The following is a 112,908-nucleotide window of genomic DNA, read 5'->3' on the forward strand; positions in this document are numbered from 1 at the left end:
GCCTCGGTGACTCGGCTGACCTCCGAAACTCGCTGACTAAACCGGTCCTAGCCGCCCGTCGCGGCCGAAAAGGGGACGCGATGCCTCACACGTTCGGCCGCTCAACACGTTTACGCGCTCGATTCGAGGGTATCGGCGACCAGCGAGCGGCGACCGACGACGACGACCGTCAGCGGCTCACAGCTGATGTCCGCACGCGCAGTTCCCGATACAGTAGGTGGTCTCCGAACGGAGGCCGAGCCGTGCCATCACGGTGAGCATGCTCGACGACGTGCCGGGCTGTGGCCGCACCAGGGCCGACGTCGCGCCGTACGGACTCGCTCCGACCGCGATTCGGTCGACGATCTGGCCCCGTTCGTGGTCGATCACTGCCACCTCGTCGTTCGTCTGGACGGGGACGTAGAGTTTCGTCCGGGCGGGGTTCCACGTCCCGACGAACGCCGATCCGCCGAGGTCGAGCCGACTCGTCACTTCCTCGGCTACGAGATCGACGACCGTCACGTCGTTCGATCCGGGGGTGAACACGTAGCCCGTCTCGGAGTCCGGGCCGATCTCGCTGGTCAGCGGCCGCCGCCCGAGACCGTCCGCCGCCGTCAGTCGGGTCGACTCGCGGGGGTTCGCCGGATCGCTGACGTCCCAGACGCTCTCGGTCCCGGTCTCGTCCTCGTTGTGCTCGACGAGCAGGGTTCGGCCGTCGGGTGAGACCGTCCCCATCCAGGGCCGCGCCGGGCTGTCCCCGACCGGTTCGACGTCGATCCGCGTCACGATCTCGAACGGATCGACCGACACGACGGTCAGCGTGTCACCGAAGAGGTCCGGCACGTACGCGTACTCGCCGTCAGGGTGGATCGTCACGTCGCACGGGCCCGGTCCATCTCTGTCCCCCCGACCGCCCTCGACCGTCCGATCGATCTCGCCGGTCACCTCCCCGAACCTCTCTGACGTCGGATCGGCGTCGATCCGGAACTGGCGGTGGCTGGGCTCTCGGGCGCTGACGACGACGTGGTTCCCGTCAGGCGACCGTTCGAGCCAGTTCGCCCCCGACCCGGTCTCGATCACCGCCGTCTCCGAGAGGGAGCCGACGGAGACGCCCCGGACGCCGCGTCCGACGTTGAGCCACAGCGACTCCTCCGGCTCGTCGGTCAGTTCGGGCGCGTACTGGTTCGACGGAAACGACGAGGAGAGGCCGAGCACCCGCGTCTCGATCAGTTCGTCGGCCGCCGGATCGATGAGGCTCACGCTCCCGTCGCCGGTGTTGAAGACGAACACCGTCGGCCGTCGCGTGGCGTCGCCACCGTCCTCGTCGCCGAGGCATCCCGCGGTCGCCGCCATCCCGGCGGCCGCACTCCCCGCGAGCAACCCTCGCCGGGAGACGCCGGCGGTCGCGCGCCGTGCCGTGCCGCGGTTGGGGTAGAGGAGTGGATCCCGCTCTCGATCGGTCACGCTCCCCGGTAGGCCCTCCCGATAGTAATCAGCACCGACACCGGCGGTCGGTCGTGCGCCGGACGCTCCAATCCGACGGTGCCGGCTGTCGACGCCGGTCGTCGCTGTGGTCGGCCCGGCGCTGTGGTCGATCCTCGCGCGCCGCTCGCGCGGCCCGCGGTACGGGTCAAAAGCCACGGCCGTCGTGACGATCGTCCCGGAGCCCACGTCGGACACGGGACCCCACGTCGTTCTGTCCCGTCTCCTCGGTGGCTCTTCGCGGTCCACACACTACCACACCGGACGGAATCGAAACGTATTTGTCTCAATGATTCATCGATATTTCCATGACGATACAACGACGGCGTTTGCTCAAGGCGATCGGGGTCGGAGCGGTCGCGAGCACGGCTGGCTGTACACAGAGCGGCGGCTCGGGCACACAGGAATCGACGCAGGCCGGCGTCAGCGGCGAGACGCTGACGCTCACGACGACGACGAGCACGTACGACACGGGACTGCTCGACGAGATCCACACGGACTTTGAGGAGATGTACGGCGTGACCGTCGACGCGGTCGCCCAGGGGACGGGTGCAGCCCTGGAGTCGGCCCGCAACGGGGACTCGGACGTGGTGATGGTCCACGCCCGGGGACTCGAAGACGAGTTCATGCGCAACGGCTACGGCATCAATCGCCGCGATCTCATGTTCAACGACTTCGTCATCGTCGGGCCGGAGAGCGACCCGGCGGGGATCCAGGGGATGGGTTCGGCGACCGAGGCGCTCACCGCGATCGCCGACGCGGAGGCGACGTTCGTCTCCCGCGGGGACAACTCCGGGACCCACACCAAGGAACTCAACCTCTGGGAGGCCGCCGGCACCGAGCCCGGCGGCAGCTGGTATCAGGAGACCGGGACCGGGATGGGCGAGGCGTTGAACGTCGCCAACCAGCAGGGCGCGTACACGCTCTCGGACCGCGGGACGTACATCTCTCAGCGCTCGGAGATCGACCTCGTCATCCTCGTTCAGGGCCCGATCGAGGACGGCCCGGAGATCCTCGCGAACCCCTACGGGATCATGGCGGTCAACCCCGGCGTCCACGACAACGCCAACTACGACCTCGCGATGGCCTACATCGGGTGGATCACCAGTCCTGGGGCTCAGGACGCCATCTCGAGCTACCAGGTCAACGGGGAACAGCTGTTCTTCCCCGAGGCCATCTCCGAGAACCCGGACTTCCAGCAGTACGTTCCGCAAGGGTGGAGTAGCAACGCGACCGACGAGTGAGCGTGCCGCTCGATCCGGTCGCCCACCTGCTCCCGGTCGTCGTCGACCTCCCGTTCAGGGAGGGGTACGTCTCGAGTATCATCTACGTCTCGCTGTACGTGAGCGTCATCGCCGTGACGCTGAGCACGCTGTTCAGCATCCCGGTCGCCATCGTGATGGGCTTCACCGACTTTCCCGGCAAGCAGTTCGTGAAGTCCGTCATCAACACGGGGATGGGCTTTCCCAGCGTAGTCGTCGGTCTGCTCGTCCTCTTCACCGTCTCCAACCAGGGACCGCTGGGGCCACTGGAGCTCATCTTCACCAAGGAGGCGATGATCATGTCGCAGTTCGTGCTCGCGACGCCGCCCATCACGGCGATCAGCCTCGCGGCGATCACCGGCGTGAGCGAGAACGTCCGGGACGCCGCGCACGTCCTCGGCGGCACACGCCTCGACGTGGCGCTGGTCGTCCTCAAGGAGGCACGCTACGGCATCGCGACCGCGATTCTGGCGGGGTTCGGCCGCGCCATCAGCGAGGTCGGCTCGGTCCTCATCGTCGGCGGGAACATCACGAGCGCGGACGGCATCTCGAAGACGCGGACGCTGACGACCGCCATCCAGCTCGAGGCTCGCCAGGGACAGTACGAGACCGCATTGGTGCTGGGCGCGGTGTTGGTCGCGCTCGTCCTGACGATCAACGCCATCGTCGTCCGAGTCGGTGATTCGGGGGCGATGAACCGATGATCCGGCTCTCGAACGTCTCGCACGCCTTCGGCGACGAATCCGTCCTCGCCGAGGTTTCGCTCTCGGTCGAGCCCGGCGAAGTGGTCGGGATCATCGGCCCCTCCGGGGTCGGGAAGACGACCTTGCTTCGAATCCTCGCGCTGTTCCTCCGGCCGACCGAGGGAACGACCGAACTGGACGGGCAGGCGGCGTGGGCCGTCGACGAGGGCGAGCGGCTAGCGCTCCGCCGTCGGATCGGCATGGTGTTTCAGGAAGCGAGCCTGTTCGACGCGACGGTCGCTCGGAACGTCGAGTACGGCCTCCGGGTGCGTCAGTCTTGGGGGGAACGGCTCAACGACCACCTGTGGTCCGTCCTCGGGTCGAACGGGACGGCGGACGCGGCTTCGGAGGCGCTCGACGTCGTCGGGCTCAGCCACAAGCTCGACCAGGAAGTGCACTCGCTTTCGGGTGGGGAGGCCCAGCGGGTCTCGTTCGCGCGGGCGCTCGCGTACGATCCGACCTACCTCCTGCTCGACGAACCTACCTCGGATCTCGACCCGCGGAACACGGGACTGATCGAGGAGGCGGTGCTCGAAGCCCGCGACCGCGGCATCGGCGTCGTCGTCGCGACCCACGACATGCACCAGGCCGAACGCATCGCCGATCGGGTCGGCGTCCTCCTCGGCGACGGACTCACCGAGATCGGGCCCACGGAGACGATCTTCGAGCAGCCGACGGACGAACGGACGCGAAAGTTCATCTCCGGGGAACTGGTGTACTGAGCCGACCGTCCCTCTCGGAGCGACGACCCCCCATTCGGTGGGTGATGTTTAATACGGCTGCCGAGACGTGTGATACCATCATGGAGGTACGATCAGTCGGAACCCTCGATCCGTCGGAGCGACAGTCGGTCCTCAACAGAGACACCGGGATCGACGAGATCCGCCCCGACGTGCGCGAGATCGTCGAGACGGTACGAACGGACGGGGACGACGCGCTCCGGGAGTTCAGCCGCCGGTTCGACGGCGTCGAGGTGGAGTCGCTCGACATCACGGCGGCGGCCGAGCGGGCCGCCGACAGCATCGACGCGGCGGTACGCGAGGCCATCGAAGCGGCCATCGACAACGTCCGAACGTTTCACGAGCGGCAGGTCCGAACCGACTGGACCGACTCGTTCGGCGGCGTGACGCTCGGCCGTCAGTTCCGCCCGATCGAGCGGGTCGGCGCATACGTCCCCGGCGGGAGCGCCGCGTATCCGTCGACGGCAGTGATGACCGTCGTTCCGGCGAAGGTCGCCGGCGTCGAGGAGGTTGCCGTCGTGACCCCGCCGGCGGACGAGCTGAACCCCGTGACGCTCGCGGCCCTCGGGCTCACGGGTGCCGACGAGGTCTACAGCGTCGGGGGCGCCCAGGCCATCGCCGGCCTCGCGTACGGAACGGAGACCGTCCCCGCGGTGGAGAAGATCGTCGGGCCCGGGAACCGATGGGTCGCGGCGGCCAAAGCCGAAGTGCGTGGCGACGTCGCCATCGACATGATCGCCGGTCCGACCGAGGTTCTGGTCGTCGCGGACGAGACGGCGAACCCCCGGTTCGTGGCCGCCGAACTCGTCGGCCAGGCCGAGCACGACCCACACTCCTCGGCCGTTGCGGTCACGACCGACCGTTCGCTCGCCCGGGCGATCGTCGAGGAGATCGAGCGACAGGTCCCGAACCGGGACCGCGCCGAGATCATCCGCGACGCGCTGGCCAACGACAGCAGCGGGGTCTTTCTCGCGGACTCGATGGACGAGGCGACCGCGTTCGCGGAGGAGTACGCCGTCGAACACCTCGTCGTGATGACCGACGACGACGAGGCGACGCTCGAACGGATCGACAGCGCCGGGAGCGTCTTCGTCGGGGAGTACAGCCCCGTCGCGGCCGGCGATTACGCCAGCGGCACGAACCACGTCCTCCCGACGTCCACGTCCGCGACCACCTCCGGCGGTCTCTCGGTGGATAGTTTCGTCCGCTCACGGACGGTCCAACACCTCGATCGGGAGTCGCTCGACTCGATCGCCGACACGATCGTCACACTGGCGGAACTGGAGGGGCTGGAGGCACACGCCGAGAGCGTCCGAACCCGGTTCGAGTAACATCGAGCCGCCCTCGGGGCCGCCTCGGCAACCGATCGTCTCGCCGTCCCGCGTCGGACGCGCCCGACGACTCCGCCGTCGACAGCCATGTCCGAAGCCCGCGGTGACGACCGCGGGACCTCCGTCCCCCGCCATTCGGTGGGGGTTGATTATTACCCCCTACGTCAGTCTGGCCTGTATGTCTGTACTGGACGAGTTCGCGCTCGACGGAGACACTGCCATCGTGACCGGTGCGAGTCGGGGCATCGGCCGGGCGCTCGCGGGCGCACTCGCCGAAGCGGGAGCGAACCTCTGTCTCGTGAGTCGAACCGCCGACGACGGTCGAACGGCCGCCGCCGAGATCGAGGCGGAGACGGGCGTCGACGCCATCGCCGTTCCGGCCGACGTCACCGAGGAGAACGACGTCGAGGCGATGGTCGACGAGACGCTGGCCACCTTCGGCTCGATCGACGTGTTGGTCAACAACGCCGGGATCGCCCGAACCGCACCGGCCCACGAGATGTCGCTGGAGACGTGGAACGAGGTCATCGCGACGAACCTGACCGGCGTCTTCCTCTGTACGAAACACGCCGGCAAGGCGATGATCGACGGGGACGGGGGGACGGTGATCAACATGGCGTCGATGTCGGCGTTCGTCGCGAACTACCCCCAGGAGGAGGTCGTCTATCACGCGTCCAAGGGGGGCGTCGTCTCCTTCACACGCCAACTCGCTTCGGAGTGGGCCCGATACGACATCAGGGCGAACGCGATCGCTCCCGGCTACATCCGGACGGAGATGATCGACGAACTCCTCGCGGAAAACCCCGACATGGAGGAGGCGTGGCTCTCCGAGATGCTGATGGACGAGATGGCACCGCCGGGGGATCTGGGGGGGACCGTCGTCTATCTCGCCTCTGACGCCTCGTCGTACATGACCGGGGAGACGGTCGTCATCGACGGCGGCTACACCGTCAGATGAGACGATCGTTCGCTTCCCCTCCCGCGGGGCACGCGTGGCTCGCTCGCCCGGTCGCCGGGAACGCGACGTGCCGAACCGGCTCCTTCGCACCCCGACTGGAGCGTGTCGCGTGACGCGCGTCTTCAGATCACCGAGCGCGTACGTCCAGGGGAGGGAAATCTTGGAGACGGTCGGGGAACACATCGATGCGGATGTCGACGTCGATGTCGACGGGGACGGCGACGGCGGTCAGGCCGTGGTGATCGCCGACGAAACCGTACTCGAGATCGCCGCTGACCCGCTCGAGGCGGGGCTCGAAGCGAGCGGGTTCGCCGTCGACCGCATCACGTTCGGGGGTGGCTGTACGCACGAGGAGATCGACCGTCTCGGCCGACACGCCACGGGTGCCGACGTCGTCGTCGGGGTCGGCGGTGGGCGGGCGCTCGACGTCGCGAAGGCGGTCCGGAGCGACGTCGACGCCCGGTTGATCACCGTGCCGACCATCGCCTCGACGGACGCACCGACGAGTAGCCTCTCGGTGGTGTACACCGAGCACGGCGAGTTCGACGAGTTCCGTTTCCACGGGACGAACCCCGACCTCGTGCTGGTCGACACCGCCGTCATCGCCCGCGCGCCGGTCCGGCACTTCCGGTCGGGGATCGCCGACGCGATCGCGACGTGGTACGAGGCCGACACCGCGTACCGCGCGGCTGCCGAGAACATCTTCGAGGGACGACCGACCCGGACGGCACACGCGATCGCGCGGACGTGCCACCGGACGATCCGTGAGCACGGGCGCGGCGCGATCGCGGCCGTCGAACGGGACGGAGTCACGGAGAGCGTCGAGGCCGTCGTGGAGGCCAACACGCTCATGAGCGGCATCGGGTTCGAGAGCGGCGGGTTGGCCGCCGCTCACTCCGTCCACGACGGGCTCACACGGGTAGCGGCGACCCACGACGCGACACACGGCGAGAAAGTGAACCTCGGCACGCTCACCCAGCTGGTTCTGGAGGGCCGCGAGACGTCGGAGATCATCGAGTTGATCGACTTCTCGCTCGAACTCGGACTGCCCGTCTCGCTCTCCGACGTCGGGCTCGACGACCCGACTGACGAGCGACTCCGGACGATCGCCGAGGCGACCTGCGAGCCGTTCGAGACGATCCACAACGAACCGTTCGACGTGACTCCCGCGGCGGTTCGCGACGCGCTGTTGACCGTGGACGAACTCTCCCAGCGACGACGGACCGATGATCCGTCCTGAGTGACCGCCGGCCGGTCACCGGCACCGCTACTGCGGTCCGGGACGCGCGCCTCGGGACCCGACCCGGGACGGGGGAACTCGCGGGCCGGTGCACGGGAGTCCGCGCATCGGTTCCGACCGTCGGTCCCTCTCCCGGCGTGCGGATCGGTTGCGGGGCTCCGGTCGGGGGGTTAGCTCTGCATCATCTCGTTGACTCTGCTCTCCCAGGAGGCTTCGTGTTCGGTCAGCACGTCCAACGGAACCGTAATCATCTGGTTGAACTGCTCTTCGCTGGTCGGGAACGCGATCGACTCCTCCATCCAGCCCGGGACCTCCGAGTCGGGGTGCAGCGGCGCGACGCCCAGCCCCACCGACCAAGGGCCGATGTTTTCGACGTCAGCCGCCGTGTTGATGAACTTCTGACCCCAGTACACCGCGCTTTCGTCCTGGTTCGTGGGGACCCACATCGTGTCTCGGCCCGCCCGTGCGCCCTCCTCGGGGATCGTGTACTCCACGGGTGCGCCCTCGTCCTGCGCGTTGACGATGTTCGCAGGGAGCATCACCGCCATCGAGACTTCTCCCTGGCGGAGGTTCTGCGTGAGGTGGGAGTCGTCGCCGATCGTCCCGACGTTCGGCTTGAGCGCGTTGAACTGGTCCCAGACGGGACCCATCTGGTCGACGGGCCCCAGTTCCGTCTCCGTCATCTTCGCGATGAGCGGCGTCATGCCGTGCCCGCCGGGGTAGAGGCCGATGCTGTTGTCCCACTCGTCGTCCCACCAGCTGCTCCACGACGTCGGCTCCGACGAGATCTCGTCGGTGTTGTACGTCAGCGCGTACGTGTACGAGTAGAGGTTGACGAACGGCCACTCCACCTCGTCGACCTGGGGCTTGCTGGCCGCCAGCAGGTCCTGGACGTTCGGGACGATCTCGGTGTCCAGCGGCTCCATGAGGCCCATCTGGAAGGACCGGTAGCTCGTCTTCGTGAGCGACCAGTTGACGTTGACCGGGGGCTTGCGGTCCTGCTCGACGGCGGTCCGTATCTTGCCCTGCATCTCCTCTTCGGTCGAGTTGTCGAACTCGACGTCGATGCCGGTCTCCTCGGTGAACGGCTGGGCGACGAACTCGTCTAGGTTGTCCTGCCACGCGCCACCCCACGCACGCACCGTGAGACTGTCCGGCTTCGCGGGGATCGAATTCGCCGACCCCGTGGTCGTCCCGCTCCCGCCGTCGGCGCTGCCGCCGCCGGAGCCGTCTCCACCGCCGGAACCGCCAGTACAGCCGGCGAGCCCGGCGATGGTCGCTGCCCCTGCGGCCGCGAGAAACGTCCGACGTGAACGACTCGACGTGTCGTTCGAGACCGGTGAATCGGTATGTCGACTCATACGTGTATACGTTATATTGGAGGTTCGTGATACGTCTTCCCCCTCCACATGTGGGGTAGTATATATAGTTACGCGTTGACAACCCGCAAACGTCTCCCTTCGACGCTCCCCGAACGTTGAACGTAACGAAAAATCGCACAAAAGTTCCGATCTCTCTCAAACGGAGCCCTGGCGTGTACACAACTCGCCGGTGTCGTGGGGCGCGGGCGCGGCGCTCTACAGGCGGAGCAGGCCGAGTGCCGCGGGGCTCGACCTCGAGGGTGAGGCCGACCTGTCTATTACACAAACAACCGCCTGTCGTGGTACCGTTGCGACGTGGATGAAAGAACTTAATCCGAAACAACTACGCGCAGTCGCGGAGGAATGCGACACCTCTCAAAACCCACGTTTTCGGCGTAGTGTGACGGGTGGCGTCGGGCGAGGTGGAGTCACCGATCCTCACGGACACACCGGACGATCGGGTGGTAATTCCAGCCGACTCGTAAGGGAAGGTCGAGGGGAATGAAGTTCGCCTGCGGGTGCGGTACGAACCCAAAACGGTGAAGCCTCTGGGGCTGTCCCCGAGGTAGTTCACTGGAGCGGCTCGTCCGTGGCGGCCTCGACCCGCTCGAACAGGAGATCGGAGACGATCAGATCGGTGGCCGCGTCGACGTCGGCGTGGACCGGGCGGTCGTCGTCGAGGTACGGGACGGAGTCGCGCACGCAGTCGTACGCGGCTTTCGTTCCCGACCCCGGCGTGTACGCGGGGTCGACGAAGTCGATCGCCTGTGTCGCACACACGAGTTCGGACGCGACGACGCGGAGCGTCCGCTCGACGGCGTCGGCGGCACGCAGGGCGCTCTGTGCGCTCATGCTGACGTGGTCCTCCTGGTTCCCGCTCACGGGGACGTTGTCCATCGACGGTCGTCCCTCCGCGCGGTTCGTACTCACGAGATCGGCAGCGACGTACTGTGTGATCATGTAGCCGGACTGGACGCCCGCGTCGGCGGTGAGAAACGGGGGGAGGTGTTCGGCCTGTACGTTCGGATTGAGGAGGCGGTCGAGCCGGCGTTCACTGATCGACGCGAGTTCGGCGATCGCGCTCGTGACGTAGTCGAGCGGGAGGGCCAGCGGCTCCCCGTGGAAGTTCCCACCCGAGAGCACCGCCGCGTCGTCCGTCCCGCTCGCCCGTGGGTCGACGCGGTCGGCATCGAAGATCAGCGGGTTGTCGGTCGCGCTGTTCAGCTCGACCGTGACGACGTTCCGGAGGTGACGCACCGCGTCGCGGACCGCGCCGTGGACTTGCGGGAGACAGCGGATGGAGTACGCGTCCTGTACCCGGTCACAGTTCCTGTGTGACTGGACGATCTCGGAGTCGGCGGTGAGCGCGCGGACGTTGTCGGCCGCCTCGCGGTGGCCCTGATGCGGTCGAACGTCGTTGATGCGGGGGTGGGACGACGCGGTCGTGCTCATCGTCACCTCGGTCGTCATCGCCCCTGCGACGTCGGCCGCGCGGACGGCGCGCTCCGCGTCGAGGACCACCAGCGCCCCCAGACACGTCGTGAGCTGTGTCCCGTTGATGAGCGCGAGGCCCTCCTTCGCGCCGAGGACGAGCGGGTCGAGATCGACCCGTTCGAGGGCCGCCGCCCCATCCATTCGGTCTCCGTCGACGGTCGCTTCCCCCTCCCCGATGAGCACGAGCGTCATGTGCGCGAGTGGGGCCAGATCACCACTGGCTCCGAGACTGCCCTTCGAGCGGACGACCGGATGGACTCCCTGGTTGAGCAGTTGCACGAGCAGGTCGACGACGCACTCGCGGACGCCCGAGTAGCCCTTCACGAGGGTGTTGACCCGGGCGGTCATCATCGCGCGGACGACGCTCTTCGGTAGCTCCTCGCCGGCCCCGGCGGCGTGGCTCCGGACGAGGTTCCGCTGGACGGCCCCGATCCGGGCTTCCGGGATTCGCTCTTGGACGAGTTCGCCGAACCCCGTGTTGACGCCGTACACCGGCTCGTCCGTCTCCAGGATCGTCTCGATCCGGTCGCGCGACTCGCGCACACTCCGCCGCACCGACTCGGGGACCGTGACGGCTGCTCCGTCCCGGGCGACGGCCTCGATCTGCTCCGGCGTGAGTGTTTCCCCGTCGATCTCCACGACCTCAGGCATCTCGGATCACCTCCCCGGCCTCGATCACCGTCTCGGTCGTTCGCACCTCGGTGTCGGACGGGACGTACTCGAAGCGGGGCACGTCCGCGAGGACGGCGGGCCCGCTCGTCCCGACCCGGACGAGCTGTCGAGCGCCGTTGACGGCCGTCGCGTCCGTCACGGCCGGCCTCCCGTCCGTGTAGACGTGGTGTGAGGCCGTCGGCTCATCTCACCGCTCCCGCTCCCGCGCACGCATCGGAACGTGCACGTCCGAGCGGTCGGCCTCGTCGATGGCCTCCTCGTAGCCGGCGTCCGCGTGCCGGATGACCCCCATTCCGGGATCCGTCGTGAAGACGCGTTTCGCGGTCTCGGCCGCCCGGTCGGTCCCGTCGAGCACCACGTGGTTGTTCGTGTGAAGGGAGTTTCCGATCCCGACGCCGCCGCCGCCGTGGACACTGACGATGTCGGCACCGGCTGCACAGTTCACCAGTGCGTTGAGGATCGGCCAGTCCGCGACCGCGTCCGACCCGTCACGCATCGCCTCAGTCTCACGGTTCGGCGACGCGACCGAGCCCGCGTCGAGGTGGTCGCGAGTGACGACGATCGGTGCGGAGATCTCCCCCTCGTCGACGAGGTCGTTGATCCGCAGGGCGAACCGTGCCCGTTCGGTGAGCCCGTCCTCGTCGGCGGTCTTCCCGCCCTCTGTTCGAGACGCCTCCGGCGGTTCGCTCGTCTCGTAGCCGAGCCAGCAGACGCGCGCGGGGAGGCCCTGAAACTCGACCTGCTCTCGGGCGAGTTCGATCCAGCGGACGAGCCGGTCCTTCTCGGGGAACAGCTCCTTGATCGCCTCGTCGGTCCGGTAGATGTCGGCCTCGTCGCCGGAGAGTGCGAGCCATCGGAACGGTCCCTTCCCCCGGCAGAACATGGGGCGGATGTATGCGGGGACGAAGCCGGGGAAGTCGAACGCGTCGCGCTCCTCGCCGGGCGTTCCGGTGAGCGGCCACGGGTCGTCGGGGTCACGGAAGTCGGCGACCTGGCCGCGGATGTTGTTTCCGTACTCGAAGACGACCGACCCGCGCGCCTGCAACTCGAGGATGCCGTCGACGTGGCGCTCCATCGTCTCGAGACACGCGGTGCGGTAGCCGTCGGGGTCCTCGGCCCGGTAGTCGTCCGCTTCGTCGACCGTGTACCCGCGTGGGTAGTACCCCTCGAACGCGTCGTGTGCCGACGTCTGGTCAGTGACGACGTCGGGGACGAACCCGCGGTCGAGCAGCGCCTCGAACAGCGCCGCGGCGTTCATCTGGACGGCGATACTGTGCGCGTCGCCCGCCGCGGCAGCGTCCTCGGCCGCTCGAATCGCGTCGTCGAGGTCGTCGATCCGCTCTCGACAGTACCCCGTCTCGAGCCGCCGCTCGATGCGGGACTCGTCGACCTCGGCAGCGATGCACACGCCGCCGTTCATCGTCACGGCGAGCGGCTGTGCACCGCCCATCCCACCCAGGCCGGCCGTGACGACGATCCGCCCCTTGAGCGTCCCGTCGAAGTGCTGATTGGCGCACTCGGCCATCGTTTCGTACGTCCCCTGGACGATGCCTTGCGTCCCGATGTACGCCCACGACCCGGCAGTCATCTGCCCGTACATCATCAGGCCTTCCCCCTCTAACTCGTGGAAGTGATCCCAGTCGTCCCACTTCCCGACGAGGTTCGAGTTCGCGATGAGGACCCGGGGGGCTCGCTCGTGTGTCCGGAAACGCCCGACGGGTTTCCCGCTCTGGACCAGGAGGGTCTCGTCGTCGCCGAGGGCCTGCAGTTCGTCGGTGAGCGCGTCGTACGCGTCCCAGCTCCGCGCCGCCCGCCCCGTCCCTCCGTAGACCACGAGGCTCTCCGGCTCCTCTCCCACGTCGGGGTCGAGGTTGTTGTTCAACAGTCGGTACGCGGCCTCCTGCCGCCACCCTTTCGTGTTCAGTTCGGTTCCCTCCGGGGCACCGTCGAGTGACTGCCACCGCTCGCTCGGTGCCTCGTCGCGTGGGTGAGTGAACATCGCTCGTCCGTCTACTAGCGGTTACTCTGGAAGAATCGCGCACCCACATATGGCGGAGGATTTATATACCTCCTCGATCGTCTCTGAACAACAGAACGTTCGAATCCGGACACAGAACCGGCGTCCGAACAATGAATAGAGACTCATGCTCCTCGAACAGACGACAGATGTGTAATTCCAGGCCCCGGTACCGCTGATGTACGAAGCGACGTTCAGGATCGATCACACGAGCCCGTACGCAGACGCCTCGATGGGTGACGACGTTCACGTGGAGATGTGGTGCAACCAGTACTGTGATCTCGTCTACCTGCGTGGTGCCGACATCGACGTCCCGATCGAGACGTTCCGCGACACGATCGGGATCCGCGACATCGTCCACAAGGACGACGAGGCCGTCCTGATCACCGACACCTGCCTGCTCGATTTCCGCGACGACCTCCTCGAAGGGTATCTGCAGCCCCACCACTGCCTCTCGCTCCCGCCGCTGACGTACACGGACGGCTCGCTCCTCGCTCGGGTGCTCGCCCTCACCGAGGAGCAACTCTCCAGCGTCTACCACGACATCAGCGACGACCACCGCGTGACGGTCGAGGCCAAACGCGAGATCAACGCGGTCGCCTCCGACGTGCCCCTCCTCATGCTGGACTCCGCACTCCCCTCTCTCTCGGACGGACAGAAACGCGCGCTCTCGCTGGCCGTCTCGGCGGGCTACTACGAGATCCCGCGCGGCGCGACGACCGGTGAGATCGCCGACGAGATGGGGGTCTCCCGACGAACGTTCGAGGAGCATCTCCGACGCGGAGAGAACAAAATTATCAAGAACCTCTTGGAATACCTGCTCGTATGAAACTACCTACCCCACCACACGGAGGGTCGTCTTATGTCCCGATCGGGCGTCATACCTTCCGACAGTAACCGATGGCGACTGAACAACTAAACGAAGCCGTAGACGAGTCGAGCGAGGCCGTCGTCCGGATCGACGGCGTCACGAAAGAGTACGGAACGCTCCGCGCCGTCGACGACGTTTCGATCCCCATCGAGGAGGGTGAGTTCATCACGATCTTAGGCCCGAGCGGGGCGGGAAAGACGACGCTCTTGCACCTGATCGCCGGCTTCGAGCGGCCGACGGCCGGCGAGATCTACATCGACGACCAACCGGTGTCCAACGAGCCACCGTACGAGCGCGACATCGGCCTCGTTTTCCAGAGTCACGCGCTCTTCCCGCACATGACCGTCGGGGAGAACATCGCGTTCCCGCTGAAGATGCGGCGACAGAACCCCGGCGACATCGACCGGAAGGTCGAGGAGGTCCTCGAACTCGTCCGCCTGCCGATCGACTACGCCGACAAGCCCGTCGACGAGCTCTCCGGCGGCCAACAACAGCGCGTCGCGTTCGCCCGCGCCATCGTCTACGAGCCGACGCTGCTGCTGCTCGACGAGCCGCTGAGCTCGCTCGACAAGAAGCTCCGCGAGGAGATGCGGGCCGAACTGACGCGCATTCACGAGGAGACCGAACTCACGATCGTCCACGTCACGCACAACCAGACCGAAGCGCTCTCGATGGCCGACCGTATCGCGCTCATCCGCGACGGACGCCTGGAGCAGTTCGACTCCGCACAGGACATCTACGCGGCGCCCGAAACGCCGTTTGCGGCCGACTTCATCGGGAACACGACGCTGCTTTACGGCACCGTGACGGACCGTACCGGCGGGACGGCCACGGTCTCGATCGCCGACGGAACGGTCCAGGTCCCCGCGGCGGCCGTCGGCGACGCCTCGGACGTCGTCGTCGCGCTCCGGGCCGAACAGGTGGCCCTCAGCGGCGACCACGACAACGCGTACGCGGCGACGATCGAACAGGTCTCGTTCGAGGGTGACCAGACGCAGTACCACGTCCACGTCCCCGCGTTCGAGACGACCGTTCGGCTCGTCGACCAGCGGACCGACACGCAGGTCCTCTACGAGCGCGGTGCCGACGTCACCGTCGGCTGGGACGTCGACGACGTGTTCGTCTATCCGGACGACGAGCCCGACGCCGCTCGCGACTGAGGCCGTGGGCCGCCCCGCCTCTGGGCGTCGTCGGATCGCCGAGCGATCCTCTCCGACTCACGGCGCGGCGATCACCGACGCAGCGCGTCGGGATTGACGAGGCCGTCGACGGCCTCCCCCTCGTACGCGGCGACGGCGATGTCCGTGCCGCGGTGTCGGAGCGCGTCGGCGGTTCGCGTCGAGTACCAGGCGGCGTGCGGAGTGACGACGACGTCGTCCCGGCCGAGAAGCGGGTTCTCCGCTTCGGGTGGTTCGCTGCGAAGCACGTCGAGGCCGGCACCGCGGAGTCGGTCCGCTTCGAGCGCGTCGAGCAGCGCGTCCTCGTCCACCACGTGGCCACGGGCCGTGTTCACCAGCACTGCGTCGTCGTCGAGCCGGTCGATCGCCGCCGCGTCGATCAGGTTCGCCGTCTCCGGCGTCAGCGGTGTGTGGATCGAGAGGACGTCCGCCTCGGCGAGCAGGGTCTCGAACCCGACGGCGCGGACGCCCGCCGACTCGATCTCCGCATCCGCGACGCCGGGGTCGTACGCACAGACGTCGAAGCCGAGCGCAGTCGCTTTCTCCCCGGTTGCACGCCCTTTGTTTCCGAACGCGAGGAGCCCGAACGTGGTGTCAGAGACCGCCTGCAGGGGGGCGGCGTCCGACCACTCCCACCGACCGTCGGCGACGGCGTCGTCGTACACCGGGAGCCCGCGAACGAACGCGAGTGCGAGCGAGACCGCGTGCGTCGCGACCTCGTCGTTACAGTACGTCGGGACTCGCGTCACGCGGATTCCTCGGCTGGTCGCGGCGTCGACGTCGATCCCGTCGACGCCGGTTGCGTAGCGTGCGATCACCGAACAGCCGGTCGCGTCCATGCTGTCGGCCGACACCCCCGTGTCGTGTGAGAGGAGGACGTCGGCCGGCCCGATCGCCTCGGGGATCTCCTCGTCGGGACAGTCCACCGCGTCGACGACGACGTCCTCCCCGAGCAGCCGCCTGAACCGCGCGCGTTCCACCTCGACGTCCCCGAACCAGTCCGGATCGAGCATCACTACCCGTCGCGTCTCGGTCATACCGAGAGTGACCGGGGCGCGCCGGATATACGTGTCACCTCCGCTTGCGAAACGCCGGCGTCGTCCGCGGGCCTGCTTGACGGCCCGATCGTGGTCGTCCGATCGGCGATTCACGCCGGGCCGAGCAGCCGCTCCAGCCGGTCCATCGCGGTTTCGATCGTCTCCGTGTCGGTCGCGTAGGAGAACCGGACGTGTCCGTCGCCGCCGTCGCCGAACACCGACCCGGGGACGGCCGCGACACCGGCCTCCTCCATGAGGCGGTCGACGAACGCCCGGCTGTCCGGGGTGATCGCCGAGACGTCCGCGAACACGTAGAACGCGCCCCGGGGTCTCCCGGGTTCGACGCCGTCGATCGCCGCGAGTCGATCGAGAATCAGGTCGCGACGGGCCGCGAACGTCCGGTGGATCTCCTCGACGACGTGACGGTTCTCGAGCGCCGCGGTCGCCGCGACCTGCGCGGGCTCGGCCACCGAGGAGATAGTGTGTTCCTGCAGGGTGCTCATCGCGTCGAGGACGCGCGCGGGCGCACTCACACAGCCGACCCGCCAGCCGGTCATGGCGTAGGACTTGGAGAAGCTGTGCACCGTCACGGTGTGTTCGAAGCGAGCGCCGTCGCTCGCCAGCGAGTGGTGTGTCGCCCCGTCGTAGACGAGGTGTTCGTAGGTCTCGTCCGCGATGACCCACAGGCCGTGTTCGGCCGCGACCTCGCCGAGGCTCCGCACTCGCTCCGGGTCGATGACGGCACCGGTCGGGTTCGCCGGGGTGTTCAGGATCACCGCGGTGGTGTCCTCGGTCACCGCGTCGGCGAGGCGCTCGGGAGTCGGGAGGAAGTCGGTGTCGGTCGGGACCGTCACGAGACGCGCGCCCGCACTCGCGACGTGGCCGTGGTAGTTCGGCCAGTACGGTCCGGGGACGAGGACCTCCTCGCCCGGATCGCAGAGCACGTGCACCGCGGTGAACAGCGCACCCATCGCCCCCGGTGTGACGGCGACCTCGGACTCGGGGTCGGCGTCGATCCCGTTCTCGGCAGCGAGCTTCTCGGCGAGTGCGCGGCGCAGGCTCGGCTTGCCCACGGTCGCGGTGTACCGACTCACGCCGGTCCCGATCGCCTCCGAGACGGCGGTGGCGATCGGCTCGGGCGTCGCGAAGTCCGGTTCGCCGATGCTCAGATCGGCCAGGTCGGCGTACGATCGCGCCGCGTCGAACACCTCGCGGATCCCCGACTGCGGCATCCGGCTCGCGACTCCCGAGATTTCGGGTCCCGTATTCATACCGCAACGTGCGCCGCACAGCCAGTAAACGAGGACCCCTCCGCATGGCGGTGAGGACACGCTCGGACCGCTCACGCGCTCAGACCGCTCGGATCACGTCACCGTCGGGCTCGATCGCCTCGACGTCCGCCGCCGTCAGCGGGACCTCGACCTCGATCTCGACGAGGTACGCCTCGTTCGCCAGCTGTTCGTGTCCGAGGACGGTGTGGCAGGGGTACGGCTCGTCGAACGTCTCCCAGTAAACCGTCTTGTAGCCGTCGTAGTAGTGCTCTTTCGGGTCGACGATGTGCGTGGTGACCTTCGCGACGTCGGCGTACGTCTTTCCGATCGTCTCGAGGAGGACGCCGACGTTCTCGTAGGCCTTCCGCGCCTGCGTCTCGATGTCGTCGCCCACCACCGTCGAGTCGGCGTCCATCGCGACTTGCCCCGCCATGTAGAACGTGCCACCGTCGACGATCGCGTGGTTGTAGCCGATCTCGCGGGCGTCTTTCAGCTCTGCCGGGTTGATCGCATACCGGGTCATGTGAAGAGATCCGCCCAGCGCCGACAAAAAACGTCCACCTCCCGATGGCGGGGATTCCCCGCGGGTGTCACCGCGACGCCAGGGACCGAACGGTCTCGCCGAGGACGCCCGTTGCGGCCGCACAGTCGGCCCAGTCCGTCCACTCCCGCGGCGAGTGCGAGATCCCCTCCACCGAGGGAGCGAACAGCAGTACGGCGTCGGTCGCCGCCGCGACGTTCGCCGTGTCGTGCATCGCTGCCGAGTACAGCCGCACCGCGTCGACCCCACGCGTCTCCACCGCGCGAGCCGCGGCCGTCAGACACCGCTCGGCCATCCGCGTCGGCTCGCTGTCGCGGTACCGTTCGAGCGTGGTGTCGACGCCGCGCGTCCGTTCGAGCCGCGCGAGGATCCGCTCGCACCGTTTGACGAGTTCGTCCATGCCCGCGCGTTCGGTGTCCCGGATGTCGAGGTCGAGCCGCACCGCGGCGGGGACGATGTTCCGCACGTTCGGCTCGACGCTGGCCGCACCGGCGGTCGCGACGGCCGCTTCGCTGGCCGTCGAACGCTCCTCGGCGGCCCGTTCGAGATCGAGCACGAAGGCCGCGGCGGCCGCGAACGCGTCCGACCGCTCGTACATCGGCGTCGCCCCGGCGTGGTCGGCTTCTCCCTCGATCGTCACCTCACAGTCGGTAGTTCCCATCACGTCAGCTGATAGCTACGACTGTCGTGGTTAGATTCTCAGGAAGCGTCTGGATGGGTGTTGATGAAGTGTTTATACCATCCAGACACTGTTCTTACGGCCTCTGACCTTGAAATCTTAGCGGAAGGCCTCCTCGCAGAGCTACCGATACCCGGAGTCGAAGGCTGCGGCTTCGACTCCGGGATTATCCGACGGACGCTCCTCCAAGCAGCTGTTGACCAGACCTCGATCAAGGCGGTCACCGACAGCACTCGTGGAACCTACTCCGACGACTACACGCTTGCTCAGCTTCACACCATCCCACCTGAAGAACTCGAAGCCACCGTCAACCTCCTCCTCAGACAACAGGCGACGATGATCCTCGGCCCCGGCCCGAGGATCATCTGTCTTGACTTCGTCGACGTCCACTACCACGGCTGTCCACACCACTCTCCCGGTGAACTCTGTCACACGACGCCCCGCGATGGCACCTCACAGTGCCATCGCTACCTCGCTGGATTCGTCCTCTGTCGGGCGAAACCACTCGTCGTCGCCGTCACTGCTGTTCGTGGAGACGAACCAATAAGCGACGCGGTCGAGCGACTGCTCGACCACGTCGCGGCACTTCCCTTCGATGTCGCCAGTCTCCTCTGTGACCGCGGGTTCTACAACGGGGCGTGCATCCAGCGGTTGCGTGAGACTGCTCCGGTCGTTCTCCCGGTCATCCGACGCGGCCAACGGATGGCCGAGAAACTAGAGACGTCGATCTCCTACTGGACGGAGTACACAATGTACGAGGGAAGCGAGCGGGAACTGCGCTTCCCGCTCGCTGTCTGTGTCTCCTACCGACAGGGCAAGCGGGGGAAGCACGGACTGCTTGTTCGTGCCTACATGGCGTGCGATCTGGCTGATCGCACGCCGAAGGAGGTTGAGGCTCTCTACCGGAAACGATCAGCCATCGAGACAGCCTTTCGAACCATGCGCGAAGCGCGTGCACGCACAACCACGACCGACCCGGTCGTTCGGTTGGTGTTCGTGCTGGTGAGTTTCCTGTTGCGGAATCTGTGGCTGATCGTTCGCTGGGGCGTGCTCGCCACGCCGCGGCGCGGCGGGCGAGCACTACCCGTGTGGTTCCGCTTCGAGGTATTCCGAGCGTGGATCAACCACACGCTCGACGAACTGCTACACCGGAAGTGGGAAGCACCGACCAACGGTGTGGGGATTCCCGCGACGTATGGTCAGCTGGACGCGGGCTGACCGAGCCCGCGTCCAGCGAGTGCCCCTGAAGAGCAGTTGCTAGGCATCGCCATCACATATTCGGCGCTCTCACTGACGTGAGACCGCCTTTCGCTGGCTATTGTCTCCGTACCGAGATCGAACTTGTCGCTTCCGCCGTGGAAAATCAAGTCAGCGTGTAGAACCGATGGGAACTACCGACAGTTCGTGATGCCGGTGATCGACTCCACGACGCCGACGCCAGCGTCGGCCGCCGTCAGCCGCGTCCCCTGTTCGATGTGGAGTTCGGCCCACGCGTCCCATCCGGCGGCCCCGATCTCGGCGTCGCCGTCGAACCCGATCCCTTCGAGGCGTTCGCCGAGCGTGACGCCCTCGTCGTCCGTGAGCTCGAGCGCGTCCGTGGCGTCGAGTCGTCCGGTCGCGACCGACGAGCCGAGCGTGCCGATGCCGAACCGTGCGCCCTCTTCCTCCGTGAAGCAGACGACCTCGACCGGCCGGTCGGGGGCGGCGCCGGCTTCCTGCATCGCGCGGACGCCTTCGAGCGCGCCGTACGTTCCGAGCGGGCCGTCGAAGATGCCCCCGCGCGGGACGGAGTCGAGGTGGCTCCCGAACGCGACGGGGGCCGCGCCGGGGTCGCACTGCGGTGGGGTCCAGCGGCCTGCGATGTTCCCGACGGCGTCGACACGGACGTCGAGGCCGGCGTCCTCGAGCCGTTCGATGAAGTGTTCGCGCGCGCGCCGGTCTGCTTCGCTCCCGGTGAGAACCGTCCGTCCCCGGCCCTCGTCGGCGGCCGTCGCCCCGAAGGTCGCGTTCGTCTCGATGTCGTGTCGGAGCCGCTCCCCGTCGATCTCCATACGCGAACGCAGGACAGCTGGGCGAATAAAGCCCCGACCGCCATTCGGTGGCGGCCGATCGGGCCGACGCTCGATCCGGTCGGGCCGCCCTCCGGCCATCCGGCAGTGTCGTCTCCCGGCCATCCGGTCGGGCCAACCCCCCGGCCGGCTAGCCGACCGGCCGCCACATGGAGTAGGTGACTCTTAGTGGTACAAACCGAACAGGGTACCGTGAGTACATCCGTCACCCAACGATTCGAATCGTCGCTGACCGACATCGGGGTTTCGATAACGCGGACGGAGTCGGAGGCGTTCGCGTCCACGCTCGATTCGGTCGTGACCGAGCCGGCGGTCGGCGTCCCGCTCGAGGGGTACGGTGGTGTTTCGCTCTCCGACACCGTCGTCGAGACGCCGCCGACGCCCCGTCTCCTCCGGACCGCACAGACGGGCGTCACCCCGGTCAGCAAGGCCATCGCGGAGTACGGCACGCTCGTCCTCGACAGCGACGCGGCCGGAACCGAGCCCGTCAGCCTCTACCCGCCGACACACGTCGCGGTCGTCCGCGAGAGCGACGTCCTCCCGGACGTCGAGTCCACCACCGACCACCTCGCCGAACGGTTCGCCGTCGGCGGCTCGTCCGTCTTCGCGAGCGGCGTGAGCGCGACCGGCGACATGGGCGCGCTCGTCGAAGGCGTGCACGGCCCGACCAACGTCGACGTCGTCCTCCTCACCGACCAATGAGCGCACAGGTCGACCGCCGACGCAAGGCGGAACGGATCCGCACGCTCCTCGAAACGGAGGGGGAGACGGTCCAGGAGAACGTCGCGCATCTGAACCAGGGCCGCTACGACGCGATGGAGCGATTCGACGACTTCGAGGCGCTCAGGACGGCGGCTCGCGAGATCAAGGCGGAGGCCATCGAGAACCTCCCGACGCTGATCGAGACGCTCCGCGAGAGCGTCGAGTCGAACGGCGGCACGCTCTATCTCGCCGACGACGCCGCGGACGCGAACCGGTACATCTCGGAGGTCGCGGCGTCGAAGAACGCGGAGACGCTCGTAAAGTCGAAGTCGATGACCACCGAGGAGATCGAGGTCAACGCCGCGCTCGCGGACGTGGGGGTCGAGGTCTGGGAGACCGACCTCGGCGAGTTCGTCCTGCAGGTCGCCGACGAGAGCCCATCGCACCTCATCGGGCCGTCGCTCCACAAGTCGCGCGAGGACGTCGCCGAACTGTTCAACCAGGTCTTCGACCCCGAGGAGCCGTTCGAGACCGCCGAGGAACTCACCACGTTCGCACGGGACTACCTCGGCGAGCGGATCCGCGAGGCCGACATCGGGATGACCGGCGCGAACTTCGTGCTGGCGGACTCGGGAACGATCACGCTCGTCACGAACGAGGGGAACGCGCGGAAATCGGCCGTGACGCCCGACACACACATCGCCGTCACGGGCGTCGAGAAGATCGTCCCGGGCGTCGAGGAGCTCCACCCGTTCGTCGAACTCATCTCGAAGTCGGCGACGGGACAGGACATCTCGCAGTACGTCACGATGCTCACCCCACCGGTGGACTCCCCGACGATCGACTTCGAACGACCCGACGAACCCCTCGGGAGCGGCGACGGCGAACGGGAGTTCCACCTCGTCCTCATCGACAACGGGCGCATGGCGATGCGCGACGACGAACAGCTGAGAGAGACGCTCTACTGCATCCGCTGTGGCGCGTGTGCGAACTCCTGCGGGAACTTCCAGCACGTCGGCGGCCACGCCTTCGGCGGGGAGACCTACACGGGCGGGATCGCGACCGGTTGGGAGACCGGGATCGAGGGCCCCGACGCGGCGAGCGAGTTCAACGACCTCTGTACGGGCTGCTCGCGCTGTGTGAACGCCTGTCCCGTGAAGATCGACATTCCCTGGATCAACACCGTCGTTCGCGACCGGCTGAACCGCGAGACGGCGCCCTCGGAGCTGTCGTTCCTCGTCGAGGGGCTCACGCCCGACGCCGAGGGGAGCCTCAGTGCTCCGAAACGCTTCTTCGGGAACTTCGAGACGCTGGCGAAGCTGGGGAGCGCGACCGCACCGGTCTCGAACTGGCTGGTCGATCTCGCTCCCGTCCGCACGCTGATGGACCGCTACCTCGGCGTCGCGCCCCAGCGGGAGCTCCCCACGTTCCAGCGAGATACGCTCACCGACTGGTTCGAATCGCGACGGCCGCGGCTGCCCAACGCCGACGCCGACCGAACCGTCGTCCTCTACCCCGACACCTACACGAACTACGTCCACACCGAGCGTGGCAAAGCGGCCGTCCGGACGCTGGAGGCGCTCGGCGCACACGTCGAACTCGCCACGCCGATCGAAAGCGGGCGCGCGCCGCTCTCGCAGGGCATGATCGCCACGGCGACCGCCCAGGCGGACGCGGTGGCGACGGACCTCGATCCGTATCTCGCGGCGGAGTTCGACCTCGTCGTCATCGAGCCCTCCGACCTCGCGATGTTCCGCCGCGAGTATCGGAAACTCCTCGACGAGGACGACTACGAACGCATCTCGGAGCACAGCTACGACGTGATGGAGTACGTTTACGGCCTGCTCTCGAACGGGGCGAGCACGGAGCCGCTCGCTTCCCCCGACGCGCCGGTCGCCTACCACAGCCACTGCCAGCAACGGACGCTCGGGGTCGACAGCTACACCGAGGCCGTGCTCGACGAACTCGGCTTCGACGTCGTCACGTCCGACGTCGAGTGTTGCGGGATGGCGGGGAGCTTCGGCTACAAATCGGAGTACTACGAGCTCTCGATGGACGTCGGCGAAGCACTCCACGACCAGTTCACGGACGCGGGCGACAGAACGCTCGTCGCCAGCGGCACGTCTTGTACCGAGCAGCTGACCGAGCTGTTCGCCCGTGACGCGACTCACCCGGTCGAACTCGTGGCACCCGACGGACGCACCTGAGCCGGCGGGACCGGACAGGCCCTCCCGCCCGCCGACGGACCAGCCGCGTCGGTCAGGAGTGGAGGAAGCGTTCGAGGCCGACGAGGCGGTCCGCGACGACGATCGCGGCGACGGCGATGACCACGTAGACGCTCGCGACGGCCGCGATCTGCGGGCTGATGTTCCCGCGGATGGCCCCGTAGATCGCGACTGGGAGCGTCTCCGTCACCGTCGTCGTGATGATGAGACTGACGATGAACTCGTTCAGTGCGAGCATGAACATCAGCAACGCGCCCGAGATGACACCGGGCATCAGTGCCGGGAGGGTCACGTACCTGAACGTCTGTATCTCCTCGGCACCGAGGCTCTGTGCGGCGTCCTCCAGCGTCGGGTCGAACGCGTTGACGCTCGATGCGACGCTCCAGATCATGAACGGGATGTTGATGATCGTCAGCGCGAGACCGACGGCCCACAGGTCGCCGATCCACCCGATCCTCCCGAACAGGATGAGCAGGATGAACCCCGACACGACGAGCGGCACGGTGAACGGCAACAGGAGGTATATCTGAACCCCGTGCTCGAACCTGATGTCGTAGCGGTTCAGCCCGAGTGCGGTCATCACCCCGATCGGGATCGCGATGATCGTACAGAAGGTCGCGACGACGACGCTGTTGACGAACGGGTCGACGTACTGGGACTGCTCGAGGAGCGAGGCGTACCACTTCAGGCTCAGTTCGGTCGGGGGGAACGTGATGATCTGGTTCGACCCGAGCGAGACGATGAGGATGATGAGCGACGGGAGGATCAAGAAGGCGAACTCGAAGAGCGCGAACGCGGTCAGATACGGGTGGTCACCGCCGACGCGCCGGACGAGGCCGGTCATTCCTCGCTCACCTCCACCCCGAGCGTCCCCGTTCCGTACCGCTTGAACACCACGAAGACGAACAGCGACGCGATGGCCACGAGGACGATGCACAGCACGGCCGCGAACGGGTAGTTCAGGGTGCCGAATATCTTGTTGTAGACGAAGTTCGCGGCGAAGCCGAGCGTCCCGCCGCCGAGCAGATCCGGGATCGAGTAGTTGGCCATCGAGAGCGTGAACACGACGATGGTCGCGGCGGTGATGCCCGGACGGGCGAGCGGGAGCACGACGTACCGGAACGTGTTCCACTGGTTCGCCCCGCAGTTCTTCGCCGCGCGCTCTAAGTCGGAGTCGATACTCGCGATCGCGGGCGTCAACATCAGGACCGCGAACGGGATCAGATACTGCAAGAGCCCGACGATGACGGCGACTGGCGTCCCGATGAACGCCACCGGGCCGATCCCGACCGTCCCCAGCGCCCAATTCAGAAGTCCGTTCTTGCCGAGGACGATGAGCCACCCGTACGCCCGGATAATGACCCCGGTGAAGAACGGAACGAACAGCCCGAACAGCAGCACGTACCGGAAGATCGGTCGGTCCGTGCGGACCACCAGATACGCATAGGGGAACGCGAGCGCGACGGTCCCGACGGTGACGACGGCGGAGTACAACAGCGTCCTGAAGAAGACGGTGTGAAACGCCGTCGTGTTCAACAGCCGTTCCCAGTTCGCCAGCGTGTACTGGTAGACGAAGATCTCGATCGAATCGTACGTCAGGAAGCTGTACCACACGAGCAGGCCCATCCCGACGGCGAGAAAGCTGACGAGCAAGAGCCCGGGCGCGATCAGTGCGTATCCGAACCTGTCTGAGAGGGCGGTCGTGTCGACTGGGAGGCGATTTTTGACCGAGATGAGGCCGTCCATCAGATACCACCGCGCGCGCGCCTGACCGTCGTGGAGCTCCTCTCGGATGCTCATCCCTGCCTCACGCCCGTCCCGTGCGTGTCGAACGGTCTCGTCGTGCTCACTCCGCCGCCCGTGGCGTTCGCTCCGCTGTCACGTCTTGCACCGACCACCGGCACGGTCGGACGCTCACCCGATGTTCTCATGCTATGTGTCGTATCACCGTTCCCGCTCATACATAGGTGTCCCCCATATGGTGGAGCTTTTATGACCCGGTTCCGGGTGAGCCCGAGGACCGTCGCAGCGACGGGCGCCTCCGTGGGTCGCTCGCCGGGCGCGCCCCCCGACTCTCTCGGCTCCCCTGGTCCGATCCAGTCCGCCGAGTCAGGCGGCACCACCCGACCCCGTGCGACGGCGATCAGTGTGGTACTGTGCACCGCACCACGCTTAGGGTCACCCCTGTCGACTGATCCGTCGCAATGACCGACGTCCTCGTCCTCGGTGACGCGATCGTCGACGCCGTCTTCGACGGACTCGACCGCTATCCCGATCACGGTGAAGAAGTCGTCGCACCACGGTACGAACTGCGGCCGGGTGGATCGGCCGGCTACGCATCGCTCGGCCTGACCGCCCTGGGGACCGCCACCGAGACGGTGGCGAGCGTCGGCGACGGTGTCCTCTCGACGTACTGGCTCGAGTTCCTCCGCAAGCGGGGTGTCGACACGAGCCGGGTGATCCGCGAGCCACACACCAGCATCAGCGTCGCCGCCGGCTTCCTCTTCGAGACCGACCGCTCGTTCGTCACGTACCGCGGCGCCAGCGAGGCCGGATCGATCCCCGCCGTTACCCCGACCGACTACGACGCGTTGCTGATCGCCGGCTTCTCACAGGCACCGTATCTCTGGACCGACGACGTCCTCGCCCTCGCGAGGGAGTTCTCGGCGCACGACCGCCCGGTGTTCCTCGACCCGAACTGGTCACCCGGCGAGTGGCAGCCGACGTTTTCGGAGCTGTTGCCGTCCGTCGACTACCTCTTGGTGAACCACGTCGAAGCACGGCGGCTCACCGACTGCGACGCTCTCGTCGACGCCGGAGAACTGCTGCTCGACGAGGGGGCGGGGTCGTGTGTGATCACGGCCGGCGAACGTGGCTGTCTGCTCGTCGACGACGAGGCCGTCTGGGTCGACGCCGAGCCGGTCGACGCCGTCGACGCCTGCGGCGCTGGTGACTTCTTCAACGCGGGTTTCGTCCGTGCGACACTGCGTGGCGCGGACCGACAGACCGCCGCCGCCCTCGGCAATCGCTGTGCCAGCACGGCGATCGCGTCGTTCGAGCTCCGGGAGAAACTCGACGGGATCGCGGCCGCCCCGTCTCTCGGTTGACACGCCCGGCCGGCGCACACGCAAGGACTAAGAGACAGCCTCGCCACGCTCGAACACTGAATACGGACGGCGGCCGGCCGTTCGACCGACCGCACCCGGCACAACAGCGCTCATGCCCACCACGCCCGACATCGTCGTTCTCCGCGAGGGGACCGAAGGACTCTCGATGGAACCGTACGCCGAGACGCTGCGCGAGCGACTGCCCGACTCGACGGTCGCCCACGCGCGAACGCCGCGACAGGAGCGCGACCTCGTTCCGACCGCGCGGATCGTCACGGGCATCACGGTCGACGAGGAACTGCTCGACCGCGCCGAGCGACTCGAACTGTTCGCCTGCACGTTCGCCGGGACGGAGCACCTCCCGATGGCGGCGTTCGCGGACCGCGGGGTGGCCGTCACCAACGCCGGCGGCATCCACGCCCCCGGGCTCGCAGAGCAGGCGCTCGGGAACATGCTCGTCTTCGCCCGGAACCTCCACGAAGGCTGGCGACGCCAGCGAAACGGCGAGTGGCGACACTTCCAGTCCGGCGAGTTCACCGACAGCACCGTCACCGTCGTCGGCCTCGGCTCCATCGGGGAGGCGCTCGTTCAGCGCCTGCAGGGGATGTCGGTGGACACGATCGGCGTCCGGTACACCCCGGAAAAAGGCGGGCCAACCGACGAGGTGGTCGGCTTCGACGACGACGCCGTCCACGACGCGTTCTCACGGAGCGAGTACGTCGTCCTCGCCTGCCCGCTCACCGAGACCACGCGCGGGCTGGTCGACCGCGAGGCGCTCGCGACGATGCGGCCCGACGCGGTCCTCGTCAACGTGGCCCGCGGCGGTCTCGTCGATACGGACGCGCTGGTGGCGGCGTTGCGGTCGAACGGCATCCGCGGTGCGGCCCTCGACGTGACCGATCCCGAACCGCTCCCGGGCGGGCATCCGCTGTGGGATCTGGAGAACTGTCTCGTCACGCCGCATACTGGCGGTCACACGCCGAAACACTGGGATCGTCTCGCGGCGATCCTCGCGCGCAACGTCGAACGACTCGACGCGGGCGACCCGCTCGAAAACCGCGTCCCCGTCTCGGACTCGGCCTGATCGATTTGGTCGCGTCCGGACCGACCGGTAGACACAGTGTCTACACATCGTAGAAACCTCACAATGTGTACAATTTTTACTAGGCGTCCGAGCTCCGGCCGGTGCGTTCACGGCCTGGTTCGCCGTCCCCCGAGTGGTTCGTTCCCGCTGGTCGTTCCGTGAGATCCTACATTCACAGTTGAGTGAACATTTTTGAGCGGAATCGGAACGCCCCGCACGTACGCGCTCGCTCCCCAGTTCGGGCGACGCTCGACACGGACCGTCTGGCACACGGCGGTTCTGTCGATCGCTTCGACGCCACAACCGACGAGACCGGTCGAGAACTGCGCAGATTGTATTGTTCACTAGTTACACAAAAACGGGGTCGAATCGCTGTCGACCGATGGCGCTCAGAGCGGACCGAAACCCACTGTCGGCTGTTCGTTCGGACTGGCTGGAACGACGGACTGTCGAACCCTTCGATAGAGCGCGGAGAAATCCTCAGAAGTCCGGTTGAGCGCCGGAAGACTCCGATCACCCGGGCGCACGCACGAACCGCCGGGTGACCTCCCCGATCCGAGAAGGGGTCACCTCTGTCACCCCGAGGCCACTGCAGTACGCCGATCTATCGTGTCTTCACAATACAATACTACTCGGCTATCACTCACAACGCCCCACCGTGAACTCGGGCGTCGAACACGTCGGGCGGACGAACGAACGACGGGTCGTCTCACGGGTTCCTCGGACGCTCGTCGTCCGCCGGAACGGACGGCAGGCTCTCGGCCGACCACCATATTGCTTAGAAATAGTTACTCGCATCTTGAGGTGGTGACGATCGAGTCACTCGCCGACTGCGGCACTGTGTCCGCCGAGCGACGCGCGCACGTGGTGGTCCGCGCGTTAGCCAGCGGAAGACACTCGCCCGGCTAGAACACCTGCCAGCCCCCGTCGACGTACACCATCTCGCCGGTGACGTAGCTCGCTGCGTCGCTCGCGAGGAACACCGACACGTCCGCGATGTCGTCGGGATAGCCGGGTCGGTCCAGCGGGATGGGCTTGACGAGTTCGCCAGCCTCGACCGCCGCCTCCTTCTTCGCGGCACCGGAGCCGAACTCGGTCGCGATGTGTCCCGGTGCGACCGCGTTGACCCGGATCCCGTGCGGGGCGCACTCGAGTGCCGCACCGCGCGTGATCATCCGGATCGCTCCCTTCGTCGAATCGTAGGGGACCTGGTTGGCCTGTGCGTGCGTCGAACTGATCGAGCCGACGTTGACGACACAGCCGCCAGCGTCGCGCTCGATCATGTCGGCCGCGGCGGTCTGGCTCCCGAAGAACGCCCCGCTGGCGTTGATCCCGTGGATGCGTTCGAACGTCTCCACGTCCACGCCGAACATGGGTGCGCGGTGGAACCATCCGGCGTTGTTGACCATGACGTCGACGCCGCCGAACTCCCGGGTCGCCTCGACGACCGCGGCGAGTTCGTCGGGCTCGGAGACGTCCGTCTCGACGTACTCGCCGTGCCCGCCCGCCTCGGAGACCACGTCGTGGGTCGACACGGTCGCGTCCACGTCTTTCGGCTCCCGCCGGAGGTCGGCGTTCAGGACGGTCGCGCCCGCGCGGCCGAAGGCGATCGCGATCGCCCGTCCGATGCCCGAACTGCCGCCGGTGACGACGACAGTCTCGTCCGTGAAGCCGTAGGTCACACCACTCATCGGCCGGCTCCCGATCGGCAGTGACCCTACATCAACGTGGGGATCACGGTGACCCACCGGGCGTCGGTTCGAGCGTCGGGCCGCCGGCACGCCAGAGCGCCCACCGACTGGACGAACGGCGGTCCGCACGTCCCGACCTCGGCTCCGGCACTCCTGGTCGACCGACCGTTGGTTCGTTTGGGAAGACCGAGCACTGGATCGCGTTCTGATCACGGCGTCGGCCTGGTCCGATCCGGGCCGGGGCTACCGTGGACCGTCACGGCCGGATCATTACACGTGTACGCGTGTAATGTCCGCCTCCGCCACGCCGGAGCGGGCCGACGCCGGCTCGTCGAACACACAGAGAGCTATCACATCGGTGGGGCCACGGGGCGTGGCCGTCCGCGTCGCCCCGGCTGGGTGGGTCCGCCTGTCCGCTCCGCCACGCTGTGGAGTGTTCGCGCTGTACAAACGAACCTGTCGCACGCATCCATCCCCGGGGCGACGGCTCCACGGCACAGCGGCGCGCTCGCTGGCCACGAACGGCGGTTGCGAGGGACGAACACGCCGGTTCGAGCCGCGGGAAAGCCCCGTCGCGCGGGGGCGTCCGCTCAGGAGAACTTCGCGTTGATCTCGATGACGTTCGCGGAGCGTTTGACCACTTCCGGCAGTTCCTCCTCGAACCGATCGCCACGCATCCTGCTCGTGGGCCCGGAGATGCTCACGGCACCGAGGACGTCCGCGTCGCTCAGCACGGGTGCCGCGACGCATCGGAGGCCCTCGATCTTCTCCTCGTCGTCGATCGCGTAGCCGCGCTCGCGGATCTTCGCGAGGCTCTCGTCGAGCTCCGCCCTGGTCGTGATCGTTCGCGACGTGAACTCGCGGAGGCCGTGTTTCGCGACGATGTCGTCGACTCTCGACTCCGGGAGGTGTGCGAGCATCGCCTTGCCGAGCGAGATACAGTGGAGGTACTCCCGCTTGCCGACCTTCGAGGCGGTCTGGACCGCCTTCTCCCCCGAGGCCTTGTACAGGTACACGGCGCGGCCGTGCTCCTCCGTCGCGAACTGTGCGAGTTCGTCCGTCTCCATGGCGATGTCGTCCAGCTCCGAAGTCACGACGTCGTAGAAGCCGAGCCTCGACTTCACCGTCTCCCCGAGGTCGAGGTGGCGGAGGCTGAGCTGGTACTCCGTCCCGTTCTTTATCACCAGCTCGTTCTGAAAGAGCGTGTTGAGGTGGGCGTGGACGGTCGCCTTCGAGAGGTCGAGCTCCGTCGCGAGCTCCGTGACCCCCGCGCCCTCGCGTTCCTGCAGGGCTTCGATGATGGCGATGCTGTTGTCGACCGCCTGGACCGTTCGGCCCCCGGTTTCGTTCGCCGGCATACTACTGCAGACAGGACTGTCACGTATATGTGTTTGGGTCTCGCGAACGGATTCGCCCTCGTCCCGGGTCGACGCGTTAGTCGCTCTGTGTCGGCGTGCCGGTGACGGACTCCGCCGCCTGCTCGTACGTTCTGAGCGCCGCCCGGTCCGCCGCGGCGAGCGTCGCGGTGTCCTTGCCGACGATGAGGTAGTCGAAGCCCTGCGCGAGGCGGTCCTCGACGTCGTCCGGATCGGTCGTCAGCGTCCCGACGGGGAGGCCTTGGTCGTCCCCCGCCCCGACGACGGAGCCGACCGCGTCTTCGAAAGCGTCGCTCTCCAACTCGCCGAAAACGCCGAGGGACGCCGAGAGGTCGGCGGGACCGACGAACAGCGAATCGACGCCGTCGAGCGAGGCGATCTCGTCGACGTTCGCCAGCCCCGACTCGGTCTCGATCTGGACGATGGTGAAAAGCGAGTCGCCGGCGTTCCCGACGTACTCCTCGAAGTTCCGGCCGTAGCCGGTCGCGCGACCCGACGCGACCCCCCGGATTCCCTCGGGCGGATAGCGAACAGCCTCGACGAGGGACTCGGCCTCCTCGCGCGAACTGATCATGGGGATCATCACGCCGCCGACGCCGATGTCGAGGACGCGTTTCAGCCGGACGTGGTCGTTCCAGGGGACCCGGACGACGACCTCCGTGTCGCCGGGGGCGGCCTCGACGGCCCGAACCATGTTCTCGAGCGTCTCCAGGGAGATCGTCGTGTGTTCGGTGTCGATGAGGACGAAGTCGAAGCCGACGCTAGCAGTGACTTCTGCGACCGTCGGGTGCCCGATCGACACCCACGTGCCGGTGAGGTGCTGCTCAGATTCGAACCGATCTTTCAAGTCGTGTGTCATGGGTCTCTGTCCCGGTCCACGAACCACGACGCTCTGCGGACTCCTCGGCCGATTCCCGACCGGCCCCAGTCGTCCCGTGAGACACCGTCGACGTGGAGCGGTTTTCGTCGTAGTCGAAAGTCATCTTGGACCTACATAAAAGTGTGTGTCGGCCCGACCTGTCCGGGACCCGAAGGTATAAACCGAGCTGTTCGGTCATTCGGGACAATGCAGTTCGGAGTCATCGGCTGTGGGCTGGTCGCACAGGTCATGCACGTCCCGTACCTCGCTGAACTACCGGAGACGGACCTGTTTGCGCTGGTCGATCCCGCCGTCGACAGGGCCCAGACGCTCGCGGACAGGTACAACGTTCCGCACGTCTACGCGGACCACGAACGCCTCCTCGCGGCGGTCGGCGACGAACTCGACGCCGTCGTCGTTCTCACGCCGGCGCACGCGCACGCGGACGTCGCCGTCGCGACGCTGGAACACGGCGTCGACACACTCGTCGAGAAACCGCTCGCCGCGACGCTCGAGGACGCGACCGCGATGGTTGAGGCGGCCGAGGCGTCCGACGCGACCGCGATGGTCGCGTACATGAAACGCTACGACCCCGCCTACGAGCGGGCCAGCGCGGAGATCGCCGACCTCGACGGGATCGACCTCGTCACCGCCTACGACGTGGATCCGGACCACCAGCGGATCATCAGGGAGGTGTACGACCTCGTCGACGGCGCGCCCCCGGAGGCGCTCGTCGAAGAGAGCGCCACGAAGCGGCGGCGCGACATCGAACGGGCCATCGGCACCGACGACGAACTGCTCGTCGAGGCGTACGACTTCCAGCTCGACCACCTCTGTCACGACGTGAACGCGCTCCGGGGCCTGTTCGGCGAGGTCGAGCGCATCGACCACGTGGATATCTTCGCCGAGGGCCGGTACGCCACGGCCCACCTCACCTTCGCGGACGACGTTCGGTGCGTGCTGGAGACCGGCGACTCGGACCGCAAGTGGTTCGAGGAGTTCATCCGCGTCGACGGCCCCGACGGGACGGTGACGGTCGACTTCTCGAACCCGTTCATCAAGAACACCCCGACCGAACTCCGCGTCAAGCGGGGCGTCGAGGAGCTTTCGGAGACGGTGTACACGCCGTCGTACGACGAGAGCTTCAAGCGCGAACTGAAGCAGTTCGTCCGGTGTGCGAGGGACGACGCCGAGGTCCGAACCCCGTTCGCCGAGGCGCGCGAGGACCTCCGGGTCATCGTCGACCTGTTCCGGACGTACCAGGACGAACACACCCGATCCACCGACTGATTACCATGTACGAAGACTTCGCATCCAAGCTGGCAGCGACGATGTGGGCGGACTTCGACGAGACGCCCGCCCGCGACGGACCGACCGCCGAGATAACCGACCTCTCGACGACGGTCGTCGACGGGAACTTCCCGTGGACAATCGTCACCGTCGAGACGGACGCGGGCCCGACGGGGATCGGCGAGGCCTACCCCTCCCCGGGCGTCCACGAGATCATCACGGACTACCTCCGGCCGGTCCTCGTCGGGGAGAACCCCCTCGACGTCGAACGGCTCTACCACCTGATGCGCGAGTCGCTCTCGGGGCGAGGCTCCCAACAGGGCGTCGGCACCATCGCCATCTCCGGCGTCGAGATCGCCCTCTGGGACGTCGCCGGGAAGCTCCTCGACCAGCCGGTCTACCAGCTCCTGGGCGGCAAGATGCGCGAGGACGTCGCGGTGTACGCCGACTGCCACGCGGGCGAGGCGATGGTCGCCTCGGCGGCGGCGGGACAGGCGACCGAGACCTACCGCCCAGAGGCGTACGCCGAGGCGGCCAGGCTGGCGGTCGACGACGGCTTCGACGCGGTGAAGTTCGACCTCGACGTTCCCTCGGGTCGCGATCTCAACCGGAAGTCACGACACTTCGACCCGCCGGAGATCGACCACAAGCGCGAGATCGTCGCGGCCGTCACGGAGGAGGTCGGCGACGACGCGGAGGTGGCAGTCGACCTCCACTGGAACTTCAGCCCCGAGACTGCCGAACGCCTCTGTCACGCCATCGAACCGTACGACCTCGCGTGGGTCGAGGACCCACTCCCACCGGAGAACACCGACGCGATGCGCGAACTGAAGCGCCGGGTCGACGTCACGCTCCTGACCGGGGAGAACCGCTACGGCCGGCACGGCTTTCGCGACCTCGTCGAAGAGCAGGCAGTCGACTTCCTCGCGCCGGACGTCCCAAAGACGGGTGGGATCGCCGAGACGAAGAAGATCGCCGACCTCGCGGAGGCGTACTACCAGGCGCTCGTCCCCCACAACATCGGGAGCCCCGTCGCGACGATGGCCACCGTCCACGTCGGCGCGACGGTCCCCAACTTCGTCGCGCTGGAGTACCACGCCCGCGACGTCCCCTGGTGGGAGGACCTCGTCGTCGGCGACCCGCTCATCCAGGACGGTCGCATCGCGGTCCCCGACGCCCCCGGGCTGGGCATCGAACTCGACTGGGACGTCGTCGCCGAGCACGAGAAGGGGAGCTGAGTCTCCCGTCGCGACGGTCGTCGCCCCGTGGTCGACGGGACGACACACGGGACGACGCACGGAACGGCGGTCGCGTTCGCACGGTGGCGAGCCTCTGGCCCGCTCGTGCCCGTCGGCCGCGTCGCTGCTGCTCGGCCCCGAGCGGGCCGACGCCGCCAACGACATCAGATGGATACGCGCGTCGTTCCGACGCTCCCCGTTCTCGCGGTCGCCGTCACACCCGGCGTCACGCCCCCGGTCGGACACACCCGACTCACTCCCCCCAGGGCGTCGCGTCGGGCGCTCCGTTCTCTCACCGCCTCACGGTCGCTGGCGCGGACCACGGCACGACGAGGTCCATCCACTGCGGTTCGGTGTCGACGGTGGTCGCTGCGGTGGCACGACGGCGGCCGGCGCGGTCAGTCGGCGCGGACGTCCCGCCAGACGTCGTAGTTCTGTTTGGCGTGGACGAGCGGCCGCTCGGTCCGGTTCTCGATCTCGATCGTGTAGTGGCCGTCGTAGCCGGCGTCCGACAGCGCCTCGTAGACGCCCGCGAAGTCGATGAGCCCCTCTCCGAGGTCGGTGAACGACCGGAAGTAGTTGATGACGTTGTCGAGGTGGAAGTCGGCGTTCGAGAGCGCGTCCCGGTTCGCCGCGAACTCCTTGACCGGGTCGACGTCCTTGAGGTGGACGTAGGCGATGTCGTCGGCGAAGCGCTCGATCCCGTCGGTCACGTCGCCCGCGGGGAAGTTGTCGCCGTAGGGGTAGTAGTGGGCGGTGTCCCACACGAGCTCTAAGCCGTCGACGGCGTCGAGGTACGACCGCGTCTCGTCCGGCTGTTCGACGGCGGTCGCGCCGTGGTGGTGGACGACCGGCCGCAGCCCGGCGTCGCGGGCCGCCCTGCTGACGCGCGACAGCCAGGCCTCGACCGTCTCTCGGTCGTGTCGCTGCCGCTGTGGCGGCAGGATCCCCACGAACTCGGCGTCTACCTCCGCCAGCATCGGCATGCCGTCGACCATCCGTTGCACTGCCGCCTCGGTCTCCAGCCACTCGCCCATCGCGAGGTACAGTTCGAGCCCGTAGTCGTCGAGCCACCGCCCGACGTTCTCGGGGCCGGCCGCGCGGATCTTCTCGACGCCGATTTCCACGCCGTCGTATCGGCAGGCGGCGATGTCGCCAAGCGCCGCTTCGATCTCTTCGGCGTCGTACATGATCGTGGTGTATCCGGTGCCCATACGTTCCCACATCAGTACGTGCTGAAAAATAGCTTCTGGATGCGACACACTGCCCGACGGGGCCGGCGACGACTGACGCCCGACGACGCGCCGGCCGACGGCGTCGTATGGTCGGTCTCGCGTGGGCTACCGCGGGTCGTTCACCGGGTTCTCGGGCGTTTCGCCCGCCAGGACGCGACGGACGTCCCGGGCGGCCGTGCGCCGTCGATCGTCGTTCGCCTCCTCGGAGAACCACGCGACGTGTGCCGTGAGGACGACGGAGTCGAGCTCCGAGAGCGGGCTGTCGAACGGCGGGAACGCGTCGTCCTGGCCGGACGGGTCCGTCTCGACCACGTCGACAGCGGCGTCCGCGACAACCTCGATCGGCTCGGACTGGACCGAGTCGACCTCCTGTCCCACCACTGGCCCGCCGGTCGTCCGAGATCGAGACGGTGCTGCGGCGTTCAACACGCTCGTCGCGGCGGGCCTCGCCGACCGTGTCGGCGTGAGCAACTACACGCGCGACGACCTGGACCGCGCCGACGACCTCCTCGACGTCCCGCTGTCGGCGAACCAGATCGAGATGCCCCCTGTTACCGCAGCGGGCCCTCCAGCGGGCCGTCCGGGACAGGGACGCCGCCGTCGTCGCGTACGCCCCGATCGCGCAGGCCGCGGTGTTCGACGAGAGCGAGATCACTGCCGTCGCCGAGAAACACGGGGTCGACGAGGCAAGCGTGAGCCTCGCGTGGCTCCTGTCGAAAGAGGGCGTCGCGGCGATCTCGCGGTCGCCGTCGCCGGCACACATCCGGTCGAACTACGTCCGGTCGAACTACGCGGCCCACCGGATCGACCTCGACGAGACGGACGCCGAGCGCATCGACGGGATCGACCGCCGCCACCGGTGTGAGGATCCCGCGTGGATGACGTGGGACTGACCCGCGAGAGAGGGTGAGCCGCGTCCGCGGTGGCTCGCCGCCTCGACCGCCGCGGCCGTGGCGAGCCCGCGCCGCGTCCACAAACACTGATTAGACCCCGGACGCATGGTACGACCACGATGGTCAGCATCGACTACATGGCCCACCAGGAGCAGTACAGTCCGAGCCAGCTGTTGCGCTACTCCGAACTGGCGGCCGACGCGGGGTACGACTTCGTCTGGACCTCCGACCACTTCCACCCGTGGTTCCACACCGACGCCGAAGCCGGCTTCGCGTGGTCGTGGCTGGGCGCCGCGACCGAGCGCCTCGACGTGCCGATCGGCACTTGCGTGACGCCGGCCAGCGAGCATTACCACCCCGCGCTCATGGCCCAGTCGTTCGCGACCCTTCAAGAGATGCACGACGAGCGCGTCGTCTTGGGACTGTCGACCGGCGAGGCGATGAACGAGACGCCGCTCGGCCACGACTGGCCCGACTATCCGGTCCGTCGCGACCGGCTCGAAGAGACGCTGGCGGTGATCAAACTGCTGTGGGAGTCCGACGAGTTCGTCAACTACCAGGGGGAGCACTTCGAGGTCGACGACGCGCGCCTCTACACGAAGCCGGACGAGTTGCCGGAGATCCACATCGCCGCCAACGGACCGACGACCGCGTCGCTCACCAGCGAGTACGGTGACGGCTTCATCACGGTGAAGAAGGGCTCGGAGTACACCGACCGGCTTTACCCGGCCGTGCGTCGCTACACGGCCGAGGAGGGCCGCGATCCGGACGCCATCGAGACGACGCTGCTCGCCATCGTCTCGTACGATCCCGACCGCGAACGGGCCGTCGAGGCCACCCGTCCCTGGTGGGCGACGACCCAGAACGTCTTCGACCGCGCGCTGGCGAACCCCCGCGACATCGAGCGCGAGGGCGAACAGGCCACCCGCGAGCAGGTCGAGGAGAAGTTCCTCATCGCCGACGACCCCTCGGAGATCGCCGCGACGCTCGAATCGTGGGCGGAGATGGGCTTCGACCGGATCGCGCTCGGCAACACCAGCCCGGAGCCCGAGCGACTCTTCGAGGTGATGGGTGACGAGGTCATCCCGTCGCTGTAGGCCGACTCGAACCGAAGAGCGCAGCGTCCACCCGTCGACGACCCACGGCCGTCCGGTGGCGACGCATCCTGGGACACACTGGCCGGGCGTCCGGCCCGGGCGCGTCAACGCCGCTCGCGACCCGGCTTCGCAGTCGATGAACCGGCCCTCGCAGTAGATTTATGTGGCTCGTCCGCCACATCCCGTATGCCTCCGTTCAGGAGGTAGCACGGCTCGACAAGAGACGGTCACGCCCGGCGAGCGGTGTGTCAGCCACCAGCGGCTCACGACCGCCAGCGACGGATTCACCGACACACCCGTGCCAACGGCTCGCCGCTCCGTGTCCGTCTCCTCTGCCGGGCGTCCGCCAACGCGGCCGCTCTGATCCGCTACCGAGAGTGAATATTTATTAGTCGCCCCCGTGAGGCCTAACCGAGACATGCCCAGGCTAAACGGTGGCGAGATCATCGCCCGCTATCTCGAACGAGAGGGCGTCGAGTACCTCGTCGGCATCCCCGGCCACGGGAGCACGAACCTGCTCGACGCGTTCAACGAGTCGAAAGTCGAGGTCATCCAGCCCAGACACGAGCAGGGGGCCGTCCACCTCGCGGACGGCTACGCGAGAGCGTGTGGGGACCCTCTCGCCGTGTTCACGTCCATCGGCCCCGGGGCGACGAACACCGTCACGGGCGCGGCGACTGCGTACGTCGACTCGATCCCGATGGTGATCTTCACCGGGGCCCCACAGACACACGAGTACGGCCAGGGGATCCTCCAGGAGATCGATCGACAGAACCCCGGCGACTTCCCGCGGGTGATGGACCCCGTCACGAAACAGAGCTTCGTCGTCGACGACGTCGAGCGACTCCCCCGCATCCTGCGGCGGGCGTTCCAGATCGCGACGACGGGGCGGCCCGGCCCCGTCCACATCGACGTGCCGATGGACGTTCAGGGGGCGGCCGCGGACGTCGAGATCCCGGACCCGGCGCACTCGCGGTCACACAGCCGTCCCGGCGGCGACGCCGAGTCGATCGCCGCGGCGGCCGACCTCCTCGCGGACGCCGACCGGCCCGTCATCGTCGCCGGCGGCGGCTGTATGTTGGCGGAGGCGTGGGACGAGGTACAGACGCTCGCCGAACACCTCACCGCGCCCGTCCTCTCGACGTTCCAGAGCAAGGGGATCCTCCCGGAGGATCACGACCTGTTCGTCGGCTACGCCGGGTGGATCGGGTCGACGGCGGGGAACGAACTCGCGACCAGCGCCGACGTCGTGCTCGCGATCGGCTGCCGCTTTTCGGACCTCCAGACCTCGTCGTTCGAGCCCGGCGTCAGCTTCGAGATCCCACCGACGAAGCTCGTCCACGTCGACATCGACCCCAACGAGATCGGCAAGAACTATCCCGTCGATGTCGGCATCCAGGGCGACGCGAAAGTCGTCACGCGCGAACTCTACGACGAGCTCAGCACGCGTCTCGACCCCGTCCCGACGGCGGACAACGAGTACTACGACGAGATTCAGCGGCGCTGGGCGGAGTGGAAGGCGATGCTCGACGACCGACAGACCGACGACGTCCCGATGAGCATCTCCCGGGCGCTCGGGAGCCTTCGTGAGGCGCTCCCCCGGGACGGGCTCGTCGTCTCGAGCGCGGGGCAGCCCCAGGAGACGGTGCACCCCGAGTTCCCGGTGTACGGGCCGCGGCAGAACATCTCGTGTGGCGGCTTCTCCACCATGGGGTTCGGCGTCTCGGCGGCGATCGGTGCGAAACTCGCACGGCCGGAGAAGCCCGTCGTCGACGTCGAGGGCGACGGGAGCTTCCAGATGTGTATGGAGGAGGTCGCCTGCGCCGTCGAACACGACATCGACGTGACGTGGCTCGTCGTCAACAACCACGGGTGGAAGTCTATCCGCAACCTGCAGGTCGACAAGTACGGGTGGGACCGGGTTCTCGACACCGAGTTCACCGAGGAGACCGACACGGACTACGTCCAGATGGCTGATGCGTTCAACGTCGGCTACACGAAGCGGGTCGTCAGGCCGGAGAACCTCACCGAGGCGCTCTCCGCGGCGATCGACCACGACGGCCCCGCGTTCGTGGAGGCCGTGGTCGAACCGGACAACCCCGACTCGGGGGCGATCGTCACCGGCGAGTGGGACCTCGCGGACCTCGAAGAGACGTAGCCCCGTCGTCCGGATCAGTTTCCGCCGCCCCGAGGCCGTCCTCGTCCGCGGAGTCTTTTTTGACCGCTCTACTCCCGGAGTCCGGCCTCGTCTCGATGCCCCGCGGCGAACGACCCGTTCGGTTGCTCCGTGTGGTGCCTTCGTTGGCGGTTCGTGGCTGACGGACGCGTTCTGGTACGTCGATCCGGTCGTCGAACGACTGCGGCTCCGAGGTTTTCACTCCCTCTGTAACGGTCGTCCGGACTCCGTCACTCGACTCCCGGCTCGCTGGCGCGCTCGACGACGCTGTCCCGCCACCGTGCGTTCGTCGACAACGAACACTGTTCTCGATGCATCGCGATATCGGCCACGTTCGAAACTTCCGTTTGTTCCTCTCGAACGAACGTCGCTCGGATCGGCCGACGGAGCCCGTCCGTCTCGGCGACTGCTTTACGAGCATATGCGCGTAAGCTCTTGATGCCGGAGACCGAACTTTACCCGCTGCCGGACAGCGAGAGTGCCGATCACGAGACGTCGGTGTCGCGATACGACGCCGTCGCGGACGCGCTCGGGTCCCCACCGGCGACGAGATCACGTGATCACCACCGTTTGTTCCATGCGAACGATTGCCTCGCTGAGTCGCTCTAGTGATATCAGAAATAGATACTCGAACTGTTCTCACAATCCGCTCACCGGGCACTGTCTCTCGCCGGAGCTCACCATCGGCCCCGAAGGCCGGTTCAGCGAGCGATCTGGCCCGTTGTGGTCGTCTCGGTCGGTTCTGATCGACTGTCGAGCGTTCGTCGACGCATCGTTCCGCCCGGCCGACTCGATCCGCGATCAGTTCCGCACACACGGCCCACTATGACTGTGTGGTCGGGTTTCGACGCCTCGGTACGTCCACCTCGGACTGTTTCGAGCGGAGTCTTGGTGAGCGTATCTATCGGTCCTCTTCGGGAAACGATCTTTGATCGTTCTCCCCCGAATTCGGGCTGGTGGCGCGGGGCCTCCAACGCTCCGGGGCGGCGCTCTGGCCAGCGAACCGGTGCCGCCAGCTGGACCGCGGGACGCGGACTACTCCCGGCGGGCGGCGTCGATCCGGGCCGCGATCTCGTCGACGTGCTCCGCGAGGACGTGCACCGCGGCGTCGTGAAACTCCCGTCCGGTCACGTCCCGCACGTCGTGTTCCCGTCGGAGCGCCGTCTCCACCTCGAACTCGACGTCCTCCAGGAGCGTCAGCGTCTCGGGGCGGGCGTAGATGCTCTTGGCCGTCGTCTCGTCGAAGGTGAACGCTGGGCCCGCTCCGTCGTCGGGGCCCGAGGAGGTGGATTGGGCCGCCTCCTGGTCGGTCGCGTCAGTCGCATTAGTCGCGTCAGTCGCGTCAGTCGCCGCCTCTCGATCGTCGTCTGCGGGGCCGTCGACCTGCTCGCTCAGCCCCGCGAATCGGTTGTCGTCCGGCATCGTCACACCCTCAGTTCGCCGTCGGCCTCGGGAGCGGTTTCGACTCCGCCGCGCTCGACGGCCGCCGCGAGTTCGTCCAGTCGAACCAACATGTCGTTGTCGGGATCGTGCTCCCGGAGCGTCTTCCCCTCGCGCCACGCGCGCTTGAACGCGATCCGTTTCCGTATCCCCGGGCCGGGAGAGTTCGGATCGTCGAAGTGGGCCGACCGGGCGAACGTCGGGAGATACCCCGCGAACGGCGACTCCTCCAGATCGCCGATGATCCGGCGCTCCTCGTTGTCGCCTTCGAGCTGGTTCGGGACGATCGCGAGGAGTTCCAGCTCCATCTCGTTGCGAATGGGCGTGATCTGGTGCTCCCACATCCGCTCGAAGCCGCTCACCGACGGCTCGCTCATGAGCAGCGGCACGACGACGTTCTGCGCGCCGATGAGCGCCGCGTCCGACAGCGGGCCGAGGCTCGGCGGTGAGTCGATGACGACGTAGTCGTACGCCTCCCCGAGCAACGGCTCGACGATCCGCCGCCGGACCCAGAGCATCCCGAACGTCGAGTTCCTGATCCGGTCCTCGACGCTGTCGAGGTCGACGTGCGCCGGCAGCAGGTCGAATCGGTCCCGCGAGCGAACGACCTCCCTGACGTCGATCGGCTCGTCGTCCGTGAGAACGCTCCCGACGTGGTCCGTGGCGTTCTCGTAGGCGTGCTTGAACCCGACGCCCTCCGTCGCGTTCCCCTGCTGGTCGAGGTCGACGAGCAGCACCCGGTTCCCCCGGGCGGCCAGCGCGTCGGCGAGGTTGATCGCCAGCGTCGTCTTGCCGACCCCGCCTTTCTGGAGCGAGACGCTGACGGCTCTGCTCATCGGAGAGAACCCCCCACGGTTCGCACGCCGCGTACAATTTTCACAAATTTTGCAGTTGGTGACATTCGTAAACCTCGTGTACTGTCGACAGTGCCTACACTGTACGCCCTCGGTATAGTTCTCCGTCAGACGAGCGACCGACGGTCCGAGCGTCGACGCGCCGCTGGGTGGACCGACCAGCGTCGGCCGAGACGACGGGGGCTGGCGGCTGGTGTTCGCCGGCGATGCGACACACCTCTGACGGCCTCAGCCCTCCGGCGCATAACGCCGTGTCGACGCGTCCCCGCGACCGACGACGGCTCGTGACGGCGACGCGGTCCGTGCGGCGGTCTGGTCCGGTTGACCACCGACAGTACACGACTCGGATCGGCGAGAGCCACATCATATAACCTCGTGGAAGTCGTACATCGAACCGATGGTCGAGACGATTACTGCGGCACGGCTCCGCGACTGGATCGATGGGGAGAGAGAGTTCTCGCTCCTGGACACGCGCCCAGCGGAGAGTTACGACGCGTGGCATATCCAGGATGCGGTGCAGTACACGTACAAGCCCGACTTCGAGTTCGACGCGGACGACTTCCGAGCCCAGACCGGACTGGCACCGGACGACGAGATCGTCACCATCTGCGCGAAGGGCGTCTCCTCGTTCGACATCGCGAAGCGACTCGCCGACAGCGGGTACGAACACGTCACGGTCGTCGAGACCGGGATGGAGGGCTGGAGCGCGGTCTACGACGTCGTCGACGTTCCGACCGCCGGTGACGTCGAAATCGTGCAGTTCCAGCGCCGCGCGAAGGGGTGTCTGGGCTACCTGATCGCCGATCCGAAGACCGAGGTGGCTGCGGTCGTCGATCCGACGCGACACGTCGATCGGTTCGCCGCAGTCGCATCCGACCGCGGCTACTCCATCGAGTTCGTTCTCGACACGCACGTCCACGCCGACCACCTCTCGGGCGGCCGGGAACTGGCCGACTACGTCGGGGCGACCTACTGCCTCGGTGCCGACGCCGTCGACCGAGGCGTCGACTACGAGTTCCGAGCGCTGGAGCGCAACGAGGTCGTCACCGTCGGCGGCGTCGACGTCAAGGCCGTCGCGACGCCGGGTCACACCTCCGAAATCGTGAGCTACCTCGTCGACGGCGAGGCCGTCCTGACCGGTGACACGCTGTTCGTCGACTCGGTGGGCCGCACGGAACTCCAGTTCGGCGAGGGCGAGGCGGCCTCCGGGGCCGACCTCCTCTACGAGTCGCTGCACCGAACCCTCCTGGCCGAACCGGACGCGGTCACCGTGCTTCCGGGTCACTTCGCCATCGACGCGGACGGAACCGCCGACGTGACGCCCGGCGAACCGGTGACGACGACGGTCGGGACAGTCCGAACTGGCCTTGATCTACTGACGGCCGACCGGGAGACGTTCGTCGACCGGCTCACGGCGTCGCTCCCGGAGAAACCACCGAACTACGAGACGATCATCGACATCAACGCCGGGCGGCGGGCCCCCGGCGACGAGGAGACGCGGACGGAACTGGAACTCGGGCCGAACAACTGCGCAGCGACGGGCGACTGAGCACGCGTCCCGGCGTCGCGGCTCAGTCGACGAGCACGCGGTCAGTGAGCCAACAGCCGTCGAGAGGGCCACCGCGCTGCTTCGACAGCCCGAACACGTAGGTCACCGTCCGACCGCCGGGGCCGGTGAGCGTCACCCGCTGTTCGGCGCTGCCGTCGCCCCGCTCCATCGGCCCGGAGACGGCCTCGACGTGGTCGACCATCGGCGCGTACTGCGGGCCCCGGACCATCCGGACGAAACGGTCGACCGGGCCGGTCGAGCGACGGTTCGCCGGGGAAGCGAAGTTGTACGCGGTCTTGATCCCCGCGTCCTCCACGGGGTCGTCGTTGTCGGCCAGCGCGGTCAACTGAATCTCGACGACGCGCACGGGACTGTACGAGGGGTCGGGCGCCGGGAGGCCGGTGACGGGGTAGTCCGAAGGTGACATGACGGAAGAACGGCGGCGGATAGAACAACCTAGCGACCCGAACGGCTTGAACTTGTCCCGTCGGACGGAGCAGTTCGGCCGGCCGCCGGTTCGACGCTCGTCGCGACCGGGCGAGACACCCGACTGCGAGCGGCCGAGACAATATTTTTCACACAATTTATCTCTTTAAACTGTATTTAGAGGCGCTGAGAAGCCGGCTGAGAGCAAACACACCGCGACGGAGTTAATTACCTGCAGCCCCTAGCAAAAATACAATGAGTTTTCAGGAACGGCGCGACGATCAGCCACGCGAAACGGCGTACGAGACGGTCGACCTCGGCGTCCTCGTGATCGGTGCGGGGGCGGCCGGCGCGCGGACGGCGATCGAACTCGTCGAACAGGGGGTCGACCCCGAAGACATCCTCGTGATCGGGAAGCGTACCCACGGAGACGCTCACACGACGTGGGCCCGCGGTGGGATCAACGGTGCACTGGGTACCCACGACCCCGAGGACGACTGGACGATCCACGCCGCGGACACGCTGAAAGAGGGTCACTTCCTGAACGACCCCGAGAAGGTCGAGACAGTCACCCGGCGAATGCCCGACGTGCTGCGCGAACTGGACGACTGGGGGATGCCGTACAGTCGGACCGACGACGGCGAGATCGACCAGCGGTACTTCGGCGCACAGTCGTTTCGGCGGACGGCGTTCGCCGGCGACCACACCGGCGAGTCGCTCATGGAGACGCTGATTCGGCGGGCCAGAGCGCTGTCGGTGCCGTACCGCGACGACGTGTTCGTCACGCGACTACTCACGGACGACGCGGCTGGCCGTGTACTCGGCGCGGCCGGCTTCGACATGGACACCGGCGAGTTCGTGCTGTTCGACGCCGACGTCGTCGTGCTGGCCGCCGGTGGCCACACCAGCCTCTACGACCGGCACTCCTCGCGCGACGACGAGAACACCGGTGACGGGCCAGCCCTCGCGTACCAAGCAGGCGCCAGGCTGATGGACATGGAGTTCGTCCAATTCCACCCCACCGGGATGGTCGGGGGCCGGTACGGCGAGGAGTGGGACGGCCGGTTAGTGACGGAGGCCGTCCGCGGCGAAGGTGGCCGCCTGTTCAACGCCGACGTCTCCGCGAGCGAGGCGAGCGGAGGCGCGGGAGAACAGGGTTCTCCCGCCGGCGAGCGGTTCATGGAGCGGTACTCGCCCGAGCAGATGGAACTGGACGCACGGGACGTGGTCGCGCGGGCCATCGACCGGGAGGTCCGCGAGGGCCGGGGAACCGACGACGGCGGCGTCTACCTCGACATCTCACACCGGGATCGCGACTTCATCCGCGAACGACTCCCCCGCATGTACGAACGGTTCGCCGAGCTCGGAGTCGACATGGCCACCGACCCCGTCGAGGTGGCACCGACGGCCCACTACGGGATGGGTGGAGTCGTCGTCGACGCGGTTGGCGAGACGGACGTCGACGGCCTCTACGCGGTGGGCGAGACGATGGCCGGCGTCCACGGCGCGAACCGCCTCGGGGGCAACTCGCTGGCCGAAACCGTGGCGTTCGGTGTCGTCACTGGCGCGGCCATCGCAGCACGGCGACAGCGAGGAGCGGTCGGCGGGGCTGACAGCGGCGTGCTCTACGACCGGGCCGCGATTCACTTCGCCGATCTGGGGCGACTCGCCCGGAGCGACGGCACGTACGACCCGGAGGCGCTGTTCGACGAACTGCGCGAGGTGCTCTGGGCGCATGCCGGGATCCGCCGCGACGACCGGGGACTGTCTGCAGGGCTCGACGCGCTAGCCGACCTCCGGACCCGGGCGTCGGACCTCGCCGTGGGCGACCCGACGACGCGGTCGTTCGCGTTTGCGATGAACCTCGGGTTCGCGCTCGACGTCGCCGAGGGGATCCTGCGAGGGGCGGCCGCCCGCACCGAGTCGCGGGGAGCACACGCACGGACCGACTACCCCGAGACTGACGAGGAGTGGCGTCGGAACGTGGTACTCCACCGCGATAGCGTCGGGGCGATGCGACTCACCACGACGCCCGTCGACGAACCGAGCGAGGCGGTGCAGGTGGCGCTGGACGCCGGCTACGAACTCGACTACCATCAGTTGGAGTGACACAGGCCGCGGGAGACAGTCCCGATCTACGATCTACTGTGTACTGCGCGACGCGCGACTCTCGACCCCGATCGCTCGGGTTCGAGCGCGGAACCTCCGAGCGGATCAGTCCGGTGTTGAGAGTGCGCTGACGAGCACGTAGAGGGCGAACGCGGCGACGAGCAGTCCACCGAACTGCGTCCCCGCCGTCGCCAGAAACCCGACGTCGTACAGTAGCGGCGCGGCCATGAACCACAGCCCGAAGACCGTCGTCAGCGTCGCGGCCGCGACGGACGGGACAGATCGGATGCGGTAGAGCCAGAGGCTCTGCGCGGCGAAGACGACGCCGAGGAGGCGCACACTCTGGGTCAGTCGTTTCAGGTTACTAGTCGTCGCCACGCCGCTGTTGTCGACCCAGATGGCCGCCGTTCCTGCGTCGTCGCTCGTCAGCACTGGTCGATGACGAGCGATTGCACGGTCCCGACCGCTCGCCCGTCCACGTCGACGAGGTGTCTTCCCGGATCAAGCGACGGAGGCGTCGGCGACACCAACTGATCGTCAGACAGCCGTCGACTATTCCCCCGGGCTGTTGTGGCTACTAGTTCACCGTGATCGCTCCTCTGGCTTTCCCCCACCTACCGCAGATTGTAGTTGGTGAGGATGTCGGGCTGAGTGGGCCGACGGGATGATCTACCACGATAGCCGAGCAAGCATATTGCTCCCAAGACTAATATGCTTGTGCATACGAGACTACGCATGACCGACAATCGCCCCGCCGACGTGAACGAGCGCGTCACCGAGGAGTGGAAGGCGGACACCAGTCCGGGCGAGCGCGTTCGCACCGTCATGAAGCGGACGTACGATCCCCAGTCAGTCGCTACCATCGCCGAGCGTGCGCTGACCTCAGAGACGACCGCACGCAAGCATCTGGGCATCCTTTCAGCGGATGGCTTCGTCGAGGCAGTCTCCCCGCCGGATGCACGCGGAACGTGGTACAAACGCGCTCCCAGATCGGTCGTCCTCGAACGCGCCAAGCAGATACTCGATTCGGTTGACATCGAGACGCTGTCGGCACGCGTCACGGAGCTTCGCGAGACCCTCCGAGAGTTTGAGGAGCAGACCGGCGCAGAATCGCCACGCGCCGCGGCCATCGCTGACGCGGAAATCGGTGCAGAGGCGATGACGGAGTGGCAGACGGCACGTCGGAACCTGAAGCTCGCACGGGCCGCCCTCGCGCTCGCGGACGCAACCGAGGCCGTCGAGGACGACACCGGCTCGGACGAACGCGGCGAACCAGCAGGCGTCATCGGCTGAGACGATGCGAGGAACCGAGTCGCACTCGCTACAAGGCGCTCTCGACGCCGGCGCACTCCACGACTTTCGCTCCGAATTCGAGCGCCTCGAACCCCTCGCGAGCGGATTGCTGGATGATCCAGTAAGTCCCAGTGAACTGCGTCTCCAGCTCGACGACGGCATCGGCGGGGCGACGACTGCGACCATCACCGTCCGGTGGTCAGTACGAGACGATTACAACGTCCACTACAGTGACAACATGGATCGGAACCTCCGATGGGACGTACATCCTCACGGGTACACCGCTCCTGATGGAGATGCCCACTACCATCCACCGCCGAACGCGTCGAACGATGACGACGATGTCGAAGCGTCCTGTATCGGGGTCACTGAACTCGTCCTCGTCGCACGTGCCGTCCATCAGTTGTGGCGAGTTGGCTATGACGCGGGGACTGTCGACCCGCTCAACGACGCAATCAATCCACCGTAGACGCGAGCCACCCCGTCGTCCTGATGATCCCCTAAGACTCAATCATCCACTTCAGCGTCGTCTCCCCTGGGAGAGATGCGATCTCATGTTGCCGACCGGGCTGCCGGTGGAGGCGAAGCTGATCCGCTACTGGCGAACGGCGATCCGGAACCGACCATGTTCGGCCACGTGTCCAGTCCGTTTCACCGAACCACGCTCCTGACCGATGCCCGTCGGCTGCACGAATCCTCGTTCGGAGATCAAAGCGGTCTGCTCGGTCTGTGCTACACCCGCACCGACGCGGATTCAAAAACCGCGGAGGAGCTGCCAGAACGATACACAGCAGCGGACGCCGCCGAGAAGATTGTCCGCGACATCAACTACTGGTACGAAATCGATGCGAGCGTGTGTAAGATTACTCACTTCACTGGTCTACAACACACCGTCCACAAGCAGGGTGCAGTCATCTCTTGGAGAATCGAGTAGACGCGTGAAATGGTTGATTAGATGTGACCGACAGACCGCGAGGCGTTCGCTCGTCGGCGCCGACAGCGACACTCGTGGGAGAGCCGTGCGAAGTTCTTGACGTAGTCGTGGATAGCTACCGCGAGGTCGAACATCGCATCGGCCTGCTGTCTAGCCGCGACCGTATCGCGTTGACATCCTCCCCGCGCTACCGCGCGAGGATTCCTCCGGTGGGGGGTTCGGCTACCGACCCACGGAGGCAACTTGCGGGTTCGTGCGCACTTCTTTGGGACTTTCGTGAGTGCGTGGTGACTCCGACCAGTCGTGGTCGTCCCACTCGAATCGCACGGGCCGTGCCATCGGCCTGGCTTCCGTATCGCTGTTTTCTCGAAGGAACGTCTCTGACGCCTTGAGGTCGGCATGTCCCTCGAAACCGCACGGACACGTCAGCGTGTCCTCGTGGCGAATCGTCTCGTCGTGGCCGCCACACTCGAGACACGTCTGACTCGTCCCCGCTTCCGACTCGGCTTCGAGGGCGATGCCATACTCCTCACAGACACACGCGAGACGGTGGATGAACTTCTTGAACGCCCAAAAGTTGTGTGTCTTCTCATTCACCCTGACCGACCAATGCGTTTTCAACACGTCGGTCAAGTCACCCACGTACACTGTCGCCACGCCCTCGTCGTACAGCCGTTCAACGAGGTCGCGCACCAGCGCGTTCTGTGCGTGGTCACGACGCTTCGTCCGCTGTCGGTACAGCCGTCGAATCCGCTTGGAACTGTAGCGTCCCTCTCGGAGTCGTCCGGAAGACGGAGTCTTCCGTGATTCCGAGAGACGCAGTCTCTCGGGCAGTTTCGACTGTAGACGGGCGATTTCGTCTGTCGTCTCGCAGAATCGTCCGAACAACCCCCGACCGTCGTAGAGGTACTGGTTCCCAGTGGTCGTGGAACAGGCGACGAGATTGTTCGCGCCACCGTCGAGGGCGGCTTCGTGACAAGCCAGTCGAGAATCAGGTACGGTGACTGGTTGAAAAGCCCTGAACGTGTCGCTAACCTCGTCGTACTCAAGTTCCAGACGACCCTGTTTGCCGTCCCACTTCGGAGTGCCTCGGACTTCGAGGCGGAGTCGTTCGTGGTAGCCGAGTCTGTATTCGTCTTTCAGGTCTTGCCCGACAGGGATTTCGAGACGACTACGCTTCCCCCACCGAATCGTATACTGGTTGTTTCTGATGTAGCTACGGAATTCGCGTCCGTCCCCCTCGTTGCCCCAGTATGACGGCGGGTTGGCGTACTCGCCTTTCTCCTTGAGGGCGAAGAACGACCGCCACGCTTCGCTGTTCTTGCGCGTGACCTGTTGAACGGTTGCGCTTCCGACGACACCGTTGTACTGTCCACGGTATTCGGACGTGTCCCACACGTCGCCGTCACCGAAGTAGTTCTGACGACGTTCGTAGGTCAGTTCGTTCCACAGAGAAGCGGAGGCGTCGAGGAACCGTAGGAGGCACTCTTTGTCGTTCTCGGTCTGTGGCACGACCTCGAAGGTGTTGACGCGCTTCATTCGTCGCCACCTTCCTGTTCAGCGATGTAGCGTTCGACAGCACCTTTCGAGGCGTCATCAGAACTGCCGAGTAGTTCTGATTGGCACACCGAATCGCACAGCGATTCGGGGACGCTTCCCGCCGTCCCGACGTAGTACGAACGGGTCCACTTCACGCGGTCGTCGTACCGTTGGTTGTACTTCCGCGCCGAGATACCCTTGACCCAGTTGACGATGAGTGACGGGGCATTCTTGGGTGGACTCCCGATGAACAGGTGTACGTGGTCGGGCACGACCTTGGACTCGGCCAGTTCGAGGTCTTTGTCCTCACAGATTTCCGCGAAGATGGTTTCGAGATGCCTTGTTGAACGCAAGACAGCGTCGGGGTGGGGTTGCTGATCTACAATTTTACGGCGCTAAAGACGGCTTCTCGCCCTCAGAAGATGCAGTAGCTGTCACTCACAGCGGTTGCTGATGAGTCAAAACTATGGTACCTTGCTCCATTGTTCCGGTGACGGCGGCGATGCCTCTCCCGGATACGTCCGGAGAAGGGGAGCAGACGGCGAGCCCTAACTCGCCGCCTGCGTCAGGTTATGCACGATGCACTTGCGAGTCAGCTCCCGGAACTGGCCATGCCAGCTCCGGGAGCGGAGCTTCTCGCCGTCGTCTTCCTTCAACTGCGAGAAACCTGTCTCGCTCATCCAGCGTTGGTTGTAGTCCTCGTTCATCCGGGCGTTGTGGGCCTTCTGCAACGGTGTCTGCTCCCTGTGCTTGATCAACGGTCGCGTTGAGTTGGAGCGACACTCCTCGCGGAGGTCGCTCCACGAATAGTTCGCATCAGCAGACAACACACGCAGGTCTTCCGCGTTCCGGCGGAAGACCTGCATCCCGATGTGGCCGTCCCAGGCTTTCTTCGTCGTGAAATGAACGTCCTTGATCGCCAGCGAGTTCACGTCGATCAAGATCGTCGTCTTCATCGACTGGAACGAGTAATTCGCGCGGTCGCGGTAGTGGTAGCTGGTTTGATCGCGCTGGAAGCCACTCGCGTCAATCGCGGCTTCACCACTCCAGCCCGCCTGCTCCGCCGAAGCGCGGAGCAGGCGGCGCAGGTCACGCATCCGGTACTCTTGTTCCCACCGGCAGAACGAACTGTAGTGCGGTGCCTCGTCAAGTTCGAACACGGCGAGGACACCGGGCATCTCGTTAAGATAGTCTTCAGTCTCACGGAGGCTCTTCTCCAACTCGACGCGGTACAGAATCAAGGCGATCTGCACCCATTTCGCGTACCCGCCCGCGCCGTCCGGCGCGGCGGGTACTTCCGGGTCGTCAACGTGCTGTTTGGCAAGATCTCGACACATCCGTGCTAGCCGTCTGAGCGATGCCATATCGCCAGACGGCGTCCAATTACGGGTTAGCGTGACGGAATCTTCCCGTGAGAGCGTCTGAAGCTGCCGTTAGTCGACCGCAAAACAAGGCATTTCGAGACGTTCCTTCGTCTTCCCCGTCAGGTGCGAACGCCGATACTTCGGCACGAACACTATGTGGTAGTAGAGTTCGTATCTCGCGTGACGGGTACTCTTCACCATCTATGTATACTATCATTGTTAGACGCGTTAAATTTCGCGTTGAAACCCCGTCTATGCCATTGTCGGCGGTTGAATACTATTGGTCGGCTTCATCCCCGCCCTGAATGGCGAGGCTTTCGCCTCGAATTTTCCGTAATACGCCGCTGCACGGTTGTCACGGTACAACTGTTTCAGTCGTCGCGCGGTTTCTTCCGTGACGAAACGGAGTTCCGCACCGCGGTCGTAGGCTCGGTCGTGCCCCTCACGGAAGTCATCGATCGTGTCGTTCGACGCGGTAAGCGCGTCGAACTCAAGCGTGCGCTCGGTGGCCGCGAATGACATCTCGATGACGCTCGTGGTACCCGTCGTGGTCGCGAAGCAGGCGACACGCGTCGAGCGATCGGCAGGCTTTCCGGAGCTGGATCACGTCGGACTCGTGTTCATTCGGGTCGAGTCCCTCCTCGTAGTCGGGGCGGCCCAGTTGGCCACCGAACGCATCCTCGACACGAGAAATAGACTCTTCGAGATCAGCGGGTTCGTCAGGCACCGCTCATAACCTCGTGCTTGAGATCACGGACGGTGTCGCTGTCCACGAGCGTAATCGCGTCGGTGAACACGTCCTCGAGTCGATCGCTATGGGCCTGTGCCGACTCCGGCGTCTCGACGAGGATCTGGAACTCGTAACGGTCACCCTGCCCGGTCGTCGCCCGGTCGTACCGCCGTCTGCGACCCGCCGTGCTGGTGTCACCGAACCGCTGCTGTCCGAGTTCCTTCGCGAGTTCGTTAGCGCGGTGCTGGTCGGCCCGGTCGCTGGCGAGTACCCAGAGGTCGATGTCGCTCTGTCGGTCGGCTCGACCACGGGCGACACTGCCGAACACGAGAATGCCGTCGACCGTTCCCAGTTCGTCGCGTAGTCGATCCAGTGCCGCACGGACGGGAGGGTGGAATCCGACTGCGGGATGCGCAGAACGGGGTCGTCGGGCTTCGTGATGCGGGTGCGATTGATGCTGACGAGTCGACGGTTGCCCGTCGTTTCGGCCACCACGATGCCCTTCGCTTCGAGGACGTCGACGGCTCGCTTGACCGACTGGGCCGCGTTGTCGGTGAGGCGGCCAAGTTCGCGGATCGTGAACTGCTCGTAGGGGTTATCGACCAACAGCCGGAGGAGGTCGTTAGTGGCCGTGTGGCGGAACAGGTCGGGGCTGGGGCCGGAATCGGGATCTCGACTGAGACTTGCTGCGTCTTATCGGCCGTCCCTTCTTGTCTCGCTATACGTGATATGTACCGTCTGACGAGACAATAGTCTTCTGCCGTGATTTTTGCCAGACTTCTCAGTGAGGCCATTATTTCGACCATCGGTTCTCGATATGAGGCGACTGTTCTGTGGTCGTTTGACAGGCCCATTGTCGCTATGCAGTGACGGTGGTATCTGCGACAGGATACGCTGAATCCCGAACGACAACCACCTCCATTCCCACGAGGACGAGAAGCGATACGAACGCCGTCAGCAGCAGGGCGACAATTGGCTCCTGATACGCCGCTATCTGTCCGGCCTCGACGAGTGCCGTCGTCACACCGAACAGCGCGAGGAAGTTGTGGAACACAAGTGCCCCATAGACCGATCCACCGATGAAGTAGAACAGGCCCGTCCCCACACTCACGAGCGTCAGCAGTCCGATCATCTCGACGGAGTTGAACGGTGGGCTGTGCGCGAGGTGATACACCCCGAACAGCACGCTTGCTGCGACGAGTGCCGCGCTGTCGGCGACTCTGCCACCGACTCCCCGGCGTCGCAAGAGTGCAGCCACGCTCCCACCGACGACGACCCAGCAGACGACCACCTCCGCGATGGACACGGGCAGCACCTGCGCGAACGCGTTCATAATCACGACCGGATCCGTCGATGGCGGTCGTTGCAAGAGATAGACCGCACCTCCGAGGACGCTCGCTACGACGACCACGGCGAGCGTCCGGGGGAGTGACTGGAATCCGAGGTCACGTCGTGAGACGAAGCCCGACGCAACAAACGCTCGAACCAGCCAAAGCGCGAGAATCGTCCCGACGAGGACGTTAGCGACGCCGGTGTAGACGATGCGGTCGACGGTCGCCTCCGGTCGAAGCAGTGTCTCAATCCGCCCCTCCAAGAGCCACGTGACAGCCGTCCAGACGCCGTATGCACCGATCGCCACGAGTGTCTTCCTCACCGGTGAGAGCCCGCGGACGAACGAGTGAACCACCCCACGTTGAACGACCTCTGGTTCTGGATTCATACTGTAGTTACGCTGTCAAACTTCGTAACGGTACCTGCCGACTCCCATCTGCTGAGAGGTGGGCACACTGTCGACCGAGATCTCGTACCAGCGGTTTCTTCCGTGTACGCTGTCGATATTCCTCGTACGCTCATGTGTAGCAGATTGTTGATTTCAGAGAGTCGCTTCGACAGCGTGCTTGAGTGCTTGTCGACCGGGTTTTCTGAAGAGTTCGCTGCGTAGCTGGAAGGCGCGAAGATACTGTGTCAACTTGTCTTTCGAGATACCTCGATGGGGCGAGAGCCACCGTCGCGCCAGCGACGCGTGGCTCTCGCAGGTGTTCACGTGAACGTCTCCATCCGCGTATTCGCCGTCACCGTGGACGACGTATTCGCGGTCGAACTCGTCGTCGTCCTCTAGTGGGTCGTATGCCCGAAATCCATCGGTGTAGACGGTCAGCGACTCCTCCTCGTGTTCTTCAAGGAGGAGTCGCACCGTCGATTCGTCGGCGGATTTCGCGGGAACGACGTATCGCTGTCCAGTTCCACGGTCAACGAGTGTGAAGATCGGCGGCTTGTCTTGATCGTACCTTCCGCGTCCGCGTTGTGAGAGTCCACGCGAGCGCGACTCTTGGTCGCGCTCGCGGCCTTTCAGTCCGGCAGAGACGTACAGTTCGTCGATCTCAACCGGTCCAACAAGATCGAGACGAGGCGCGTCGAGCGCTCTGGTAAAGCGCTCGACGCGCCGATGCATCGTCTTGTAGGTCACTCCGATCTCTCGCTGAAGTTGCCGGAGACTCGTGTTGAATCGCAAGAACGCGTAGATCGAGAACAACCACTTGCGGAGCGCAACCTTCGAGTGAGCGAAGATTGTGCCCGTCTTATCGTTGAACGTGCGGTCGCAATCCTTACACAGATAGCGTTGAAACGCCCCATAGCTGCCGTTTCTGACCGTCCGGTCAGAACGGCAGCGAGGGCAAGAAACACCGTCACGCCAGCGAACCTGCTGTAACAGGTCCGCTGCGAGCGATTCCGAGCTAAACACATCGAGCGGAATCATTCGTGTCGGACACCGCTACGCGGTGTCCTTGCTCTCTTCGATTCCAGAGCGACAGCTGAACGCTATCAACAATCTCCTACTGAAGAGCGTAGAAACTACCACACAGTACGTGAACCAGGCAGGCGTGGGAGTCGTACCAGTCGGGGGGCTATCGGGCGGAAAAGAGGTGTCCATGCGGGACACGCAGATGTTCGGCTCCGGGAAGGAAGTGCCGAACAACTTAGAGTCCACCTCCGACGTGGCGGCGGCGCTCTTGATTATCGAGTTCAAGTCGTCGTCGGCGAATATGACGAGGATGATGCTCGTCCGCTATACCCGCGTGGACTACTAGGGGCTCGTGTCTGTTCGGAATGCGCTGAACGACTGTGGCTGCCAGGCCAGACTTACAACACGTCGAACACTAGCGGGCTGGCACTGCCGGCGACGGTCTCGGAGACAGGCGCTGGAATTGGACGTGTGTTCAGACTAAGCGAGGACCCCCCGCCGAGACGGGCGAACAGATCGCTGAGGATCGGCCATAGAAACCCGTCCGTAAGAAGAGCGACAAATTGGAGGCCCTCGTCAAAAGAATCGCATCCGTTAGTTTGAGAGTGGCGAGCCGAAGGCAGGCGGTGGAACAGGCAGTAGTGATGGCTCGCTTGAGGATTTGCATCACGATGAGTGACAATTCACACTGGATTTTCACTATAGGATTGGTCTCCGGTTGGATGACCGAAGACACCATGATACATGCGGGGCCCAGCAGAGGGCACTGTCTAGTTCTGAGCTCTAGATAGCGTTTGATACTTAAGCGCTTGACGCGGTCGTTGAACGTCATAGTAGTACGTGAATTGTGCAAGATCTTAGGCGACGCCAGTCCCACTTCCCACCCGCGAGTTATGGGAGAGAGTGACGCACATTTTGGGGGTGTGAAACCACCGTTTGATTCAGTTCCGGCCAACGAAGTCAAGCTGACCGCTCAGATATAATCGAAAGAGGGTAGTTAGACAACCGCGACCATCGACTGGGACTTCTGTGTTTGAGAGATCGTGTTTCTCGGTGAGTTGCTGAAGAAACCTCTATTGTTGGATCGGTGCCCCGACGTTCGAACAGATCGACACCGAGTGGTAACTTCGAGTCGACATCTATTGCAGTGTATAACCATGACTGCCCGCCATTGGTTATACTAGTCTCGTCGACCGTGACGCGCGTCGGCTGTGTTGACCGCGGGTCTGAAAACTTGTCAGAAGTACCATGTACTCACTGTTAGGTTGCCTGATGAGACCGTTCGACGTCAAGGAGAGGTAGAATCACTTCTATTTCTCTGAGAGAACAACCGGCCATGAGGAAACAGACGGTGAACGCTCCTGATGGGAATTCGTCATAGTGTATGACGATCCTGCATTAATCGCCGCTCTGTCCGTCGATTCCGGTTTCGGCTCTGGGTCGTCGTCGACTCCGATTTGCATCGACACAGAGCCATGGCACTCGAACCAATCCAACCCAACGAAGCCGTTGAACTATCCCTCGAAGACCGTCGAAGTGAGCTAGCGAAAGCAACCCAGTACGCCCACTGCTCACGGCTTGGGCATTTCACCCGCTGGTGCGACGAACAGGATATCGACAATCTGAACGAGCTGACCGGATGGACACTGCACCGCTACCGACTCTGGAGACGACCTCGACACTTGAACGGATCAACAGTCTCGTGAACTACGGCTGTGAGATATTCTTTGAAACGCACACAGAGAGATACTGTGACAAAAACAGACCGAATTCGTCATTCTCAAGACTCAGCTCTGTACTAGGCGGTAAACCGAATCGGATCTGCGCCCCTCGGCAGGAGAGCTCGTCATACTGCATGACGAATCCGAATTCACACCGGAGGTGGTTGTTTGTGCTACGTGTCGACTACGCGGTGATCTTATTGGCTATCCAACCGCCGACGCGACTCATCTTACAGCTGCACTCAACCGACGTTGGCTTCGGTTTCAGCTGTGTCGCCACGGAAATCGGAACAGCGTCGAACGTATCCTCAGCGAGCCAAAACGCCGAACTACCTCATTTTCAACCACGATCTCGAATGCGGCGCTGCCGACCGCAGAATCGTGGTTGCAAGTCCTTCGCCGTCTGGTGGAATCAATGCTAACGTAAATACGAGCGATCCGCACACGAATCAGACACGAATGTGAGCGACAATGCCGGTGTCGAGTACACCGCGATCAACAGCACTCCATCATCGGTAGACGTCGTACAAACACTCATCCGCCTCGCACCCCTTCTAGGAGTATGGCTGAGTTTCCAGATGAGAGGCAGCTCGTCCTCCGAGCTCGTTCCCAGCTAGAAGAATGGACCAATACGGCTCGGACACAGGCATACGCTGAACTGTTCGAAGGCGACGAACCACTCCTCACCACAGCGGAGGTTCATCTCCTCGATGCGCTCGATTCAGAACTGGAGCGACAAGGCGGAGATGGTGTCTGGGGAACTGATCAATATGGAATCCACACGGCTGGGACCTCGAGTTCGGATACCTCGCTCGGCGTCGTCTGTGTGTACCACCCCCAGATAACCAAAGACTCCGTTCTTCGTGGGCAGGACGAACTCGATGACGAAACCGAAGAGCAACTCAATGCCGCACTCTGGCAATATAGTGAACGGGTTGCGACACTCATCGAAGAAGAACTCGACGAGTTCATCCGCCACACACAGCGTTAATCGTTCATCTCGTCGGCTCCGTCCGCCCTCTGTTACCATCGTCCGGTGTGCTACTACCGCGTGGTTCGCTCGTGTTTCGGTGCGAGATTAAAAATACGTCTTCCTCGGCCCCACACTCCGGACAGACGTGGACGAAGTAGAGGCCGTCCTCATCGCGTTTCCGATCCGCCACTTCGCCTGGGCACGGGCTTCGTTTCCACACGTTGGACAGCTTTTGGGATGATCCATACCTGTTCAGGAGTGTCGACATTGTGCCGGTACTGTGAGAACGGACGACAGGGTAAACCGTCTACCCGGCGTATATGAAGCGGTAGCCCAATGGCCGAATCGGTGACGGCGTTCGTCGATGCAGTCTGTGCCTGCCAGACGGGTGTGGACTACCTGATCGAACGGACATCAGGCCGACCCACTTGTGCTCGCCGTATTCGAGACGTCAGAGCCACCAACTATGACTGTACATACAAAGAAAACGATAGAAGCGCGAACGATCGACGGCGTCGAAGCACTGGTCAGCGTAGATCCGGGAGAAGTCTTTATCGATCTCCCCGCGTCGAATCCACGGTATATCGGTGTTCAAGAAGGCGGTCGTATCCAAGAAGGCGATGTCGGTACTCAGTCAACGGCTGAGATGGCCGGACCACGACTCACGCACTGGGTCATCGAATCGATCACTGCAGAGACAGTAATAGGGAGGGATACCGAAACTAACGAGACACGGGAGTGGGATCGCGAACAGCTGATTCAGCGCCTTGGGGCCGGTGAATTCAGCGCAGAACTTGCGACGTTCGATCGGGTGAGCGTCACCGAAATCGAGGAGTGGGGCGGGAGGCACTCGCCCGAAGGTGCTGAAGAGGTAAAGCCGTATGTGGTCGTCATTGCGTATGGCAACAACGGGCGGAAGTTCACACAACTGTACGCGGCAACCGAAGCCGGTGAGTGGGACTCATTGGAACTAGTTCAACAGGATTCACATGTCAAGGAGTTCAGCGACGAGCTACGGACACACTTCGACGACGCTGTTCGCGAGGCGCTCGCGGTCGAACAACGGTATCACTAGATTCGCCAGTGGTGCAATCAGTCTCTCACACACAACCTCCTAACCGACACACACTGGTTGTTTTTCGATCGACTCCTTCCAGCCTTCTCGACAGGGAAGTGGAGTCCGTTACCCGCCGAGCCACCAACCGTAGAGGTGCTCTTGAGCCTCAGCGTCGGATCGCTTCTTCGATTGGCCGTACGTCTTCCCCTTGAGGAGTTGGCGTTCAATTGTGTTCGCGGCGAGTCGGAGGGCGTGGGAGGCACCGTATCCTTCGCCATCGGCCGTGAAGTAGCCGCGGTCGGTCACCAGTCGAATCCGTGCCAACACTAGTGGGACGCCCCGGCTCTGTTCTTTATGCTCCTGCAGTTCGATACTGGCCTTGATGACGCTCATTTCGCCGTACTTCGCGGTTACACTCTCGATTAACGCGGAGACGTCGTCGTAGTCCATCTCCTCTAGCAAGTCGAGTCCGAAGACCTGCACGGCGTTCCGGTCGTCGCGTTCCCAGGTAAGCGATTCAATGACGTCCGTCTTCGTGATGATACCGACTGGGTCGCCTGTTTGGTCGGCTGTGACGACGAGCGAGGAGATCTCACGTTCGAACATCGTTTCGACGACTTCGTCGAGCGGGGCGCTCCGCCGGACCGTCACAACTGCATCGGCCATCAGATTCCGGACCGGCAGATCGAGCATCCGGTCGGAGTCGCCCTCTCGGGCACCGAACCCACCGTGGCTCTCCCCAGAGCCCCCGTCGTCACCGAAACTCCCCGACGATCCACCCTGACTCTTGCTACCGCCTCGTGTCGTAAACTCGATAACGTCGTATAGGCTCACAATCCCCACGAGATCGTCTCCATCGATGACAGGGAGGTGGGCGATACTGGATTCCCGAAGCATATTGAGGGCTTTTCCAATTGTCGTCTCGGGGGTCGCGTTGACCAGCTTCGACGAATACGCGTCTTCAACGGTCACAGCATCGAGGAAGGGGCGGACGGCATCGAGGACCGCATCTGCGGTCACCACACCGACGGAACGGTCGTCATCGAGCACAGGAAGGGTTTTGGCGTCGCTGCCGATCATGAGTCGCGCGACCTCCCGAACGTCCTCTGTGCGTTCGACGGTCGGGACGTGTTGGACCCGTGAGCCGACCTTTGCAGAGGGCTGATTAGACGAGGAAGCCAACTGTCGGCGGCTGACGACACCACGATACTCGTCACCGTCAGTCACCACGACGGCATCGAGTTCTTGATTCTCGAATGCGCCGGCGACCTTCGAGAGCGGCGTCCCAACATCGAACTCGGTGAACTTCGTGGAGATGATCTCGGAGATATCCATGAGTAACTCTCTAGTGGGAGGGGTGCAGGACGGTTATGCCTGTCTCACATTTCAGCAATACGCGACGATTGGTTCTGCTCGTACTCGTTTTGGCCACGAACTACCAATTGCACTTCCACTCGGCCATGAACAGCTGTGTTCTGGAGAGGAATGCACGCACTTGATGGGGCGTGCATTCAGGATGCTCTCTCGATGTTGGCCTCATACAAAGCACTTCACCGGCTGAGCAGTCCCACCTGTTCCAGAAGCGTCGTCACCTCAGAGATCTGCTCTCGATCGGAAGAATCCATTTGCTCGATATCGATGTTGTTGAGGTTGCTGAACGCGCGTTACCGTCGGTATCCCGGTGTATCTCGTAGATCCACGATGTGCGCCTCCACCGGCTTCTGGCGGTAACGACAGCCAAGTCATTTCGCCGATGACGCCGCGAATCACCCGCTCAGCTAACGTGCGTGCTAATCAACGAGTCTATCGGCAGGCGTAATACCGTGCCCTCACGGTGTCCAACTCAATCGTGTTTCGTCCTCAGCAGCAGTGCGACTCCTGTGACTGATACTGACACCCCAAGGAGGACTAGACCGAGGTACGCAACAGCTATAGACCCGATATCCTGAATGGCCGAGTGGTACTTATCTGTCGTATGCAGGAACAGTAACAGGGTGCCTGCGATACTAATAACAAGTCCTACGGCGTTTGCCCACAGCCCTAACTTTGCCATGCTATCCTCTCGTTTTCTTCAGTCTACAAGACGGACATGTAGCGCGTATAACTTATTCGATTTCAGAACGGATCGAGTCTGGAGGCCCGCGGCACCCTCCTCGGTGATGTTCTACTGGCCGTGTTCGATTCGAGGAACTACTCTTCGTTGCACCGTCTAAGCCTCGGGGCCGGATCCTTACTGACAGTTCATTACTTTTTTAAAACCTGATAATAACGGCTATTATGATATGAACTCACGTATCACTGATTTCTATAAACAGGCACCCAGTGACCGCCTGGACACGATCGTAGAGCGAACGGATCTCTCGGCCGAAGCCCGAGATGCGCTTGCGAACGTCGGCTTATCTCTAGGGGATGCCGACAACGTCAGCGAGAACGTCGTCGGAACGATCGAGTATCCGTTGAGCGTCGCGACGAACTTCGTCATCGATGGAGAGGACACGCTCGTCCCGATGGCCATCGAGGAGACGAGTGTCGTTGCGGCTGCATCCTACGGTGCCCTGATGGCTCGTGACACGGGCGGGTTCGAGACCAGCGTCTCGGGGCCGATAATGCTCTCACAGATTCAGGCGCTGGACGTCGCTGACCCTCACGCAGCCAAGGTCAAGATTCTGAACGAGAAGGACAACCTCGTCGAACTCGCGAACGAGCAGGACCCGGTCTTGGTCGAACACGGCGGTGGCTGTGAGGATATCGACGTTCGAATCATCGATACGCCACGCGGACAGATGGTGGTCACACAACTCGTCGTCGACGTTCGCGACGCGATGGGAGGCAACGCGGTCAACACGATGGCAGAGGCTCTTGCCCCAGCGATCGAACGGCTCACCGGCGGCGATGTTTCACTTCGGATCCTCTCAAATCTCGCAGACCGCCGGCTGGCACGAGCCCGCTGCCGACTCGACCCTGCTGTTCTGGCGTCCGATGATACCGACCTCACGGGAGAGGAGGTACGGGACCGTATCGTCGATGCTTGGGCGTTCGCCGCAGGGGACCCGTACCGCGCAGCGACGCACAACAAGGGGATAATGAACGGTATCGATGCCGTCGCGACGGCGACGTTCAACGACTGGCGAGCGATCGAAGCGGGCGCACACGCGTACGCTGCCCAGGGCGGGTATGGGCCACTCACGAACTACGAGATCGACGACGAGGGGTTTCTCGCGTGCAGCATCGAGATACCGATGCAGGTCGGAACCATCGGGGGAGCGACCTCACTTCACCCCACTGCCCAGGCGTCGATGGAGCTGCTTGCTGTCGACTCCGCCGATGAGCTTGCTGGGGTTATGGCGGCTGTCGGTCTAGCACAGAACTACGCTGGTCTGCGGGCGCTCGTTTCAGAGGGTATCCAGGCCGGCCATATGAGTCTCCACGCGAAGAACATCGCCATCCAGGCCGACGTTCCACAGGCGCTCGTCGATGAGGTGGCAGCGCAGATGGTTGCTGAGGACGAAATCAGACAGGACCGAGCAGAGGAACTGGCTAGTGAGCTGAAATGAGTGTCCGGATCGCGAACGGCGCGGGGTTCTGGGGCGACTACCCGGATGCGACCACTCGGCTACTCAACGCAGGAGAGTTCGACTATCTCCAACTGGAGTACCTCGCAGAGGTCACGATGGGTGTGCTCGCCAGGATCCAGGAATCGAAGCCTGACCAGGGGTATGCGTCCGACTTCACTCGCTTCGTCGTCGAACCTCATCTCGAGGGACTGCTCGAGCGGGACGTTCAGGTGGTAACGAACGCCGGCGGAATCAACCCGGAGGGATGTGCACGGCGAATCCAAGACATCGCTACAGAACAGGGGCTCGATGTCACCATCGCGACGGTTACCGGTGACAACATCACCGACAATCTCGAGGCAATCGACTCGGCGGCATCCCTCCGAAGTATCGACACGGGGGAACCGATGGATGCAATCGCGGAGTCTGTTGTGACCGCTGTTGCGTACCTCGGTGCGTTTCCGGTCGCCGAGGCACTTTCGACGGGCGCCGATATCGTCATCACGGGTCGAATCGTCGATCCCGCGCTCACGCTTGGCCCGCTCATCCACGAGCATGGATGGGGCCGTGAGGAGTACGACCTGCTCGCGAGCGGCATCATCGCTGGCCATCTCATCGAGTGCGGGACTCAGGTGACCGGCGGCAATTTCCTGGGGGACTGGCACGATATCGATTTCGAGGACCTCGGCTATCCGATCGCTGAGGTCACTCGCGAGGGCGAGATTACGATCACCAAACCACCGGGGACAGGTGGCAGAGTCTCCACCGAAACCGTGAAAGAGCAACTTCTGTACGAGATCGGTGACCCAGCGGCCTACAAGACACCGGACGTGCAGGCCGACTTCACGAGTCCGACCCTCTCCCAGGTTGATACCGAGACGGTTCGCCTTTCAGGAGTGTCCGGAAACGAACGCCCGGACCGATACAAGGCGACGGTCCACTACGAAGCTGGCTACAAACTCAACGGAAAGCTCCTCTACTCGCGACCGAATGCGCTGGAGAAGGCACGCTCGGCTGCGGCGTTGCTTGAGCAGCGGATCGAGGATCAGGGCCTGGATATCGAGGCCACCAACGCGGAGTTCGTTGGTCACGACGCGACACACGGCCCGGCCGCTCCGGTTCGATCTGAGTACAACGAGATCCTCCTCAGGTTCGCCGCTCGCGGCCAGGACAAGCAGACCCTCCGTCGACTTGGGATGGAGTTCGCGCCGCTGTCGATGGCCGGGCCACCGAGCGTCACTGGTCTCACTGACGGGGGTCGCCCCCGGCCACAACCGATCGTCGATACGTGGCCAACGCTCATCCCCCGTGCGGCTGTCACCCCGGAGGTGCGAGTGTATGAGTAACTGGGAGACGCCCGTCAAGATCGGCGAGTTGGCTCACGCACGCTCGGGAGATAAGGGGAACCGCGTCAATATCGGTGTCATCAGCGAAACCGAGGATGCGTTCGAGCGCCTCGACGAACAGCTCACTGCCGATCGGGTAGCCGAGTATTTCGACGGGATCATTCACGGAGAGGTCGAGCGGTACCGGCTCGAGAACGTTCAGGCGTTCAATTTCGTCGGCACCGACGCGCTCGATGGCGGAGGACAGGTGAGTCTCAGGTACGATACGCAGGGAAAGACCTACGCTGCGCTGTTGCTGGAGTGTGAACTACCAGCAGTCAACGAAGCCAAGCGTGGTCCCAGATGACCATGACGGATGCATCTCCAGGCGCAAATGCGCCGCGTGAGCGGGTATGGGTGAGTAAGTGGTATCGGATTCAGCCCAGTACGTTCGAGCAGTACGAGCTGTTCTTCGAACCGGATATGGTCTACGCGGTGTACGCCGACGAGTCGTTCAAGTCGATTCTCCTTCGTCGGGATGGACGGGGCGAAGAAGCGACCGAGATCGGAGAAGAGTACGTTGACGTCCCCAGCTCCGAACTGCTGGATAACGAGCGTAGTTTCGCCATCGAGACGAGCGGTATCGATCGGATCGAACTGCGCGACGGCTCGTTCCTGTTCAAACCTCGACTGCGTCTCGTTACCGGCTCGAGAACCTACGACTTCTATCATCCGTCGCGAACTGTTGAGACCGGCGCGCTTGCAGCAGAGCTCTCGGAACACTACTCCGATTGGATAAAAATCTCGAAGTCGGCCGCGCCGTTTAGCTTGTGACGACGCGTCTGATATCCGAGGCGATATCGGTACCTGCGCTCGAGGACGTCACGTAACTCACCACGATCAACGTGATGGATGAGACGACGAGCGTGAACGCTCCGATGACGACGCTGTTGGGCAGTGAGAATCCTGCGAACTCACCGGCGACGGCGAGTCCGAGGTTCAGGACCAACGAGACCGCAACCGCTGCAACCGCCCCTTCCTTCGAGGCCCCACTCCAGTTGAGTCCGATACCGAGGATCGGGACGATCGCGCTGGCGAACAGCGCCCAGCCGACGACGCCGAGTAGACCGACGAGGATTTGGGCGTAGAACGCGAGCAGGAGCGACCCAACGATGATCGACGCCGCGGCGATCCGGTGTGCCCACAGCTCCTGACGGTCCGTGGAGAACTCGTACCCGAGGCTCTCCGGGATGTCACGCGCCATGTTGGCCGCGCCGATATTGATGAAGGCGTCACTCGTACTCATGATGGCTCCGAGCGCTGCGGCGAACACGAGACCAGCAATCACGGGCGGCGTGAAGTTCGTCAGGAAGAACGGTGCCGCTGCGTCAGGACTCCCTAGCGACGATAACGTGCCCGTCTCCACGCCTGCACGCACGCTGATGCCGATACCGAGCATCATCAGGGAGGAGGCGAAGTACGACAGCCCAGCGATGGGTGCACCCCACTTGAGGAGCTTGACGTCTCGGACCATGTACAGCTTGTGGGCCATGTGTGGCTGTCCGGAGTTGCCGATAGTGAACAGGAAGTACCAACAGAGAACGAGCATCACCGGGAAGCTCCCGAACGCTCCTGCGAAGGTTGGATCGTTCACGGCGATATCTTGACTCATCTGGGTGAGGCCACCACCGTAGTTGAGCGTGATGGCGAACACGACGATGCTGCCGATGACCATCACGACACCCTGTATGAGGTCCGTAGTGACGCCGGCGATCATCCCACCGCCAACCGTGTAGATGGCGATGACACCCACGGCAATTAGCAACGCAACGATCTGGCTCGTGCCGATGATCTCAGAGAGGACGAACCCCATCGCCTTCAACTGGACGGCGAGATACGAGATTACGCCGAGCAGCACCGAGACAGCGGTCAGTCCCCGTACGGCATCGCTGTTGTATCGCGCGTACGCTGCATCGGGAATTGTCAAGATCTCTCGGACCTCGGCCATCAGCCGCATCTTCTTGCCGAGGACGAACCAAGAGATGGGGAACGCAAGTGGTGCAGCGATGGCGATCCAGAGGAAGGCGTATCCTCCCTGGTAGAAGAGGCCGGGGCCACCGATGAACCCGAAGCCACTCATAATCGAGGCGAATGCCGAAAAGGCGACAGCCCAGATGCCGAAGCGCTTTCCAGCGATGAGGAAGTCGGCTGTGCTCTTCGTTTCTCGAGTCGCCCAGACTCCGATGGCGAGCATCCCGACCAAGAAGAGTCCGACGATGCCGACGATGATGGGATCAAGCGCCATCAGTCATCACCTGCAACGGACGGACTCGGCTTCCGTTCCATCTGTTCGAAGCGTTCTGCCTGTTCGTCCTTCCAAATGAAGCGATCGAATAGGTACGGATACGCCAGCATCATGAGAATCGCTGGCGGCATCCAGAGTCCGTAGACGACGATGGCTGTTGCCCGTGGGAAGCCCAGCCAGTAGACCGGATCCGTGTACGTCGGATTCTGGAAGTGGAAGAACCAGAGGGCAGCGAAGACGACGCTCAAGATGATGACGAGTCCCCCGGCGACTTTCACGAACGGTGCCCACTCGGTGTGGTCTGCGGTCGACTGAACACCGAGCAAGAAGTAGAGACCGAAGAACGCGATAATCGTGTACGAGAAGACTAGTTGTCCCACTGTTCCACCAAGCAGCATCGCACCCACCATCACCACGAGGGTGACTAGTGCTGCCAGTACGATTCGATCACCGTTGGAAGTACCAGCCATGACACCAATGCACGTGGTTATAGCGGTGGTATTTAACCGTTCCTGTATGTCCGATCAATTGTTATATATTTAATCTGTATGAGAGCGTATGTTAAATGAAAACCGACGTGTGAAGTCCGCCTGGGGTCGCGCTTCATTACAACTAAGGGTTCTGCATCAACTCTTTGCCAACAATGCCCTCTGGATTAGGTTCCCGTGCCCGAGAGCTATCACTACCGTACTATGAGGATGCCTTACCTGCACACGATATTTTCCATGCGAAACGAGTGCATGACGTTGCCCTCCAGCTTGCGGACCAGCATCCCGACAGTGTTGACCGAGAAGTACTGGCTGCAGCAGCCTGGTTCCACGACATTGGTCGGCCACTGGAACGGGTCGGAGAGATTGATGACCACGACGAATGGGCTGCGAGCGAAGCCACGGCCCTCCTTCAGACTGAGGACGTGGCGACTGATCGGCTCGCCGCAGTCAGGCACAGTCTGCGTGCACACAGCATCCGGGCGAACTCTCCCGAGCCAGTGACAATCGAGGCGAAACTGCTCTTCGATGCTGACAAACTCGACGCGGCTGGCGCTGTCGGGCTCGTTCGACTCGCCTGTATTGTCGGTGAGCGATCGGGGCGTACCGGTGAGCAGTATGCAATTATTGATGACGCATCTACACTCGGCGGAGATCATCCTGAACTGCCAGATATTGACCTCATCCGCGAGTGGACACGTGAACGTCTTGATTCGCTATATACTGAACCAGGACGACATCTCGGTGAGTCTCGCTGGGGGTTTATGCAGACCTTCTTCGACCAATTCGCTCACGAAACCGACGCAGGCACGGGGAACTAGTCGCTGGGGACGCCAGCGTCAGTCCGCCGTCGGGCGAGGAGGCGTACGCCACCCCGCGGTTCGGTGATTGGCCGTTCGCATTCACGCGAATCGACGCCGTCTGCGTCTGGATCCAGGGCGGCTACCAAGTCAGTCGCGATCCCGACGACTATCTGCTGTTCATCGCTGTACACGAGCAGAACGTCGACGCCTGCGAAACGTTCTTCGAATCGTTCGGGCTGCCGACCGCCTTCGAGCGCCAGCCCCCGGCCGTCTGGTCGTGGAACTCGTTCCTGTTTGATTTCGTAGTCGACCCGCCGCATGTGTTTGCACCTCCTTCGGGAGTACGTTGCTGCCGATCCGGGCAGATACACGACTTGCCGATGATATCGACGTTGTAGTCACTCGTTGTCATGATCTGCTTCGAGACGTCCCGATCCGGAACGCACCGTACAGTTCAAGGGGTGATACTATCGTATCCCCAGACCGTTTCGTCAGTATCTATAGCGGAGGTGCCGTTGCACTTCGTGGAAGGTACGGAACGTCGTCCTGACCAGTGCCCAGCGCTTATCGTCGTGCCGCGCGGTGAGGGCTGTATGTACGACCATATTTTCGTTCCGACCGATGGTAGCGACCACAGCGACCAGGCTGCCGAACACGCGATCTCTCTCGCCGAGCAGTTCGGCGCAATGATTCACGCGCTGTTCGTCGTCGAACAGGCAGGGCCTAGCGGCCACTGGGACTTTGCGGTCGAACAACAGGAAGCACTCGGTGAAGAGGCGCTGGACGAGGTGGCCGCGCTGGGCGAAGAGTGCGGCGTACACGTCGAAATTCACCTTCGCCGTGGTGTGCCCAGTGAGGAGATCGTCGACGCCGCCACCGACTACGAGGCCGACCTCATCGTACTGGGGACGCAGGGCCGAACCGGGTTCTCACGCATCGCCACCGCTGGAAGCACGACAGAGCGTGTGGTCAGATTGACTGGGGTTCCGACACTCGTCATCGGCGGTGCGGGCATCGGAGACGAGTGAGTCCGGCTCTCGACTCTGAGGTGATAACTGAAACCTCTGTTTCGACCGATTTACGAACAGCCTGTATTAGATGGTTCTCCTATCCACTCTATCGTAGCGTTTGAACGAAACCACTCACTCCGTTTCTCGAATCACACCAGCAATTAGCTACAACGTCCAGAGCGACGCGAACGGTCGTGAAGAGTTACGAGCTCTCTTATAGAGTTGTCTCCTGCGAGATACACACTCTGTATGTATCACCCCACATATATCAAAAGTTGATTGTTTTGACAGAGCTACTCCACCGGGTCGGCGAACCGTTCCCGCAGCGTCTCTTCACGATCCTCGAACTGGGTCGCTTTCTCCTGCACATCGTTGCTGACACGCTCGATCTGTGCGAGTGCCAACTGGCGTTCCAGTTCGGTCTGTCCGGCGCCGTCGGTTTCCGACTCTGCCTCCCGCTCGTAGGACTGTTCGACCTGTGAGAGGCTCGCCTCAGGATTGAACAGGAGGTCGTTGGCCGCTCTGACGTATCCGTCGGGTGCCAACCCCTCTTTTCCAGTGAAAAAGTGCGTCAAGGCATACGTGGCTCCCGAATGGAGCGTCCACATATCGATCTCGAACGGAGTTGATGCGTTCGCTCTGGCGTCACTCGCTGCTCGTTCTGAGAGATACGCTGGGAAGCCCAGATGTGTGTAGAACTCTTCGACGTCGAACGGATTCTGCGTGAACTCTACCGTGATCTCCTGTGCGTCGGTGATGAACGTATAGCGGTCGTTAGCGACGAGCTCTACCTGTCCGAGGATCTGCTCCTGTGAGAACTGGTCTTCTGGGCGTCAGTAGTCAGATTGAACTCCAGCTGCCGGGTCTCGTAGAAATCTGTATCGTTCGGTTTGACGGGATTAGTTTATCTTCGATGTCATTTCCGCAGCGGACTGATGACAACGCTACAGCTGACGAGCCCGGCGTTTGCGAACGGTGATCCGATTCCAGACAAGTATCAGTACTTCACGAAGCCGGTTAGTTGAGACGTCTGCTTGCGGAAGGTGTGCTTAGAACCCAGCAAGCAGACAGTAGACTCCATGAGGACCAGATTCTTAACTTCCTCGTCAACACCCTTGACGAGGAAGTTTCGATCACTCTCGGTGAGAACGCTCAGATAACGTCGGAAGAGATCTGTGAGGTCCTCGTCGGCGCGTGCGCCGACGGGACCTCAATCTCGACACTTTGTGAGAATAGTGCTAACTCCCCTCGTGCCAACGCCGTCCTCTATCATCTTCGGACGAAGTTCGAGCTGGAACAGCTCGAACGAGTCGGAAACACACTCCTCCAGCGAGATATTCTCGATGCCCTTCCCAAGCAGGTGGAGGTCGTCGCTGACCTCCACCTGCGTCCCTACTACGGTGACGAAGACGGCACAGAGGGCCTCTACCACTCGGAAGCCAAGCGTGGAACAACCGCATTCCACGCGTACGCGACGCTGTACGCACGCGTGAAGAACAAACGCTACACGCTGGCGGTGCGCCGTCTTGTCGACGGCGACACCGCCAGCAGCGTCCTCGCCGAGTTTCTCGGTATCCTTGACGGCCTTGACCTCGGCGTCAAGGCCGTCTACCTCGATCGAGAATTCTACGACAGCAAGTGTCTCACGCTGCTGCAGGCGCACAACCACGCGTACGTCATCCCGATTATCCGGTGGGGTCAGTCGATCAAGCAAGAACTCTCCGAGGGCTGGAGTCGCGTGATTCACCACGACATGACGGCGAAACTCGACGGTCACAGCTGGACCGTCGAGTTTCCCGTCTACATCGACTGTACCTACCAGAACGGACGATACGACGAACATGGCGTGGCGCGTCACGGCTACGCCGCTGACGCGCCGTTCATCAATTCTCCTCGCGACGCTCGATACCACTACGCGAAACGCTTCGGTATCGAGGCCAGCTACCGACTCTCCGAGCAAACGATTGCGACGACTACGACACAGGATCCGGCGGTACGGCTGCTGTACGTCGTAGTGAGTTTGCTGTTACAGAACGTGTGGCGGTATCTGCACTGGGAGTATGTGGCGACGCCCCGCCGAGGCGGGCGTCGCCTCTGGGAGTGGTCGTATAAGGAGTTCACCAACATGATCCGACGGGCAGCGTGGACGGCCCTCGCGACGCGTCGGGCCGTCCCCGCAAACCGACCGCCGGACGACCGGTTCGTCCGGTAACGACCGATCGAGTACGCCCCTGCGGTGAGTGGCAAGGCTGTCGCGTCGGCGGCGGATCGCCGCCGACAGCGACGATCTTCTCTTGATCTTCCGGTGACCCCCTCGTCAAGATCGATAGTGGAGTCGATTCGACACGGAACTTAAGCTTCAGAGGTGGTTAGCCGAGGAAGTTTCGTGAAGTACTGAGTATGGATACACAGCCGAAAACGTGAATCCGCCACTGGAAATCGACGGCGTACCAGAGGAGACCAAGTCATTAGCGCTGGTGATGGACGACCCGGATGCTGTCGAGCCGGCCGGCAAGGTCTGGGATCACTGGGTGGTCTGGAATATCGACCCGACAACGTCGACGATCCCCGAAGACTGGAACGCCCTGGAGCGGTTCAAGGACGGAACGATTACGGTGAGCAGGGATACGGCGGCCCGAATCCGCCGGACCGCGAACACAGGTATCGGTTCCGACTCTTCGCGCTCGCCCAGCGGCTTGATGTCGATACGGATACGACGAAGGATCAGCTCGAATCAGCGATGGATGTGAAGGTCATCACCGAAACGCAACTCGATGGAACGTACGCCCCGTGACCACTGATCGTAACGAATAGACACTATGATTCTTGCCCCGTGGTCCCGATATCCTCCGTATATCGGGAGGAAGGCCATCCGTTCGCGTGATCGGGTCGTGGGATTTCCATTAGGATTCTATGCCGTGCGACGGCATATCAAAACGTCACAGTAATCTAGCGTCACGGGGACCGGACGAAAGAATGATTGTAACGTGATATGAATTCGTTTCGATCACTCCTGACACGCAGCCGACCGGGGAAACTCGGGTTGCTGGAGGTCATCGCGATGGGCGTCGGTGGAATGGTTTCGGGCGGGATTTACGCCGTGCTCGGCGTCGCGATGGCACAGGCCGTGAATGCCGTCCCGATATCGTATCTCATCGCGGGCGTCATCACGCTGCTGACCGCCTACTCCTATCTCAAACTCACCCTGCACTTTGGCGAGCACGGTGGCGTCTTCTCCTTCGTCGAGCACGTCGTCGACAGTCCGACGGTGGCTGCGTACGTCGGGTGGGTACTTGTTGTCGGCTATGTCGGCGTGATGGCGATGTACGCGTTTGCGTTCGGTGCATACACTCTCACGGCCGCCCGGGCAGTCTTCGGAATCGCGCTCCCACAGTATCTTCGTCCGATTATGTCTATCCTGATCGTCGCTGGCTTCGTCGGGCTCAATCTGAAGGGCGTCAACGAAACGGGCCTCTTCGAGGACATCGCGGTGTACATCAAGATCGCAATTTTGCTCTCCCTCGCAGTCTTGGGGATCGTCTTCTACGACGGGAGCGTGATGGCGATCAACTTCTTCAGCGAGGGGGTCGTCAGCCCGATCACCGGGTTTGCGATCATCGTCGTCTCCTACGAGGGGTTTCAGCTGCTGGTGTATGACTACGAGGACATCGAGAACGTAGAGCGAGTGTTGCCGGTCGGGATGTACGTCGCCATCACCATCGCGATTCTGATCTACGTCTCGGTTTCGTTCATGGCGACGCTTCACCTGACGCCCGAGCAGCTCGTGGCTCACGAGGAAGTGGCACTCGCCGAAGCGGTGTCTCATATCCCTGTTCTGGGTGCCGCCGGGTTCGTCCTCGTTATCCTCTCGGCGATGAAGAGTACCTCCTCGGGGATCAACGCAACCCTCTTTGGGACGGCTCGGCTCGTCCACAAAATCTCGACGGAGGGGGCGCTCCCTCGGGCCTTTTCGTTCCGAAATCGGGAGGGGATTCCCGTGTATGCGCTTCTCATCATGGGCGGGCTCACAGCTGTGTTCGCCGCCCTCGGCTCGCTCAAGCAGATTACCGAGTTCGGCTCTGTCGCATTCCTTCTCTCGTTCGCCGTCACGAACTACACGAACCTCCAACTCGCCGACGTGACATGGTCGAACCGGCTCATTCCCGCGCTCGGCCTCGTTGGAACGGGCGTCGCGATCCCGATCGTCCTCTATCACCTCTATCTCACCGATGTCGAAATACTGCTCTGGATTCTCGGCATCTTCGTCTCGATCTTTCTGATCGAATTCCTCTATCTGGAGCGGAGTCCATTCGACCCCGACGTCGAGAGCGATGCATGATCGGTCTAGAGGTGACTCGTCGACCGACCTGGGAGCCCAGAACGTCTCGATCGAGAGTGAGTAACCACCACTTGACTCGTGCAAATGGAGGCGAAGTGCAACGCGACGATTATGTCTACGGTGATGGGTGACGTTCGAGTGCGACCGTCTCCGGATCGAGGATATAATAGCTCTCCCAGACCGGAGCGAGGCAGACGACCGTCGTTTCGCCGAACGCGCTCTCGACGTGCTCGTGGTGGTGGCCGACCAGACAGAGGTCAGGACTGAGGTTTCTCAAGATCCTATCGATGTACTTACAACCGACATCGTATCCATCGCTCTGAAGCAGACCGTGTGGCGCCTCGTGTGTAAGGAAAACGTCGACCTCGGTAAGCTCCATCACGCGTTCGATGTCCTCTCTGACAAAGTGACGTCGGCGGTCATCCTGGAGTTCAGCACGGCCCTTGTCGAACTGCGTGGGGGCGTAGTTTCCCGAGAGCCCAGCGACTCGAATACCATGGAGTTCGACAGCGGTGCTCGCGAGGAGATGCACGTTCGTCGTACGGTCAGAGTCGCTCCCGGTTCGAAGCGATTCGATGATGTCAAGATCCTCGTTGTTGCCGGCGATGAACCACGTTGGGAGCGGAAGGTCGTAGTATAGCAGATCACCCACCTGGAGAGCGGTATCCGTATCGGCCTCCTCGTAAGCGGTTAACAACGCTCTGCGGTTCGACTGCTCATCCGCATGGGCGTCACCAAGGACGAGCATCGGAGTGATGTTCGTTAGAGGGTGAGTTAACCTCTAGAGGTTTCTGTGTGTGAAGCCCATGACGAAAGTTGGTTTGTCAGTGGTATCTTCTCTATTCGATCTCACGGACCTCGACATCGAAGGTCAACGTCTGGCCCGACCGCTCCGGATCGAAGTCTACCCGAACCATCTCGTCGTCCACAGCGACGACTTCACCCAGCAGACCGGTCTTTGCGTGAATTTCCTGCCCGGGTTCGGCGGGCTCCCCGACCATCGCTTCGAACTCGGCCAGATCGTACGTGATCTGGAGGTCCTCGTGTGGTGTCTCGATACGCTTCGTCTCACCGACCTCCATGCCGAACAGTCCCTCCTGGAGTGACGAGATGGTGGGCTCGGCGCCGACCTCCAGTACGATCGGTCGGAAGCGTTTGTCGGCGTCGACCTCGTATCCGGCCGCTACGTCCTGCGAGGATGTGTCGAATAGTTCTCCGTCTGGATAGGTCGCTGTGAACGCTATCTTGACACGGGTTCCGGAATTCAACTACCATATTCGAGGATACGAGGGCGCTCGCGAAAAGTGAGGGGGACCAGCACCAGGCTTTGAAGAGGTCGCGACGGGGATGGAGAGATCCTCGTACTCAGTCCCTGGTAACGGACGGAGATATTGATAATAGATGGGTGTCTCGGTTCGGTCATGGCGACCGTTTACTTCAGAGATGGTACGGAACCGGTCGAGAGCGAGCGCGTGTTCATCGCCGAGAATATGGGTCGCGGTGACCAGTGAGGAGCAGGCCCCGGTCATGTATCCGGCCGATAGGGTCGATCGAGCCGAGGGAACGGACGACATCTACTACGACACAGCCGTCCTGACCGAGGAGATCGGCTCCAGAAACGTCGATGACGAAGGACACGTCCTCCAAGAACCGGAGCTCGTTCGTCGGATGGTGACCGAGGTGGAAATTTACTGATAGGCCTGTTTCGTCCCTGGTAACGAACGAATTCCCTTTCTTCCGGGCCATTTCGTCATCTCCGTTCGCTTAGGTACCTACTGTTTCGGCACGTGTGCTGACGGAGAGTGGTGGCTCGCAGTGGGAATCCCCCTGCTCGTTTATTAGCCAGACAAACTAACAGAACGGCTATATGGTTGAGCACACGCGAACACTTGATTTCAAAATCGCGTTCGCGATCGGGCTAGGGACGATGATCGCGGCGGGGATCTTCTCGCTTTCTGGAACAGCCGTGTTCCGGATCGGTTCGAGCGCCGTCGTCGCGTTCGTGCTTGCAGCGCTGGTCGCTGGAATCACCGCTGCAGCCTACTCCGAGTTCGCGTCGATCTACTCCGAAAACGGTGGGGGTTACCTCTTTTGCTCGCGGACCTTCGAAGAGCGGGACCGCCTCAAATATGGCGTCGGTATGTCACTCTTTCTCGGATACACTGGCACAACGGCGTTCTATCTCGCAACGATGGACGAGTGGTTCTTCCGGTTCATCCTCCCGGAGTCGCTCCAAGTCTTGCCCCACGGAAGCGTTGGGATTCTCGCTGCACTAACACTCGGAATGCTGAACGCTCGTGGAACCGAGGAATCGGGGATGTTCCAGCTCATTGTAACGAGTGCGAAGGTCGGTGTCCTGTTCGCTTTCATCGGAGGAGCGATTGCGTTCGTCGGACCGACGAAGGCGACTGCGACGTTCGTATCGAGCGTCGAGGTCGAACCGATAGGCATCGTCTCGGTCGCCGCGCTGGCATTCATTACCTTCTTCGGCTTCTCTGCCATCGCCGCGAGCGCGGGCGAGATTATCGAACCTCGAAGGACCGTCCCCCGTTCCATCGCCGCAAGCATGGTCACCGTCACAGTTCTGTACGCGCTCGTCATCATCGCGATGGTGAACGCGCCAGTCCCCCGCGAAGTGCTCGCACAGGGAGAGACGGCGATGGGGACCGTGGCAGCATCCTTCCTTGGACCGTGGGGGCAGTTGCTCATCGTCGCTGGCGCCGTTTTCTCGATGGTGAGCGCCTCGAACGCGTCAATCCTCGCCGCGAGCGGGATCGGCTCGCTCATGGGCCGCCAGGGACACGCTCCCCGGCAGTTTGCCCGGATTCACCGCGATTATCGCACGCCGTTCTGGAGCGTGACGACGGCGACGGCGACGATCAGCCTCCTTATCTTTGCGTTCATCACACTCTTCTCGGAGCACGGACTGCTCGGCGTCCACTCCCTCGGCCTCGAATCACTCACCGGGTTCGCCACGTTCAATCTCCTCGTCCCCCTGGCCGTGGTAGACATCGCGCTGATCTATTCCCGCCGGAACCATCCGGATATCGAGCGAGGGTTCTCGATGCCACTCGTTCCCGCACTTCCCGTGGTAGGGGTACTGGCCAATCTCGCGCTTATCTTGAACCTTCCACCCGTCGGGGTCGTCGTTGGCGCTGTATTCACTCTCGGACTCTTCGTCGCGTATTTCGTCTGGGGCGGTGCTCCCCACGTGGAAGAACTCGTCGAGAGGGTCGTCCCTCCCGGCGTTCCCGCCACAACGACCAGCGGTGCCCCAGCCGGTGGTGAGGCCGAGGAAGCGGAGTCAGAACGATTTCGGATTCTCGTCGCGATTGCACGCCCAGAGCGGGCTGTTCCCTACGTACGGCTCGCGGAGATGTTGAGTCGCGGACGAGGCACCGAGCCGCTGGTGCAGATCCTGAACGTCACGCATATCCCCGACCAGACGCCGAACGAAATGGTCCGCGAGACAGCCCAGGAACGAGCCATGCGAATCGAAGAGCAACTCTCCGCAGCCGACGTCGACGTGGAATACACTGTCGAAGGACACGTCTGTCGGGACATCGCATTCGACATCCTCCAGACGGCCCGGGACGACCAGGCTGATCAGATTCTGATGGGCTACCCAGAGGAGCACCCAACAATCACCGAAACCGTCGAATACAACGCTCCGTGTGGTGTGTTCTTCACGAGCAATGTGGACGCCATCGACGATCTCTCGACCATCAACATCGGTGCCGGGGGCGGTCCGCACCATCTCGCGCTGTTGCCGATCGTGAATCGGCTGGGGGAGCAGGGTGCCGAGGTACACGTCATCAGCGTCACTCCGGAGACGGGGGGGACCGCCGAACCCGTCGACGAAACCGTCTCGGCCCTCATGGAGATCGAGTCGCTCCACGTACACAACGTGACCGCCGACACGGTCGCCGAAGGGCTCGTCTCGACGACGATTGGAAACGGCGGACTTCTGGTTATTGGGGCGACCCGTGACCGCCGGCTCCGACGCTGGGTGTTCGGCAGCACGCCCGACCGAACGATCGATCTCGCCCGTTCCTCAAACGTTCCATTGCTGATTCACGCGAGCACGAGTGGCGTCTCCGGTCGTATCGAAGAGTACCTCTTCCCCATCTACCGCTATCTCCGACGTCACCTCGGGGAGCGACGTGCGTTCAGACGCATCATTGAGACGCCCAGTGAAACGGAGTAGTAAGCAACCCGGTAGGAGAGTAATCCGAGAAACAATCCGACCTTCGGACCGGATAAATCCGACGATCAACCACCTGTATCACGTCCGAAGCAGGACACGGTTGGATCGCCTTTCCGCTGGTCGTATCCGAGATCCGGAAAACGACCGTTCGAAAGCAACATTCACTGTTCTCCTGCAAGATATTCCATCGCCTCTTCGTCGGAAACCTGGTCGAAGCGCTCGTAGAACTGGCCGACCCCCATGAAGCGACTCGGTGTCTCGAGGACGACCACCTCGTCAGCCAATTCCTGTAACTCGTGAACGGTGTCGGGTGGCCCAACCGGGACCGCCAGCACGACGCGTTCGGCGTCGGTTTTCCGGAGCATCTGGAGGCACGCTCTGACGGTCGAACCCGTGGCTACTCCATCATCGACGACGGCGACGGTCTTCCCGGTCAGGTCGGGTTCGGATCGCTCGCCCCGGTAGCGATCGGCCTTCTGACGCGCGTTCTCGGCTTCCCGCTCGCGCTCCTGTTCGAAGTATTCCTCGTCAGCACCCGTCCCGTGGACGGCTTCTCCGTTGCGCCAGACGCTGCCGTCACTGGCGACGGCACCGATGGCCAGCTCCGGGTTGCCTGGCGCGCCGATCTTCGACGCGACGACGATATCGAGCGGGACATTGAGCACGTCGGCGACGGCTCGTCCGAGCGGGAGCCCCCCACGAGGGATAGCGAGCACAATATCTACGTCGATCTCCCGCTCGCTGAGCGCTTCTCCGAGTTGTGTTCCCGCCTCAGTACGGTCTTTGAATCGGGAAGAGTCTGGCATGAGTCCTCAATAGAAAGAGATGCCACAGCGGCCTGTAACATGTGACCGTTCTCACGAACTCGGAATGACCGTGTGAATGATGACCACGGCGGGTGTCGGGGTCAGTATGTCCCAGACGACCGAGAATCTCGTCCATATCCCGGTCGACGATGTCGAACTCGAGGGAATCCTCGACGTTCCGGACGGAGCGAGGGGCCTGGTGGTCTTCGCCCACGGGAGCGGGTCAAGTCGGAAAAGCCCGCGCAACAACTTCGTGGCGGAGGTCATTCGCGACCGAGGGCTTGGAACCCTCCTGTTCGATCTGCTGACCGAGGAAGAAGACCAAATTCGTGAGAATCGGTTCGACATCTCGTTGCTGATGGATCGTCTCGTAGCCGTCACCGAGTGGCTGTGGACGCGTGACGCCACTCGTGACCTGAACGTGGGCTACTTCGGCTCCAGTACGGGTGCGGCGTCTGCACTCCGAGCGGCGGATAGTCTGGAAGACGATATCGACGCGGTCGTCTCACGCGGGGGGCGCGTCGACATGGCGTCCGAGGTCCTCAACGAGATCACGATGCCGACGCTGTTCATCGTCGGCGGCGCCGACACGCAGGTACTCGAACTCAATCGCGAGGCCTACGACCAACTTTCCTGCGAGAAGGAACTGCACGTCGTCGAGGGAGCGGGACACCTCTTCGAAGGTGAAGGTGAACTCGAAGAAGTCGCGGACGTAGCGGCCGACTGGTTCGCCGAGGCGCTACAGTGATTCCAAGTGATTGGGAAGGACCCTTGCTAACAATATCCCCGCTCGATAAATCTAGTATCCGAACACGTATGGACAAGAACGTCGGCGGGATCGATCGAATCGGGCGTATCATCATCGGTGCCATCGTAGTTATCACCGGTATTGCCGCTCTCACCGGCTACTGGGCTGCTGGAGCTGTCATCGGGGGCGTCGCACTCGTCGTAGGAGCGATTCTCCTCGTCACCGGCACAACCCAGAAGTGTCCGATCAACGAGGCCGTCGGCATCGACACCACTGAAAAGGGGAAATGGGTCCGCTTCTCGGTCAACTCGGAAGACGGTGAGTGAAATCCACTCTGACGATAGCACGCTACATTCATTGACCATCACTAATAGGAAGAATCAGATTCGACGCCGAACACGTACACGCCGGAGTCTAAGAGGACACGCAAGATAATGGGCCATCAGCGCGATATCGCTACCCTTCCGACGTTCACTGCCCTGGACGGTTATGCAGTTCTCGCTGGCCAAAGACGCGGAGCGAGCGTCCAGCTCGACGATACGTATTTGTCCGGGCAACTACGAGCTATTAAGATATTTGACGGCGCGACCGATGGATCCTCGAACTCGAGTCGCGGACAACGGGTGCGAGATCTCCGAGAATCGAGACGTGCGTACAGAAGCATCGAGGTCGACCTGGATGCACTCACGGAGGAGGGCCTATGGACTGCATCGACACAGTTTCGCCGAGAGTTACAGCGTATCCCGGAAATAAACCGTCTCAAGCGTCAGTTCCAGGGGGAGTGTTTCGTCGTTCCGGAATGGCTGCACACGGGAGACCGGGTCCACTATGGGGCACGCATCTATTTCTTTCGGGAGGAGGAGTCCGTAACGCCGGAAGATGTAATCCAGAAAAATATCGACGCGATTCCGAGTGATTCATTCCATAATTTCGAACGGTATCAGGGACGGTTACATGGGTATCCGGACTGCTGTATCGACTTTTATCACGAGCGCACATCAAACGCGCCCGCACCCGAGTGGCGTTCGATCAAACCATTCGCTGACCAAATTAATGACGAAGCTCTCGGGAATGGTAGTTCTGCACCTATCGACGATGTGCTGCCTCGATTCTCTGAATGGGAGGATCGCTATGCGTTCTTCGCCCGGGAATTCTTTCCCGAGCCAGGATGTGAAACTGCGCTGACGAAAGGCAGGGCTATCTACGATGGACTGTCGTCTGAGTATTCCACTCGCCTCGTCGAAGAGTATTTCGGACTCACCTTCGGCTACAACTACCTCGTCGCTCGGGCGGTCCATACTGGCGGATCCCACCGACCAACACCAGGAGACCTCGGTCGGGAACATCTCAGGTTCTATCTACCACTACGTGAATTATTAACAACTTCACGATATTCGTAGTTTACTGCTTCTGAAACGGATGTCACTGGATGAAATATCATTTCTGTCAGCGGGTGTTGAATTGTACGGGAACGTCAGCCAAATTTATCAATTACAATACTGTTCCTCTGATTCCTAACATACAAGAACTCGGGATGGGGGTATATGTTCGGCTGTGGTATCTTCGTTCGAAGATGACTCAGTCACCTTTCACCGAGGCAGACAGACGAACTGTTCTCAAAATACTCGGTGCCTCCTCGGCCGTCGGAATAACAGGACTGGCCGGCTGTGCCGGCAATGGTAACGGAGACGGGAACGGTGCTGACACCATTCCAGCGAGTGATTATCCCGCCGTCGATGAGTGGATGACCGAGACGGATATCGGAGACGCGGCCAATAATTACGATGGGGTGATCGTGAATCTCCGTGACGAGAGCGATGTGACTATCGACGTCGGAGCCGGGGACGACGGGTTTGCGTACGGACCATCCGCGGTAGCTGTCTCGGCTGGAACTGAGGTTCTGTGGGATTGGACCGGCGAGGGAGGCCAGCACAACGTCGAAGCAGAACCGGACGACCAGATCGGCGAATCCGACTACGAGTTCAGTTCCGGTGAACCAGTCGGAGGAGCCGACAACGAGTACTCGTCTACGTTCGATGAGTCCGGCATCGCCCTGTACCACTGTGAACCACACCTGTCACTCGGGATGAAAGGCTCCATCGTCGTGGACTGAATCACCACAACAATCGCTCCGATGGGCTGATCGACGAATTGAGTCCCGTATCAGCCTCCGACACCGCGGTTCGATGGGAAGTCGACTGCCCAATTCCGTCACGCCGACAGCGCCTCGTCTAGTCGCGCCTCCAGGTTCCGTAGATCCTCGCGCAGATCATCGCTTTTCTCCTCATCAAGCTCCTCGATACGCTCCGCGAGCCCTTGCAGTCGGGAATACTTCTCGTCCTCTTCGACTTCGGTCTTCTGGACATATGCCTGTTCCTCAACGTCGTATACTTCGTCTTCCTCGAGATCAGTCGCGGTCAAAACGACGTCGAGCTTGTCGGGATCGACCCCGAGTACCCATTCACTGGGAATCCCGTGCTTGTCCAGAGCGTCGAAGATGGTCTCGTCGTCCTTTGGCCGCCGGCGCTCGCGGGTCGTCCGGCGTACAGTACCGAACCTGCCGTGGAGTTCCTGATCCGGCCCGAGACGGCTCAAAAGTGACTCCCGAGCCGTTTGTCGGAGACGGTCCGCCTCGTGTTGCACGTCCGAGAGGAGAACGTACAGATCGGTTAGCGTGCCTGTCTCGAGTGTCTCGGGATCGACGGGCTCCATCGTATCGAGCAAATCTGCCAGCAGGATCGCATCGTCGTGGAGGCGCTCTGGACGAGTACGAGCGTCCGCCGGCGAGATCAGATATGGACTCCCCCCGCCCATCTCCGGATCGGGGACGTAGGCGATTTCGTCGTCCTCGACGCTGAAATCAGCCAACAGTGTCAACATCGTCGCGTATGGTTCGACCCCGGGCGGGAGTTCAGCCACGGCGAGTCGGTACTCCGCCAGGCGATCGGTGAGGACCTCGAACTGCTCGCGCCAGAGCGGACGCTTCTCGCCACTATCGTCGAAGCGGATCTGGAGCCGATCGGTCGAAATTTCCCTGACTCGAAACGGTCGGTTCGAGAGCGGTGTCACCAGTTCGGTTCCCGGTTCCAGGGCCACACATCGCTCTTGGATGGCGTTCCAAAGCTCTTCGTGACCGACACTCATACTGTGTAGTTTATAATAGCGCGATAAAGAGCTGTTATCCCTTTTCAAGCGGTGGGAAAGCACACTTCGATTGATGTCGGTCCCCGACCAACATCGACCGTATGAAATTCGACGAATTCATCGACGAAGTCCAGCACTGACTCGAACTTCCTGGCACCGGCGAGACGGTACGAGCAATCCGGGCAACGCTGTTGACGCTGGGCCAGCGTCTTCCCGAGGGCAATGCCGAGGATCTCGCCGCCTCGCTTCCGATGGAGATAAACTGGTACCTGACTGGAGCAGTCCACGAACACGGTCAGCGCTTCGACTGGCAGGAGTTCGTCTCACGTGTCAGCGAGATCGAGGAGACTGACCCGGCCGACGCAGCCTACTACGCGCGCGCGTCATCATTGACTTGGTCCACACGCTGGTTCCGGAATCGGACTTCCAGCAACTGCGTGACTCACTCCCCGAAAGCGAGGATGACGAGAACTGGCGCAAACTCTTCGAAGTCGTCGATAACGGAGGATAGAGCGAAACCGCGGAGGCATAGACGGGGCCGGTCCACAACCCGAAGTGATGAGTCAAAACGAACGCGAACTGACGATAGTCCAGCCGAAGCGGCAGATAGAAGCGTTTCTTTGGAGTACTTTACGAATGGCTCTGATACATTATATTTTGGATGATATGAATAGCAACACCCCCTTACGCACTCCTCCCTCAGCGAACATCGTGAGTGGTGGGATGACAGAGCGGACTATTGTGCCTGCCTGGAAAGCAGGTGGCCGAGAGGCCTCGTGGGTTCGAATCCCACTCCCACCGTATCTGTTGTAGTACGAGTAGTGTTGGCGAATGCGCTGGGATTTCCGATAGTGTTCGTCGTTAGCATGTGTTCTAGAAGGCGCTTGTTCAGCAGATAGCGTAGCAATACTTGAGAAGGTGGATCGGCCGGAGGCAGCCTATCACGCGCAAATTATCATGGAACTCGTGAGTACGCTTGTTCCACAGTCCGACTTACAACTCGCCGGTTCCGGTGATGTGGGTTCGCGAGCCGGAATCGAGTGGGTGACAAACCATTTCGACGTGATTCCCGTAGTCACGCACAGTAGAGATGTACGAAGACATTCTGCTCCCGTTCGATGGAAGCGATGGGGCTGCGGAAGCACTACATCACGCCGCCGAAATTGCACACTGGGCCGACGCTACCATCCACGTTCTCTTTGTCGCGGATACGACACGAGATAGCGTCACCGTCGTCGAAACCCGGGTCGTCGACGCACTCGTCCAGGAGGGCGAGGACATCGTCGAGGAAGCAGAAAAGACACTGCAGACGCTCGGAGCGGACTACGATTCCGACATCGTCCAGGGGAATCCAGCGCCGACGATCGTCGAGTATGCCGAGCGTTACGATTACGACCTGATCGTGATGCCAACCCACGGCCGGAAGGGGGTGTCACGATACCTTCTCGGAAGTGTCACCGAAAAGGTCGTCCGTCTGGCGTCTGTCCCCGTTCTCACGGTGCGGATGCAGCCCGACGAGCAACTGGTGTTCCCCTACGAGAACATCCTCATCCCGACCGACGGGAGTGCCGGTGCAGGCCACGCTGCCGAGCATGGTTTCTCACTTGCTGCGTCTCTCGATGCGACCGTTCACGCGCTATCGGTCATGGATGATACGTCGCTCGGTTTGGATGTTCGCTCGACTGTAGCGGGACGGCAAGGAGAACAGGTGGCGACTGATGCCGTTGACGACCTCTTCTCCGGGGCAGAGACACATGGTGTCACGAACATCGTCCGGCACATCGAACACGGGACACCGATCGAGGGTATACTCGACACGATTGAATCGAGTGACATCCACGCCGTGGTGATAGGGACGACGGGGCGACGCGGGACTGATCGAATTCTACTCGGGAGCGTCGCCGAAAAGACCGTTCGCTCTGCGCCCGTGCCCGTTATCACGGTTGGACAGCGGGAGTAGCGGTACCGTCGGGTGTCGAGTGGCTACTACATCTCCTTGCTTATTTACTACGAGACTCGGTAATAGGGCATTATGATCCCGCGCAAGCGTAGCCTCCGTCTTATTGCCGGTCTCGCACTCATTTCCAGCCCACAAGAGTTCATTAACGAGGTGGTGAGGACGAACTCGAAGATCAGCCTGATGACCGGACTATTGCCAGACCTACACTCTTTTTAAGAAACCGATATGATGTCTTGACGAAGGACGATCACTCCCATCTCCAAAATGACTCGCACTCCCAGACAATCCATGGACGGGATTTCCTGAGCGATGGTCGATCCTCTAACGTCGCCCCTCAGTGAAGTCGTCTTACATCTTCTCCTCGCGGGTGGCCTCGGCGCGCTCATCGGTCTGGAACGCGAACAGAGCGAATCCGGTGGAACCTTCGCCGGGAGTCGGACGTTTCCGCTGATCGCACTCTATGGGGCACTCGTTCAGGCGTTCTTCCCAGCTGTGCTTCCCCTCGCATTTGGGATACTCGTCGTGCCACTCACAGTCGCGTACGTCGGGAAAATCTGGTATCAAGAGGATATCGGTCTGACGACGCTCGTGGCCGCGCTCGTGACAGTCATCCTCGGTGCAATGACAATGCATTCCGACCGCGGCGCGATCATCGCGATCATCGTTGGAGGTGCCGTCACAGTCCTTCTCTCCGTGAAAGGACCCGTCCACGAATTCGCCGATCGGATCGAGGAGAGTGAACGGCGGGCGTCGGTGAAGTTCATTCTCGTCGTTCTAGTTGTTTTTCCGACACTTCCCGACCGGTCGCTTGAGGCCCTCTACGGCCTCAATCCGAGATTCATTTGGTTGATGGTTGTCTTCGTCACTGGCCTTGGATTCGTGGCATACGTCCTCGGACGAACGCTCGGTCCCGAACGCGGAATCGCCCTCACGGGGATCGTCGGAGGGTTTGTCTCGTCCACGGCAACGACGGTCTCGATGGCCGAGAAGACGACCCAGAACGCGACGCTGTATCACGTCTGTGCCTTCGCGGTCGTCACCGCCTCCATCGTGATGTTCCCGCGAGCACTCATCGAGATCGCAGTCGTCAACCCTGACTTGCTCCCGAGCGTTGCGTTCCCGTTAGGAGCGATGACTGTTGTCGGGGTGGCTGCTGCTGGGGTGTTGTACTGGCGAACCGCATCCGACGAGACAGTGGAACCGGAGGAACTCAAGAATCCGTTACGCCTGCGGCCTGCCCTCCTCTTCGGGGCCATATTTGCGGCCGTGTTGCTCGTCTCGGAGTACGCCAACGAATGGTTCGGTGCGTCAGGGGTGTACGCGACCGCGTTCTTCTCCGGGCTCGCCGATGTCGATGCGATGACAATCACGTTGAGTCAACTCGCAGCCGAGGGAACAGTCTCGACGCAGGTCGCCACGACGGGAATCGTCATCGCGGCCATCGCAAACACCTTTGTGAAAGCCGTGTTAGCGTGGGTTCTCGGCACCTACCGGTTGGGAAGGCTGGTGTCCATCGTACTTGGCGTCGTGGTCCTGAGCGGCCTAGTTTTTCTTGCTCTGTGAACCCTTACTTTTCAGGGGCGCTCAGTACTCGTGTCACGTTGTACAATACGCGATCGCATCGCGAACGGCCTCTTTTCGCCCGATGAGCGTCAAGTGGTCGCCCATCTCGATCTGATCGTCGGGCTCCGGGAGTCGGTTCACCTCGTTCTGACTGATCAGCGCCAGGTGACACCCCTCCGGGAGTTCATCTATCAATTCAGACACCGTCTTTCCGGCGTGTTCTTTCGATGTGACTTCGATCTCCTGAACGTCGCCTTCCTCGTCGAGTTCCCGCATCCACTGTGAAATTCCAGGCCGCTCGATGACGTTGTCCATCGACCATGCGACTGACATCGACGTCGAGATCGCTTCGATATCGATATCCTCGAACGCGTCGAGATTCGAGGGCTCGTTCACGCGGGCAACCACGGTCTCGACTCCGTACGTGTTTCTCGCGAGTTGTCCGACAAGGAGATTCACGTCATCGTCTTTCGTCGCCAGTGCAACGATTTTCGCGTTCTCGATACCAGCTTTCTCGATGACCTGCTGTTCAGTTCCATCGCCATTATGAACCGTACGCCCTGCCTGGCGCAACTCCTCGACCACCTGTTGGTCTTTTTCGATGATGACGACCTCCTCACCCCGGCTTTCGAGTCGTTCTGCGAGTTCTCTTCCGACTCGCCCACCGCCGATAATGATCGCACGCATCGGTATCACGTCGAGTGCCTGGGCGATATGACGGGCCAGCCCGCCTTCAAACACGACGGTCACGAAGATGACGAGAAAGACCATGCCGACCAGCGTCGTCGCCGCAGTCGGGTTCGTCGACTGGAGTTCGAGCGCGAACAGCGTCGCAACGCTGGCAGGGATAATCCCTCGAGGGCCCAGCGCACTGATGAAGAGTCGTTCGCGAACGGTCAGCCGGTCACCGACGGTACTGATGAGAACAACCGCTGGACGAATAATGGTGGCGATGGCGAGAACAGCGATGATGCCGGCGAAACCCAGCTCGAGGAAGTCCCGGAGCGAGAGCAACGAGGCGAGCGTGATGAACACGAACGCGATCACGAGTATCGAGACGTCACCTTTGAACTGCTCGATCGTATCCCGATAGGGGATATCCGCGTTGCCGAGGATGAACCCACCAGTCGCGACCGCAGCGATACCGGCTTCCGCCGCACCAAACGCTGCCCCCAGCACTTCTGCAATCCCGTACATCGTCAACGAGGAGACGAGTACCATCAGGCGAGCGTTCTGGGGTGCATTCTCGACCGCCTGCCTCCCGTATCGAAGAATGTACCACAGGACGCCCGCCACCGTCGCACCGACGAGGATCCCGAGGCCGAACCGGACGGCGAACTCCCGGACGAGCGTCGGTAGCCCTCGTGACCCTACCAAGACGTACTCGAAGGTGACGATCGCCAGGATGGCCGCTGTGACGTCGTTGACGACGCCTTCCGTTTCGAGCGTCGAGGCGACGCGTTCACGGACGGGAACGACGTTCATGATCGGGGTAATCACGGTGGGGCCGGTTGCGATGAGCAGTGCTCCGATGAGAAACGCGATGTCCCACGGCGCCCCAAGAACGTAGTGGACGACGAGTGCCGTCCCAACAAGTGATCCAAACGCCCCGAACGTGATCAATCGAAGCGTCTCTCGCTGCGCACTCCGAATCCGGTCGATCCGAAGGTGGAAGGCGCCCTCAAACACGATGATCGCGACGCTCAGGCCGACGATCGCCCGGAGCGCGTTTCCGAAGACTGCGGGAGTGATGAGACCGAGCCCTTCCGGCCCGACGATGACGCCTGCAAAAATCAAAAACACGACACTCGGGATCCGAAGCCTATCTGCGAGGACTTGCGCAGCGACGCCTAAACCCATGATCGTCACGACGATCTGGATGATGTCGACTGCGGCACTCATGATGTGAAGCCCCAGGAGGTTGGGGGATCGCTGGTAGACGAGTCCACTGAGATCGCTCTATGAAATACAGAGATATCAGTCCACAAAGCGCCTTCCAAATCGAATGATGGGTTCGTCACCAAACCCGACCGAGAGCGAAACGCTCCATTTAGGATAGGGCTCATCAAAGAGCCATAGAGGACGAACGCCGCTCCGACGCCGCTCTCGAAACACGCCGCCTCAGTAGGGGTCATACCGTAGTACGTCGTGACCTTTCGTAGCGCCGCAGCCCCACAGTGGACGCCTCGGCTGGTGATCGGAGCCTTCGACGAGCTCCGTACCGGACCTACACGGGGAGTCAACTCCCTCAGTCACGGTCACCGTTCTAAAAGAGTGAGATCCTCAGTCGCCTGACAACGGAAGCCTGGAGAGAACTATGATACCCTCCCGCGAGCGGAAACGATCGGTCACTCCTTGAGCATCCAGCCGAAGCGCTTCTCCCAGTACTCCTCGCTCGGAGGTTTCTTGCTCTCGCCGTACGTCTTGCGGTCACGAATTCGTCGTTCGAGCACGTCGCGAGCCTCGTTGAGTGCGTGACTCGCCCCGTAGCCTTCTCCGGAGGCGATGTACAGTCCTCGATCAGTGTGTAGGCGGATGCGGGCGAGTAAGAGGGGCGTCCCGCGACGTTTTTCGTCGTGTTCGTGGAGGTGGATTTTCGCGTCCAGAACAGTCATCCCGTGGTCTCGGTCGTCGAACTTCTCGACCATTGCCACGACATCCTCGTATTGTACGTCGTCCAGCAGGTCGGTGCCGTAGATCTGAACGGCCCGATTGCCGCCGGCCTCCCACGTGAGCGAATCGAGGACGTCGGTTTTCGTGACGATCCCGTACGGGCGACCGTTTTCAGTGACGACGAGCGACGAGCTGTCGATGGCGAACATCTCTTCGACAGCCGTCTCGAGCGTTGCGTCCTGGCGAACAGTATGTACCGGGGAGACCATGATGTCCCGGACCGGGAGATCCAAGATACGGGCGAGTTCTCCCTCCCGGGCGCCGAAGCCACCGTGAGCCCGACCAGTACTGGCGGAGACGTCTCCGCCGAACGAATCCGTCCCGCCCGCATCGCCACCCTGGCTCTGTTTCACGGAGCGAACCGTGAGAGCGGTCACGTCGTAGAGGCTCAGGATGCCGATAGCCGTACCGTCCTCGACCACCGGGAGGTGGGTGATCCGGTGTTCCCGGAAGACGTGAAGCGCTTCACCGAAGGTCGATCCCGGATCGAGCGTGACGAGCTCGGCAGTGGAGGCCTCACCGACGGTCGCCGCGTCGAGGAACGGCTGGACTTTGTTCAGAATTGCGTCCACGGTGACGACGCCCATCAGTTCCCCCCCGTCGAAGACCGGCAGGAGCCGTGTATCGCTGTCGATCATGAGCTGGGCGACCTTGCGGACGTCCTCGTCGGGGACGAGTCGGGGAACGTGCCAGACCAGCGACCCGATCTTCTCGTTGGGCTGGTGATGTGAGGTGGCGAGCTGTCTCCTGGTGATGATCCCCTCGAACACGTCGCCGCGTACCACGACCCCCTTGACGGTGGGATCGTCGAACGTCCCGACGAGCTTCGAGACGGGTGTATCCGGGGGGAATTCTACGTATTCTTCCGAGACGATGTTGGCAATGTCCATGGCTGTGAGTGTATGTCCGCTCTGGTTGGTAGTCTGTGAGTTCGGCCGCGAGTGCGTTACCGATAGGTGATAGTTCGGTACGAGTTGACAAGTGCTCGCTGGTCGTTCCCGATATCTGGAAAGCGACATGCAGGGCTCATCCCGCGACGAGCCCCCAGAGATCATCAGTATCCCGTTCGACCCCGCTCGATCGATATATTCGGCAATGTATCGACGTCAGAGAGGGCTTCAGAGATCAGAAGGGTGACTCGAAGACAGTACGAAAACACCCAGTACAACGGCTCCATCGAGCGTCCGACTGGAGGACTATTCTTAGAATCCCCACGGGTACAGGTCCGGTACCGCGACACGGTCCACATGAATGTCGAGCGGGTGGAGGGCGTTCGTCTCACCCAGGTAGGCAAATGCGTCGTACCGGTCAGGGAGAACCGTCGGCACGTAGTTCCCGGATTCGTGCTCCGGGTGATACACGACGCCGATGGCGCGATGGCCCCGCGGTCGGGCGAGCGGCGAGTCGTCGGGGAAATCCTCGGTCACGAGGAGGCGGTCGAGTCTACCAGCCCGCTCGAAGACGTGTTCGTAGCTCCCCTCCTGCGCAGGTGGGACCGTCATCTCTTCCAGCCGTGCTCCCCACGAGTCCGCGGCGATCACACTGCCCCGGTGTGAACCCATACCAACCAGTGCCACGTCGGACCTGTCCTCGCGCTCGCGAACGAGCTGGCCAACGTTGAGTCGCCCTCGCGCCTCCATGTCGGTCGCTCTGGCGTCGCCGACGTGGGTGTTGTGTGCCCAGACGATGCCCTTCGCATCCGATCCATGGTGGTCCTGCAGGCGCTCCAGCGTCTCGACCATGTGCCGGTCGCGGATGTTCCAAGAGTCGACGTCGCCCTGGACCATCTCACGGTAGTACTGTTCGGCATTTTTCGCGATCAGCGCGTTCTGTTCGGCATTGAAGTAGTCGTCGCGGCCGTGATCGTACGCCGCGACCTGTTCGCGGAGCCGAGTCAACATCTCCACCACCTCGTCCTCGCAGGTCTCGGGGACCATCCGGAGCGCTCGCGCGTACTCCTGGGCGTCGTCACCGTACGGTTCGAAACACCGATAGGCGGCCCTGGCCTCGGCTGCCGCGTCCGGGTCGACGTCCTCCAGATAGTCCACGACCGCTTCCATGGACTCGAACAGGCTGTACACGTCGAGGCCGTAGAACCCGACCCGTTCCGCTTCGTCGAGGGTCTGGTTGTGGACCTCTAGCCAGTCGAGGAATTCGAGGGTCTCCCAGTTCGCCCACAGCCACGTCGGCCACCGTTCGAACGCCTCAAGCGCATCGCGGATCGTCTCGTGAGACTCGGGGAATCTCTTGACGTACCGATTGATCTCGTAACAGTCCGTCCAGTCACCCTCGACGGCGACGAACGAGAAGTCTTTCTCCTGGATGAGTCGGGCCGTCAATCGCGAACGCCAGCGATAGTACTCCGACGTTCCGTGGGAGGCCTCGCCGAGCAATACGTACGTTCGATCCCCGAACCGCTCGACGAGACGATCAAGCTCGTCTGGATGCTCCAGGCCGTATGACTTAGAGCGGATCTCTTCGATAGCTGCATCGACGTCATCTGGTTCCGCCCACGACGTGCGGTCCTGCAGTGTCATAGGGACTCCTGTCCAGTTCCGTTCGAACGGTCGAGTCGCTGGCTGACTTCTTGCTTGAGTTGGTCGTCGTTGACATCCACTTCGAAGACGAACTCGTCACCGTTTTCCAACCTCGCCGTCTCTCGAATATTCGCACTCACGAGATCGTTATCCAAGTAATACGGGGTGAATCGGGTCATGATTTGCTCGTAGACCGCCGTCTCGATCGTGCGAATGGCCTTCCTGGTGGTCGTGTCGACGGCACGAAGTCCGTGTTCGAGGGCGTCCTCCCACTTCTCGAGGACGTCCTCGGGTCCATCTCCTTCGACCTTCTCGATCGATTCGAGGGCGTGCTCGCTCGCCCGTTCGAGATCCTCTCTGGCTGCCTGTCCAGCCTCTTCGCCAGCACTTTCTTTGATGCGAGCCTGTGCGACGGTCTTCTCGCTCACTTCCTCACCGAGTTCTTCGTGAGCTTTCGGCCGCCAGTCCTCCCACTCGTCGAGTGCAACCGCATCGACGTCACTCTCCCGCAACGCTCGGGCAATCCGCTCACCGTGAGCGACGACCTCCTCCCACGATCCGCGGACACGAAAGCCGGAGACGCGTTCCTCCATGGTGGACGTTCACCTCGAAGGGTGGGTCACTCCGAATAGCCCTCTTGGAGGAACTCCCCTTCCGTCTCGTAGATGGAAACTAACTCCGTGATGAACTCCTCGTACGATTCGTCCTCCTCGAGGTGGTCGTCCAGTCGGTCTTTGAGTTCGTCACTGATTTCGAGCGTGTAGGTCATGATCGGGAATCTGTTGCAACGTCTCCTGTATCGTAGACGATGTGTAAATACCACGACAGCTATTCCCGCTCGATAGTAATCGTCGACCAGTACATCCAACTCCCATCATGATATCAGCACATATCGATGCCTGCAGCGACTGTTGGGACGTTCCTCGTCTTTCTGATTATTCTCGTCGCTCTCGTGTTGTTCGTCACCGAGCCGATCCCGATCGACGTCACAGCGATCGGGATCATGGTCACGCTTATGATACTCGGTCCGTGGACGGGCGTTTCGCCGCGCGAGGGTGTCTCCGGTTTCTCGAACCCGGCAACGATCACGATTCTCGCGATGATGATCCTGAGCGAAGGCGTCCGTCGGACGGGTGCGATTCAGCGTCTCGAACAGACAGTCGCCTCTTTCACGGGCGAGAGCGAACACAAGCAACTCGGCGCAACGGTCGGGCTCGTCGGTCCGCTCTCGGGAATTATCAACAACACCGCTGCCGTTGCCGTCTTGCTGCCGATGGTGAGCGATCTTGCTCACGAGAACGGGACATCGCCGTCAAAGTTGCTCATTCCGCTCTCCTACGCGTCGATGGCCGGTGGGATGCTCACGCTCATCGGAACGTCCACGAACCTTCTGGCCAGCGACGTGGCGAGTCGACTCGCCACCGACTATCCCTCCTTGCACGCGTTCTCGATGTTCGAGTTCACCCACCTCGGTCTCGTGGTGTTTCTCGTCACCGGGCTGTACCTCCTTACGGTCGGGTACTGGCTTGCTCCGTCCCATGTGACGCCCCGCAGTAAGCTCGAAACGACCCAGAAAGAGGAGTTTCTCACCGAGGTGATCGTGGGCGAAGAATCACCGTTCGTCAGCTCAAGGATCCGGGAAGCGCTCGAAGAGGTCGACTTCGAAGCGAACGTCACCCAACTGATTCGTGATGGTACCTATCATCGAGAGCCGAGACTGTCGATGACGATACGGGAGGGGGACACGTTCACGATCCGGCTCACCGAAGACGCGTTACGGACGCTACACGAGGTAGAGGGGATCGAGTTCGTTCCGGAAGTCACGCCGCCAGGTGGGCTCGATGCGCTCGGCCCCGGGCAAACGCTCAGCGAAATCGTCGTCACCGCCGGGTCTGATCTTGTCGGCGAGACGGTCGAGTCGTCACGGTTTCAAGACCAGTATCAGACGGCTGTTCTGGCTATCCGCCGTGGTGGTGAGACCGCCTACGAACGCCTCACAGAGTATCGAATCCGTCCGGGCGACCTGCTCCTGATCGAGTCCGAACCGGACACCGTCGACCGACTCGCCGATGATCCGAACGTGATCGTGGCTGGCGAACTCGCCCTCCAACAGTTCCGGTCGTCGAAGCTCCCGCTCGCAGTCGGCGTCGTGCTCTCGGTCGTCGGAGTGGCAGCACTCGGCATCCTGCCGGTCATGGTCGCAGCACTTAGCGGCGTCATGGTGATGATCGTAACTGGAATCGTCAAGCCGGCGGAGGCCTACGAGGCCGTCCAGTGGGACGTGATCTTCCTCCTGGCCGGCGTCATCCCACTCGGCAGAGCACTGGCGGAGACGGGCGGTGCCGATCTGCTCGGCACGTTCGTCGTCTCGACGGCTGACTTCCTGCCCGCAATCGCCGTTCTCGGCCTGTTCTATCTGCTGACCGTTACGATGACCAACCTCATCAGCAACCAGGCCAGCGTCGTGTTGCTCATCCCCGTCGCCGTCGACGCGGCCGCCCGGTTGAACGCGAACGCATTCGCGTTCGTCCTCGCAGTCACGTTCGCCGCCAGCACGGCCTTCATGTCGCCGGTCGGGTATCAGACCAACCTCTTCGTCTATGGCCCTGGTGGATACGAGTTCAGCGACTTCGCTCGTGTCGGCGGGCCGCTTCAGGTGATCCTGGCCGTCGTCACGACCCTCGGGATCGACGCATTCTGGGGGCTGTAAATTTGCGCAGGATCCCTGACTCCCCGGTTCGGCGTATCTGTTCCTGAATTCAGCAGTTATCGTCCTGTGGGAAATACTGACCGAGATTGTAGGATAATAAACACTATGACTGAACGTGATGTACAGAGTACTCGTTCCGGTCGACAGAAGTGAGGAACGCGCGTTCCACCAACCACAGTACGTGTCACAGCTTCCGAACGCCACCGACGATGTCGAGGCGACGGGGCTGTACGTGGTGCCTCCCGATGAGTTTAGCGACGCCGACGCGGTGGAGTTCTCCGACATCGACGCGGCCGTCGGGGCGGCCAACCTTCTCGAAGGCGAGGGTGTTTCGGTGACTCGAACCGTGGACGACGGTGGCATCTCGGACCAGATCGTCCGTTCCGCTGAGGGACTTGAGGCCGACGAAATCGTTATGAGCGGGCGCAAGCGGTCGGGGCTCCAGGAGGTACTCATCGGGAGCATCACGCAGGACGTGATGCTCTCGGCCGAACGACCGGTCACTATCACCGGCTAACCTCGGTCGAACGCGCACCCGCGTGAGTCGCTTCCGGAGTTCGGACGGTCTGGGATAGGTGTCTCGAATGTGCCGGGAACCGCGAGCCTGAGGCCGACCAGGGAACGCGGATTCCTCTCGATGTTCCGTTTGCGCTCCCAGGACCACCACCACAGTGGCTCGCGGCGCGACGGGTGGCCACGTCCGCACGTAAGTGTCTGTGGCGCCACTTCGCGAGAGCTACGAGCAGTTCACTGTGGCGGATTCCCGGACCTCTGGAATGACGTGAGAGTTGAAATGTGACCTGGTCGAATATTCGAAGAGGCTGAGAGGGACGGTCTACCCTCGAGTAAGCCGATGGAGGGAGAAACCCATGCCAGACACGAAACGTATCGTCATCGCCGGCGGCGGCCGTATCGGACTACGAACCGCACAGGAGCTCGCAGACCGCGGATACGAGATCGTATTGATCGAGAAAGAGGAGGCTCGGTCAGACGAGGTCGCGGATGAATACGTCGCGATGGTCTTGCAGGGAGACGCGACAGCGCCCTCGATTCTTGAACAGGCGGATCTCAAGCGGGCTGACGCCATCGCCGCGTTGACCGATGAACCCGGGACCAATCTCGCGATCTGTATGGAGGCAAAGCGAATCGCGCCTCACATCCGAACACTCGCTCGAACCGGTACTGGGACCGAGGACGAGTACGACGAGATTGCCGACGCGACGATCCTGCCCCAGGAACTCAGCGCGAACACGGCTGCCGACATCCTTTCGGGCGACGAGGTACGGACCATTATCGGCACCCACCACGACCTCGAAATTCTGGAGATCAAGGTCGCCGAGGACGCCCCGGTAGCCGGACATACGCTCGCGGAGATCAGCCTCCCGAAAGGGAGCCTTGTCATCTCGGATCGGAACCGAACACAGATCGCACGTGCCGATATGGAACTCGAACCCAGTGAGTATTACATCGTCGGTGTGGAACCAGATGTCCTCGACGAGGTTCTGAACCTCTTCCGCGGCTAATCCTGGGGGACTTATTTTACGCTCCGTCCGCATCTCGACATGTAATGGTGAGCGGGACCGAGACCCAACTCGAACGTACGCTCGGATTCAGGGAGGCCTTGACCATCGGCGTCGGAACCATGGTGGGAGCGGGCATTTTTGTCCTCCCCGGTCCGGCGGCCGCCCTCGCCGGCCCCGCGGCAGCCGTTGCGTTCGTCGCCGCGGGTGGGATCGCTGTTCTGACCGCGCTCTCGGCGAGCGAACTCGCCACTGCGATGCCGGCCTCCGGTGGACCGTATCATTTCATCAATCGGGGGTTGGGCCCTGTCTTCGGGAGTATCGCCGGGCTGGGCAACTGGCTCGGGCTGGCGTTCGCGACGGCGTTCTACGCGGTTGGATTCGGCAATTATGTCGCGCCGCTGGTGATAGGGATACTCCCACCCCTCGGCATCGGGCCCCTGCCGCTCTCCGCGGCCCAACTCGGCGGACTCGTCGCTGCAGTCCTCTTTATCGGCGTCAACTACCTCAGTACGAAGGGAACCGGCGACTTACAGAACGTCATCGTCATCGTGTTACTCGGCATCCTCGGCCTGTTCATCCTCCTCGGGGTGACCCAGGCTGACGTCGCGACGCTCCGCCCCCTGTTTCCCGAGGGCCCCGGATCGGTGTTCCCCGCCACCGCGCTGGTGTTCGTCTCCTACCTCGGGTTCGCCCAGGTGGCGACCGTCGCCGGCGAGATCAAGCAGCCTGGAACGAACCTCCCGCGAGCGATGGTCGGCGGCGTTCTCTTGGTTACGGCCGTCTACGCGGTGTCGATGGTCATCCTGCTCGGCGTCGTCGAACGCGCTGCCATCGCCGGCTCCGGGACGGCAATCGCGGACGGTGCGGCCGTCGTCTTCGGCGCGTTCGGGAGCGGCGTCGTCGGCGTCGGGCTGCTCATCTTCGGCGGGCTGTTGGCAACCGCCTCGTCGGCGAACGCGTCGGTGTTGTCGGCTTCCCGTATCAACTACGCAATGGGCCGGGACGGCCTGATGGACGCCCGGCTCTCGGCCATCCACGAGCGGTTCGACACGCCACACCGCTCTATCCTGCTGACCGGCGGGCTCATTCTCGTGTTCATCGTCGCGGGGGAGGTCAACAGCCTCGCCCGAGCGGGGAGTGTCCTGCACCTGCTGGTCTACGGCCTGTTGAACGTCTCGCTCATCGTCTTCCGGGAGACCCGTGCCGGCGGCTACGATCCGGACTTCGAAGTCCCATTCTATCCGGCGGTGCCGGCACTGGGTGCCGTTCTCTCGTTCGCGCTCATCGGATTCATGGAACTGCCGGAAGTACTGCTGGCCGCCGGACTCGTCGCCGGGGGCATCGTCTGGTACGTACTATATGTCCGCCGCCGCGTTGTGGATACCAGCGCGCTGGCGATGTACCGCGGCGCGGTCCCGCTCGAGATTGAAGTCGAGGTGGAGTTCGACTTCGACACCCCGGCGAAACGCGCCGAGGAGGTGGCGGAGGATGGCTGACAGCTGGATGCCGTACGTCGGGAATCAGTGGCGGACAACCGCGCTTGGCCGGTCACGCACGCACCGATCGCACCCGCTGGACATCACCCACCAATTATGATAGATGATCCCACCCTGTTGATACCCATCGACGCATCGGCCCCGGAGGACCCACCACAGGCACTCGTGGACCTCCTGGAACCACTCCACATCGTTGTACTCGGTCACTACCCGGTGCCCGATCAGGCTGTTCCCCAACAGCTCCAAGAGGCCCATGAGGAAGAGGCGAAGGCTGCGATGGAACCGATCGTCCGCCGGTTCGTGCAGCAAGGAACCGATGTCGAGTCGGTGCTGGTATTCACGCGGGACCACGTCACGTCGATCGATCGAGTAGCCAACGAGCACGACTGCGACGCGGTGCTCGTTCCGGGGTCCGTCGGAGAGTTAAGCAACGTCCTCGTTTCACTGAAGGACGAGCAGAACATGTTCAGGGTCCTCGAGGTGGTCGGGCTCTTGCTGGGAGAGACAGATCCCGACGTGACGCTGTTTCACTCCGAGAGCGTCGAGAAAGGGAGCGCCATCTCGGAACTCCTGCTTCGCGGTGCGACTGACTGGCTGACCGAACGGGGCCTCGAACGAAACCGCATCACTTGGCGCGAGCCGACCGCCGAGACCCAGACGACCGACCTACTCGAACTGGCCGACGAACACGACTTCGTCATCATGGGCGAGGAGGAGCCGTCACTCCCCGAGCGCGTCCTCGGCGAACTACCCGACCGTATTCACGCCCGGACCGGACGAGCGGTCCTCGTGGTCCGCAAGGAGCGCTGATTTCGATGCCCGAGAACAGCCACAAGCCGTCGGTGCTCGTGCCCGTCGACGTTTCGACGGACGAACAGCCTGACCCGCAGCTGCTCGAACTCCTCGAGCCCGCCCGGGTCGTCCTCGGCGGCTGGTATCCCGTCCCCGATCAGACGCCCCCCGAGCAGCTCCAGGAAGCCCACGAGGAGGAGGCGATCGAGCGCATCGATGCCATCGCAGCCGAATTACAGGACGCCGACACGGCGGTCGAGACGGTCGTCGTCTTCACCCGGGATCGGTCGACGACAATCGACCGGCTCGCCGACGAGTACGACTGCGGGGTCGTCCTGGTTCCCAGGGCTGTCCAGCGGGTTGAGCGCATCCTCGTGCCGATCCGGGCCGACGTCAACCTCTCGGCTATTCTCTCGGTCGTAGGCGTCCTGTTGGAGGACAGCGAGGCGACTGTCACGCTCCTGCACGCCGCAGAAGCCGACGAGGACACCGAGGCTGGGGCGGTTATGCTCAGGGGCGCGGCCGACGAACTGCTTGACGGCGGCGTCGACGCCGACCGTATCGATACAGTGAGTCTCGAATCCGGCACTCCTGTTGACGATATCGTCGATGCCGCGGCCAATCACGACGTGCTGGTCATCGGCGAGTCTGACCCGTCGCTCATTGAACGAATCATCGGCGACGTGCCAGGTCAGCTCATCGACCGGACGGACCGGCCGGTGCTGATCGTCCGGAAGCTGCCGACCGAGGAGGAAGAAGACGAAGCTGGCGAGTAAACACTAGAGTACACCGGTAACTATCCCAGCTGCGGTACGGGAAGGCGCGCCATGAACGGCGCGGAGAACGTCACATCGGTCGAGCAATCAGGATCTCGACTGGCCACACCCACACTCGATGGAGATGCTCTTGTCGTTCAACCACGAATCCCTCTTTTTCAAGGGTTCGGGAGGCGTAAATCGGTCGACAGCCGAACCGTTCGTAGCCCGGGACCCGTTCGAACAGCCAGTCGTACGCTCGTACGAACAGGTCCTCTTCAGCTCCAGCCCGTTCCATCGTCACGACACAGAGCCGACCATCCGGTCGGAGGATGCGCTTGAGTTCCCTGACAACTGTCGGTATCTCGTCTTCCGCAAACAGTTCCAACGTGTCCTCGATAAAAGCGATGTCGGCGACGTTCTCTCGAAACGGAAGCGATCGAGCGTCCCCAAGACAGATCTCGATTTGCGTATTTGCTCCCTCTCGAACAGCCCGCCGGCGAACCCGACCCGCCATACTCGCTGCAGCATCAAGCCCGACGGTGTCCCCCTCTGGACCGACTCGCTCGGCGAGCGCGACTAATGCGTGCCCGGGTCCACATCCGACCTCCACGACGTGTTCTCCACGTTCGATAGCGAGCAAGCCCAAAGCCCGCTGCCGTGTGTCCGCTTGCAACGGTGTGATGAACCAGTCGTATAGTGCCGCCAACCGGTGATACGTCTCTACGACGGTTTCGTTGGACACATCTGGTTCCGGCAGAGTGGTCATGTGCTGGAGGCGTCGCGTCGATTTTCGGAACGTACTATCGAGTTGCGATCGAAGGAAAACACCACACTCTGCGTCCAGCCTGGGGAGAGCAGCTTCCGACGGCGACTGCTCGACTAGACGCCGCCAACGTACGGACAGACGTCCCTGTTCACCCGGTGACATCCTCGGAAGTGCGATACGTTCGAACATCCTCAAGCGTCGGGATACCTCGTCGAGCCCCCTTCTCGCGCGTGGAGAGTGACCCGGCGATCGTTCCAATTTCGATGGCTTTCTGCAATGATGCCCCGGCTGCGAGTTGGGCCGCCAGGAATCCGTTCAGAACATCGCCGGCACCGGTCGTATCGACCGCTTTGACTGTCGGTGGCGTTACAGTGAACCGTCGCTCCGCTTCGACGATGACATCGTCCGCACCTCGTTTGCGAATGAGGACTCCATCGAACTCTCCAAGGGAGGATTGTAGCGCCCGATACTCGTTTTCATTCGGGGTGAGGTAGTCGACCGCATCGCACCCAAGGAGTTCTTCGATTCCATCTGCAGGCGCGGGGTCGAGGATAATAGTTGGTCGGTCCCGTTCGGCAGCCAACTCCGAAAGTAGTGCCACAACCGGATCAATCGGAATCTCATTTTGCAGGAGGAGACACTCGGCCGAGAGAATCGTGTCGTACTGCTCTCGGATGTAGGCACTATCGATTGCACTATTGGCCCCTGGCCGGACGATGATCCAGTTGTCGCCCTCCGGTCCGACGAACACGTAGGCCGTTCCAGTTGGTTCTGACGCAGTTCCAATCCGAGCAACACCGACTCCGGCTTCTGTGAGATGACTGCGGACCCCGAATTCCCGGCCATCGGGGCCTACCTTGCCGAGCATTTCCGTCTCTGCTCCGTCCTTCGCCGCAGCTACGGCCTGGTTCGCACCTTTCCCTCCTTGACGAAGACTATCGGGATCGGCTGAGAAATCCGTCGGGAGGTCATCGGTCTGGACAGTCTGCCCGCGGTCTGGAAACCAGCTATATCGGTCTCTGAGGTCGGTGATTTCGGCATCGGACACATGATGTATTTTGTCCACGTTGATGCTCCCGAGACTGACGACGTCTCCCATATCGAAAGCTCACTCAATCACAGTTGCTCTCATCGGATGAGTGTCACAGGAACCGACGCCCTCCGTGCGACGATCTCCGCGATGCTCCCGAATACGGATCGTTCTTCCTCCGGACGTCCGTGCGCTCCGAGAACGATGTGGTCGATCTCCTCCTCGTCGGCGTACTCCACGATGACCCGCTTTGGATCACCGATCTCGGACGTGGTGGAGATCTCGCGGTCGTGCTCATCAGCGAGTTCTCGAGCCTCATCGAAGAGTTGCTCTGAGACTTCTTCAGCCCGCTCGTACCACTCTTCGGATCCCATCAACGGTTCGTACGACGTCTTGAAGTCGGGATAGGCACCGTAGCCCGGCTCGAAGAGATCAACCACGTGAAGCACGGTGACCGATGCATCCGGGAATTCTTCGAGGGCATGACGAAGCGCTCTTCGCGACAGCGGCGAGCCATCGAGTGGGACGAGAATGTGTTCGGTCATATCTCCATCTCCTGTACGATGCTCCGTCCGAACGGTTTTGAATTAACCTGGATTCGGAGTCTCTCTGTAATCAACGCCATTGTCGATTTTTACTTGGAGCGAGCCAAAATAGGGGCCGTCGGTGATTCCAGTCGAGTGAGAATTCGCGAGTATATTCCTGGATTACTGATACATTCCCGGCACCGCCGGTTGCTGGTCCTGTTGTTGCTGATACTGCCGGAGTTGCTCCGCGATCTGTTGTTTCTGTTTCTGGATCTCCTCGGCCTGTTCGCGGAGTTCCTGCGTGTCGATATCGAATTCGACGAGCGATTCGAGAGCCTCTTCGATCACCGCCCGAGCAGCCGCTGGATCGGGAATGTATGGGTTCGAACGCACGATGAGCACCGCCGCTGGAATGTCGTCGTGGTAACAATCAGCCAGTAGCGCACCGGTCACGCCACCGACGACGCCAGAGCCATCGGCCAAGGTGATCCCTGCATCGGCGAGAGCGGTCTCCAGATCGTCCGTCGTGGCAACGCCGACGACCTCGCCGATTTCGTCTTCGGACTCCGCCGGAGCCCCTGCGAGGAAGATAGCCCGCTCGAACTCCTCAGATAGGTCGTGCAGGACACATCGGCTCAACGAGTCGACTGCAGTAGGTGGGATTGGGACGTCGCTTTGGAGAGTCATTACAGCTGGATCTTCCCCTGCGTAGACTCGTACTGCGTCACGAACTCGGCCTTCGTCGAACGCCGCGACTGGAGGAAAATCGTCAGAAACGATAGTTCCGTGCTGGTCCAGCTCGAGTTGCTTCGTGATTTGATCGACTGCAATCGCCGCAACTAATCCCAATCCAGGGAGGCCCTCGATGAGCGTCGGCGATTCGGTCCCTAGTTCTGTGGTCTTCTCGAAACTCGTCGATGAATCAGGAGTCATTACTCGACACCGAGTCTACTATCGAATAGTACGGCCTTATCAACACGTCTTATTTCCAATCCGTGAGAAGGGTGCTTGTCTGATTACGAAGGCCCATCAGAGGATTCAGCTGGCATACGAACCGTCAACACCGGCGCATCCGAGAGCCGGACGACTTTCTCGGTGACGCTGCCCAGAAGATATCGATCCAGACCCGTGCGGCCATGCGTCCCCATCACGACGAGATCGATGTCGTGTTCGTCGACGTAATCGAGAATGGCTTGGTGGGGTGCTCCCTGTGCCACTACACCTTCGATCGTGTTCACACCAGCTGCCTCTGCTTGCCGGATCACCTCCTCAATCGCGTTCTCACCAGCTTCTTCGATGGCATCGAGCGTTCCGGGGACCGAGGAATCGATGCCGACGTTCGTATCGACGACATAGATCGTATGGAGTGCGGCGTCGTAGGTCGTTGCGAGATCGATTGCGTGTTCGACGGCGCCTCGTGTCCCTTCACTTCCGTCCGTCGGGACCACTATCTGGTCGTACATATCGAATACTCGTTAGCGAAGGGACAAAGAGAACATGTCGATTACGAGACGCTGGGAAGTCCTCAGTTCCCGTTCTAGGGGAGATTCAGGCGCGGACCCGTGTTCCGGTCTCGCCGGCCAGTGCGTCCATCAGGTGCTCAGGAGAGGTAACCACGGCCCGGTCTCCGCCCTGTTCGATAAAGCGGAGACATGCCTCTATCTTCGGTTGCATACTGCCTTCACCGAACTCACCCGCGTCGAGATGCGCGCGCAACTCCTCGGGTGAAGGCCGACAGAGCGGTCGCTGATCGGGCCTATCGTAGTTCACGTACGCGAACTCGACGTCCGTCAGGATAATGAGGGTATCGGCGCCGAGTTCCGAGGCGAGCAGTTGCGAAGCCTTGTCCTTATTGACGACTGCTTCGATACCCCGGAGCCCGTCGTCACGAACGACGGGGACACCCCCACCGCCAGCGGTGATCACGAGGTTCCCTCGTTCCACGAGGTTCCCTCGTTCCACGAGGCGAGTGAGTTCCTTTCCTTCGACGAGTTCGACGGGCTCGGGAGATGGAACGACACGACGGCACGGGCGGTCACCGGTCGCTACGCGCCGCGTCTCGAATGAGTTCTCCGCTGCTTCCGCTTCCGTGTAGAACGGTCCGATGGGTTTCGTCGGGTTCTGGAACGCAGGATCGTCGGGGTCGACGATCACTTGTGTTACGACGGTGATAAAGTCGGGCGAGCCAGCGAGTTCGTTGTCGAGGGCCTGTTGGAGCAAATAGCCGATCTGAGCCTGGGTTTCGGCCACCAAGACGTCGAGCGGTAACTCCGCGTCTCGCTGACGCGCTCCTGCTGTAAGAGGAGGTTGCCGACCTGCGGTCCGTTCCCATGGGTCAACACCACGTCGTAGCCGGCCTGGATCGCATCCGCGATCTGTCGGGCTGTTAGCGCTATCACGTCGAGCTGTTCGTCGATCGTTCCAAGACCGTGCGCACCGAGTAGCGTGTTTCCGCCCAGCGCCACGACGATTGGATCCGTTCCCGTCTCGTGAGAGGTGTCGCCCATACTAATCCCACCCTCCACGCGTAATTAGTACTACGCTCATGTGTAGCAGATTGTTGATTTCAGAGAGTCGCTTCGACAGCGTGCTTGAGTGCTTGTCGACCGGGTTTTCTGAAGAGTTCGCTGCGTAGCTGGAAGGCGCGAAGATACTGTGTCAACTTGTCTTTCGAGATACCTCGATGGGGCGAGAGCCACCGTCGCGCCAGCGACGCGTGGCTCTCGCAGGTGTTCACGTGAACGTCTCCATCCGCGTATTCGCCGTCACCGTGGACGACGTATTCGCGGTCGAACTCGTCGTCGTCCTCTAGTGGGTCGTATGCCCGAAATCCATCGGTGTAGACGGTCAGCGACTCCTCCTCGTGTTCTTCAAGGAGGAGTCGCACCGTCGATTCGTCGGCGGATTTCGCGGGAACGACGTATCGCTGTCCAGTTCCACGGTCAACGAGTGTGAAGATCGGCGGCTTGTCTTGATCGTACCTTCCGCGTCCGCGTTGTGAGAGTCCACGCGAGCGCGACTCTTGGTCGCGCTCGCGGCCTTTCAGTCCGGCAGAGACGTACAGTTCGTCGATCTCAACCGGTCCAACAAGATCGAGACGAGGCGCGTCGAGCGCTCTGGTAAAGCGCTCGACGCGCCGATGCATCGTCTTGTAGGTCACTCCGATCTCTCGCTGAAGTTGCCGGAGACTCGTGTTGAATCGCAAGAACGCGTAGATCGAGAACAACCACTTGCGGAGCGCAACCTTCGAGTGAGCGAAGATTGTGCCCGTCTTATCGTTGAACGTGCGGTCGCAATCCTTACACAGATAGCGTTGAAACGCCCCATAGCTGCCGTTTCTGACCGTCCGGTCAGAACGGCAGCGAGGGCAAGAAACACCGTCACGCCAGCGAACCTGCTGTAACAGGTCCGCTGCGAGCGATTCCGAGCTAAACACATCGAGCGGAATCATTCGTGTCGGACACCGCTACGCGGTGTCCTTGCTCTCTTCGATTCCAGAGCGACAGCTGAACGCTATCAACAATCTCCTACTGAAGAGCGTTAGTACTATGAGTCAGACGCAGATCGTCATCATGGGTGCAGCGGGTCGCGACTTCCACGACTTTAATACCGTCTTCAGAGGCGACGAGCGCTTTGACGTCATCGCGTTCACGCACACCGGCACACAAAACATCGGCGAACTCGACGACCTCCCCAACCGCCGCTATCCTTCCGAGTTGGCCGGTGAGAACTATCCCGAGGGCATCCCGATCCGCGCCGAATCGGAGCTCGAGACCATCGTCGACGAGGAAGAGGTGGATACGGTCGTGTTCTCCTATTCGGACGTCTCACACGTACACGTGATGCATCAGGCGTCGCGTGTACTCGCCGCCGTGCCGACTGCCGACTGATCGGCCCGGACCGGATGATGCTCCACGCTGAGGTCCCCGTCGTCGCCGTCGACGCGGTTCGAACTGGGTGCGGAAAATCTCAGACTGCACGTCGTTGTGGCCGATCCCCATCGTGCTGGGTCCGAACTGCGATACCATCCGGGTGAAACCAACCTCCTGCTCGCGGATTACGTCCTCATCAACAAGGAGAACACCGCCGACGTGGTCGGAATTCACGAGGTCGAATCGAACGTTCGGCAAACGAATCCAGACGCGGAAATCATTCACCCGAACTCGACGATTACGGCCGACAGGAACGCCATCGCTGGAAAACGCGTTCTCGTCGTCGAAGGCGGACCGACGCTCACCCACGGTGACGCACCCTATGGTGCCGGCTTGATTGCCGCCCGGAAATACGGAGCTGCGGAAATCGTTGATCCCGAACCGGCGGCCGTCGGTTCGCTCCAGCGCGTCTTCGAGGAATACGATCATCTCGATGCAGTTCTCCCGGCGATAGGCTATCGCGACGCACAGATTCGGGATCTGGAAGCGACGATACGGAACGCAGCACCCGACGTCGTGGTCTCGGGGACACCCCACGATCTCGCGCGACTGATCGGCGTAGACAGCCCTATCATACGGGTTCGCTGCGAACTCGAGGAGAAAGACGTCACACTCGACACGGTGCTTGATCGTCACGCCCAAGCATTGAGCCTCTGATACCCGTCAAACAGCGACCCATCGGAATCTATGGATACCGCTCTCGATCGATCGCGTATCTGGTTCGGAAACACCCAGGTCTTTGCATCATCCGGGAGCAGGCGGCGCTTCTTCGTCCATCTGCTCGCACTCGGACTCGCGTTTGTCTTCGTGACTACTTTTGTTCACCGCCGCTTCGGATTCCTGACCGATGCGCAGGCCTTGCGTGAGTTCATTCGGGGGTACGGGATCTTGGCGCCCGGCGTACTCGTTGTTCTCCAAACAGTCCAGGTCGTCGCTGCACCGATTCCTGGACAGGTTCTCGCTGTGGTCGCCGGCTATCTCTTCGGCGCATGGTGGGGAACACTCTACAACATGATCGGAATCACTATGAGAAGTACCATCGCGTTCTGGATATCCCGGCGATACGGTCGTGCGTCCGTGGAGAACACCGTCCACGAAGAGGCACTTAATCGATTCGATGCTGTCAGCGACGACTACGGCCAACTCGCGCTGTTTTTCTTCTTTCTGGTTCCAGGACTTCCGGATGACGTCACCTGTTTTGCCGGCGGACTCACCAATATCCCACTGTGGCAACTCGTCGTTCTCGCCATAATCGGACGAGCACCGGCGTTCTTCCTCGTCAACGCCGTCGGTGATCTACTTGGCACCGATCAGTTCCCGGCCGCTGTGGTGCTCGCCGTCGTGCTCGTCGTGATTTCCGCGGTCGGATATCGGAAACGCGACCTTCTCACCGGCTTTTCCGAGGGGATTTGTAACGGCTGACCGTTGCATCGATTCCGTTGACGACCCTGCCATCATATTGGGGAACTTGTGCCCGTCACGATAGCATATTACCCTACTTTACTGAGACGAACTGCTCCTCGTCGATGTACTGAGATGCATTCGATCGGTAGCGATCCCTCCTCTCTGATCAAAAGAAGTGCGGTTCATCCACAGTACGAGCGTAGTGACCGTCCTCGGTTCAGGTGGCGACCAAGACCGGTCTCCCCGCGTTCTGGACGACACGGTCGGTCACACTCCCGATCTGCTCCCCTTCTGCGTGGGAGTGCCCGTGGTAGCCAAGCACGATCAGGTCGGCGTCGATCTCGTCGGCGTAATTAATGATCTCCAGATATGGCTTCCCGTGACAACACTGAGTGGTAACCGCAATTCCGAGTTCTTCGCCCCGGTCGGCGATCTCCGAGAGTTCCTGGTTGCCCCAGTCTTCGATCTCGATGGTTTCCAGTTCCGTGCTACTCAGGGCTGGTTCGGTGTATCGATCGGTATCGACCACGAAGATCGCATGGAGTCCGGCGTCGTGCTGTTCGGCCTGTTCGAGCGCGTGTGTCGCTGCGCGGTTCGCATCGGCACTACCATCGGTTGCGACCAGAATCGTATCGTACATACTGTTCGAGACGCGGCGAGTCGCTTTGTAGTCGCTGGCAATTCCCAGATGCTGATAGGGGCCTCATTCTAGGGATTCCGGACGACGTGATCTATCTTGCCAGCAACTTCACCGATATCCCCTGTGGCAACTCACGATTCTCGCCCTGCCTCCTCTGAACTTTCAGATGGACATTAAGATACGCTCTCGAAGCGGTTCAATCCTGATATTCGCCATCTCCGCTCTTAGCTTGGGTCGAGGTGGACCGTCAAAACTGGTACGTCGACGGTGCGGACGATCCGTTCCGTCGTACTGCCCAAGAGGGTGTGCTCGAGGCCGGTCCGACCATGCGTTCCCATCACCACGAGATCGACATCGTTTTGATCGATGTATTCACGAATGATCTCGTGTGGAACGCCGAGCCGAATCGCCTCCGTCGCGGGAATATCCTTCTCCTCAGCTTGGTCCAGTACCGGAGTTGTCGGCCTCTCGTCTGATTGATCGATCAACTGGATGACCTCGTCACGGTCCATCTCCGTGCTGATAGGACTCATTCGGACATCGACTACATAGAGCGCATGTAGCGTCGCGTCATATCTACTCGCGATATCAACTGCATGTTGGGCAGCCGCGTTCGCCCCCTCGCTACCGTCCGTCAGCACGAGAATTGTTTCGTACATTTGTCTCGGTCTTGGCTACCGGTGGGCAATAGTCTATAAGATATTCCCACACGGTGAGGGTGTCATAGAACGATTAGCACACCAAAGAGCAGGGTGAACGCTGAGGTGGATGAGTTCAGCGACCCTGCAAGATGATCCTTCGGTAGACTCGTTCTTCAATGCCGTGGAGACAGAGACGCTAGCGCTGTTCGAGCACCTCTCTTTCGAGTTTCTCGAAGAGTTCGACGTGTTCGCCCCGGCGAAGACGGGGCGAACACGAGACCACGAACCACCAGAACTGATGCGTGGCTTTCTCCACTGCTACTACAAGGACATCTACGGCATTCGTCCCGTTGAACGAGAGCTTCGGAACACGGTCGTCTGGCTGAGCTGTGGATTCGATCGACCGCCGTCGAGAGACGCGGTCGATCGCTTTCTCACCGATCTTGAACACGTCGTTGACAAGGTGTTCGACCACCTCGTCGAGCAGGCCGCCCGGCGCGGCCTGCTCGACTTGACCTACTGTATCGATTCAACAGACGTGAGGGCGATGCCCGCCGATCCAGACGCCTCAAAGTGCTACGATCCAACCGACGACGAGTACTACTACGGCTACGGCTGTACGATCGTCTCGACCGGGCAAAAGATCCCGATCGGAGCGGAGTTCACCGAGAGTAAGCAAGCGCCAGAAGAGACGGCGATGCGCGTCACGCGTGACGCGCTCGCCGTCGCCACACCGATCTGGATGGTCGGTGACAGCGCCTACGACACGCTCGACTGGCACGACCACCTGCTGACCGCAGGGGTCGTGCCAGTCGCTCCATACAACGCCCGGAACGCTGATGACCCGAAAGACATTGAGTACAGGGTCGAAGACCGCATCACCGAACACGGCGAGGACGTTCAGTTGAAGCAGTCCACGTTGGATGAGACGTACAACCGCCGTAGTGGAGTCGAACGAACCAACGAATCAGTGAAGGACTGCGGCCTCGGGCGAACGCACGCCCGAGGCCGCGTCCACGCACGGGCGCAGGTATTTCTCGCCCTGTGCCTTCGCCTCGTCGTCGCAATCACCAACTACGAACGTGGAGACAATCCGGGAAGTACCGTGATCACGGTGTGAGAACTCTTCTATGACACCCTCACACGGTGACAAACCAGTGACTTTGGGTTCATCTATCTCTCCACGAGTGATATGGGTCGTTCGAACGATTCCGGCAGTGCACTGTTAGGTTTTTGAGCGAACACATGGAGGGAGGCTCCCGGAGAATAGGAACTACCGGGCTGACCTAACCCGATGTAGAGTGTAATTTCTAGACATGAGCGAGGCCTTCGCTACGAGTCGCACGATTCCAGAGGAACCAGCGACGGGCGTCCGTGTGGGGGTGTTGAGTTTTCACAATAGCAAAGAAACCAAGACGATCTGTAACGCGGTTCGAGCGCTCGGGCACAGCCAGTCTGGCTTCGCGAAGAGAACACCCGTACCTGGATGGAAAACGGGACGCTCCATTTCGATCCAGATGTCGATATCGTCGCGAACAGGCTCCTGACGACGAAGGCCTCGCAACCGCTCGATGATCTCGGTGTGGCGACGAGCTATGCCGCCGCACGCCCCGTCCTGAACGCGCCCGAAACCGTCATGCGGGCGATGCACAAGTACGGCGCGGCGGCTACCTCGCTGCAGCGGGCCTCCCGGTCCCGGACGCCTACATGGCCTTCGCTCATCAAACCATCAATAACGGCGATCATCCCGTCGACGGCCCGACCGTTCACAAGCCTGCGATCGGGACGAACGGCGACCGGATGGAACTCGTAGACGTGAACGAGGCCGTCTCTCCACAGATCGCCCGACGACGGGCGTTCCTCCAGCAGTTCCTCGACACCGACGCCGAACGACCATTCGATGTCCGTGTCTACGTCGTCGACGATCACATCGTGGGTGCGATGAAACGGTACGCGCCAGCCGATGAATGGCGGACCAACGTCGCGCTCGGCGGCGATGTCGAGGGGATCTCGGACGACCTTCCCGAGGATCCCGCTCGCCTCGCGATAGAGGCGACGACCGTTCTCGATCTCGACTACGCGGGCGTCGATCTGCTGCGGCGTGACGACACGTGGTACGTCCTCGAAGTGAACGCGACAGCCGGGTTCAAGGGCTTTTTCGAGTCGACGGGCGTGAGTCCCGCACCGTACATCGCCCGGCTCGCGATCGAGCGGGCGGAGGGACGCGTCGAGTCAGAGCGGGTCGCAGAACTCGCCACAACACTCGACGACTCCGTGCCCGACTGCAAACCCTCGATCGGTTCGAAGCCAGAGACTCCGGAGACGGTCGGCTACACCGAGCACGTGGCCGTGAGCGGGAGACGGAAGATCGAATACGCGGTCGCCAAGTCGGACACTGGAGCCCAGCGAACGAGCATCGACATCGATCTCGCCGCGGCCGTCGGGGCGGGTCCGATCGTCGACACGACTCGCGTGAAATCCGGAACGCGGAACGGGAGACAGAAGCGTGTCCACTCGTGGACCTCGAGGTCAAACTCGGCAATCGGTGGCACTCCACGACGGCCAGCATCGAGGACAGAAGCCACACGAGCTATCCCGTGCTTCTGGGACGGGACGTCCTGCGAGGCTACCACGTGGATATCGAACAACGGGTGGCCGAAGAATGACGTCCGAGTACTACCCTGCATCCCCTGTCACGCGAGGAATACGTCGAATACGCCTACACGAGCGGCATGGACGATTCGGAGATCGCGGTCCACCGTGGCCGATCTTGGACATCGAGTACGTCGAAGACGAGCCAGAGAGTGGCGACGAACATACCCACCGTTAGGTACACCGTCAGAGTTTGGAAAGACGAGCCAGACGAACCGACGACATTCATCGACCGCACGAACGCGACGCCCACCACAACGGCAACGAACCACGGAATTACCGCAGTGATTATCGCTGGAGAGACAACCATATTCCGCCGCCGAAGAGAGTGCCAGAGTCCAGCGAGTGCGAACGCAGCAATGACAACTACGACCTCCGTTCGAATCATCAGGACGCCCCGGCCGATGCTGTCTCCCGATATGCTATTCGACAAGAACCGTTGGCCACGTCAGTTGTACGTCTCTTCGAGATACTCGACGATGTCGTCACTCTCGGCCATTCCGTCAATACCATGTTCTGGGTCAACGAGGACGGGAACACCTGCTTGGCCGCTGATTGATTTGACCTCGAAGCGGAGGAATCGAAACGGGAGGACGTTGTGCTGTTCGTACTCGAGGCCTAGCTCGTCGAGCTTCCGCTCCACTTTCGCACAGTAGGGACAGCCAGGGAGGCGATAGAGTTCCAGCATCTGAATTCGACCGTCAGGAGGCACCTCCAGAATAAGAACCCGTCGCGGATCCGATACCGGACTGCACGATCGCTTACGACGCGAGAGCTCCGATATCACAGCACTTACTGACGGGAGAACAGTTTTGAATGAACGGCTCTGGTGAATCACTAGACGGCATCTGATTCGTCCGTCAGAACTAGGGAATTGAAGCGGGAAATTGACGATGCTCTATGTCGAAAATCTCCCGCTTCACGAGCAAAGCAGTCACGTTGGATAAAAATGCTGTTGATGGACGAGGCGAAGTCGCCGCCCCCGAAGGGGGTGGCGGCTTCGCCGATTACGCACTCGTTTCCCTCCACTGTCTGCGGGTTTACCTCGATGCGTCGTACCGTGACGCCTTGGACTGGCTGAGCGAGATGCCACAAATTCTCGGGGAGATCGGCCTCGAAGAGGACGATCTCCCTGATCACTCGACGCTAGTGAAGGCATTCGATAGGTTCCAGATGAAGATCTGGCGAGTGCTGCTCCGACTCTCGTCGGAGCTGCACGACCTCTCGGGTCACGCCGCTATCGACGCGACGTTCTTCGACCGTGAAAACGCGAGCAAACATTACTGCCGTCGGACGAATTATCGCGTTCAAACACTCAAAACAACCGCTCTCGTCGACACAGAGACTCAAGCCATCCGTGACATTCACTGTACGACCGAGAAACGTCACGACACACAACTCGGCTGGCAGGTCGCCTGCCGCAACGCAGGCGACCTGACCAGCCTCGCCGCCGACAAAGGTTACGACTGGATGGCGTTACGCGAAAAACTTCGAGAAGAGGGCGTGAGACCGCTGATTAAGCACCGACTCTTCCGGCCCATCGACCACGCGCACAACGCGCGGGTCGATGGGCCTCGCTACCGCCAGAGATCGATGTGTGAGACCGTCTTCTCGTCGATCAAGCGCACGCTCGGCAACGCCGTGCGTGCGCGAACCTGGTTCCGTGAATTTCGTGAACTCGTTTTGATGTGTATCGTTCACAACATCAAGCAAGCTGTAGACCCGTGAAATCACGCGCTGTATGGCGATTCACCAGAGCCAAAATTACGATACGCCCGTGACAATCCCCAGCAGACCGAACTGCACCCATACTCCAGTTCCGCCCGAAGAAGCCGAAGACAACTAAATTTCTGCGTGGAATATCGGCTCTATAGGTTTTTCAAGCCGAGACTGTATTCTGGTGCATCATCGACTTCCTCCATCCGAGTGTTGGGGATGGAATCGATATTGTTTGCGATGCGGTGTTCAATAGAGACGGTGCGAATCTGACTGCAGAAGGCGACCGAGTCTTCTCTCAGCGAGCACGCACCGGCCGAGACGAGAACCTCGAAGGGATACAGCAGGTCTCCTCGGGATGTCGTGAATGGGACGACAATCCTCGTCGGGGCGTCCCGTTCCCAACGTCGTTTTGCATAACGAGACACGGGCAAGTTCCCCGCTGCTCCGCGCCCCCCACCGGATTGAGGTCAACGATAACTATGTCCGGACGAGGAACGTTCAGCAGTTACCAATCCGGCACATCGCCGAGATATCGATTGTTCTCGTGCGACACACGGCCATCTCTTCTTCGAGGACTTCCGACTCTGCTGCATATCGTCGATAGCCTTCGGCGAGCACATCTCGGCTTACTGGCTTCTCGATAGTGATTTTCCCGTTTTCCTCGTGGATGATTACCTTGTCGCCTCCGTGAACATTCGTCTTTAGTTAGACCTCACACCTCGGTTGCGTAGCGGTAGCGAGCGTCTCTTGGAGTATCGTTCGTTGCTGGTGGATCTTCTGGGCATCCTCGATCAGCCGCTCCAGCAACGGCGGTGGCGAGTAGCCGAGATACTCACCAAGTTCGTGGAGGATAAGCTGGGCGTGCGACCGGAAGGTCGCCGCCCAGCGTTCCGGTGGAAACACGATCTCGTCGTCAGCCTGCTCGGTAACCAGATCCAACAGCTCACGGCTCACCAGCAGTGACAGCAACGCCGCATACAGCAGAATTTTCACTACATCCGGGTCGCTTGTGTCGAACTCGTCCAACTCGTACTGCGTCTTCAGTTCACGAAACAGGGTTTCTACTTCCCAACGACACCGATACAACGTTGCTAGATCCTCTGGGAAGAACTCATCTCGCGGCAGATTCGTGATGTACAGATGGTAGTCGTCGGCGTCCTCATCGCGGACGCCGACGACGCGGAATTGCTTCGTATCCAGCGAGCGCGTTCCCTCGTACTGGCCTCGCTTGAACTCCGCTTCGACCTCTACGTCGATATACTTCCGCGAGAGATCATCGACTACATCGTGGATCTGCTTGCCCTCCAAGGGAATGGCGCGCCCGCGCCATTCCCGTAATTCCTCCGTTATCACCGGGTTCGCGCTCTTCTTCAGCCGACTCACGAAGTAGCCGTCATTCTCGTCGATCAACGCGAACCGGCGGTACTTGAAGTACGCCAGATCAAGCAACACCAGCCGTCCTTGTAGCCACGAACCTGTCTTGAACAGCGTGCTGTCGTGCGTTTTCTCGTCTGTCACGTCGATCCGTTCAATCGTCTCATCGGTGGCGTTGTGGAGCAGGTGGAGCTTCGCTCCAGCCTGCTCCTCGTGACGGGCTTGGAACTCATCAGAGAGAAACTCGTGCAACCGCAACACCGTTCCATCAGCGATCATCACGTCCCTGAATCGGTCGATATCAGCGTCAACAGCGTCGGGAACAGCGACCTCGTCGAGGCCGTGCTCGACGAGGTCGCGCAGATACTCCGCAAACGTCGGCGTCAACCGCTGATGGAATCCGCCGGGAGAGAGCGGTTCATCGGCGGTAGCGTTGTAGCTGCGACGGAATCCAGCGAGTGTTCGGCTCTCGCCTGCGGCGAAGCCGAACACGAACGACCACACGAGGGCGGGCATCTGTGTTTTCCTGTTGCGTTCGACCACGCCGAGTTCCTCGGCGTGCTCTTCGAGGAACTCAGATGGAAAAAGCGTAGTGAGTCGACGCATAATTCGAGGTGAGGACGGAGAGTTGTGCACAGACTTCTCCTCCTCACTCCTTCCGAAAAGTAGCCTCGATAAGCCGCTACTGTCACGCGGTTCGTCTCCTAACTAAAGACGGATGCCTCCGTGAATGTCGAACTTCTCTCGGAGCTCCTTAGGGATGATGACTTGCCCGCGTTCTCCGACCTTGCGCTCCTCGCTGCGGCCCATATATACACGTATGATACAGATACTCAAAGCGCTTTCCGGCTC

Annotated in this window: 106 protein-coding genes, 1 tRNA gene and 11 pseudogenes; 59 read left to right on the forward strand and 59 right to left on the reverse strand. The window is 62.5% G+C overall.

The window, feature by feature from the left end; genetic code table 11:
• Window positions 1-177: 177 nt before the first annotated feature.
• Window positions 178-1,443 carry a YncE family protein gene (locus tag NKJ07_RS20895; protein WP_318570850.1) on the reverse strand — a complete coding sequence of 422 codons (1,266 nt, stop codon included), beginning with the start codon at window positions 1,441-1,443 and terminating at the stop codon, window positions 178-180.
• Window positions 1,444-1,769: 326 nt separating this feature from the next.
• Here NKJ07_RS20895 and NKJ07_RS20900 point away from each other — a divergent pair, with 326 nt between their 5' ends.
• The 6 genes from NKJ07_RS20900 (at window position 1,770) to NKJ07_RS20925 (ending at window position 7,735) form a co-directional block, all read left to right on the forward strand.
• The gene (locus NKJ07_RS20900) at window positions 1,770-2,705 is read left to right on the forward strand and encodes an ABC transporter substrate-binding protein (protein ID WP_318570851.1); all 936 of its coding nucleotides are present in this window, start codon (window positions 1,770-1,772) and stop codon (window positions 2,703-2,705) included.
• On the forward strand, window positions 2,702-3,427 hold the full coding sequence (locus NKJ07_RS20905; protein WP_318570852.1) for an ABC transporter permease: 726 nt from the start codon (window positions 2,702-2,704) through the stop codon (window positions 3,425-3,427). Before NKJ07_RS20900 ends, NKJ07_RS20905 begins: the two co-directional genes overlap by 4 nt.
• Window positions 3,424-4,188 (forward strand): amino acid ABC transporter ATP-binding protein, encoded by a 765-nt coding sequence (locus NKJ07_RS20910; RefSeq protein WP_318570853.1) that lies wholly within the window; start codon window positions 3,424-3,426, stop codon window positions 4,186-4,188. The genes NKJ07_RS20905 and NKJ07_RS20910 overlap by 4 nt, the downstream gene beginning before the upstream one ends.
• An 80-nt stretch (window positions 4,189-4,268) precedes the next feature.
• Window positions 4,269-5,537, forward strand: coding sequence for a histidinol dehydrogenase (gene hisD, locus NKJ07_RS20915; RefSeq protein WP_318570854.1), 1,269 nt, complete (start codon window positions 4,269-4,271; stop codon window positions 5,535-5,537).
• 178 nt (window positions 5,538-5,715) lie between these two features.
• Entirely contained in the window at window positions 5,716-6,495 is a 780-nt protein-coding gene (locus NKJ07_RS20920; RefSeq protein ID WP_318570855.1) for an SDR family NAD(P)-dependent oxidoreductase, read from the forward strand.
• A gap of 109 nt (window positions 6,496-6,604) precedes the next feature.
• Complete coding sequence (locus NKJ07_RS20925; RefSeq protein WP_318570856.1) at window positions 6,605-7,735, forward strand: glycolaldehyde reductase; 1,131 nt, start codon at window positions 6,605-6,607, stop codon at window positions 7,733-7,735.
• 170 nt (window positions 7,736-7,905) lie between these two features.
• On the opposite strand, the gene NKJ07_RS20930 is transcribed toward NKJ07_RS20925, so the two are convergent.
• The 4 genes from NKJ07_RS20930 to hutU form a co-directional block, all read right to left on the reverse strand.
• Complete coding sequence (locus tag NKJ07_RS20930; protein WP_318570857.1) at window positions 7,906-9,096, reverse strand: ABC transporter substrate-binding protein; 1,191 nt, start codon at window positions 9,094-9,096, stop codon at window positions 7,906-7,908.
• A gap of 570 nt (window positions 9,097-9,666) precedes the next feature.
• Complete coding sequence (gene hutH, locus NKJ07_RS20935; RefSeq protein ID WP_318570858.1) at window positions 9,667-11,241, reverse strand: histidine ammonia-lyase; 1,575 nt, start codon at window positions 11,239-11,241, stop codon at window positions 9,667-9,669.
• Window positions 11,234-11,401 (reverse strand): hypothetical protein, encoded by a 168-nt coding sequence (locus NKJ07_RS20940; protein ID WP_318570859.1) that lies wholly within the window; start codon window positions 11,399-11,401, stop codon window positions 11,234-11,236. Before NKJ07_RS20940 ends, hutH begins: the two co-directional genes overlap by 8 nt.
• A gap of 48 nt (window positions 11,402-11,449) precedes the next feature.
• Complete coding sequence (hutU, locus tag NKJ07_RS20945) at window positions 11,450-13,261, reverse strand: urocanate hydratase (protein WP_318570860.1); 1,812 nt, start codon at window positions 13,259-13,261, stop codon at window positions 11,450-11,452.
• A gap of 196 nt (window positions 13,262-13,457) precedes the next feature.
• Here hutU and NKJ07_RS20950 point away from each other — a divergent pair, with 196 nt between their 5' ends.
• The gene (locus NKJ07_RS20950) at window positions 13,458-14,108 is read left to right on the forward strand and encodes a helix-turn-helix domain-containing protein (RefSeq protein WP_318570861.1); all 651 of its coding nucleotides are present in this window, start codon (window positions 13,458-13,460) and stop codon (window positions 14,106-14,108) included.
• A gap of 71 nt (window positions 14,109-14,179) precedes the next feature.
• Complete coding sequence (locus NKJ07_RS20955) at window positions 14,180-15,310, forward strand: ABC transporter ATP-binding protein (protein WP_318570862.1); 1,131 nt, start codon at window positions 14,180-14,182, stop codon at window positions 15,308-15,310.
• A 71-nt stretch (window positions 15,311-15,381) separates the two neighbouring features.
• On the opposite strand, the gene NKJ07_RS20960 is transcribed toward NKJ07_RS20955, so the two are convergent.
• The 4 genes from NKJ07_RS20960 to NKJ07_RS20975 form a co-directional block, all read right to left on the reverse strand.
• A complete protein-coding gene (locus NKJ07_RS20960) occupies window positions 15,382-16,365 on the reverse strand; it encodes a C-terminal binding protein (RefSeq protein WP_318570863.1) in 984 nt (327 codons plus the stop codon).
• Window positions 16,366-16,475: 110 nt separating this feature from the next.
• On the reverse strand, window positions 16,476-17,636 hold the full coding sequence (locus tag NKJ07_RS20965; RefSeq protein ID WP_318570864.1) for a pyridoxal phosphate-dependent aminotransferase: 1,161 nt from the start codon (window positions 17,634-17,636) through the stop codon (window positions 16,476-16,478).
• Window positions 17,637-17,715: 79 nt separating this feature from the next.
• Window positions 17,716-18,159, reverse strand: coding sequence for a RidA family protein (locus NKJ07_RS20970; RefSeq protein ID WP_318570865.1), 444 nt, complete (start codon window positions 18,157-18,159; stop codon window positions 17,716-17,718).
• Window positions 18,160-18,226: 67 nt separating this feature from the next.
• Window positions 18,227-18,838 carry a M20/M25/M40 family metallo-hydrolase gene (locus tag NKJ07_RS20975; protein WP_318570866.1) on the reverse strand — a complete coding sequence of 204 codons (612 nt, stop codon included), beginning with the start codon at window positions 18,836-18,838 and terminating at the stop codon, window positions 18,227-18,229.
• 63 nt (window positions 18,839-18,901) lie between these two features.
• Here NKJ07_RS20975 and NKJ07_RS20980 point away from each other — a divergent pair, with 63 nt between their 5' ends.
• A complete protein-coding gene (locus tag NKJ07_RS20980) occupies window positions 18,902-20,074 on the forward strand; it encodes an ISH3 family transposase (RefSeq protein ID WP_318570684.1) in 1,173 nt (390 codons plus the stop codon).
• A 179-nt stretch (window positions 20,075-20,253) separates the two neighbouring features.
• Here NKJ07_RS20980 and NKJ07_RS20985 read toward each other — a convergent pair.
• Window positions 20,254-20,907: pseudogene (locus NKJ07_RS20985) on the reverse strand (M20/M25/M40 family metallo-hydrolase); the annotation flags it as partial.
• Window positions 20,908-21,117: 210 nt separating this feature from the next.
• On the opposite strand from NKJ07_RS20985, the gene NKJ07_RS20990 reads away from it, so the two are divergent.
• On the forward strand, window positions 21,118-21,627 hold the full coding sequence (locus tag NKJ07_RS20990; RefSeq protein ID WP_318570867.1) for an LUD domain-containing protein: 510 nt from the start codon (window positions 21,118-21,120) through the stop codon (window positions 21,625-21,627).
• On the forward strand, window positions 21,624-23,834 hold the full coding sequence (locus NKJ07_RS20995) for an LUD domain-containing protein (protein WP_318570868.1): 2,211 nt from the start codon (window positions 21,624-21,626) through the stop codon (window positions 23,832-23,834). The genes NKJ07_RS20990 and NKJ07_RS20995 overlap by 4 nt, the downstream gene beginning before the upstream one ends.
• 52 nt (window positions 23,835-23,886) lie before the next feature.
• On the opposite strand, the gene NKJ07_RS21000 is transcribed toward NKJ07_RS20995, so the two are convergent.
• Together NKJ07_RS21000 and NKJ07_RS21005 are read right to left on the reverse strand one after the other, a co-directional pair.
• Window positions 23,887-24,696 carry an ABC transporter permease gene (locus NKJ07_RS21000; protein WP_318570869.1) on the reverse strand — a complete coding sequence of 270 codons (810 nt, stop codon included), beginning with the start codon at window positions 24,694-24,696 and terminating at the stop codon, window positions 23,887-23,889.
• Window positions 24,693-25,652, reverse strand: coding sequence for an ABC transporter permease (locus tag NKJ07_RS21005; protein WP_318570870.1), 960 nt, complete (start codon window positions 25,650-25,652; stop codon window positions 24,693-24,695). The genes NKJ07_RS21000 and NKJ07_RS21005 overlap by 4 nt, the downstream gene beginning before the upstream one ends.
• A 404-nt stretch (window positions 25,653-26,056) precedes the next feature.
• On the opposite strand from NKJ07_RS21005, the gene NKJ07_RS21010 reads away from it, so the two are divergent.
• A complete protein-coding gene (locus NKJ07_RS21010; RefSeq protein ID WP_318570871.1) occupies window positions 26,057-26,959 on the forward strand; it encodes a carbohydrate kinase family protein in 903 nt (300 codons plus the stop codon).
• 112 nt (window positions 26,960-27,071) lie between these two features.
• The gene (locus NKJ07_RS21015) at window positions 27,072-28,043 is read left to right on the forward strand and encodes a D-2-hydroxyacid dehydrogenase (RefSeq protein WP_318570872.1); all 972 of its coding nucleotides are present in this window, start codon (window positions 27,072-27,074) and stop codon (window positions 28,041-28,043) included.
• Between the two features lie 905 nt (window positions 28,044-28,948).
• On the opposite strand, the gene NKJ07_RS21020 is transcribed toward NKJ07_RS21015, so the two are convergent.
• The 3 genes from NKJ07_RS21020 to NKJ07_RS21030 form a co-directional block, all read right to left on the reverse strand.
• Window positions 28,949-29,734 carry an SDR family NAD(P)-dependent oxidoreductase gene (locus NKJ07_RS21020; RefSeq protein WP_318570873.1) on the reverse strand — a complete coding sequence of 262 codons (786 nt, stop codon included), beginning with the start codon at window positions 29,732-29,734 and terminating at the stop codon, window positions 28,949-28,951.
• Between the two features lie 590 nt (window positions 29,735-30,324).
• A complete protein-coding gene (locus NKJ07_RS21025) occupies window positions 30,325-31,092 on the reverse strand; it encodes an IclR family transcriptional regulator (RefSeq protein ID WP_318570874.1) in 768 nt (255 codons plus the stop codon).
• Window positions 31,093-31,168: 76 nt separating this feature from the next.
• Window positions 31,169-31,969 carry an HpcH/HpaI aldolase family protein gene (locus tag NKJ07_RS21030; protein ID WP_318570875.1) on the reverse strand — a complete coding sequence of 267 codons (801 nt, stop codon included), beginning with the start codon at window positions 31,967-31,969 and terminating at the stop codon, window positions 31,169-31,171.
• A gap of 207 nt (window positions 31,970-32,176) precedes the next feature.
• On the opposite strand from NKJ07_RS21030, the gene NKJ07_RS21035 reads away from it, so the two are divergent.
• Both NKJ07_RS21035 and NKJ07_RS21040 read left to right on the forward strand, forming a co-directional pair.
• Window positions 32,177-33,259: a Gfo/Idh/MocA family oxidoreductase gene (locus tag NKJ07_RS21035; RefSeq protein ID WP_318570876.1), complete on the forward strand. Its 1,083-nt coding sequence runs from the start codon at window positions 32,177-32,179 to the stop codon at window positions 33,257-33,259.
• Window positions 33,260-33,264: 5 nt separating this feature from the next.
• Window positions 33,265-34,497 carry a mandelate racemase/muconate lactonizing enzyme family protein gene (locus tag NKJ07_RS21040; RefSeq protein WP_318570877.1) on the forward strand — a complete coding sequence of 411 codons (1,233 nt, stop codon included), beginning with the start codon at window positions 33,265-33,267 and terminating at the stop codon, window positions 34,495-34,497.
• A 398-nt stretch (window positions 34,498-34,895) separates the two neighbouring features.
• On the opposite strand, the gene NKJ07_RS21045 is transcribed toward NKJ07_RS21040, so the two are convergent.
• Together NKJ07_RS21045 and NKJ07_RS21050 are read right to left on the reverse strand one after the other, a co-directional pair.
• A complete protein-coding gene (locus tag NKJ07_RS21045) occupies window positions 34,896-35,711 on the reverse strand; it encodes a sugar phosphate isomerase/epimerase family protein (RefSeq protein ID WP_318570878.1) in 816 nt (271 codons plus the stop codon).
• A 126-nt stretch (window positions 35,712-35,837) separates the two neighbouring features.
• Window positions 35,838-36,110 (reverse strand): hypothetical protein, encoded by a 273-nt coding sequence (locus NKJ07_RS21050; protein WP_318570879.1) that lies wholly within the window; start codon window positions 36,108-36,110, stop codon window positions 35,838-35,840.
• A gap of 254 nt (window positions 36,111-36,364) precedes the next feature.
• Here NKJ07_RS21050 and NKJ07_RS21055 point away from each other — a divergent pair, with 254 nt between their 5' ends.
• The 3 genes from NKJ07_RS21055 to NKJ07_RS21065 all read left to right on the forward strand — a co-directional run bounded on the left by NKJ07_RS21055 (window position 36,365) and on the right by NKJ07_RS21065 (window position 39,880).
• On the forward strand, window positions 36,365-36,625 hold the full coding sequence (locus NKJ07_RS21055) for a hypothetical protein (RefSeq protein WP_318570880.1): 261 nt from the start codon (window positions 36,365-36,367) through the stop codon (window positions 36,623-36,625).
• Between the two features lie 119 nt (window positions 36,626-36,744).
• Complete coding sequence (locus NKJ07_RS21060) at window positions 36,745-37,722, forward strand: TIGR03557 family F420-dependent LLM class oxidoreductase (protein WP_318570881.1); 978 nt, start codon at window positions 36,745-36,747, stop codon at window positions 37,720-37,722.
• Window positions 37,723-38,140: 418 nt separating this feature from the next.
• Entirely contained in the window at window positions 38,141-39,880 is a 1,740-nt protein-coding gene (locus tag NKJ07_RS21065; protein WP_318570882.1) for a thiamine pyrophosphate-binding protein, read from the forward strand.
• Between the two features lie 1,053 nt (window positions 39,881-40,933).
• Here the strand turns inward: NKJ07_RS21065 and NKJ07_RS21070 are convergent.
• A complete protein-coding gene (locus NKJ07_RS21070; protein WP_318570883.1) occupies window positions 40,934-41,320 on the reverse strand; it encodes a DUF7970 domain-containing protein in 387 nt (128 codons plus the stop codon).
• Between the two features lie 2 nt (window positions 41,321-41,322).
• On the reverse strand, window positions 41,323-42,174 hold the full coding sequence (locus NKJ07_RS21075; protein WP_318570884.1) for a ParA family protein: 852 nt from the start codon (window positions 42,172-42,174) through the stop codon (window positions 41,323-41,325).
• 415 nt (window positions 42,175-42,589) lie between these two features.
• Here NKJ07_RS21075 and NKJ07_RS21080 point away from each other — a divergent pair, with 415 nt between their 5' ends.
• Window positions 42,590-43,741 carry an MBL fold metallo-hydrolase gene (locus NKJ07_RS21080; protein ID WP_318570885.1) on the forward strand — a complete coding sequence of 384 codons (1,152 nt, stop codon included), beginning with the start codon at window positions 42,590-42,592 and terminating at the stop codon, window positions 43,739-43,741.
• 22 nt (window positions 43,742-43,763) lie between these two features.
• Here NKJ07_RS21080 and NKJ07_RS21085 read toward each other — a convergent pair whose 3' ends face one another.
• On the reverse strand, window positions 43,764-44,168 hold the full coding sequence (locus tag NKJ07_RS21085) for a DUF4864 domain-containing protein (RefSeq protein WP_318570886.1): 405 nt from the start codon (window positions 44,166-44,168) through the stop codon (window positions 43,764-43,766).
• 254 nt (window positions 44,169-44,422) lie between these two features.
• Between NKJ07_RS21085 and NKJ07_RS21090 the strand changes: the two genes are divergently transcribed.
• Window positions 44,423-46,276: an L-aspartate oxidase gene (locus NKJ07_RS21090; RefSeq protein WP_318570887.1), complete on the forward strand. Its 1,854-nt coding sequence runs from the start codon at window positions 44,423-44,425 to the stop codon at window positions 46,274-46,276.
• A gap of 105 nt (window positions 46,277-46,381) precedes the next feature.
• Here NKJ07_RS21090 and NKJ07_RS21095 read toward each other — a convergent pair whose 3' ends face one another.
• Complete coding sequence (locus NKJ07_RS21095) at window positions 46,382-46,708, reverse strand: hypothetical protein (RefSeq protein WP_318570538.1); 327 nt, start codon at window positions 46,706-46,708, stop codon at window positions 46,382-46,384.
• 303 nt (window positions 46,709-47,011) lie between these two features.
• Here NKJ07_RS21095 and NKJ07_RS21100 point away from each other — a divergent pair, with 303 nt between their 5' ends.
• The 3 genes from NKJ07_RS21100 to NKJ07_RS21110 all read left to right on the forward strand — a co-directional run bounded on the left by NKJ07_RS21100 (window position 47,012) and on the right by NKJ07_RS21110 (window position 48,503).
• Window positions 47,012-47,569, forward strand: a complete 558-nt coding sequence (locus NKJ07_RS21100) for a DUF7342 family protein (protein WP_318570539.1) — start codon at window positions 47,012-47,014, stop codon at window positions 47,567-47,569.
• 4 nt (window positions 47,570-47,573) lie between these two features.
• Window positions 47,574-48,038 carry a toxin-antitoxin system TumE family protein gene (locus NKJ07_RS21105; protein WP_318570540.1) on the forward strand — a complete coding sequence of 155 codons (465 nt, stop codon included), beginning with the start codon at window positions 47,574-47,576 and terminating at the stop codon, window positions 48,036-48,038.
• A 75-nt stretch (window positions 48,039-48,113) separates the two neighbouring features.
• On the forward strand, window positions 48,114-48,503 hold the full coding sequence (locus NKJ07_RS21110; protein ID WP_318570541.1) for a hypothetical protein: 390 nt from the start codon (window positions 48,114-48,116) through the stop codon (window positions 48,501-48,503).
• Window positions 48,504-48,520: 17 nt separating this feature from the next.
• On the opposite strand, the gene NKJ07_RS24600 is transcribed toward NKJ07_RS21110, so the two are convergent.
• From NKJ07_RS24600 to NKJ07_RS21155, 9 genes and pseudogenes are all read right to left on the reverse strand, one after another.
• On the reverse strand, window positions 48,521-48,745 hold the full coding sequence (locus NKJ07_RS24600) for a DUF8154 family protein (protein ID WP_484593993.1): 225 nt from the start codon (window positions 48,743-48,745) through the stop codon (window positions 48,521-48,523).
• Window positions 48,726-50,042, reverse strand: a complete 1,317-nt coding sequence (locus NKJ07_RS21115) for an RNA-guided endonuclease InsQ/TnpB family protein (RefSeq protein ID WP_318570542.1) — start codon at window positions 50,040-50,042, stop codon at window positions 48,726-48,728. The genes NKJ07_RS24600 and NKJ07_RS21115 overlap by 20 nt, the downstream gene beginning before the upstream one ends.
• Window positions 50,039-50,392 (reverse strand): annotated as a pseudogene (tnpA, locus tag NKJ07_RS21120) (IS200/IS605 family transposase); the annotation flags it as partial. The pseudogene tnpA and the gene NKJ07_RS21115, both read right to left, overlap by 4 nt.
• A gap of 198 nt (window positions 50,393-50,590) precedes the next feature.
• Window positions 50,591-51,406 carry an IS5 family transposase gene (locus tag NKJ07_RS21125; RefSeq protein WP_318566907.1) on the reverse strand — a complete coding sequence of 272 codons (816 nt, stop codon included), beginning with the start codon at window positions 51,404-51,406 and terminating at the stop codon, window positions 50,591-50,593.
• Window positions 51,407-51,499: 93 nt separating this feature from the next.
• Window positions 51,500-51,607 (reverse strand): annotated as a pseudogene (locus NKJ07_RS21130) (transposase); the annotation flags it as partial.
• Window positions 51,608-51,658: 51 nt separating this feature from the next.
• A pseudogene (locus tag NKJ07_RS24605) lies at window positions 51,659-52,133 on the reverse strand (DUF8154 family protein).
• Entirely contained in the window at window positions 52,126-52,464 is a 339-nt protein-coding gene (locus tag NKJ07_RS21145) for a nucleotidyltransferase domain-containing protein (protein ID WP_318570545.1), read from the reverse strand. The pseudogene NKJ07_RS24605 and the gene NKJ07_RS21145 overlap by 8 nt, the downstream one beginning before the upstream one ends.
• Before the next feature lie 531 nt (window positions 52,465-52,995).
• Entirely contained in the window at window positions 52,996-53,856 is an 861-nt protein-coding gene (locus NKJ07_RS21150; RefSeq protein WP_318570546.1) for a hypothetical protein, read from the reverse strand.
• A 153-nt stretch (window positions 53,857-54,009) separates the two neighbouring features.
• Window positions 54,010-54,894, reverse strand: coding sequence for an IS1595 family transposase (locus NKJ07_RS21155; RefSeq protein WP_318568649.1), 885 nt, complete (start codon window positions 54,892-54,894; stop codon window positions 54,010-54,012).
• Window positions 54,895-54,916: 22 nt separating this feature from the next.
• On the opposite strand from NKJ07_RS21155, the gene NKJ07_RS21160 reads away from it, so the two are divergent.
• From NKJ07_RS21160 to NKJ07_RS21175, 4 genes and pseudogenes are all read left to right on the forward strand, one after another.
• Entirely contained in the window at window positions 54,917-55,225 is a 309-nt protein-coding gene (locus NKJ07_RS21160; RefSeq protein WP_318570547.1) for a hypothetical protein, read from the forward strand.
• Between the two features lie 1,595 nt (window positions 55,226-56,820).
• A pseudogene (locus NKJ07_RS21165) lies at window positions 56,821-57,022 on the forward strand (IS6 family transposase); the annotation flags it as partial.
• A gap of 140 nt (window positions 57,023-57,162) precedes the next feature.
• Complete coding sequence (locus tag NKJ07_RS21170) at window positions 57,163-57,591, forward strand: DUF7539 family protein (RefSeq protein WP_318570548.1); 429 nt, start codon at window positions 57,163-57,165, stop codon at window positions 57,589-57,591.
• 448 nt (window positions 57,592-58,039) lie between these two features.
• Complete coding sequence (locus tag NKJ07_RS21175; RefSeq protein ID WP_318570549.1) at window positions 58,040-58,648, forward strand: hypothetical protein; 609 nt, start codon at window positions 58,040-58,042, stop codon at window positions 58,646-58,648.
• A gap of 108 nt (window positions 58,649-58,756) precedes the next feature.
• On the opposite strand, the gene NKJ07_RS21180 is transcribed toward NKJ07_RS21175, so the two are convergent.
• From NKJ07_RS21180 to NKJ07_RS21185, 3 genes are all read right to left on the reverse strand, one after another.
• Window positions 58,757-59,965, reverse strand: coding sequence for a CBS domain-containing protein (locus NKJ07_RS21180; protein ID WP_318570550.1), 1,209 nt, complete (start codon window positions 59,963-59,965; stop codon window positions 58,757-58,759).
• A 215-nt stretch (window positions 59,966-60,180) separates the two neighbouring features.
• Window positions 60,181-60,255: a DUF8012 family protein gene (locus tag NKJ07_RS24610; RefSeq protein WP_484593994.1), complete on the reverse strand. Its 75-nt coding sequence runs from the start codon at window positions 60,253-60,255 to the stop codon at window positions 60,181-60,183.
• A gap of 218 nt (window positions 60,256-60,473) precedes the next feature.
• Complete coding sequence (locus NKJ07_RS21185) at window positions 60,474-60,683, reverse strand: hypothetical protein (protein WP_318570551.1); 210 nt, start codon at window positions 60,681-60,683, stop codon at window positions 60,474-60,476.
• A 229-nt stretch (window positions 60,684-60,912) separates the two neighbouring features.
• On the opposite strand from NKJ07_RS21185, the gene NKJ07_RS21190 reads away from it, so the two are divergent.
• From NKJ07_RS21190 to NKJ07_RS21205, 4 genes are read left to right on the forward strand one after another with little or no spacing between them, the layout of a single operon-like run.
• Entirely contained in the window at window positions 60,913-62,184 is a 1,272-nt protein-coding gene (locus tag NKJ07_RS21190; protein ID WP_318570552.1) for a hydroxymethylglutaryl-CoA reductase, degradative, read from the forward strand.
• A complete protein-coding gene (locus tag NKJ07_RS21195; RefSeq protein ID WP_318570553.1) occupies window positions 62,181-63,530 on the forward strand; it encodes an acyclic terpene utilization AtuA family protein in 1,350 nt (449 codons plus the stop codon). Before NKJ07_RS21190 ends, NKJ07_RS21195 begins: the two co-directional genes overlap by 4 nt.
• On the forward strand, window positions 63,523-63,876 hold the full coding sequence (locus NKJ07_RS21200) for an AtuA-related protein (RefSeq protein WP_318570554.1): 354 nt from the start codon (window positions 63,523-63,525) through the stop codon (window positions 63,874-63,876). Before NKJ07_RS21195 ends, NKJ07_RS21200 begins: the two co-directional genes overlap by 8 nt.
• Entirely contained in the window at window positions 63,873-64,343 is a 471-nt protein-coding gene (locus NKJ07_RS21205) for a hypothetical protein (protein WP_318570555.1), read from the forward strand. The genes NKJ07_RS21200 and NKJ07_RS21205 overlap by 4 nt, the downstream gene beginning before the upstream one ends.
• On the opposite strand, the gene NKJ07_RS21210 is transcribed toward NKJ07_RS21205, so the two are convergent.
• Window positions 64,333-65,814, reverse strand: coding sequence for a sodium:solute symporter family transporter (locus NKJ07_RS21210; protein WP_318570556.1), 1,482 nt, complete (start codon window positions 65,812-65,814; stop codon window positions 64,333-64,335). The two genes, NKJ07_RS21205 and NKJ07_RS21210, sit on opposite strands and share 11 nt — an antisense overlap.
• Entirely contained in the window at window positions 65,814-66,284 is a 471-nt protein-coding gene (locus tag NKJ07_RS21215; protein ID WP_318570557.1) for a hypothetical protein, read from the reverse strand. The genes NKJ07_RS21210 and NKJ07_RS21215 overlap by 1 nt, the downstream gene beginning before the upstream one ends.
• Window positions 66,285-66,457: 173 nt before the next feature.
• Here NKJ07_RS21215 and NKJ07_RS21220 point away from each other — a divergent pair, with 173 nt between their 5' ends.
• From NKJ07_RS21220 to NKJ07_RS21230, 3 genes and pseudogenes are all read left to right on the forward strand, one after another.
• Window positions 66,458-67,123, forward strand: a complete 666-nt coding sequence (locus tag NKJ07_RS21220; RefSeq protein WP_318570558.1) for an HD domain-containing protein — start codon at window positions 66,458-66,460, stop codon at window positions 67,121-67,123.
• Window positions 67,111-67,368, forward strand: a pseudogene (locus NKJ07_RS21225) (RNA polymerase subunit sigma-70); the annotation flags it as partial. The gene NKJ07_RS21220 and the pseudogene NKJ07_RS21225, both read left to right, overlap by 13 nt.
• 330 nt (window positions 67,369-67,698) lie before the next feature.
• On the forward strand, window positions 67,699-68,133 hold the full coding sequence (locus NKJ07_RS21230) for a universal stress protein (RefSeq protein WP_318570559.1): 435 nt from the start codon (window positions 67,699-67,701) through the stop codon (window positions 68,131-68,133).
• A 275-nt stretch (window positions 68,134-68,408) separates the two neighbouring features.
• On the opposite strand, the pseudogene NKJ07_RS21235 reads toward NKJ07_RS21230, so the two are convergent.
• A pseudogene (locus NKJ07_RS21235) lies at window positions 68,409-68,924 on the reverse strand (hypothetical protein); the annotation flags it as partial.
• A gap of 236 nt (window positions 68,925-69,160) precedes the next feature.
• On the opposite strand from NKJ07_RS21235, the gene NKJ07_RS21240 reads away from it, so the two are divergent.
• The 3 genes and pseudogenes from NKJ07_RS21240 to NKJ07_RS21250 all read left to right on the forward strand — a co-directional run bounded on the left by NKJ07_RS21240 (window position 69,161) and on the right by NKJ07_RS21250 (window position 72,454).
• Window positions 69,161-70,327 (forward strand): ISH3 family transposase, encoded by a 1,167-nt coding sequence (locus NKJ07_RS21240; RefSeq protein ID WP_318567202.1) that lies wholly within the window; start codon window positions 69,161-69,163, stop codon window positions 70,325-70,327.
• A gap of 187 nt (window positions 70,328-70,514) precedes the next feature.
• Window positions 70,515-70,909, forward strand: a pseudogene (locus NKJ07_RS21245) (YbhB/YbcL family Raf kinase inhibitor-like protein); the annotation flags it as partial.
• A 198-nt stretch (window positions 70,910-71,107) separates the two neighbouring features.
• Window positions 71,108-72,454 (forward strand): APC family permease, encoded by a 1,347-nt coding sequence (locus NKJ07_RS21250; protein ID WP_318570560.1) that lies wholly within the window; start codon window positions 71,108-71,110, stop codon window positions 72,452-72,454.
• 115 nt (window positions 72,455-72,569) lie between these two features.
• Here the strand turns inward: NKJ07_RS21250 and NKJ07_RS21255 are convergent, their stop codons facing one another.
• On the reverse strand, window positions 72,570-73,202 hold the full coding sequence (locus NKJ07_RS21255; RefSeq protein WP_318570561.1) for a metallophosphoesterase family protein: 633 nt from the start codon (window positions 73,200-73,202) through the stop codon (window positions 72,570-72,572).
• 91 nt (window positions 73,203-73,293) lie between these two features.
• Window positions 73,294-73,722 (reverse strand): FKBP-type peptidyl-prolyl cis-trans isomerase, encoded by a 429-nt coding sequence (locus NKJ07_RS21260; RefSeq protein WP_318570562.1) that lies wholly within the window; start codon window positions 73,720-73,722, stop codon window positions 73,294-73,296.
• 259 nt (window positions 73,723-73,981) lie between these two features.
• On the opposite strand from NKJ07_RS21260, the gene NKJ07_RS21265 reads away from it, so the two are divergent.
• Both NKJ07_RS21265 and NKJ07_RS21270 read left to right on the forward strand, forming a co-directional pair.
• Window positions 73,982-74,149, forward strand: a complete 168-nt coding sequence (locus NKJ07_RS21265; protein WP_318570563.1) for a hypothetical protein — start codon at window positions 73,982-73,984, stop codon at window positions 74,147-74,149.
• A 172-nt stretch (window positions 74,150-74,321) separates the two neighbouring features.
• On the forward strand, window positions 74,322-76,661 hold the full coding sequence (locus NKJ07_RS21270; protein ID WP_318570564.1) for an amino acid permease: 2,340 nt from the start codon (window positions 74,322-74,324) through the stop codon (window positions 76,659-76,661).
• 161 nt (window positions 76,662-76,822) lie between these two features.
• On the opposite strand, the gene NKJ07_RS21275 is transcribed toward NKJ07_RS21270, so the two are convergent.
• On the reverse strand, window positions 76,823-77,467 hold the full coding sequence (locus NKJ07_RS21275) for a phosphoribosyltransferase (protein WP_318570565.1): 645 nt from the start codon (window positions 77,465-77,467) through the stop codon (window positions 76,823-76,825).
• 106 nt (window positions 77,468-77,573) lie between these two features.
• Between NKJ07_RS21275 and NKJ07_RS21280 the strand changes: the two genes are divergently transcribed.
• The 4 genes from NKJ07_RS21280 to NKJ07_RS21295 all read left to right on the forward strand — a co-directional run bounded on the left by NKJ07_RS21280 (window position 77,574) and on the right by NKJ07_RS21295 (window position 80,328).
• A complete protein-coding gene (locus NKJ07_RS21280; RefSeq protein ID WP_318570566.1) occupies window positions 77,574-78,215 on the forward strand; it encodes a dienelactone hydrolase family protein in 642 nt (213 codons plus the stop codon).
• A 68-nt stretch (window positions 78,216-78,283) separates the two neighbouring features.
• A complete protein-coding gene (locus NKJ07_RS21285; protein ID WP_318570567.1) occupies window positions 78,284-78,541 on the forward strand; it encodes a YgaP-like transmembrane domain in 258 nt (85 codons plus the stop codon).
• Between the two features lie 297 nt (window positions 78,542-78,838).
• On the forward strand, window positions 78,839-79,615 hold the full coding sequence (locus NKJ07_RS21290) for a hypothetical protein (RefSeq protein WP_318570568.1): 777 nt from the start codon (window positions 78,839-78,841) through the stop codon (window positions 79,613-79,615).
• 173 nt (window positions 79,616-79,788) lie between these two features.
• Window positions 79,789-80,328, forward strand: a complete 540-nt coding sequence (locus tag NKJ07_RS21295; protein ID WP_318570569.1) for a halocyanin domain-containing protein — start codon at window positions 79,789-79,791, stop codon at window positions 80,326-80,328.
• 98 nt (window positions 80,329-80,426) lie between these two features.
• On the opposite strand, the gene NKJ07_RS21300 is transcribed toward NKJ07_RS21295, so the two are convergent.
• The gene (locus NKJ07_RS21300) at window positions 80,427-81,359 is read right to left on the reverse strand and encodes a DUF7983 family protein (RefSeq protein ID WP_318570894.1); all 933 of its coding nucleotides are present in this window, start codon (window positions 81,357-81,359) and stop codon (window positions 80,427-80,429) included.
• Between the two features lie 101 nt (window positions 81,360-81,460).
• On the opposite strand from NKJ07_RS21300, the pseudogene NKJ07_RS21305 reads away from it, so the two are divergent.
• The 4 genes and pseudogenes from NKJ07_RS21305 to NKJ07_RS21320 form a co-directional block, all read left to right on the forward strand.
• Window positions 81,461-81,914 (forward strand): annotated as a pseudogene (locus tag NKJ07_RS21305) (DUF2267 domain-containing protein); the annotation flags it as partial.
• 162 nt (window positions 81,915-82,076) lie between these two features.
• Window positions 82,077-82,160, forward strand: a tRNA-Ser gene (locus NKJ07_RS21310).
• Between the two features lie 289 nt (window positions 82,161-82,449).
• Entirely contained in the window at window positions 82,450-83,319 is an 870-nt protein-coding gene (locus NKJ07_RS21315) for a universal stress protein (RefSeq protein ID WP_318570570.1), read from the forward strand.
• A 309-nt stretch (window positions 83,320-83,628) separates the two neighbouring features.
• On the forward strand, window positions 83,629-84,882 hold the full coding sequence (locus NKJ07_RS21320; protein ID WP_318570571.1) for an MgtC/SapB family protein: 1,254 nt from the start codon (window positions 83,629-83,631) through the stop codon (window positions 84,880-84,882).
• Window positions 84,883-84,915: 33 nt separating this feature from the next.
• Here NKJ07_RS21320 and NKJ07_RS21325 read toward each other — a convergent pair whose 3' ends face one another.
• The 5 genes from NKJ07_RS21325 to NKJ07_RS21345 form a co-directional block, all read right to left on the reverse strand.
• Window positions 84,916-86,784: a cation:proton antiporter domain-containing protein gene (locus NKJ07_RS21325; RefSeq protein WP_318570572.1), complete on the reverse strand. Its 1,869-nt coding sequence runs from the start codon at window positions 86,782-86,784 to the stop codon at window positions 84,916-84,918.
• A gap of 446 nt (window positions 86,785-87,230) precedes the next feature.
• On the reverse strand, window positions 87,231-88,445 hold the full coding sequence (locus NKJ07_RS21330) for a CBS domain-containing protein (RefSeq protein WP_318570573.1): 1,215 nt from the start codon (window positions 88,443-88,445) through the stop codon (window positions 87,231-87,233).
• A gap of 312 nt (window positions 88,446-88,757) precedes the next feature.
• Entirely contained in the window at window positions 88,758-90,092 is a 1,335-nt protein-coding gene (locus tag NKJ07_RS21335; protein WP_318570574.1) for an erythromycin esterase family protein, read from the reverse strand.
• A complete protein-coding gene (locus NKJ07_RS21340; protein ID WP_318570575.1) occupies window positions 90,089-90,685 on the reverse strand; it encodes a DUF5828 family protein in 597 nt (198 codons plus the stop codon). The genes NKJ07_RS21335 and NKJ07_RS21340 overlap by 4 nt, the downstream gene beginning before the upstream one ends.
• A 26-nt stretch (window positions 90,686-90,711) precedes the next feature.
• Window positions 90,712-90,861: a DUF7557 family protein gene (locus NKJ07_RS21345; RefSeq protein ID WP_220581931.1), complete on the reverse strand. Its 150-nt coding sequence runs from the start codon at window positions 90,859-90,861 to the stop codon at window positions 90,712-90,714.
• Between the two features lie 126 nt (window positions 90,862-90,987).
• Here NKJ07_RS21345 and NKJ07_RS21350 point away from each other — a divergent pair, with 126 nt between their 5' ends.
• From NKJ07_RS21350 to NKJ07_RS21375, 6 genes are all read left to right on the forward strand, one after another.
• A complete protein-coding gene (locus NKJ07_RS21350; protein WP_318570576.1) occupies window positions 90,988-92,802 on the forward strand; it encodes an SLC13 family permease in 1,815 nt (604 codons plus the stop codon).
• Window positions 92,803-92,920: 118 nt separating this feature from the next.
• Window positions 92,921-93,319 (forward strand): universal stress protein, encoded by a 399-nt coding sequence (locus NKJ07_RS21355; RefSeq protein ID WP_318570577.1) that lies wholly within the window; start codon window positions 92,921-92,923, stop codon window positions 93,317-93,319.
• A 304-nt stretch (window positions 93,320-93,623) separates the two neighbouring features.
• Entirely contained in the window at window positions 93,624-94,325 is a 702-nt protein-coding gene (locus NKJ07_RS21360; RefSeq protein ID WP_343230491.1) for a potassium channel family protein, read from the forward strand.
• A gap of 44 nt (window positions 94,326-94,369) precedes the next feature.
• Window positions 94,370-95,821, forward strand: coding sequence for an APC family permease (locus NKJ07_RS21365; RefSeq protein WP_318570578.1), 1,452 nt, complete (start codon window positions 94,370-94,372; stop codon window positions 95,819-95,821).
• A 96-nt stretch (window positions 95,822-95,917) separates the two neighbouring features.
• Window positions 95,918-96,631: a universal stress protein UspA gene (locus NKJ07_RS21370; protein ID WP_318570579.1), complete on the forward strand. Its 714-nt coding sequence runs from the start codon at window positions 95,918-95,920 to the stop codon at window positions 96,629-96,631.
• 5 nt (window positions 96,632-96,636) lie between these two features.
• Window positions 96,637-97,389: a universal stress protein gene (locus NKJ07_RS21375; protein WP_318570580.1), complete on the forward strand. Its 753-nt coding sequence runs from the start codon at window positions 96,637-96,639 to the stop codon at window positions 97,387-97,389.
• A 70-nt stretch (window positions 97,390-97,459) separates the two neighbouring features.
• Here the strand turns inward: NKJ07_RS21375 and NKJ07_RS21380 are convergent, their stop codons facing one another.
• The 8 genes from NKJ07_RS21380 to NKJ07_RS21415 form a co-directional block, all read right to left on the reverse strand.
• Window positions 97,460-98,137, reverse strand: coding sequence for a class I SAM-dependent methyltransferase (locus NKJ07_RS21380; RefSeq protein WP_318570581.1), 678 nt, complete (start codon window positions 98,135-98,137; stop codon window positions 97,460-97,462).
• Window positions 98,138-98,285: 148 nt separating this feature from the next.
• Window positions 98,286-99,236 (reverse strand): ribokinase, encoded by a 951-nt coding sequence (locus NKJ07_RS21385; RefSeq protein ID WP_318570582.1) that lies wholly within the window; start codon window positions 99,234-99,236, stop codon window positions 98,286-98,288.
• A 29-nt stretch (window positions 99,237-99,265) separates the two neighbouring features.
• Entirely contained in the window at window positions 99,266-99,712 is a 447-nt protein-coding gene (locus NKJ07_RS21390) for a universal stress protein (RefSeq protein ID WP_318570583.1), read from the reverse strand.
• 162 nt (window positions 99,713-99,874) lie between these two features.
• Entirely contained in the window at window positions 99,875-100,627 is a 753-nt protein-coding gene (locus NKJ07_RS21395) for a proteasome assembly chaperone family protein (protein WP_318570584.1), read from the reverse strand.
• Between the two features lie 83 nt (window positions 100,628-100,710).
• Window positions 100,711-101,157, reverse strand: a complete 447-nt coding sequence (locus NKJ07_RS21400; RefSeq protein WP_318570585.1) for a universal stress protein — start codon at window positions 101,155-101,157, stop codon at window positions 100,711-100,713.
• A gap of 85 nt (window positions 101,158-101,242) precedes the next feature.
• A complete protein-coding gene (locus NKJ07_RS21405; protein WP_318570586.1) occupies window positions 101,243-101,944 on the reverse strand; it encodes an amino acid kinase family protein in 702 nt (233 codons plus the stop codon).
• The gene (locus NKJ07_RS21410) at window positions 101,854-102,201 is read right to left on the reverse strand and encodes an amino acid kinase family protein (RefSeq protein WP_318570587.1); all 348 of its coding nucleotides are present in this window, start codon (window positions 102,199-102,201) and stop codon (window positions 101,854-101,856) included. The genes NKJ07_RS21405 and NKJ07_RS21410 overlap by 91 nt, the downstream gene beginning before the upstream one ends.
• 59 nt (window positions 102,202-102,260) lie before the next feature.
• On the reverse strand, window positions 102,261-103,145 hold the full coding sequence (locus NKJ07_RS21415) for an IS1595 family transposase (protein ID WP_318568649.1): 885 nt from the start codon (window positions 103,143-103,145) through the stop codon (window positions 102,261-102,263).
• Window positions 103,146-103,173: 28 nt separating this feature from the next.
• Here NKJ07_RS21415 and NKJ07_RS21420 point away from each other — a divergent pair, with 28 nt between their 5' ends.
• From NKJ07_RS21420 to NKJ07_RS21430, 3 genes are all read left to right on the forward strand, one after another.
• Window positions 103,174-103,584 (forward strand): hypothetical protein, encoded by a 411-nt coding sequence (locus NKJ07_RS21420; protein ID WP_318570588.1) that lies wholly within the window; start codon window positions 103,174-103,176, stop codon window positions 103,582-103,584.
• Window positions 103,585-103,680: 96 nt separating this feature from the next.
• The gene (locus NKJ07_RS21425) at window positions 103,681-104,283 is read left to right on the forward strand and encodes a hypothetical protein (protein ID WP_318570589.1); all 603 of its coding nucleotides are present in this window, start codon (window positions 103,681-103,683) and stop codon (window positions 104,281-104,283) included.
• Between the two features lie 30 nt (window positions 104,284-104,313).
• On the forward strand, window positions 104,314-105,048 hold the full coding sequence (locus tag NKJ07_RS21430; RefSeq protein WP_318570590.1) for a TVP38/TMEM64 family protein: 735 nt from the start codon (window positions 104,314-104,316) through the stop codon (window positions 105,046-105,048).
• A 199-nt stretch (window positions 105,049-105,247) separates the two neighbouring features.
• Here NKJ07_RS21430 and NKJ07_RS21435 read toward each other — a convergent pair whose 3' ends face one another.
• Window positions 105,248-105,670 (reverse strand): universal stress protein, encoded by a 423-nt coding sequence (locus tag NKJ07_RS21435; RefSeq protein ID WP_318570591.1) that lies wholly within the window; start codon window positions 105,668-105,670, stop codon window positions 105,248-105,250.
• Between the two features lie 224 nt (window positions 105,671-105,894).
• Window positions 105,895-106,329 carry a universal stress protein gene (locus tag NKJ07_RS21440; protein WP_318570592.1) on the reverse strand — a complete coding sequence of 145 codons (435 nt, stop codon included), beginning with the start codon at window positions 106,327-106,329 and terminating at the stop codon, window positions 105,895-105,897.
• Between the two features lie 109 nt (window positions 106,330-106,438).
• Here NKJ07_RS21440 and NKJ07_RS21445 point away from each other — a divergent pair, with 109 nt between their 5' ends.
• Window positions 106,439-107,431 (forward strand): transposase, encoded by a 993-nt coding sequence (locus NKJ07_RS21445; RefSeq protein ID WP_318566693.1) that lies wholly within the window; start codon window positions 106,439-106,441, stop codon window positions 107,429-107,431.
• Window positions 107,432-107,627: 196 nt separating this feature from the next.
• Window positions 107,628-108,977, forward strand: a pseudogene (locus tag NKJ07_RS21450) (putative ATP-dependent zinc protease).
• A gap of 434 nt (window positions 108,978-109,411) precedes the next feature.
• On the opposite strand, the gene NKJ07_RS21455 reads toward NKJ07_RS21450, so the two are convergent.
• Window positions 109,412-109,657: a glutathione S-transferase N-terminal domain-containing protein gene (locus tag NKJ07_RS21455; protein WP_318570896.1), complete on the reverse strand. Its 246-nt coding sequence runs from the start codon at window positions 109,655-109,657 to the stop codon at window positions 109,412-109,414.
• Between the two features lie 206 nt (window positions 109,658-109,863).
• Here NKJ07_RS21455 and NKJ07_RS21460 point away from each other — a divergent pair, with 206 nt between their 5' ends.
• A complete protein-coding gene (locus tag NKJ07_RS21460) occupies window positions 109,864-110,691 on the forward strand; it encodes an IS5 family transposase (protein WP_318570593.1) in 828 nt (275 codons plus the stop codon).
• Window positions 110,692-110,831: 140 nt separating this feature from the next.
• Here the strand turns inward: NKJ07_RS21460 and NKJ07_RS21465 are convergent.
• The 3 genes and pseudogenes from NKJ07_RS21465 to NKJ07_RS21475 all read right to left on the reverse strand — a co-directional run bounded on the left by NKJ07_RS21465 (window position 110,832) and on the right by NKJ07_RS21475 (window position 112,866).
• A pseudogene (locus NKJ07_RS21465) lies at window positions 110,832-111,184 on the reverse strand (type II toxin-antitoxin system PemK/MazF family toxin).
• 203 nt (window positions 111,185-111,387) lie between these two features.
• Window positions 111,388-112,662 carry an IS4 family transposase gene (locus tag NKJ07_RS21470; protein WP_318570594.1) on the reverse strand — a complete coding sequence of 425 codons (1,275 nt, stop codon included), beginning with the start codon at window positions 112,660-112,662 and terminating at the stop codon, window positions 111,388-111,390.
• Between the two features lie 102 nt (window positions 112,663-112,764).
• Window positions 112,765-112,866 (reverse strand): AbrB/MazE/SpoVT family DNA-binding domain-containing protein, encoded by a 102-nt coding sequence (locus NKJ07_RS21475; protein WP_318570595.1) that lies wholly within the window; start codon window positions 112,864-112,866, stop codon window positions 112,765-112,767.
• Window positions 112,867-112,908: the final 42 nt, after the last annotated feature.

Origin of the sequence: Salinigranum marinum (assembly GCF_024228675.1) — an archaeon.
GTDB lineage: Archaea > Halobacteriota > Halobacteria > Halobacteriales > Haloferacaceae > Salinigranum > Salinigranum marinum.

Excerpts from the sequence above, each read along its gene's own strand:
- NKJ07_RS20900 (WP_318570851.1), top strand. The coding sequence starts at position 1,770 with ATGACGATACAACGACGGCGTTTGCTCAAGGCGATCGGGGTCGGAGCG.
- NKJ07_RS20910 (WP_318570853.1), top strand. The coding sequence starts at position 3,424 with ATGATCCGGCTCTCGAACGTCTCGCACGCCTTCGGCGACGAATCCGTC.
- hisD (WP_318570854.1), top strand. The coding sequence starts at position 4,269 with ATGGAGGTACGATCAGTCGGAACCCTCGATCCGTCGGAGCGACAGTCG.
- NKJ07_RS20920 (WP_318570855.1), top strand. The coding sequence starts at position 5,716 with ATGTCTGTACTGGACGAGTTCGCGCTCGACGGAGACACTGCCATCGTG.
- NKJ07_RS20930 (WP_318570857.1), bottom strand. The coding sequence starts at position 9,096 with ATGAGTCGACATACCGATTCACCGGTCTCGAACGACACGTCGAGTCGT.
- hutH (WP_318570858.1), bottom strand. The coding sequence starts at position 11,241 with ATGCCTGAGGTCGTGGAGATCGACGGGGAAACACTCACGCCGGAGCAG.
- hutU (WP_318570860.1), bottom strand. The coding sequence starts at position 13,261 with ATGTTCACTCACCCACGCGACGAGGCACCGAGCGAGCGGTGGCAGTCA.
- NKJ07_RS20950 (WP_318570861.1), top strand. The coding sequence starts at position 13,458 with ATGTACGAAGCGACGTTCAGGATCGATCACACGAGCCCGTACGCAGAC.
- NKJ07_RS20955 (WP_318570862.1), top strand. The coding sequence starts at position 14,180 with ATGGCGACTGAACAACTAAACGAAGCCGTAGACGAGTCGAGCGAGGCC.
- NKJ07_RS20960 (WP_318570863.1), bottom strand. The coding sequence starts at position 16,365 with ATGACCGAGACGCGACGGGTAGTGATGCTCGATCCGGACTGGTTCGGG.
- NKJ07_RS20965 (WP_318570864.1), bottom strand. The coding sequence starts at position 17,636 with ATGAATACGGGACCCGAAATCTCGGGAGTCGCGAGCCGGATGCCGCAG.
- NKJ07_RS20970 (WP_318570865.1), bottom strand. The coding sequence starts at position 18,159 with ATGACCCGGTATGCGATCAACCCGGCAGAGCTGAAAGACGCCCGCGAG.
- NKJ07_RS20975 (WP_318570866.1), bottom strand. The coding sequence starts at position 18,838 with ATGGGAACTACCGACTGTGAGGTGACGATCGAGGGAGAAGCCGACCAC.
- NKJ07_RS20980 (WP_318570684.1), top strand. The coding sequence starts at position 18,902 with ATGAAGTGTTTATACCATCCAGACACTGTTCTTACGGCCTCTGACCTT.
- NKJ07_RS20995 (WP_318570868.1), top strand. The coding sequence starts at position 21,624 with ATGAGCGCACAGGTCGACCGCCGACGCAAGGCGGAACGGATCCGCACG.
- NKJ07_RS21000 (WP_318570869.1), bottom strand. The coding sequence starts at position 24,696 with ATGACCGGCCTCGTCCGGCGCGTCGGCGGTGACCACCCGTATCTGACC.
- NKJ07_RS21005 (WP_318570870.1), bottom strand. The coding sequence starts at position 25,652 with ATGAGCATCCGAGAGGAGCTCCACGACGGTCAGGCGCGCGCGCGGTGG.
- NKJ07_RS21010 (WP_318570871.1), top strand. The coding sequence starts at position 26,057 with ATGACCGACGTCCTCGTCCTCGGTGACGCGATCGTCGACGCCGTCTTC.
- NKJ07_RS21015 (WP_318570872.1), top strand. The coding sequence starts at position 27,072 with ATGCCCACCACGCCCGACATCGTCGTTCTCCGCGAGGGGACCGAAGGA.
- NKJ07_RS21020 (WP_318570873.1), bottom strand. The coding sequence starts at position 29,734 with ATGAGTGGTGTGACCTACGGCTTCACGGACGAGACTGTCGTCGTCACC.
- NKJ07_RS21025 (WP_318570874.1), bottom strand. The coding sequence starts at position 31,092 with ATGCCGGCGAACGAAACCGGGGGCCGAACGGTCCAGGCGGTCGACAAC.
- NKJ07_RS21030 (WP_318570875.1), bottom strand. The coding sequence starts at position 31,969 with ATGACACACGACTTGAAAGATCGGTTCGAATCTGAGCAGCACCTCACC.
- NKJ07_RS21035 (WP_318570876.1), top strand. The coding sequence starts at position 32,177 with ATGCAGTTCGGAGTCATCGGCTGTGGGCTGGTCGCACAGGTCATGCAC.
- NKJ07_RS21040 (WP_318570877.1), top strand. The coding sequence starts at position 33,265 with ATGTACGAAGACTTCGCATCCAAGCTGGCAGCGACGATGTGGGCGGAC.
- NKJ07_RS21045 (WP_318570878.1), bottom strand. The coding sequence starts at position 35,711 with ATGGGCACCGGATACACCACGATCATGTACGACGCCGAAGAGATCGAA.
- NKJ07_RS21060 (WP_318570881.1), top strand. The coding sequence starts at position 36,745 with ATGGTCAGCATCGACTACATGGCCCACCAGGAGCAGTACAGTCCGAGC.
- NKJ07_RS21065 (WP_318570882.1), top strand. The coding sequence starts at position 38,141 with ATGCCCAGGCTAAACGGTGGCGAGATCATCGCCCGCTATCTCGAACGA.
- NKJ07_RS21070 (WP_318570883.1), bottom strand. The coding sequence starts at position 41,320 with ATGCCGGACGACAACCGATTCGCGGGGCTGAGCGAGCAGGTCGACGGC.
- NKJ07_RS21075 (WP_318570884.1), bottom strand. The coding sequence starts at position 42,174 with ATGAGCAGAGCCGTCAGCGTCTCGCTCCAGAAAGGCGGGGTCGGCAAG.
- NKJ07_RS21080 (WP_318570885.1), top strand. The coding sequence starts at position 42,590 with ATGGTCGAGACGATTACTGCGGCACGGCTCCGCGACTGGATCGATGGG.
- NKJ07_RS21085 (WP_318570886.1), bottom strand. The coding sequence starts at position 44,168 with ATGTCACCTTCGGACTACCCCGTCACCGGCCTCCCGGCGCCCGACCCC.
- NKJ07_RS21090 (WP_318570887.1), top strand. The coding sequence starts at position 44,423 with ATGAGTTTTCAGGAACGGCGCGACGATCAGCCACGCGAAACGGCGTAC.
- NKJ07_RS21100 (WP_318570539.1), top strand. The coding sequence starts at position 47,012 with ATGACCGACAATCGCCCCGCCGACGTGAACGAGCGCGTCACCGAGGAG.
- NKJ07_RS21105 (WP_318570540.1), top strand. The coding sequence starts at position 47,574 with ATGCGAGGAACCGAGTCGCACTCGCTACAAGGCGCTCTCGACGCCGGC.
- NKJ07_RS21110 (WP_318570541.1), top strand. The coding sequence starts at position 48,114 with ATGCGATCTCATGTTGCCGACCGGGCTGCCGGTGGAGGCGAAGCTGAT.
- NKJ07_RS21115 (WP_318570542.1), bottom strand. The coding sequence starts at position 50,042 with ATGAAGCGCGTCAACACCTTCGAGGTCGTGCCACAGACCGAGAACGAC.
- NKJ07_RS21125 (WP_318566907.1), bottom strand. The coding sequence starts at position 51,406 with ATGGCATCGCTCAGACGGCTAGCACGGATGTGTCGAGATCTTGCCAAA.
- NKJ07_RS21150 (WP_318570546.1), bottom strand. The coding sequence starts at position 53,856 with ATGAATCCAGAACCAGAGGTCGTTCAACGTGGGGTGGTTCACTCGTTC.
- NKJ07_RS21155 (WP_318568649.1), bottom strand. The coding sequence starts at position 54,894 with ATGATTCCGCTCGATGTGTTTAGCTCGGAATCGCTCGCAGCGGACCTG.
- NKJ07_RS21170 (WP_318570548.1), top strand. The coding sequence starts at position 57,163 with ATGGCTGAGTTTCCAGATGAGAGGCAGCTCGTCCTCCGAGCTCGTTCC.
- NKJ07_RS21175 (WP_318570549.1), top strand. The coding sequence starts at position 58,040 with ATGACTGTACATACAAAGAAAACGATAGAAGCGCGAACGATCGACGGC.
- NKJ07_RS21180 (WP_318570550.1), bottom strand. The coding sequence starts at position 59,965 with ATGGATATCTCCGAGATCATCTCCACGAAGTTCACCGAGTTCGATGTT.
- NKJ07_RS21185 (WP_318570551.1), bottom strand. The coding sequence starts at position 60,683 with ATGGCAAAGTTAGGGCTGTGGGCAAACGCCGTAGGACTTGTTATTAGT.
- NKJ07_RS21190 (WP_318570552.1), top strand. The coding sequence starts at position 60,913 with ATGAACTCACGTATCACTGATTTCTATAAACAGGCACCCAGTGACCGC.
- NKJ07_RS21195 (WP_318570553.1), top strand. The coding sequence starts at position 62,181 with ATGAGTGTCCGGATCGCGAACGGCGCGGGGTTCTGGGGCGACTACCCG.
- NKJ07_RS21200 (WP_318570554.1), top strand. The coding sequence starts at position 63,523 with ATGAGTAACTGGGAGACGCCCGTCAAGATCGGCGAGTTGGCTCACGCA.
- NKJ07_RS21205 (WP_318570555.1), top strand. The coding sequence starts at position 63,873 with ATGACCATGACGGATGCATCTCCAGGCGCAAATGCGCCGCGTGAGCGG.
- NKJ07_RS21210 (WP_318570556.1), bottom strand. The coding sequence starts at position 65,814 with ATGGCGCTTGATCCCATCATCGTCGGCATCGTCGGACTCTTCTTGGTC.
- NKJ07_RS21215 (WP_318570557.1), bottom strand. The coding sequence starts at position 66,284 with ATGGCTGGTACTTCCAACGGTGATCGAATCGTACTGGCAGCACTAGTC.
- NKJ07_RS21220 (WP_318570558.1), top strand. The coding sequence starts at position 66,458 with ATGCCCTCTGGATTAGGTTCCCGTGCCCGAGAGCTATCACTACCGTAC.
- NKJ07_RS21230 (WP_318570559.1), top strand. The coding sequence starts at position 67,699 with ATGTACGACCATATTTTCGTTCCGACCGATGGTAGCGACCACAGCGAC.
- NKJ07_RS21250 (WP_318570560.1), top strand. The coding sequence starts at position 71,108 with ATGAATTCGTTTCGATCACTCCTGACACGCAGCCGACCGGGGAAACTC.
- NKJ07_RS21255 (WP_318570561.1), bottom strand. The coding sequence starts at position 73,202 with ATGCTCGTCCTTGGTGACGCCCATGCGGATGAGCAGTCGAACCGCAGA.
- NKJ07_RS21265 (WP_318570563.1), top strand. The coding sequence starts at position 73,982 with ATGTATCCGGCCGATAGGGTCGATCGAGCCGAGGGAACGGACGACATC.
- NKJ07_RS21270 (WP_318570564.1), top strand. The coding sequence starts at position 74,322 with ATGGTTGAGCACACGCGAACACTTGATTTCAAAATCGCGTTCGCGATC.
- NKJ07_RS21275 (WP_318570565.1), bottom strand. The coding sequence starts at position 77,467 with ATGCCAGACTCTTCCCGATTCAAAGACCGTACTGAGGCGGGAACACAA.
- NKJ07_RS21280 (WP_318570566.1), top strand. The coding sequence starts at position 77,574 with ATGTCCCAGACGACCGAGAATCTCGTCCATATCCCGGTCGACGATGTC.
- NKJ07_RS21285 (WP_318570567.1), top strand. The coding sequence starts at position 78,284 with ATGGACAAGAACGTCGGCGGGATCGATCGAATCGGGCGTATCATCATC.
- NKJ07_RS21295 (WP_318570569.1), top strand. The coding sequence starts at position 79,789 with ATGACTCAGTCACCTTTCACCGAGGCAGACAGACGAACTGTTCTCAAA.
- NKJ07_RS21300 (WP_318570894.1), bottom strand. The coding sequence starts at position 81,359 with ATGAGTGTCGGTCACGAAGAGCTTTGGAACGCCATCCAAGAGCGATGT.
- NKJ07_RS21315 (WP_318570570.1), top strand. The coding sequence starts at position 82,450 with ATGTACGAAGACATTCTGCTCCCGTTCGATGGAAGCGATGGGGCTGCG.
- NKJ07_RS21320 (WP_318570571.1), top strand. The coding sequence starts at position 83,629 with ATGGTCGATCCTCTAACGTCGCCCCTCAGTGAAGTCGTCTTACATCTT.
- NKJ07_RS21325 (WP_318570572.1), bottom strand. The coding sequence starts at position 86,784 with ATGAGTGCCGCAGTCGACATCATCCAGATCGTCGTGACGATCATGGGT.
- NKJ07_RS21330 (WP_318570573.1), bottom strand. The coding sequence starts at position 88,445 with ATGGACATTGCCAACATCGTCTCGGAAGAATACGTAGAATTCCCCCCG.
- NKJ07_RS21335 (WP_318570574.1), bottom strand. The coding sequence starts at position 90,092 with ATGACACTGCAGGACCGCACGTCGTGGGCGGAACCAGATGACGTCGAT.
- NKJ07_RS21340 (WP_318570575.1), bottom strand. The coding sequence starts at position 90,685 with ATGGAGGAACGCGTCTCCGGCTTTCGTGTCCGCGGATCGTGGGAGGAG.
- NKJ07_RS21345 (WP_220581931.1), bottom strand. The coding sequence starts at position 90,861 with ATGACCTACACGCTCGAAATCAGTGACGAACTCAAAGACCGACTGGAC.
- NKJ07_RS21350 (WP_318570576.1), top strand. The coding sequence starts at position 90,988 with ATGCCTGCAGCGACTGTTGGGACGTTCCTCGTCTTTCTGATTATTCTC.
- NKJ07_RS21355 (WP_318570577.1), top strand. The coding sequence starts at position 92,921 with ATGTACAGAGTACTCGTTCCGGTCGACAGAAGTGAGGAACGCGCGTTC.
- NKJ07_RS21365 (WP_318570578.1), top strand. The coding sequence starts at position 94,370 with ATGGTGAGCGGGACCGAGACCCAACTCGAACGTACGCTCGGATTCAGG.
- NKJ07_RS21370 (WP_318570579.1), top strand. The coding sequence starts at position 95,918 with ATGATAGATGATCCCACCCTGTTGATACCCATCGACGCATCGGCCCCG.
- NKJ07_RS21375 (WP_318570580.1), top strand. The coding sequence starts at position 96,637 with ATGCCCGAGAACAGCCACAAGCCGTCGGTGCTCGTGCCCGTCGACGTT.
- NKJ07_RS21380 (WP_318570581.1), bottom strand. The coding sequence starts at position 98,137 with ATGACCACTCTGCCGGAACCAGATGTGTCCAACGAAACCGTCGTAGAG.
- NKJ07_RS21385 (WP_318570582.1), bottom strand. The coding sequence starts at position 99,236 with ATGGGAGACGTCGTCAGTCTCGGGAGCATCAACGTGGACAAAATACAT.
- NKJ07_RS21390 (WP_318570583.1), bottom strand. The coding sequence starts at position 99,712 with ATGACCGAACACATTCTCGTCCCACTCGATGGCTCGCCGCTGTCGCGA.
- NKJ07_RS21395 (WP_318570584.1), bottom strand. The coding sequence starts at position 100,627 with ATGACTCCTGATTCATCGACGAGTTTCGAGAAGACCACAGAACTAGGG.
- NKJ07_RS21400 (WP_318570585.1), bottom strand. The coding sequence starts at position 101,157 with ATGTACGACCAGATAGTGGTCCCGACGGACGGAAGTGAAGGGACACGA.
- NKJ07_RS21410 (WP_318570587.1), bottom strand. The coding sequence starts at position 102,201 with ATGGGCGACACCTCTCACGAGACGGGAACGGATCCAATCGTCGTGGCG.
- NKJ07_RS21415 (WP_318568649.1), bottom strand. The coding sequence starts at position 103,145 with ATGATTCCGCTCGATGTGTTTAGCTCGGAATCGCTCGCAGCGGACCTG.
- NKJ07_RS21430 (WP_318570590.1), top strand. The coding sequence starts at position 104,314 with ATGGATACCGCTCTCGATCGATCGCGTATCTGGTTCGGAAACACCCAG.
- NKJ07_RS21435 (WP_318570591.1), bottom strand. The coding sequence starts at position 105,670 with ATGTACGATACGATTCTGGTCGCAACCGATGGTAGTGCCGATGCGAAC.
- NKJ07_RS21440 (WP_318570592.1), bottom strand. The coding sequence starts at position 106,329 with ATGTACGAAACAATTCTCGTGCTGACGGACGGTAGCGAGGGGGCGAAC.
- NKJ07_RS21445 (WP_318566693.1), top strand. The coding sequence starts at position 106,439 with ATGAGTTCAGCGACCCTGCAAGATGATCCTTCGGTAGACTCGTTCTTC.
- NKJ07_RS21460 (WP_318570593.1), top strand. The coding sequence starts at position 109,864 with ATGTCGAAAATCTCCCGCTTCACGAGCAAAGCAGTCACGTTGGATAAA.
- NKJ07_RS21470 (WP_318570594.1), bottom strand. The coding sequence starts at position 112,662 with ATGCGTCGACTCACTACGCTTTTTCCATCTGAGTTCCTCGAAGAGCAC.
- NKJ07_RS21475 (WP_318570595.1), bottom strand. The coding sequence starts at position 112,866 with ATGGGCCGCAGCGAGGAGCGCAAGGTCGGAGAACGCGGGCAAGTCATC.